Annotated in this window: 102 protein-coding genes and 1 pseudogene (1 of these 103 running past the window's edge); 43 read left to right on the forward strand and 60 right to left on the reverse strand. The window is 75.7% G+C overall.

What is annotated here, in order from left to right; translation table 11 throughout:
- Positions 1-128: 128 nt before the first annotated feature.
- Entirely contained in the window at positions 129-299 is a 171-nt protein-coding gene (locus tag ACZ3J7_RS13330) for a hydrophobic protein (protein ID WP_465619996.1), read from the reverse strand.
- 123 nt (positions 300-422) lie between these two features.
- The gene (locus ACZ3J7_RS13335; protein WP_465619998.1) at positions 423-2624 is read right to left on the reverse strand and encodes a catalase; all 2202 of its coding nucleotides are present in this window, start codon (positions 2622-2624) and stop codon (positions 423-425) included.
- A 169-nt stretch (positions 2625-2793) separates the two neighbouring features.
- Between ACZ3J7_RS13335 and ACZ3J7_RS13340 the strand changes: the two genes are divergently transcribed.
- Both ACZ3J7_RS13340 and ACZ3J7_RS13345 read left to right on the forward strand, forming a co-directional pair.
- Positions 2794-3744 carry an SDR family NAD(P)-dependent oxidoreductase gene (locus ACZ3J7_RS13340; RefSeq protein WP_465620000.1) on the forward strand — a complete coding sequence of 317 codons (951 nt, stop codon included), beginning with the start codon at positions 2794-2796 and terminating at the stop codon, positions 3742-3744.
- 29 nt (positions 3745-3773) lie between these two features.
- On the forward strand, positions 3774-4961 hold the full coding sequence (locus ACZ3J7_RS13345; protein WP_465620002.1) for an alcohol dehydrogenase catalytic domain-containing protein: 1188 nt from the start codon (positions 3774-3776) through the stop codon (positions 4959-4961).
- A gap of 63 nt (positions 4962-5024) precedes the next feature.
- Here the strand turns inward: ACZ3J7_RS13345 and ACZ3J7_RS13350 are convergent, their stop codons facing one another.
- From ACZ3J7_RS13350 to ACZ3J7_RS13375, 6 genes are all read right to left on the reverse strand, one after another.
- On the reverse strand, positions 5025-5987 hold the full coding sequence (locus tag ACZ3J7_RS13350) for an LLM class F420-dependent oxidoreductase (protein WP_465620004.1): 963 nt from the start codon (positions 5985-5987) through the stop codon (positions 5025-5027).
- A gap of 40 nt (positions 5988-6027) precedes the next feature.
- On the reverse strand, positions 6028-6510 hold the full coding sequence (locus tag ACZ3J7_RS13355) for a hypothetical protein (RefSeq protein ID WP_465620006.1): 483 nt from the start codon (positions 6508-6510) through the stop codon (positions 6028-6030).
- On the reverse strand, positions 6507-8978 hold the full coding sequence (locus ACZ3J7_RS13360) for a molybdopterin oxidoreductase family protein (RefSeq protein WP_465620008.1): 2472 nt from the start codon (positions 8976-8978) through the stop codon (positions 6507-6509). The genes ACZ3J7_RS13355 and ACZ3J7_RS13360 overlap by 4 nt, the downstream gene beginning before the upstream one ends.
- A gap of 92 nt (positions 8979-9070) precedes the next feature.
- Positions 9071-10087 carry a DNA topoisomerase IB gene (locus tag ACZ3J7_RS13365; RefSeq protein WP_465620009.1) on the reverse strand — a complete coding sequence of 339 codons (1017 nt, stop codon included), beginning with the start codon at positions 10085-10087 and terminating at the stop codon, positions 9071-9073.
- A gap of 30 nt (positions 10088-10117) precedes the next feature.
- Positions 10118-10633 (reverse strand): CinA family protein, encoded by a 516-nt coding sequence (locus ACZ3J7_RS13370; RefSeq protein WP_465620011.1) that lies wholly within the window; start codon positions 10631-10633, stop codon positions 10118-10120.
- Positions 10630-12096: an aminotransferase class I/II-fold pyridoxal phosphate-dependent enzyme gene (locus ACZ3J7_RS13375; protein WP_465620013.1), complete on the reverse strand. Its 1467-nt coding sequence runs from the start codon at positions 12094-12096 to the stop codon at positions 10630-10632. The genes ACZ3J7_RS13370 and ACZ3J7_RS13375 overlap by 4 nt, the downstream gene beginning before the upstream one ends.
- A 229-nt stretch (positions 12097-12325) precedes the next feature.
- Here ACZ3J7_RS13375 and ACZ3J7_RS13380 point away from each other — a divergent pair, with 229 nt between their 5' ends.
- Together ACZ3J7_RS13380 and ACZ3J7_RS13385 are read left to right on the forward strand one after the other, a co-directional pair.
- Positions 12326-12910 carry a hypothetical protein gene (locus ACZ3J7_RS13380; protein WP_465620015.1) on the forward strand — a complete coding sequence of 195 codons (585 nt, stop codon included), beginning with the start codon at positions 12326-12328 and terminating at the stop codon, positions 12908-12910.
- Between the two features lie 212 nt (positions 12911-13122).
- Positions 13123-13824, forward strand: coding sequence for a phosphatase PAP2 family protein (locus ACZ3J7_RS13385; protein ID WP_465620017.1), 702 nt, complete (start codon positions 13123-13125; stop codon positions 13822-13824).
- On the opposite strand, the gene ACZ3J7_RS13390 is transcribed toward ACZ3J7_RS13385, so the two are convergent.
- A complete protein-coding gene (locus ACZ3J7_RS13390; RefSeq protein ID WP_465620020.1) occupies positions 13772-14113 on the reverse strand; it encodes a VOC family protein in 342 nt (113 codons plus the stop codon). The genes ACZ3J7_RS13385 and ACZ3J7_RS13390 overlap by 53 nt on opposite strands.
- 222 nt (positions 14114-14335) lie before the next feature.
- Here ACZ3J7_RS13390 and ACZ3J7_RS13395 point away from each other — a divergent pair, with 222 nt between their 5' ends.
- Positions 14336-14782 carry a CU044_2847 family protein gene (locus tag ACZ3J7_RS13395; RefSeq protein WP_465620022.1) on the forward strand — a complete coding sequence of 149 codons (447 nt, stop codon included), beginning with the start codon at positions 14336-14338 and terminating at the stop codon, positions 14780-14782.
- 9 nt (positions 14783-14791) lie between these two features.
- Here ACZ3J7_RS13395 and ACZ3J7_RS13400 read toward each other — a convergent pair whose 3' ends face one another.
- From ACZ3J7_RS13400 to ACZ3J7_RS13420, 5 genes are all read right to left on the reverse strand, one after another.
- On the reverse strand, positions 14792-16513 hold the full coding sequence (locus tag ACZ3J7_RS13400; RefSeq protein ID WP_465620023.1) for a serine/threonine-protein kinase: 1722 nt from the start codon (positions 16511-16513) through the stop codon (positions 14792-14794).
- A gap of 52 nt (positions 16514-16565) precedes the next feature.
- Positions 16566-18002: a glycosyltransferase gene (locus ACZ3J7_RS13405; protein ID WP_465620025.1), complete on the reverse strand. Its 1437-nt coding sequence runs from the start codon at positions 18000-18002 to the stop codon at positions 16566-16568.
- Positions 17992-18141, reverse strand: a complete 150-nt coding sequence (locus ACZ3J7_RS13410; RefSeq protein WP_465620026.1) for a hypothetical protein — start codon at positions 18139-18141, stop codon at positions 17992-17994. The genes ACZ3J7_RS13405 and ACZ3J7_RS13410 overlap by 11 nt, the downstream gene beginning before the upstream one ends.
- Before the next feature lie 161 nt (positions 18142-18302).
- The gene (locus ACZ3J7_RS13415; protein ID WP_465620028.1) at positions 18303-18962 is read right to left on the reverse strand and encodes a DUF4232 domain-containing protein; all 660 of its coding nucleotides are present in this window, start codon (positions 18960-18962) and stop codon (positions 18303-18305) included.
- 176 nt (positions 18963-19138) lie between these two features.
- Positions 19139-19594, reverse strand: coding sequence for a MarR family winged helix-turn-helix transcriptional regulator (locus ACZ3J7_RS13420; RefSeq protein WP_465620030.1), 456 nt, complete (start codon positions 19592-19594; stop codon positions 19139-19141).
- 89 nt (positions 19595-19683) lie between these two features.
- On the opposite strand from ACZ3J7_RS13420, the gene ACZ3J7_RS13425 reads away from it, so the two are divergent.
- The 4 genes from ACZ3J7_RS13425 (at position 19684) to ACZ3J7_RS13440 (ending at position 23765) form a co-directional block, all read left to right on the forward strand.
- Complete coding sequence (locus ACZ3J7_RS13425) at positions 19684-20748, forward strand: ABC transporter substrate-binding protein (protein WP_465620032.1); 1065 nt, start codon at positions 19684-19686, stop codon at positions 20746-20748.
- A gap of 129 nt (positions 20749-20877) precedes the next feature.
- Complete coding sequence (locus ACZ3J7_RS13430; protein ID WP_465620035.1) at positions 20878-22335, forward strand: APC family permease; 1458 nt, start codon at positions 20878-20880, stop codon at positions 22333-22335.
- Positions 22332-23354 (forward strand): acetamidase/formamidase family protein, encoded by a 1023-nt coding sequence (locus ACZ3J7_RS13435; RefSeq protein WP_465620037.1) that lies wholly within the window; start codon positions 22332-22334, stop codon positions 23352-23354. Before ACZ3J7_RS13430 ends, ACZ3J7_RS13435 begins: the two co-directional genes overlap by 4 nt.
- A gap of 84 nt (positions 23355-23438) precedes the next feature.
- Positions 23439-23765, forward strand: a complete 327-nt coding sequence (locus ACZ3J7_RS13440) for a putative quinol monooxygenase (RefSeq protein ID WP_465620039.1) — start codon at positions 23439-23441, stop codon at positions 23763-23765.
- A 27-nt stretch (positions 23766-23792) separates the two neighbouring features.
- Here the strand turns inward: ACZ3J7_RS13440 and ACZ3J7_RS13445 are convergent, their stop codons facing one another.
- Positions 23793-24755, reverse strand: a complete 963-nt coding sequence (locus ACZ3J7_RS13445) for a TerC family protein (protein ID WP_465620040.1) — start codon at positions 24753-24755, stop codon at positions 23793-23795.
- Positions 24756-24978: 223 nt separating this feature from the next.
- Here ACZ3J7_RS13445 and ACZ3J7_RS13450 point away from each other — a divergent pair, with 223 nt between their 5' ends.
- Complete coding sequence (locus ACZ3J7_RS13450) at positions 24979-26055, forward strand: winged helix DNA-binding domain-containing protein (RefSeq protein ID WP_465620043.1); 1077 nt, start codon at positions 24979-24981, stop codon at positions 26053-26055.
- A gap of 7 nt (positions 26056-26062) precedes the next feature.
- On the opposite strand, the gene ACZ3J7_RS13455 is transcribed toward ACZ3J7_RS13450, so the two are convergent.
- The 9 genes from ACZ3J7_RS13455 to ACZ3J7_RS13495 form a co-directional block, all read right to left on the reverse strand.
- On the reverse strand, positions 26063-27556 hold the full coding sequence (locus ACZ3J7_RS13455) for a PP2C family protein-serine/threonine phosphatase (protein ID WP_465620045.1): 1494 nt from the start codon (positions 27554-27556) through the stop codon (positions 26063-26065).
- Positions 27557-27747: 191 nt separating this feature from the next.
- Entirely contained in the window at positions 27748-28470 is a 723-nt protein-coding gene (locus ACZ3J7_RS13460) for a hypothetical protein (protein ID WP_465620047.1), read from the reverse strand.
- Positions 28467-29669 (reverse strand): NAD(P)/FAD-dependent oxidoreductase, encoded by a 1203-nt coding sequence (locus ACZ3J7_RS13465; RefSeq protein WP_465620049.1) that lies wholly within the window; start codon positions 29667-29669, stop codon positions 28467-28469. Before ACZ3J7_RS13465 ends, ACZ3J7_RS13460 begins: the two co-directional genes overlap by 4 nt.
- 124 nt (positions 29670-29793) lie before the next feature.
- Positions 29794-31788 (reverse strand): LodA/GoxA family CTQ-dependent oxidase, encoded by a 1995-nt coding sequence (locus ACZ3J7_RS13470; RefSeq protein WP_465620051.1) that lies wholly within the window; start codon positions 31786-31788, stop codon positions 29794-29796.
- Positions 31789-32113: 325 nt separating this feature from the next.
- Positions 32114-33112 carry a LacI family DNA-binding transcriptional regulator gene (locus ACZ3J7_RS13475; protein WP_465620055.1) on the reverse strand — a complete coding sequence of 333 codons (999 nt, stop codon included), beginning with the start codon at positions 33110-33112 and terminating at the stop codon, positions 32114-32116.
- A 37-nt stretch (positions 33113-33149) separates the two neighbouring features.
- Entirely contained in the window at positions 33150-34994 is a 1845-nt protein-coding gene (locus ACZ3J7_RS13480; RefSeq protein WP_465620057.1) for a glycoside hydrolase family 36 protein, read from the reverse strand.
- A gap of 5 nt (positions 34995-34999) precedes the next feature.
- Positions 35000-35821 carry a carbohydrate ABC transporter permease gene (locus tag ACZ3J7_RS13485; protein WP_465620059.1) on the reverse strand — a complete coding sequence of 274 codons (822 nt, stop codon included), beginning with the start codon at positions 35819-35821 and terminating at the stop codon, positions 35000-35002.
- Positions 35818-36759, reverse strand: a complete 942-nt coding sequence (locus ACZ3J7_RS13490) for a carbohydrate ABC transporter permease (protein ID WP_465620060.1) — start codon at positions 36757-36759, stop codon at positions 35818-35820. Before ACZ3J7_RS13490 ends, ACZ3J7_RS13485 begins: the two co-directional genes overlap by 4 nt.
- Entirely contained in the window at positions 36756-38102 is a 1347-nt protein-coding gene (locus ACZ3J7_RS13495; protein WP_465620062.1) for an ABC transporter substrate-binding protein, read from the reverse strand. The genes ACZ3J7_RS13490 and ACZ3J7_RS13495 overlap by 4 nt, the downstream gene beginning before the upstream one ends.
- A 237-nt stretch (positions 38103-38339) precedes the next feature.
- Between ACZ3J7_RS13495 and ACZ3J7_RS13500 the strand changes: the two genes are divergently transcribed.
- The gene (locus ACZ3J7_RS13500) at positions 38340-40697 is read left to right on the forward strand and encodes a carbohydrate-binding protein (protein ID WP_465620064.1); all 2358 of its coding nucleotides are present in this window, start codon (positions 38340-38342) and stop codon (positions 40695-40697) included.
- A 78-nt stretch (positions 40698-40775) separates the two neighbouring features.
- Here the strand turns inward: ACZ3J7_RS13500 and ACZ3J7_RS13505 are convergent, their stop codons facing one another.
- Positions 40776-41123: a PRC-barrel domain containing protein gene (locus tag ACZ3J7_RS13505; RefSeq protein WP_465620065.1), complete on the reverse strand. Its 348-nt coding sequence runs from the start codon at positions 41121-41123 to the stop codon at positions 40776-40778.
- 97 nt (positions 41124-41220) lie between these two features.
- On the reverse strand, positions 41221-41736 hold the full coding sequence (locus ACZ3J7_RS13510) for a MarR family winged helix-turn-helix transcriptional regulator (RefSeq protein ID WP_465620067.1): 516 nt from the start codon (positions 41734-41736) through the stop codon (positions 41221-41223).
- Positions 41737-41785: 49 nt separating this feature from the next.
- Between ACZ3J7_RS13510 and ACZ3J7_RS13515 the strand changes: the two genes are divergently transcribed.
- Both ACZ3J7_RS13515 and ACZ3J7_RS13520 read left to right on the forward strand, forming a co-directional pair.
- A complete protein-coding gene (locus ACZ3J7_RS13515) occupies positions 41786-42853 on the forward strand; it encodes a DMT family transporter (RefSeq protein ID WP_465620069.1) in 1068 nt (355 codons plus the stop codon).
- 110 nt (positions 42854-42963) lie between these two features.
- Entirely contained in the window at positions 42964-46152 is a 3189-nt protein-coding gene (locus ACZ3J7_RS13520) for a penicillin acylase family protein (RefSeq protein ID WP_465620072.1), read from the forward strand.
- Between the two features lie 18 nt (positions 46153-46170).
- Here the strand turns inward: ACZ3J7_RS13520 and ACZ3J7_RS13525 are convergent, their stop codons facing one another.
- From ACZ3J7_RS13525 to ACZ3J7_RS13545, 5 genes are all read right to left on the reverse strand, one after another.
- Entirely contained in the window at positions 46171-46701 is a 531-nt protein-coding gene (locus ACZ3J7_RS13525) for a GNAT family N-acetyltransferase (protein WP_465620074.1), read from the reverse strand.
- A 33-nt stretch (positions 46702-46734) separates the two neighbouring features.
- The gene (locus ACZ3J7_RS13530) at positions 46735-47259 is read right to left on the reverse strand and encodes a hypothetical protein (RefSeq protein ID WP_465620076.1); all 525 of its coding nucleotides are present in this window, start codon (positions 47257-47259) and stop codon (positions 46735-46737) included.
- A gap of 121 nt (positions 47260-47380) precedes the next feature.
- The gene (locus tag ACZ3J7_RS13535; protein WP_465620078.1) at positions 47381-49531 is read right to left on the reverse strand and encodes a dipeptide ABC transporter ATP-binding protein; all 2151 of its coding nucleotides are present in this window, start codon (positions 49529-49531) and stop codon (positions 47381-47383) included.
- The gene (locus ACZ3J7_RS13540; protein WP_465620530.1) at positions 49528-50460 is read right to left on the reverse strand and encodes an ABC transporter permease; all 933 of its coding nucleotides are present in this window, start codon (positions 50458-50460) and stop codon (positions 49528-49530) included. Before ACZ3J7_RS13540 ends, ACZ3J7_RS13535 begins: the two co-directional genes overlap by 4 nt.
- Before the next feature lie 95 nt (positions 50461-50555).
- A complete protein-coding gene (locus ACZ3J7_RS13545) occupies positions 50556-51539 on the reverse strand; it encodes an ABC transporter permease (RefSeq protein WP_465620080.1) in 984 nt (327 codons plus the stop codon).
- A gap of 361 nt (positions 51540-51900) precedes the next feature.
- On the opposite strand from ACZ3J7_RS13545, the gene ACZ3J7_RS13550 reads away from it, so the two are divergent.
- Complete coding sequence (locus tag ACZ3J7_RS13550; RefSeq protein ID WP_465620081.1) at positions 51901-53607, forward strand: ABC transporter family substrate-binding protein; 1707 nt, start codon at positions 51901-51903, stop codon at positions 53605-53607.
- 68 nt (positions 53608-53675) lie between these two features.
- On the opposite strand, the gene pip is transcribed toward ACZ3J7_RS13550, so the two are convergent.
- The 9 genes from pip to ACZ3J7_RS13595 form a co-directional block, all read right to left on the reverse strand.
- Positions 53676-54662, reverse strand: coding sequence for a prolyl aminopeptidase (gene pip, locus ACZ3J7_RS13555; protein ID WP_465620083.1), 987 nt, complete (start codon positions 54660-54662; stop codon positions 53676-53678).
- A gap of 47 nt (positions 54663-54709) precedes the next feature.
- The gene (locus tag ACZ3J7_RS13560) at positions 54710-55345 is read right to left on the reverse strand and encodes a VOC family protein (protein WP_465620085.1); all 636 of its coding nucleotides are present in this window, start codon (positions 55343-55345) and stop codon (positions 54710-54712) included.
- A 136-nt stretch (positions 55346-55481) separates the two neighbouring features.
- Positions 55482-56858, reverse strand: coding sequence for a glycosyltransferase (locus ACZ3J7_RS13565; protein ID WP_465620087.1), 1377 nt, complete (start codon positions 56856-56858; stop codon positions 55482-55484).
- Positions 56859-56939: 81 nt separating this feature from the next.
- Positions 56940-57119: a hypothetical protein gene (locus ACZ3J7_RS13570; protein ID WP_465620089.1), complete on the reverse strand. Its 180-nt coding sequence runs from the start codon at positions 57117-57119 to the stop codon at positions 56940-56942.
- A gap of 95 nt (positions 57120-57214) precedes the next feature.
- Positions 57215-58351: a non-hydrolyzing UDP-N-acetylglucosamine 2-epimerase gene (gene wecB / locus ACZ3J7_RS13575; protein ID WP_465620091.1), complete on the reverse strand. Its 1137-nt coding sequence runs from the start codon at positions 58349-58351 to the stop codon at positions 57215-57217.
- 190 nt (positions 58352-58541) lie between these two features.
- Positions 58542-59909 carry a hypothetical protein gene (locus tag ACZ3J7_RS13580; protein ID WP_465620092.1) on the reverse strand — a complete coding sequence of 456 codons (1368 nt, stop codon included), beginning with the start codon at positions 59907-59909 and terminating at the stop codon, positions 58542-58544.
- A gap of 176 nt (positions 59910-60085) precedes the next feature.
- Positions 60086-60502, reverse strand: a complete 417-nt coding sequence (locus ACZ3J7_RS13585; RefSeq protein ID WP_465620093.1) for a hypothetical protein — start codon at positions 60500-60502, stop codon at positions 60086-60088.
- Positions 60503-60589: 87 nt separating this feature from the next.
- A complete protein-coding gene (locus tag ACZ3J7_RS13590) occupies positions 60590-60886 on the reverse strand; it encodes a hypothetical protein (RefSeq protein ID WP_465620095.1) in 297 nt (98 codons plus the stop codon).
- A 91-nt stretch (positions 60887-60977) separates the two neighbouring features.
- Positions 60978-61292 (reverse strand): DUF3040 domain-containing protein, encoded by a 315-nt coding sequence (locus ACZ3J7_RS13595; RefSeq protein ID WP_465620097.1) that lies wholly within the window; start codon positions 61290-61292, stop codon positions 60978-60980.
- Positions 61293-61554: 262 nt separating this feature from the next.
- Between ACZ3J7_RS13595 and ACZ3J7_RS13600 the strand changes: the two genes are divergently transcribed.
- From ACZ3J7_RS13600 to ACZ3J7_RS13620, 5 genes are all read left to right on the forward strand, one after another.
- Entirely contained in the window at positions 61555-61986 is a 432-nt protein-coding gene (locus tag ACZ3J7_RS13600; RefSeq protein WP_465620099.1) for an SRPBCC family protein, read from the forward strand.
- A gap of 217 nt (positions 61987-62203) precedes the next feature.
- Complete coding sequence (locus tag ACZ3J7_RS13605; protein WP_465620532.1) at positions 62204-63478, forward strand: NAD(P)/FAD-dependent oxidoreductase; 1275 nt, start codon at positions 62204-62206, stop codon at positions 63476-63478.
- A complete protein-coding gene (locus tag ACZ3J7_RS13610) occupies positions 63475-64257 on the forward strand; it encodes a DUF1365 domain-containing protein (protein WP_465620101.1) in 783 nt (260 codons plus the stop codon). The genes ACZ3J7_RS13605 and ACZ3J7_RS13610 overlap by 4 nt, the downstream gene beginning before the upstream one ends.
- Positions 64254-65516, forward strand: a complete 1263-nt coding sequence (locus tag ACZ3J7_RS13615; protein WP_465620103.1) for a class I SAM-dependent methyltransferase — start codon at positions 64254-64256, stop codon at positions 65514-65516. Before ACZ3J7_RS13610 ends, ACZ3J7_RS13615 begins: the two co-directional genes overlap by 4 nt.
- A 56-nt stretch (positions 65517-65572) precedes the next feature.
- A complete protein-coding gene (locus tag ACZ3J7_RS13620) occupies positions 65573-66316 on the forward strand; it encodes a DUF1295 domain-containing protein (protein WP_465620533.1) in 744 nt (247 codons plus the stop codon).
- Between the two features lie 95 nt (positions 66317-66411).
- Here the strand turns inward: ACZ3J7_RS13620 and ACZ3J7_RS13625 are convergent, their stop codons facing one another.
- Entirely contained in the window at positions 66412-66813 is a 402-nt protein-coding gene (locus ACZ3J7_RS13625; RefSeq protein WP_465620104.1) for an SsgA family sporulation/cell division regulator, read from the reverse strand.
- A 222-nt stretch (positions 66814-67035) separates the two neighbouring features.
- Here ACZ3J7_RS13625 and ACZ3J7_RS13630 point away from each other — a divergent pair, with 222 nt between their 5' ends.
- Together ACZ3J7_RS13630 and ACZ3J7_RS13635 are read left to right on the forward strand one after the other, a co-directional pair.
- Entirely contained in the window at positions 67036-68388 is a 1353-nt protein-coding gene (locus tag ACZ3J7_RS13630) for an SMI1/KNR4 family protein (RefSeq protein ID WP_465620106.1), read from the forward strand.
- A 375-nt stretch (positions 68389-68763) separates the two neighbouring features.
- On the forward strand, positions 68764-70647 hold the full coding sequence (locus ACZ3J7_RS13635; RefSeq protein WP_465620108.1) for a transketolase: 1884 nt from the start codon (positions 68764-68766) through the stop codon (positions 70645-70647).
- Between the two features lie 50 nt (positions 70648-70697).
- Here ACZ3J7_RS13635 and ACZ3J7_RS13640 read toward each other — a convergent pair whose 3' ends face one another.
- Positions 70698-71513 (reverse strand): hypothetical protein, encoded by an 816-nt coding sequence (locus ACZ3J7_RS13640; protein ID WP_465620110.1) that lies wholly within the window; start codon positions 71511-71513, stop codon positions 70698-70700.
- 195 nt (positions 71514-71708) lie between these two features.
- On the opposite strand from ACZ3J7_RS13640, the gene ACZ3J7_RS13645 reads away from it, so the two are divergent.
- The 3 genes from ACZ3J7_RS13645 (at position 71709) to ACZ3J7_RS13655 (ending at position 73803) form a co-directional block, all read left to right on the forward strand.
- Complete coding sequence (locus ACZ3J7_RS13645) at positions 71709-71936, forward strand: DUF6458 family protein (protein WP_465620112.1); 228 nt, start codon at positions 71709-71711, stop codon at positions 71934-71936.
- Positions 71937-72088: 152 nt separating this feature from the next.
- Positions 72089-73174 carry an S-(hydroxymethyl)mycothiol dehydrogenase gene (locus ACZ3J7_RS13650; protein ID WP_465620114.1) on the forward strand — a complete coding sequence of 362 codons (1086 nt, stop codon included), beginning with the start codon at positions 72089-72091 and terminating at the stop codon, positions 73172-73174.
- On the forward strand, positions 73174-73803 hold the full coding sequence (locus ACZ3J7_RS13655) for an MBL fold metallo-hydrolase (protein ID WP_465620116.1): 630 nt from the start codon (positions 73174-73176) through the stop codon (positions 73801-73803). The genes ACZ3J7_RS13650 and ACZ3J7_RS13655 overlap by 1 nt, the downstream gene beginning before the upstream one ends.
- A gap of 31 nt (positions 73804-73834) precedes the next feature.
- Here the strand turns inward: ACZ3J7_RS13655 and ACZ3J7_RS13660 are convergent, their stop codons facing one another.
- The 4 genes from ACZ3J7_RS13660 to ACZ3J7_RS13675 form a co-directional block, all read right to left on the reverse strand.
- A complete protein-coding gene (locus ACZ3J7_RS13660; RefSeq protein ID WP_465620118.1) occupies positions 73835-74443 on the reverse strand; it encodes an AAA family ATPase in 609 nt (202 codons plus the stop codon).
- A gap of 39 nt (positions 74444-74482) precedes the next feature.
- Positions 74483-74689 carry a ferredoxin gene (locus ACZ3J7_RS13665; RefSeq protein WP_465620121.1) on the reverse strand — a complete coding sequence of 69 codons (207 nt, stop codon included), beginning with the start codon at positions 74687-74689 and terminating at the stop codon, positions 74483-74485.
- 26 nt (positions 74690-74715) lie between these two features.
- Positions 74716-75909 carry a cytochrome P450 gene (locus ACZ3J7_RS13670; protein WP_465620123.1) on the reverse strand — a complete coding sequence of 398 codons (1194 nt, stop codon included), beginning with the start codon at positions 75907-75909 and terminating at the stop codon, positions 74716-74718.
- Between the two features lie 307 nt (positions 75910-76216).
- The gene (locus ACZ3J7_RS13675) at positions 76217-76504 is read right to left on the reverse strand and encodes a hypothetical protein (protein WP_465620124.1); all 288 of its coding nucleotides are present in this window, start codon (positions 76502-76504) and stop codon (positions 76217-76219) included.
- A gap of 343 nt (positions 76505-76847) precedes the next feature.
- On the opposite strand from ACZ3J7_RS13675, the gene ACZ3J7_RS13680 reads away from it, so the two are divergent.
- A complete protein-coding gene (locus tag ACZ3J7_RS13680; protein ID WP_465620126.1) occupies positions 76848-77432 on the forward strand; it encodes a TMEM165/GDT1 family protein in 585 nt (194 codons plus the stop codon).
- 83 nt (positions 77433-77515) lie between these two features.
- Here the strand turns inward: ACZ3J7_RS13680 and ACZ3J7_RS13685 are convergent, their stop codons facing one another.
- The 3 genes from ACZ3J7_RS13685 to ACZ3J7_RS13695 all read right to left on the reverse strand — a co-directional run bounded on the left by ACZ3J7_RS13685 (position 77516) and on the right by ACZ3J7_RS13695 (position 81932).
- Positions 77516-79108 (reverse strand): M4 family metallopeptidase, encoded by a 1593-nt coding sequence (locus ACZ3J7_RS13685; protein WP_465620128.1) that lies wholly within the window; start codon positions 79106-79108, stop codon positions 77516-77518.
- Positions 79109-79223: 115 nt separating this feature from the next.
- On the reverse strand, positions 79224-80432 hold the full coding sequence (locus ACZ3J7_RS13690; protein WP_465620130.1) for a low temperature requirement protein A: 1209 nt from the start codon (positions 80430-80432) through the stop codon (positions 79224-79226).
- Between the two features lie 93 nt (positions 80433-80525).
- A complete protein-coding gene (locus tag ACZ3J7_RS13695; RefSeq protein WP_465620132.1) occupies positions 80526-81932 on the reverse strand; it encodes a vWA domain-containing protein in 1407 nt (468 codons plus the stop codon).
- A 154-nt stretch (positions 81933-82086) separates the two neighbouring features.
- Here ACZ3J7_RS13695 and ACZ3J7_RS13700 point away from each other — a divergent pair, with 154 nt between their 5' ends.
- Positions 82087-82734 carry a sigma 54 modulation/S30EA ribosomal C-terminal domain-containing protein gene (locus ACZ3J7_RS13700; protein WP_465620134.1) on the forward strand — a complete coding sequence of 216 codons (648 nt, stop codon included), beginning with the start codon at positions 82087-82089 and terminating at the stop codon, positions 82732-82734.
- 103 nt (positions 82735-82837) lie between these two features.
- Here ACZ3J7_RS13700 and ACZ3J7_RS13705 read toward each other — a convergent pair whose 3' ends face one another.
- The 3 genes from ACZ3J7_RS13705 to ACZ3J7_RS13715 all read right to left on the reverse strand — a co-directional run bounded on the left by ACZ3J7_RS13705 (position 82838) and on the right by ACZ3J7_RS13715 (position 85412).
- Positions 82838-83824: an endonuclease/exonuclease/phosphatase family protein gene (locus ACZ3J7_RS13705; RefSeq protein WP_465620136.1), complete on the reverse strand. Its 987-nt coding sequence runs from the start codon at positions 83822-83824 to the stop codon at positions 82838-82840.
- A gap of 99 nt (positions 83825-83923) precedes the next feature.
- The gene (locus tag ACZ3J7_RS13710) at positions 83924-84778 is read right to left on the reverse strand and encodes a DMT family transporter (RefSeq protein ID WP_465620138.1); all 855 of its coding nucleotides are present in this window, start codon (positions 84776-84778) and stop codon (positions 83924-83926) included.
- An 82-nt stretch (positions 84779-84860) separates the two neighbouring features.
- A complete protein-coding gene (locus ACZ3J7_RS13715; RefSeq protein WP_465620140.1) occupies positions 84861-85412 on the reverse strand; it encodes a cupin domain-containing protein in 552 nt (183 codons plus the stop codon).
- Between the two features lie 222 nt (positions 85413-85634).
- On the opposite strand from ACZ3J7_RS13715, the gene ACZ3J7_RS13720 reads away from it, so the two are divergent.
- The 13 genes from ACZ3J7_RS13720 to ACZ3J7_RS13780 all read left to right on the forward strand — a co-directional run bounded on the left by ACZ3J7_RS13720 (position 85635) and on the right by ACZ3J7_RS13780 (position 100333).
- Positions 85635-86072 carry an RrF2 family transcriptional regulator gene (locus tag ACZ3J7_RS13720; RefSeq protein WP_465620142.1) on the forward strand — a complete coding sequence of 146 codons (438 nt, stop codon included), beginning with the start codon at positions 85635-85637 and terminating at the stop codon, positions 86070-86072.
- 101 nt (positions 86073-86173) lie between these two features.
- On the forward strand, positions 86174-87037 hold the full coding sequence (locus tag ACZ3J7_RS13725; protein WP_465620535.1) for a hypothetical protein: 864 nt from the start codon (positions 86174-86176) through the stop codon (positions 87035-87037).
- 502 nt (positions 87038-87539) lie between these two features.
- Positions 87540-89096: an ABC transporter substrate-binding protein gene (locus ACZ3J7_RS13730; protein WP_465620144.1), complete on the forward strand. Its 1557-nt coding sequence runs from the start codon at positions 87540-87542 to the stop codon at positions 89094-89096.
- Positions 89093-90118, forward strand: coding sequence for an ABC transporter permease (locus ACZ3J7_RS13735; RefSeq protein ID WP_465620146.1), 1026 nt, complete (start codon positions 89093-89095; stop codon positions 90116-90118). Before ACZ3J7_RS13730 ends, ACZ3J7_RS13735 begins: the two co-directional genes overlap by 4 nt.
- Positions 90115-91011: an ABC transporter permease gene (locus tag ACZ3J7_RS13740; RefSeq protein ID WP_465620147.1), complete on the forward strand. Its 897-nt coding sequence runs from the start codon at positions 90115-90117 to the stop codon at positions 91009-91011. Before ACZ3J7_RS13735 ends, ACZ3J7_RS13740 begins: the two co-directional genes overlap by 4 nt.
- On the forward strand, positions 90989-91981 hold the full coding sequence (locus tag ACZ3J7_RS13745) for an ABC transporter ATP-binding protein (RefSeq protein ID WP_465620150.1): 993 nt from the start codon (positions 90989-90991) through the stop codon (positions 91979-91981). Before ACZ3J7_RS13740 ends, ACZ3J7_RS13745 begins: the two co-directional genes overlap by 23 nt.
- Before the next feature lie 170 nt (positions 91982-92151).
- Positions 92152-93108, forward strand: coding sequence for an ABC transporter ATP-binding protein (locus ACZ3J7_RS13750; RefSeq protein WP_465620153.1), 957 nt, complete (start codon positions 92152-92154; stop codon positions 93106-93108).
- A gap of 29 nt (positions 93109-93137) precedes the next feature.
- Entirely contained in the window at positions 93138-95513 is a 2376-nt protein-coding gene (locus ACZ3J7_RS13755) for a molybdopterin-dependent oxidoreductase (protein WP_465620154.1), read from the forward strand.
- Complete coding sequence (locus ACZ3J7_RS13760) at positions 95510-96715, forward strand: acyl-CoA dehydrogenase family protein (RefSeq protein ID WP_465620155.1); 1206 nt, start codon at positions 95510-95512, stop codon at positions 96713-96715. Before ACZ3J7_RS13755 ends, ACZ3J7_RS13760 begins: the two co-directional genes overlap by 4 nt.
- Positions 96716-96759: 44 nt before the next feature.
- Positions 96760-97890, forward strand: a complete 1131-nt coding sequence (locus ACZ3J7_RS13765; protein WP_465620157.1) for an LLM class flavin-dependent oxidoreductase — start codon at positions 96760-96762, stop codon at positions 97888-97890.
- Positions 97887-98675: an alpha/beta hydrolase gene (locus tag ACZ3J7_RS13770; protein ID WP_465620159.1), complete on the forward strand. Its 789-nt coding sequence runs from the start codon at positions 97887-97889 to the stop codon at positions 98673-98675. The genes ACZ3J7_RS13765 and ACZ3J7_RS13770 overlap by 4 nt, the downstream gene beginning before the upstream one ends.
- A 36-nt stretch (positions 98676-98711) precedes the next feature.
- Positions 98712-99239 carry a flavin reductase family protein gene (locus ACZ3J7_RS13775; RefSeq protein WP_465620161.1) on the forward strand — a complete coding sequence of 176 codons (528 nt, stop codon included), beginning with the start codon at positions 98712-98714 and terminating at the stop codon, positions 99237-99239.
- Positions 99230-100333 (forward strand): LLM class flavin-dependent oxidoreductase, encoded by a 1104-nt coding sequence (locus ACZ3J7_RS13780; protein ID WP_465620164.1) that lies wholly within the window; start codon positions 99230-99232, stop codon positions 100331-100333. Before ACZ3J7_RS13775 ends, ACZ3J7_RS13780 begins: the two co-directional genes overlap by 10 nt.
- Positions 100334-100413: 80 nt before the next feature.
- Here ACZ3J7_RS13780 and ACZ3J7_RS13785 read toward each other — a convergent pair whose 3' ends face one another.
- The 4 genes from ACZ3J7_RS13785 to ACZ3J7_RS13800 form a co-directional block, all read right to left on the reverse strand.
- Positions 100414-101676: a hypothetical protein gene (locus tag ACZ3J7_RS13785; RefSeq protein WP_465620166.1), complete on the reverse strand. Its 1263-nt coding sequence runs from the start codon at positions 101674-101676 to the stop codon at positions 100414-100416.
- A 398-nt stretch (positions 101677-102074) separates the two neighbouring features.
- Positions 102075-103913 (reverse strand): hypothetical protein, encoded by a 1839-nt coding sequence (locus ACZ3J7_RS13790; RefSeq protein WP_465620168.1) that lies wholly within the window; start codon positions 103911-103913, stop codon positions 102075-102077.
- Between the two features lie 305 nt (positions 103914-104218).
- Positions 104219-105910 carry an AMP-binding protein gene (locus ACZ3J7_RS13795; RefSeq protein ID WP_465620169.1) on the reverse strand — a complete coding sequence of 564 codons (1692 nt, stop codon included), beginning with the start codon at positions 105908-105910 and terminating at the stop codon, positions 104219-104221.
- A gap of 50 nt (positions 105911-105960) precedes the next feature.
- The gene (locus ACZ3J7_RS13800) at positions 105961-106263 is read right to left on the reverse strand and encodes a hypothetical protein (RefSeq protein WP_465620172.1); all 303 of its coding nucleotides are present in this window, start codon (positions 106261-106263) and stop codon (positions 105961-105963) included.
- 134 nt (positions 106264-106397) lie between these two features.
- Between ACZ3J7_RS13800 and ACZ3J7_RS13805 the strand changes: the two genes are divergently transcribed.
- Positions 106398-107006 carry a GNAT family N-acetyltransferase gene (locus ACZ3J7_RS13805; RefSeq protein ID WP_465620175.1) on the forward strand — a complete coding sequence of 203 codons (609 nt, stop codon included), beginning with the start codon at positions 106398-106400 and terminating at the stop codon, positions 107004-107006.
- A 111-nt stretch (positions 107007-107117) separates the two neighbouring features.
- Positions 107118-108047, forward strand: coding sequence for an amidohydrolase family protein (locus ACZ3J7_RS13810; RefSeq protein WP_465620177.1), 930 nt, complete (start codon positions 107118-107120; stop codon positions 108045-108047).
- 41 nt (positions 108048-108088) lie between these two features.
- On the opposite strand, the pseudogene ACZ3J7_RS13815 reads toward ACZ3J7_RS13810, so the two are convergent.
- The 4 genes and pseudogenes from ACZ3J7_RS13815 to ACZ3J7_RS13830 form a co-directional block, all read right to left on the reverse strand.
- Positions 108089-108175, reverse strand: a pseudogene (locus tag ACZ3J7_RS13815) (hypothetical protein); the annotation flags it as partial.
- A gap of 72 nt (positions 108176-108247) precedes the next feature.
- Complete coding sequence (locus ACZ3J7_RS13820) at positions 108248-108538, reverse strand: DUF427 domain-containing protein (protein ID WP_465620537.1); 291 nt, start codon at positions 108536-108538, stop codon at positions 108248-108250.
- 48 nt (positions 108539-108586) lie between these two features.
- Positions 108587-109486, reverse strand: coding sequence for a S1 family peptidase (locus ACZ3J7_RS13825; protein WP_465620179.1), 900 nt, complete (start codon positions 109484-109486; stop codon positions 108587-108589).
- Between the two features lie 139 nt (positions 109487-109625).
- A complete protein-coding gene (locus ACZ3J7_RS13830; RefSeq protein WP_465620181.1) occupies positions 109626-111062 on the reverse strand; it encodes an MFS transporter in 1437 nt (478 codons plus the stop codon).
- A 141-nt stretch (positions 111063-111203) separates the two neighbouring features.
- On the opposite strand from ACZ3J7_RS13830, the gene ACZ3J7_RS13835 reads away from it, so the two are divergent.
- Together ACZ3J7_RS13835 and ACZ3J7_RS13840 are read left to right on the forward strand one after the other, a co-directional pair.
- Entirely contained in the window at positions 111204-111680 is a 477-nt protein-coding gene (locus ACZ3J7_RS13835) for a winged helix-turn-helix transcriptional regulator (RefSeq protein WP_465620183.1), read from the forward strand.
- Between the two features lie 232 nt (positions 111681-111912).
- A protein-coding gene (locus tag ACZ3J7_RS13840; protein WP_465620185.1) for an erythromycin esterase family protein crosses the window boundary here: on the forward strand, positions 111913-112064 show its beginning. It continues 1258 nt past the right edge of the window; the window shows 152 of its 1410 coding nt (coding positions 1-152); its start codon is at positions 111913-111915; the stop codon falls past the right edge of the window.

Consider the following 112064-nt stretch of genomic DNA (forward strand, 5'->3'; position numbering starts at 1 on the left):
GGGGGGGGGGGGGGGGGGGGGGGGGGGGGGGGGGGGGGGGGGGGGGCCCCCCCCCGGGCGGCCCCGGGGGGGGGGGGGGGGGGGGGGGGGGCGCCCCCCCCCCCCCCCCCGCCCCGGTGGTCGGGTTACTACCAGCGGTACCAACGGCCGCGGCCGCCGGTCGCGTTGGTGCCTCGGGCGATGAAGCCCACCAGCCACACCGCGAGCACGATGATCGCGACCCACCACAGGATCTTCACCGCGAAACCGGCGCCGAACAGGAGCAGGGCGAGCAGCAGGACCAGCAGGAGCGGGACCACGATGTGTCCTCCTTCGTATGGCTTCATCGGTACGACCGCCGTCTGCCCCGTGATCGCCCGGCCATGCCCCCCGCCGGTACGGAAATCCGTCCGGCGGGGGGCGGGTCGAGCGGGTCGAGCGGGTCAGGCGGCGGGCGGCGGGAAGCGGTCCCAGACCCGGTGCCCGGCGAGCAGGTCCGCGATCTCGCGCAGGACCTGGCCGGGGTCGGTGCCGAGGATGACGCCGGGGCCGTCCGCGGGGAGGCCGGCCGCGGCGAGGGCGTCGCGGGCGTCGCCCCAGCCGCCGATCGCCTTGGCGTGCCGCCAGGCCTCGCCGAGCAGCAGGACCAGACGCGGGTCGAGCAGGGTGTGCGGGCCGGCGGCGCGGGCGTCGCGGGCGGGGGCCGCGTCGGGGGCGGGGGCGGGGACGCCGGCCAGCAGGACGGCGTCGAACTCGACCGAGCGGGCGGTGGCGAAGCTGCGCTGCACCTCGGCGGGGTCGCCGCCGGAGGGGGCGACCACGAGCGGCACGAGGCCGGCCGCGAGGGCGGCGCTGCGGACGTCGTCGAGCGTGCCGGGGTCGGTGCCGGGCCCGGTGAGGATGCCGACGGTCCGTCCGGCGACCGGCCACTCGTGGCCGAGCTGGGAGAGCGCGGGGCTGGGCCGGGCGGGCTCGTCGGCGGTTTCGGGCGCCGGGGCGGGCAGGCCGAGGGCGGTGGCGACCTCGGCGCACAGCCGTTCGTCGATCCGGGCCAGGACGCGCAGGTTGCGTTCGCGGACGGCGGGTTCGGTGCACTTGCCGAGCTCGAAGCTGTAGGCCGCGATGATGTGCTCCTGCTCGACCGGGGTCATGCTGGCCCAGAAGAGCCGGGGCTGGCTGAAGTGGTCGTCGAACGAGGCGGGCAGCTCCCGGACCTTCGTCGCCGCGGCGACGGGCTGCGGGTGCTCGATGAAGGCCTGCTGCTCGGCGCCGGCGAAGAACGGGCAGCCGCCGTCCAGCGAGTTGGGCTTGTAGGGGGCGACGCCGGTGTGCACGGCGTCCTGGTGGAAGCCGTCGCGCAGCATGTCGTTGACCGGGGCGTGGGTGCGGTTGATCGGGATCTGCGCGAAGTTGGGGCCGCCGAGCCGGGTGATCTGGGTGTCGAGGTAGGAGAACAGCCGGCCGGCCAGCAGCGGGTCGTCGGTGACGTCGATGCCGGGCACCAGGTGGCCGGGGTGGAAGGCGACCTGCTCGACCTCGGCGAAGAAGTTCGTCGGGTTGGCGTGCAGCGTCATCAGGCCGAGCGCCTGGACGGGGGCCAACTCCTCGGGCACGAACTTGGTGGGGTCGAGGAGGTCGATGCCCTCGAAGGTCTGCTCGGGGGTGTCGGGCAGGACCTGGACGCCGAGCTCCCACTGCGGGTACGCGCCGGCCTCGATGGCGTCGTACAGGTCGCGGCGGTGGAAGTCGGGGTCGGCGCCGCCGATCAGCTGGGCCTCGTCCCAGGTCAGCGAGTGGACGCCGAGCTTGGGCTTCCAGTGCCACTTGACCAGGCAGGTGGCGCCCTCCGCGTTCACCAGGCGGAAGGTGTGGACGCCGAAGCCCTCCATCGTCCGGTAGGAGCGCGGGATGCCCCGGTCGGACATGTTCCACAGGGTGTGGTGGGTGGCCTCGGTGTGCAGCGAGACGAAGTCCCAGAAGGTGTCGTGGGCGGACTGCGCCTGCGGGATCTCCCGGTCGGGGTGCGGCTTGCCCGCGTGGATGACGTCCGGGAACTTGATCGCGTCCTGGATGAAGAACACCGGGATGTTGTTGCCGACCAGGTCGAAGACGCCCTCGTCGGTGTAGAACTTGGTCGCGAAGCCGCGGGTGTCGCGCACGGTGTCGGCGGAGCCGCGCGAGCCGAGCACGGTGGAGAAGCGGACGAAGACGGGGGTCTTGGCCCCGGCGGCGAGGAAGCCCGCCTTGCTGAGCCCGGTTCCGGTGCCGTAGCTCTCGAAGACGCCGTGCGCGGCGGCGCCCCGGGCGTGCACGACGCGCTCGGGGATCCGCTCGTGGTCGAAGTGGGTGATCTTCTCCCGCAGGTGGTGGTCCTGGAGCAGGACCGGGCCGCGCGGTCCGGCCTTCAGCGAGTGGTCGGAGTCCGGCAGCCGGGTGCCCTGCGCGTTGGTCAGGAACGCGCCGGCCTGGGCGCGGACCGGGCCGCTGTCGTCCTGCGGGCCGCGGCCGGTGGCCGAGCGGGGCTCGGGCGCGGCCTGGTCGGGCTTGGGCGGCAGCGGCGGGCGCGGGTCGACGGGCTCCTCCACGGTGGGCTCACCGGCGGTCGGCGCGCCGGGGAGGTCGGGGCGGGTGGCGTCGGCAGTCATGGGTGTCCTTCCGGAACGTGGGCGTGGTGGGGGGTTACCGACACGGCTAACCGGTCGGCCCCGAACAGAAACGGACGAATGCCCCTCAGCTCTCTCTTATCGCCCCGTTTCCTCCCCCGCACCTCGGGCAGGCGCGACGCGACCGGATGGCCGAGGAGAGGTGAGGACCGTGGCGCGGGTGGATTTCGCGGACCGGGCGGCGTTGGTGACCGGCGGTTCGCGTGGGTTGGGTCTGCTGGTCGCCGAGGAGCTGGCCCGGCGCGGCTGCCGGGTCGCGGTGTGCGCCCGCGACGGCGCGGAACTGGCTTTCGCGGAGCGACGGTTGGGACGGCTGACGACCCGGCGGGCGGCGCTGGAGTGCGACCTGACGGTGCCGGGCGCGGGGGCGGCGGTGGCGGCGGAGGCCGCCGAGCGCCTGGGACGGCCGCTGGACCTGCTGGTGAACAACGCGGGGGTGATCCAGGTCGGCCCGCTGGCGGCCCTGGCCGGGGCGGACTTCCAGGAGTCCTGGGCGGTGACGGTGGCGGCGCCGGTGGAGCTGGTGCTGGCGGTGCTGCCGGGGATGCGCGAGCGCGGCGCGGGCTCGGTGGTGAACATCGCCTCGATCGGCGGGCTCGTCCCGGCGCCGCACCTGCTGCCGTACGTGACGGCGAAGGCCGGGCTGGCGGCGTTCTCCCGGGGGCTGCGGGTGGAGCTGGCGGGCAGCGGGGTCCGGGTGACCACGGTGGTGCCGGGGCTGATGCGGACCGGCTCGCACCGGGCGGCCCGGTTCTCCGGTCGGGCGCCGCTGGAGTACGCGTGGTTCGGCCCGGCGGCGAGCCTGCCGCTGCTGTCGATGGACGCGGACCGGGCGGCGCGCCGGATCGTCCGGGCGGCCGAGTGGGGGCGGCCCGAACTGGTGCTGACCCCGGCCGCGAAGCTCGCCGTCCGGCTGGAGGGGCTGGCGCCGGCGACGTTCGGGGCGCTGCTGGGCGCGGCGGGCCGGCTGCTGCCGGGGCCGGGCCGGGTGGCGGAGCACGACCTGCCGGGCGGGGCGGCGGCGGAGCGCACGGGACGGCTCGTCCCGGTGCTGACGAAGCTCGGCGACCGGGCCGGGCGGGCGAACAACGAACCGGGTTGAGCCGGTCGAGCGGAAGGAAGGAGCACGCGATGCGTGCGGTGACCTGGCAGGGCAGGCGGGACGTGAAGGTGACCGGGGTCCCGGACCCGCGGATCGAGGACCCCTCGGACGTGCTGGTGGAGGTGACCACGACCGGCCTGTGCGGCTCCGACCTGCACCTGTACGAGGTGCTGGGGCCGTTCCTCGACCCCGGCGACGTGCTGGGCCACGAGGCGATGGGGATCGTCCGCGAGGTCGGCGGCGCGGTGCGCACGCTGGCGCCGGGCGACCGGGTGGTGGTGCCGTTCAACGTCAGCTGCGGCACCTGCCGGATGTGCGCGAACGGGCTGCACTCGCAGTGCGAGACCACCCAGGTGCGGGAGTACGGCAGCGGCGCGGCCCTGTTCGGCTACACCAAGCTGTACGGGCAGGTGCCGGGCGGGCAGGCCGAGCTGCTGCGCGTCCCGTTCGGCGACACGCTGCCGGTGAAGGTGCCGGCCGGGCCGCCGGACGACCGGTTCGTGTACCTCTCCGACGTGCTGCCGACGGCCTGGCAGGCGGTCGAGTACGCGGCGGTGCCGGAGGGCGGCACGCTGCTGGTGCTGGGCCTCGGCCCGATCGGCGACATGTGCGTGCGGATGGCGCTGCTGCGCCCGGGCATCCGGCAGGTGATCGGCGTCGACCTGGTGCCGGAGCGGCTGCAGCGGGCCCGGGAGCGCGGCGCGGTGGTGCTGGACCTGAACGACCGGCCCCGGCAGCTGCCGGAGGCGGTGCGCGACCTGACCGACGGCCTCGGCCCGGACAGCGTCATCGACGCGGTCGGCATGGAGGCGCACGGCTCCCCCGCCGCGTCCGTGGCGCAGCGGGTGACCGGCCTGCTGCCGGACGCGCTGGCCCGGCCGCTGATGCAGAAGGCCGGCCTGGACCGGCTGCAGGCGCTGCACCTGGCGGTGGAGCTGGTGCGGCGCGGCGGGACGATCTCGGTGGTGGGCGTCTACGGCGGCGCGGCCGACCCGATGCCGCTGCTGACCATGTTCGACAAGCAGGTCCAGCTGCGGATGGGCCAGGCCAACGTGCGCCGCTGGACGGACGAGCTGCTGCCGCTGCTGACCGACGCCGACCCGCTGGGGGTGGACTCCTTCGCGACCCACCGCCTGCCGCTGGCCGAGGCCCCGGAGGCGTACGCGATGTTCCAGCAGAAGCGGGACGGCGCGGTCAAGGTGCTGTTCACGCCCTGACCGCGCACCCCCGCACCGCCTTCGCCGTCCCCGCCCGCTCCCGGGCGGGGGCGGCGTTCCGGGTCAGGCGGCGCGCAGCGCGGGCAGCAGCTCGTGCTCGGCCCAGTCGAGGAACGCGGGCTGGCTGTCGCCGCCGACCTGGATCAGCGCGAGTTCGTCGAACCCGGCTTCGGCGTAGGGCCGGACGGCGGCGAGGAAGTCCTCGACCCGGTCGCCGCACGGGATGGACTCCGCGACGTCCTCGGGCCGGACGTACTGGCTCGCCGCCGCGAAGCCCGCCGTGCCGGGGAGGTCGGCGTTGACCTTCCAGCCGCCGCCGAACCAGCGGAACTGGGCGTGCGCGCGGGCGACGGCGGCGTCCCGGTCGCGGTCGAAGCAGACCGGTGCCTGGCCGACGGCGGGTTTCCCGGCGCCGCCCGCCTCGGCGAAGGCGGTGAGCAGGTCGCGTTCGGGCTGGACGGCGATCACCAGGTCGGCGAGCCGCCCGGCGGTGGCGCAGGAGACCGGTCCGGAGACGGCGACGCCGATCGGGGGCGGCTGCTCGGGCAGGTCCCACAGCTTGGCGCCGTCGACCTGGAAGTGCCGTCCGTGATGTGTCACGTACCCGCCGGCGAACAGCTCCCGGATGATCTCCACGGCCTCGGCCAGCATCTCCTGCCGCACCGCCACGGGCGGCCAGCCCCGGCCCACCACGTGCTCGTTGAGGTTCTCGCCGCTGCCGAGCCCGAGCCGGAACCGGCCCTGCGAGAGCAGCTGCACGGTGGCGGCCTTCTGGGCGACCACCGCCGGGTGGTAGCGGACGGTCGGGCAGGTCACGTACGTCATCAGCGGCAGCGCGTCGGTGGCCTGCGCGACCGCGCCGAGCACCGCCCAGGCGTAGGGGGCGTGGCCCTGCTCGTCCAGCCAGGGGAAGTAGTGGTCGGAGATCACCGCGAAGTCGAACCCGGCCCGTTCCGCGCGCACCGCGTCGGCGACCAGGTCGCGCGGGCCGCGCTGCTCCGTCATCAGGGTGTATCCGATCCTCATGGGTGGCTCCTCTCGTGGTGGTGTACGCGCTCCGCGTGGTCTACGCGGTCAGCGCCTGCGGTGCGAGGGTCTTGATCAGGGTGTTGGTCCAGCGCATCTGGCGGAGCGTCTGCGGGTGGCAGCGGGTGGCCAGTTCCAGCAGTTCGGCGTCCCGGCCGGCCTGCGCGGCCTGGGCGAGCATCTCCCAGTGCAGCGAGTTGCGGGCGGCGGCGAGGTGCAGCGCGGCCAGCGTCTCCAGCAGCTCGGGGAGGCCGTCGTCCGGTCGGGGGGCGAGGTCCTCGGCGGCCCTGCGGCGCAGCCGGGTGAGGGCGCCGGGGTCGCGGTCGGCGGGCAGGCGCAGGTCGCGGTCGGCGGCGGTGGCGGCGATCAGGCGGGCGTGTTCGGCGGACCAGCGGGCGGTGTCGGTGGCGACGTGGTGGAACTCGTGTTCGGCGGCGTGTTCCTCGGCGGCGGCCAGCAGGTCGTCGCGGAGGGCGAGTTCGCCGTCGTGCAGGGTGCGCAGGACGGCGAGGACGGGGTTCACGGGGTGGCCTCCGGTGCGGGTGCGGGCCGCTGGTCGGCGAGCGCGGCGGGGCCGCCGGTGGTGGGGGGCGCGACGGCGGGATCGACGGGCGCGGAAGCGCCGGTGGTGGGGGCGGGGGCGGGGGTGCCGTCGGCGGGGGCGAGGCGGGTGAGGCGGGCGGCGGCGGTCTTGAAGAGGGGCTGTTTGGAGACCGGGTCCCAGTCGGTGGGGGTGGTCTCGTTGGCGGCGCGGCCGCCGTCGGGGCCGGGGCCGGTCCGGCCGGGGGTGTCCCAGTAGCCGTAGTGGAAGGGTAGGAAGAGCAGTCCGTCGCGCAGCGCGGTGACCCGCAGTCGGGCCCGGACGGCGCCGCGCGCGGTGGCGACCTCGACCAGGTCGCCCTCCGCCAGGCCGCGCCGGCCGGCCTCGCCCGCCCCGATCTCGACCCACGGCTCGGGGGCGGCGGCGTTCAGCTGGGGGGTGCGGCCGGTCTTGGTGCGGGTGTGGAAGTGGTACAGGGTGCGGCCGGTGGTGAGTTGCAGCGGGTACTCCGCGCTGGTGTCCTCGTGCGGGGGCAGGTACTCGGCGGCCTTGAGGACGGCCCTGCCGTCGGGGTTGAGGGCCCGGTACTCGGTCTCGGAGACGGACGCGCCGGTGACCAGGTCGCGGCCGTAGGTCTCGCAGGTGTCGGGGGCGGCCCAGGAGATGCCGTCGGTGTAGAGGCGCTCGGTGCCGTCGGGGTGCTCGGCGTCGCAGGGCCACTGGATGCCGCCGCGTTCGCGCAGCAGCTCGTAGCTGAGGCCGGTGTAGTCGCAGGGCCGTCCGGCGGAGCAGCGCTGCCAGGCCTCGAACGCGGTGCGCGGGTCGTGCCAGCCGATCAGCGGGGCGCCGTCGCGGTCGCGGAAGTCCATCCGGCGGGCGTAGTCGAGCAGGATGGCCAGGTCGGGCCGGGCCTGGCCGGGCGGTCGGACGGCCTGTTCGCAGAGGTGGACGGTGCGGTCGGCGTTGGTGAAGGTGCCGGTCTTCTCGCCCCAGGTGGCGGCGGGCAGCACCACGTCGGCGAGCAGCGCGGTCTCGGTCGGGTAGAGGTCCTGGACGACGGTGAACAGGCCTTCGGAGCGCAGGATCCCGCGGATCCGGGCGAGTTCGGGCAGCGAGACGGCCGGGTTGGTGCCGGAGATCCACAGCAGCTTGATCGAGCCCTGTTCGGCGTACCGGAAGATCTGCATCGCGGGGGTGGGCGGGCCGTGGTGCGGGATCCGTTCCTCCTCGACGTTCCACAGCTTCGCGAGTTCGGCGACGTGCGCGGCGTTCTCCCAGTTGCGGAAGCCGGGCAGGTCGCCGTCGGCGCCGCACTCGCGGGTGTTCTCGGCGGTGGGCTGCCCGTTCATCTGGAGCACCCCGCAGCCGGGGCGGCCGAGCATGCCGCGCACCAGCTGGATGTTGTTGACCTGGACGGCGGCGGCGGTGGCCTGGTGCGACTGGTACACGCCCTGCAGCACGGTCGAGAGCAGCGCCCGTGCCTCGCCCAGCAGTTCGGCGGCCCGTTCGATCTCCCGGGCGGGCACGTCGCAGATCCGGGCCGCCCACGCGGGCGTGCACGTCGCCACGCCTTCGGCGAGTTCCCGGTACCCGACGGTGTGCGCGTCCACGTACGCGTGGTCGATCCGGTCGGTGCGGACGAGTTCGTGCAGCAGCGCGTTGAGCAGCGCGACGTTGGTGCCGAGCCGGGGCGCGAGGTGCACCTCGGCGCGGGCGGCGGCGGGGGTGGGGCGCGGGTCGACGCACAGCAGCCGGGGCGGTTCGGGCCCGGCGAGGCGGTCGAGGACCCGCATCCACAGCACGGGCTGGGTCTCGGCCATGTTGTGGCCGTACAGCGCGAGGGTGTCGCAGTGGTCGACGTCGGTGTACGAGGCGGGCTGGCCGTCGCAGCCGAAGGTCTCCTTGAGGGCCTCGGCGGCGGTGGCGGTGCACAGCCGGGTGTTGCCGTCCAGGTGGCTGGTGCCGAGGCCGGCCCGGGCGATCACGGCGAGCGTGTAGTACTCCTCCAGGAACAGCTGGCCGGAGGTGTAGAAGCCGATCGAGCCGGGGCCGTGCGCGTCCAGCAGGTGCCTGGTCCGGTCGACGACCAGGTCCATCGCGGTGTCCCAGTCGGTCTCCTCCAGCCGTCCGCCGCGCCGTACCAGGGGCGTGGTGAGGCGGTCGTCGGCGTGGTTGGCCTGCCAGCCGTACAGGTCCTTGGGGCCGAGGCGCCCGCGGTTGACCCGGTCGTCCGCCCGGCCGCGCACCCCGACGATCCGGCCGTCGCGCACCGCGACGTCCATCGCGTCGCCGTTGGAGTGCAGCAGCGAGGCGGTCGGCACCCAGCGGTCCACCCGCTCCGCGTCCGTCCCGGCCGGGTGGGCGTCGCGGCGCGCCGGCCAGGGCTGCCCGGGCCGGTAGGGGGTGCGGTCGCCCCAGGGTTCGGCGATCCGGTCGATCCGTTCGCGCATCTCTCCTCCTCCGTCGGGTGCGGCCCGCCGGCCGGCGCGTGTACCCGGCGGGTCGTGCGGCATGCGTCCCGGTGGCCCGGTGGCCCGGTGGCTCAGTGGCCGAGCAGGTCGAGGACGGCCCGTTCGACGGCCGGGCCGGGCGGGCCGGGGCCCTCGGGGTCGGCGGCCAGGTCGGGCAGGGCGTCGGCGAGGGTGACGCCCCGGTCGTGGAGCTCCAGCAGGCGCGGGTTGACGTAGGACGCCCGGCAGACGGCCGGGGTGTTGCCCAGGTGGTCGGCGACCTCCCGGACCACCCGGGCGGCGGCCCGGCGGCGGGCGGTGGCGGAGCGGTCGGCCCGCGGGCGGGAGGCGGCCAGGCCGACGGCGGCCAGGACGGTGGCGTGCCAGGTGCGGAAGTCCTTGGCGGTGGCGTCGGTGCCGGTGTGCTCGCGCAGGTAGCCGTTCAGGTCGGGGGCGGTCAGCCGGTGCCAGCGCCGCTGCCCCCAGTGCGCCAGCAGCACCGGGTCGTCGTCGCGGCGCCGCAGCAGGGCGCGGACGGTCCGGGCGGCGGCGGGGTCGGTGAGGGTGAGCTCGCGGTGCCGGCCGGACTTCGCGGGGTACGCGAAGCGCAGCCGGTCGCCGCGCACCTCGGCCTGGTCGCGCAGCAGGGTGGTGAGGCCGTGCGAGCCGTTGGCCTTCGCGTAGGACGGCGAGCCGATCCGGAAGAAGCCCAGGTCGAGCAGGTGCACGGCGCAGGCGGCGACCCGGTCGTGCCGCAGGCCGGGCAGGTCGAGGTCGGCGGCGAGGCGGGCGCGCAGGGCGGGCAGGGTGCGGGCGAAGGACAGCACGTGGTCGTGCTTGGCCGCCTCCTGCCGGGCCCGGAAGTCGGGGTGGTACAGGTACTGGCGGCGGCCGGCCTCGTCGGTGCCGGTGGCCTGGAGGTGGCCGGTGGGCTTCGGGCAGATCCACACGTCCCGCCAGGCTGGGGGGATGGCGAGCGCCCGGAGCCGGGCCAGGGTGTCGGGGTCGCGCAGCGGGGCACCGTCGGTGTCCCGGTAGGAGAAGCCGCGGCCCTGCCGTCGCCGGCTCCAGCCGGGGGCGTTCGGGTCGCTGGTGGTCAGCCGGGTCATCGGTGCCTTCCGGGTTCGTCCGGCCCCTGCTCAGCGCTGGGGGCGGAGCAGGTCGCGCAGCAGGCGCAGGGCGGTTTCGACGGCGGTGTCCCGGATGTCGGCGGGGCGGTCGGTGGGCGGTTCGGGGCGGGCGGTGCGGGTGCCGCCGGGGCCGCTGACGGCGACGTGCACGGTGCCGACGGGGCGGCCGTCGTGCGGGGCGGGCCCGGCCACGCCGGTGGTGGCCAGGCCGTAGGTGGCGCGGGTGAGGGCCCGGGCGCCCTCGGCCATCTGGGCGGCGACCTCGGGGTGGACGGTGCCCTGGTCGGCGACCAGCGCGTCGTCCACCCGCAGCAGCCCGGTCTTGACCTCGGCCGCGTAGGCGACGACGCCGCCGAGGAAGACCCCGCCCGCGCCGGGGGCCTCGGCGAGGACGGCGGCGAGCCGGCCGGCGGTGAGCGACTCGGCGGTGGCGACGGTGTGCCCGGCGGCGGCGAGCGCGGCGGTGACCTGCCGGGCCAGGACCGCGGTGTCGGGGAGGCCCGGCCGGGGCGCGTCGGTGCTCATGCCTCGCGGACGACCTTGACGGTCGCCAGGTCGGAGTCGGCGCTGTCGGGGATGAGCATGCCCGCGGCCTTCCCGGTGCGCAGGTAGTCCAGGAGGGCGTCGTTCAGGCGCTCGCCGGGCAGCGCGGCGGGGATGCCGGGCGGGTACGGGGTGAGCATCTCGGCGGCGATCCGGCCGGCCGCCTTCTCCAGCGGCACCTGCTCGGTCGGGCCGAAGAACGCGTCGCGCGGCAGGTCGGCCTGTTCCAGCCGCAGCTCGCCCGGGTCGGGGACGCGCACCCGGGCGGCGGGGCGGAGGGTGTCGGCGGCGGCGACGAGTTCGCGCAGGCCGTGCAGCAGGGCGTCGACGGTGGTGGGGTCGTCGGCGTGGGTGAGCTGGGCGCTGATCCGGCGGTGGTCGCAGACGTGCAGGGTGAGCTGGTGGTGGGAGCGCAGCCAGTCCCCGGCCCGGTAGCCGGTGGTGCCGAGCGCGGAGACGTCGACGATGACCTGCAGCGGGTCGAGGTCGGCGGCCAGTCCGGGCCCGCAGAAGTCGTCCCGGCCGTGGACGTGCAGCCCGTCCAGGGCCTCGATCCGTTCCCGGGCGTCGGCGGCCAGGGCCAGCGCGGAGCCGTACAGGTCGCGGCCGTGCTGGACCATCTGGCGGCGCCAGCCGTCGAGCGCGGCGTACAGCAGGACGGAGGGGCTGGTGGTGCCGAGCAGGTCCTCGCGCTGCTTGAGGGCGTCGGGGGCGACCAGGTCGCCCCGGAGGTGGAAGACCGAGCTCTGTTCGAGGGCGGAGCCCATCTTGTGGACGGAGGTGACGCAGACGTCCGCGCCCGCGTCCATCGCCCACTGCGGGAGGTCGGGGTGGAAGGGCAGGTGGGCGCCCCAGGCCTCGTCGACGATCAGGGGTTTCCCGGCGGCGTGGCAGACCTCGGCGATGCCCTCCAGGTCGGCGCAGGTGCCGTACGGGGTGGGCGAGGTGACCAGCGCGCCCTTGACGTCGGGGTGGCGCTCCAGGGCGGCGCGGAACGCCTCGGCGCGCGGCGGGTGGGCGAGGTGCAGCTCGGCGTCCCAGGAGGGGTCGACCCAGACCGGGCGGATGCCCGCCAGGATCAGTCCGGCCACCACGGACTTGTGGGCGTCGCGGCCGACCAGCAGCTCCTCGTGCGGGCCGGCGACGGCGAGCATCGCGGCCTTCACCGACAGCGAGCTGCCGCAGGTGGAGAAGAAGGTGTGCTCGGCGCCGACCGCTTCGGCCATCAGCGCCTGGGCGTGCGGCAGGATGCCGCGCGAGTCGGTGCGGTCGTCGAGGCCGCCGGAGGCCAGCACGTCGGAGCGGAACACGTCCGCCCCGAGGACGGCCAGCACCCGGGGGTCGGCGCCCCTCCCCTGTTTGTGGCCGGGCGGGGTGAACACGGTCAGCGGGTTGGCGTGGAAGGCTGCCAGGGCCTCTAGCACCGGCGCTTGTGACTGGTCCATGTCGCGGCGTCTGCCCCTCGCCCCCCGGCCGAAACGGCCCGGCCGTTTCCCACCCGATCGGGTGAAGCCGCCGCCTGGCCGCGCCGGCTCGCCGCCCGCTGCGGTCCGGGCTGACCCGCCCCGTCCGGGCGGCGGTGCCGTCGGCTACCCTTCAGCGCGCCCGCACCGTGCCGGGCGGTCACCGTCCGGGCCGGGGCCCGGACGCCGAGGGAAACGGGGAGCGGACGTCGTGGAGGAGCGGGAGCCGGAGCGGTCCGGGGCGGGGCGGACGGTGCCGGCGTGGCCGCGCGGACGGGTGGCGCGCTGGGGCGGCGGGATCGCGGTCGCGGCGCTGCTGGTCGGCGGCGGGGCGGTCGCGCTCGCCGGGCACCACGAGCACGGACCGCACGGGCACGGGGGCCACGGCGGTCGGGCCGGTGCCCGCGACGGGGAGCACGGCGGTCGGCCGCACGGCCGGGGCGGCCGGGACGGGCGCTCCGACGAGCACGGCCGGCACCTCCGCAAGGACGGCCAGGACAGCCAGGACGGCACGAGCGGCCAGGACGGCAAGGGCGGCGGGCAGCAGGGCCGGGAGAAGTCCCGGCGTCCCCGTACCGCCCCGGCGCCGCTGCCCTCGCTGGACGCCGCCGAGGCGCTGACGAAGGCCACCGCCGCCGTACCGGGCGGGCGGGCCGAATCACTGGAGGCGGTCACCACGGCCGACGGCGGCCGGGCCTGGCAGGCCGTGGTGCTCGGCCCGGACGGCGTGCGCCACCTGGTCACACTGGACGGCACGACGGGCACCCCGACCGGCAGCACCGTCCTCGGCGGCTGACCGACCCCGGCCGCCGAGGCCGTCCCCGGCCGCCTTCGGGTCCTCCTCGGAAGGACGGCGGCGCTGCGCCATGCTGGTGGCGGTGCGGGTGACGCCCGTCCTCGCAGCACCCCTTCTCGGAATCCTCGGAAAGGCGCCCCGTCGATGCCCTGCTGCTCCACTCCCCCGGGCCCGGGGGCACCACCGCGTTCGCGCCGCCGGGCCGGGGCCGGGTGAGCGCCGTCCTGCCGCGTCGTCCCGCCGTGGTGGCTTCGGCCTGCGGCGGGGCTTTCGCGCTGCTGGCGGTGGTGGTGGCGGCGCACGGCCGGGGGCCGTTCGGCTTCGAGGCGGCGGCGGTGCGCTGGGGGGCGGCGCACCGTCCGGGTGGGGCCCGGGCGGTGGCGCTGGCCGTGACCGCGCTGGGCACCGACGTGTTCCCGTACGTGCTGGCGCTGGCGGCGGGCGCGGTGTCCGTCCGGGCCCGCCGGCCGGGCCGGGGGCGGCCGACGGCCGTGGTGCTGCTGGCGCCGGTGGCCTGGCTGGTGGCGGGGCAGCTGCTCCGGCAGGGGGTGATGCGGGCCTTCGCCCGGCCCCGGCCGCCGGTCGGCTACTGGGCGTTCGACGCCGACGCCCTGGCCTTCCCGTCCGGCCACGCCTTCACCTCGGCGCTGTCCGCCGGGTTGCTGGCGGCGGCGGTGGTCCTGGCCCGGCCGTCGGCGGCCCGCGCCGCGACGGCGGGCGCGGTGCTGTTCGCCGCCGTGATCGGCTGCACCCGGGTCTACCTGGGCGTGCACTGGCCGCTGGACGTGCTGGGCGGCTGGCTGCTGGCGGCCGCCTGGCTGTCCCTCGGGCTGTGCCTGCTGCCGAGGCTCCCGGCCGGGCTCAGTGGACGCAGAACTCGTTGCCGGCCGGGTCCTGGAGCACCGTCCAGGTGAGGCCGGGGACGCTGTGCTCGCCCACGACGCTCGCGCCCAGGGCGACCAGCCGCGCCACCTCCTCCGCCATGCCGGTGCCGGACGCGACGGCGAAGTCGACGTGCACCCGGTTCTTGCCCAGCCGCTCCTCGGCCACCCGCTGGAAGCCCATCGCCACGGGCTTCGCGCCGACGATGACGAAGTCGCCGTGGTCCTCGGCGATCTCGCCGCCCAGCGCGCCGGCCCACCAGCGGGCCAGCTCCTGCGGTTCCGCACAGTCCACCGTGATCATCACTGCTGCCAGAGTCATGGCCGCCACCCTAGCCACCGCCACTGACAGTCCGACGGCGGTCCGGCAGCGCTCCGGTGGCGGTTCAGCGGGGCGTCGCAGCGCCCGGCGGGTAGCGGTGTTCGGGGCGGCCGACCCTCGCCGCACCACGGGGGTGCGGGGCCGTTCCGTCCGCGACCCGCCCCTCCTGCGGCTACCCTGAGGCCCTGTCAGGGGAGTGCGAACCTCGGGGAGGGGTGCGTCATGGGCGCGGAGGTGACGGTCGAGTCGATCGACCTGGGCGACGGCACGGTGGTGCGGGCCGAGGTGATCGGCGAGGTCGGTTTCACGGGCGACCGCCCGCACGACGGGCTCGGCGACGTCGGCGCCCGCCGCCAGGTCGAACGCCTCGGCTCCGCGGTCGCCCTGACCCTCGACCAGGTCCGCGACACCGTCCAGGGCATCGGCCGCTGGGCCGCCGAGTCGATCACCCGGGGCGCCGCCGGCTCCCCCGACTCCTTCGAGGTCGAGTTCGGCCTCAAACTCGCGGTCAAGTCCGGCCAGTTGATGGGCGTCATCGCCGAGGCGGGCAGCGAGGCAGGCCTGACCGTCCGCCTCTCCTGGGACCTGGCCGCCCGCCGCGAACGGGCGGCGGCCGCCGCCACGGACGACGGCGCCGACGCCGGTACGGCCGCCGTCACCGAGGGGTGAACCGGCCCGTCAGTCGGTCGACTTGACGACTTTGAGGACCTTCCCGGTGGCGCCCGCCGTGAGGTAGCCGCCCCCGCTGCCCTCGTCATCGGAGAGGTAGTAGCGGATGGTGATCTCGTCCGCGAACCAGCCGTAGTCGACGATCAGGTAGCGGTCCTTCGGCTGCGGGACGTCGAGCCGGCTCTTGGCGGTGGCGGTGACGGTCGGCAGCTGGTTCCAGTCGATCTTGCCCAGGTCGACGAGCTTCTTGGCGCTGATGCTGTCGACGATGCTGCCGTTCGTGACGCTGAGCTTCCCGGCGCGGTAGTCGACCATGTCGTAGCGGGCGGGGTTGTCCTTGCGCACCACCCTGGCGTGGGCGTTGTCGGAGCGGACCGTCATGTCGATGACGGTGGTGCTGCCGGTTCTCGTCCGGATCGACTCGACCAGGGCGCGGGCGCCGTCCGGCGTGAGCAGGTCGGTGCCGGACGCGGGCCCGGACGCGGGCCCCGAGGCGGGGGCGGAGGCGGCCTTGGACGGTGCGGCGGAGGATCCGGTCGGCGGGACGGCCCCGGTGGTGGCGGGAGCGGTCGCGGGGGCGGTCACGGGGGTCTTGGCGGCCGGGCCTCCGCCCTTCTTCCCGTCGAACAGCTTCGGCCCGAACGCCCACCCCAGCAGCCCGACCGCCGTCACCACCGCGACCGCCGCCGCCAGCACCGCCCCGCGCCGCCGCCGCGGCCCCGCACCCGGCCCCGGCCCCGGCCCCGGCCCCGGCCCCGGCGGGACCGTCTCGGTCGGCGCGTGCGGGACCCCGCCCCCGTACGTCCCGTGCGTCTGGGTCGGGCTGTACGGGATCGTGCCGTTGGTCTCGGTCGGGGAGAACGCGGGGCTGCCGCCGAGGGTGCCGTCGATGCCCTGTTCGGCGGCGGCGAACAGCCGGTCGAGGCGGACGGCGTCGGGCCGCTGGGCGGGGTCGCGGGCGAGCAGCGCGGTGAGGGTGGGGCCGAGCGGGCCGGAGCGGACGGGGGGCGGCAGGGGCTGGTCGAGGACGGCGGCGAGGGTGGCGATGCTGTTGGCGCGGCGCAGCGGGTGGTGGCCCTCGACGGCGACGTAGAGGGTCATGCCGAGGGACCACAGGTCGGAGGCGGGGTCGCCCTCGTGGCCGCGGATGCGTTCGGGGGCGATGTACTCGGGCGAGCCGATCAGCGCGCCGGTGGCGGTGAGGCTGGTGGACTCGCTGAGCGCGGCGATGCCGAAGTCGGTGAGGACGGGGGTGCCGTCGGGGCGCAGCAGGACGTTGCCGGGCTTGACGTCGCGGTGCTGGATGCCGGCGGCGTGGGCGGCGGTGAGGGCGGCGAGCAGGCCGCGGCCGATCCGGGCGGCCTCCTGCGGCGGGAGCGGGCCGCGGGTGATCCGGTCGTGCAGGGAGCCGCCGCTGACGAGTTCCATCACCAGCCAGGGGTGGGCGAGTTCGGCGTTGTCGACGATGTGGTGGATGGTGACGACGTTGGGGTGCTGGAGCCGGGCGAGGGCCTGGGCCTCGCGCAGGACGCGTTCGCGCAGTTCGTGCGCGGCGGCGGGGTCGGCGGCGAGCATCGCCGGGTCGGGCGGGCGGACTTCCTTGAGCGCGACCTCGCGCTGCAGCATGGTGTCCCTGGCCTTCCAGACCAGTCCCATTCCGCCGCCGCCCAGCCGCGCGAGCAACTCGAAGCGGCCGTCGATCAGTTGGCCGCCCGGCCCGGCTGTCGTCATGGCGTTCATCGTAGGGGGTGGCGCCGACGCCCTTCGAACACGGTGGCGGTGCTCAGCGGCCGCCGGCGGGGGCGAGTTCGACCTCGGGGCCGTGCTGGCGGGTGCCCCAGCCGGTGCGCAGGCAGGTGAGGGCGGCGTACCAGCGCAGGGGGCGCAGGACCGTCCAGGACCAGGCGGCGGCGAGCGGGGTGAGGGCCCAGGTGGCGAGTTGCGAGCGGAGGCGCTGGTCGGAGCGGCGGACGGTGAGGTAGCGCAGGGTCTGGCCGGCGACGATCAGCGGCGGGACGGCGAGCAGCGCGGGCGGCGGGGCGGTGCCGGTGCGCCAGGTGTGGGTGAGCAGCAGGACGGCGGCGGCGGTGGCGGCGAGGTGCTGGTACCAGCGCAGGACCTGGGTGAGCAGGGCGGGGTGGCCGAGCGGCAGGTAGCGCACCCGCCAGAGCGAGCGGATGGTGGAGCCGCGCATCCAGCGCAGGTACTGGCGCAGGTGGTGGCCGACGGTCTCGGGCATGGCGCTGAACACGACGGCGCTGGGCTGCTGGACGACCCGGCCCCGGCGCAGCGCGTAGAAGGTGAGCAGGGAGTCGTCGGAGAAGGTGACGGGCCGTCCGGCGAAGGTCTCGCCGAGGTACTGCTCGCGGTGGTCGGTGAGGACGGCGGCGCGGTAGGCGGCGAGGCCGCCGGAGCAGACCATGACGGCGCCGAGCGGGGAGAGCGCGGAGCGGTCGACCAGCTGGTTGGTCACGTACCAGAGGTCGGTGACGCGGCTGAGCAGGCCGCACCGGTTGTTGCGGGCGAGGACGACGCCGGCCACCGCCTGGACGCGCGGGTCGGCGAGGGGTTGCAGCAGTTCGCGCAGGGCGTGCGGGTCGAGGTGGGCGTCGGAGTCGACGGTGACCAGGACGTCCGCGTCGGGGCAGTGCGCGGCGGCGGCGACCTGGGCGGCGCGCTTGCCGCGGTTGGGCTGGCGCTGCCAGCTGGCCCGGACGCCGGCGCGTTCGGCGGCGGCGAGCCAGTGCGTGCGCAGTTCCCCGTACTCGGTGCCGGAGCCGTCGTCGACGACGTGGACGGACTGCGGGGGGCGGGTCTGGGCGAGCAGCGAGTGGAGGCCGGCGCGCAGGTAGCCGGGGTCCTCGTTGTAGAGCGGGACGAGGACGGCGACGTCGAGCCGGTCGAGGGCGCGCTGCCCGTCGGGGGTGGCCCGGGCGGGGCGTTCGGCGAGGTAGAGGCCGGTCTGGACGGCGAGGGCCAGGGCGAGCGGGGCCCAGGCCCAGTCGGTCCAGCCGCCGCCGCTGCCGGTCGCGGCGGCCCAGGTGCGCAGGCCGTAGCGGGCGGCGAGCAGGGCCACGACGCACAGCCCGGCGGCGGCCGCGAGCAGGGCCGCCGGCCGGTGCCGCCAGGCCGTCAGCGTGCCGGACGGCGGCTGCCCGTCGGCCTCGGGGCGGTCACCGGCCGCGGGGTGCCCGTCGGCCGCGGGATGCTCACCGCTCACGGCGGAACCCGAGGCGCACGCAGACCACCCCGAGTCCGACCAGGACGGCCGCGACCGCCAGCACCCACCACCCCGCGACGGTCAGTCCGCCGAGCACGAGCACGCCCGCGCCGGTCTTCGCCAACTGGTTCTGGTACATCCCGTGCCTCCGCGCCCGGCAGTGAACAGACGATCCTGTCCACCGTCGCCCGGGAGCACCGCTGACGCACCATCAGCGGGCGAACGGGTGAGCGGGCCGCGGGCGGGTGGCGCCGGTGACCGGCCGGGGAGCCGGACGTCCGGGGCGGCGCGGCTCCGCGGTCAGGCGACGGGCTCGAACGGGCGGACGGTGAAGTCGGCGCAGACGTTCAGCGTGCCGTTGTCGACGCCGCCGCCGACCGGGACCTGCACCTGCTCGGTGGTGTCGGGCAGGATCACCGCGACCTTGGTCCCGGTGACCGGGCAGACCAGGCGGCCGGTGGCGCTGCCCTCGAAGTTGACGTTGCTGTAGAGCAGGTGGGCGACGGCGGACTTGCCGGGCTGCAGGGTGACGGTGCCGGCGGCGGTCTCCCGCTGCCGGACGGCGTCCAGCGGGGCGGACTTGCCCTGGTCGTCGGCGAGCCGGACGCCCGGGAAGCCGGTCAGGGTGCACGCCTTGCCGGAGGTGTTCTGCGCCCGCAGCTGGGCCAGCGCGGACGACTGCGGGGTGGCCCGGTCGTTGGGTCCGGTCACGGTCAGCTTGACGTCCTTGGCGGTGCACTTGGCGCTGCCGGCGGCCTGCGCGGGGGCGCTGCTCGCGGCGCCGCCCTTGCCGGTGCCGGTGGCGGCACCGGCGCTCGCGCTCGCGGGGGCGGAGGCCGCGCTGCTGGGGGCGGCCCCGGCGGTGCCGGTGGTGGCGTCGTCCTCGTTGCAGGCGGTGAGGGTCAGCCCGGCGAGCAGCGCGACGGCGGCGGTGGCGGTCAGGCGGGTGAAGGTGCGCATGGCGGGTCTACCTCGGCGGGTGTGGGGGCGGAGTGCTTGCTGACAGATTTCTACCGCCCCGCGATCCACGGCCCTGTCCTGCGCCCGTCACAACCGCGTCACAGCGGCCGCCCGCACCGGACCGAACCGCCCGGAACCACCCGGAACCGCCCGGGAGGTGGCGGGTTGACGTGCCGTCAGAGCGCGGCGAGCCGGGCCAGCGCCCCGGCGTCGGCTCCGGCCCCGGGCAGGGCGCAGGCGGCGCGGACGGCGGTGTCGTGGGCGGCGGCGAGGGCGTCGAGGCGGGCGAGGCGGGTGCGGCCCCGGCGGGAGAGGTGGGCGGTGATCCGGCGGCGGTCCTGGTCGTCCTGGCGGCGGTAGACCAGGCCGGCGTCGGCGAGGGCGTCCACCAGGCGGCTCAGGCTGGCCTGCGGGATGAGCAGGGCCTGCGCCAACTCGCCCATGGCGTGGCCCTGTTCGTCGGCGAGGGCGCGCAGCACCCGCCACTGGTCGACGGTGCAGTCCTCCTCGGCGAGGGCGGTGGCCAGGCCGCCGGTGAGCCGGCGGTGGGCGAGCGCGACGAGTTCGACCAGCAGCGGCGCCGGGGCCGTGTCTCCCGCTGCGGCGCCCCGCGCGGTGGCGTTCGCGGTCATCCGGCCTCCCGTTCCGTTCCCCTCGCGGTGCCCCGCCCGGGTTTCCCGGAGGCGGGGGTTCCGACCATACTCGCACCGGTGAGGACGGAGTGACGCTGGACGCCAGGCTGGTCGACCCGCTCGACGCGCTGCACCTCGGACGGGAGGACGGCGCGTTCCGGGTCGGTCTCGTCGTGCCGCAGTCCGGGACGCTCGGGCTGACCGGCCCGTCCGCGCTGGACGGCGCGCTGCTGGCCGCGCACGAGGTGAACGCCCGGGGCGGGGTGCTCGGCCGTGCGCTGGAGCTGGTGCTGGTGGACGGCGGCGGCGCGCCGCAGCCGGTGGCCGCCGAGGTGCGCCGGCTGCTCGCGGCGGGGGCGCTGGACGCGCTGGCCGGCTGCCACACCAGCGACGTGCACCGGGCGGTGGAGGCGGTGGCCGCCGGGCGGATCGCGTACGTGTTCACCCCGCCGCACGAGGGCGGCTCCCGGCGGCCCGGGGTGCTCTGCACCGGCATCGCCCCGGCCGCCCAACTCGGCCCTGCCATCGCCGGGTTGACCGAGCGGCACGGCCTGCGCCGGTGGGCGCTGATCGGCAACGACTACATCTGGCCGCGCACCGTGCACCGGGCCGCCGCCCGCCTCGCCGCCGGGGCCGGGGCCCGGGTGGTGCTGGAGCGCCGGCTGCCGTTCGGCGCGGTCGAGCGGGCCGTCGAACCGCTGCTGGACGAGTTGCGCGCGACCCGCGCGGACGGCCTGCTGCTCAGCCTGATCGGGCGCGACCAGGTGCTGTTCCACCGGGCGCTGCGCCGCAGCGGCCTGGACCGCCGGCTGGTGCGGCTGTCCGGCTCGCTGGAGGAGAACGGCCTGCTGGCCCTGGGCGGCGACGGCACCGGCACGCTGTACGCCGCGATGCCCTCGTTCGCGACCCTCGCCGAGGAGCCCCGCCAGCTGCTGGCCGAGCGCCACCGGGCGCTGTGCGGCCCGTGGGCGCCGGTGCTGGACGCGTACGCGGTGGGCCTGTACGAGGGCCTGCACCTGCTGGCGGCGCTGGCCGCCCGCCGCGCCCTGGAGCCGGCCGGCCTGGCCCGGGCGGCCGCCCCGCTGCTGCGCGCCGGGCGGCGCGCGGTGCACCTGGCCCGGGCCGAGGGCCCGGGTTTCACCGTGCTGCGCTGAGCCGCCCCCGCCGGTCCGGGCCAGTCCGGTCCGGTCAGGTCCGGTCCGCCGAGAAAACCCTTCCATCTGGAAATACTTGCCCCTACAGTCTCCCCCACACCCGCTGTCCCGTCACGGAGAGGGAGCACCATGGCCGACACACCCGCGCCCCAGGGCATCGAGAGCTACGGCTACCAACAGGAGTTGCGCCGCTCCCTGACCTTCACCGACCTGCTCGTCTACGGGCTGGTGTTCATGGTGCCGATCGCGCCGTTCGGCATCTTCGGCAGCGTCTTCCAGGGCTCGGGCGGCATGGTCGCGCTGGCGTACGTGCTGGGCATGGTGGCGATGATGTTCACCGCGCTGTCGTACGCCCAGATGTCGCGGGCGTTCCCGATGGCGGGCTCGGTGTACACCTACGCGGGGCGCGGGATCGGCGCCCCGGTGGGCTTCCTGTCGGGGTGGATGATCCTGCTGGACTACGTGCTGGTGCCGAGCCTGCTGTACCTGATCGCGGGCGTGGCGATGAACTCGCTGGTGGCGTCGGTGCCGGTGTGGCTGTGGGTGGTCGGGTTCGTGCTGCTGAACACGGCGGTCAACTACCTGGGCATCGAGACCACCGCCAAGGTCAACAAGGCGGTGCTGGTCGGCGAGCTGGTGGTGCTGGCGCTGTTCGTGGTGGTCGGCGTGGTCGCGCTGGCCGGGGGCGAGGGCCGGGGCTTCGACTTCACGCCGCTGTACGACGGGCACACCTTCTCCTGGAGCCTGGTGTTCGGCGCGGTGTCGATCGCGGTGCTGAGCTTCCTCGGCTTCGACGGCATCTCCACCCTCTCGGAGGAGAACCGGGACTCGGCGAAGGCGATCGGCCGGTCGATGGTGGCGGCGCTGCTGCTGGCGGGCACCCTGTTCATCGTGCAGACCTGGGTGGCGTCGCTGCTGGTCACCGATCCGGACTCGCTGGTGCGCGACGGCGACCCGGACGGCACCGCGTTCTACGACGCGGCGCGCACCGCGGCCGGCGGCTGGCTGGCCACCCTGACCGCCGCCGCGACGGCCGTGGCCTGGGGCTTCGCCAACTCGCTGGTGGCGCAGGCGGCGACCAGCCGGCTGCTGTTCGCGATGGCCCGCGACCGCCAGTTGCCGTCCTTCCTGGCGAAGGTCCACCCGACCCGCCGGGTGCCGGTCAACGCGACCCTGCTGACCGCCGGGATCTCGCTGGCGCTCGGCCTCTACATGACCTCCCGGGACGACGGCATCACGCTGCTCAGCTCGCTGGTCAACTTCGGCGCGCTGAGCACCTTCCTGGTGCTGCACGTCGCCGTGGTGGTGCACTACCTGGTCCGCGGGCGCAGCAGGGACTACTGGCGGCACCTGGTCGCCCCCGTGCTGGGCTTCGCGATCCTGGCGTACGTGGTGGTCAACGCGAACATCGCGGCGCAGCGGCTCGGCTTCGTCTGGCTGCTGGTCGGCGCCCTGGTGCTGACCGGGCTGGTCGCCACCGGCCGCACGCCGAGGCTGTCCGTCGCCGAACCGGTCGCCACCGTCCCCGCCCAGGCCGGCGCCCCCGCCGAGGAGCCCGCCGGCGTCCCCACCGAGGAGAACCCGTGACCCTGCCCGACGAGATCGTCCGCCTCTCCCCCGGCCCGGAGGACTGGGCCTACACCTTCGGCGGGCGGCCGCCGCTGACCACCGTCCGGCCGGGCAGCATCGTGGAGCTGACCACCGAGGACTGCTTCGGCGGCAAGGTGCGCGGCGTCGACGACCTGCCCAGCCGGGTCTGCGTCTTCCCGTACCTGAACCCGGTGACCGGGCCGGTCGCGGTGGCGGGCGCCGAGCCGGGGGACGTGCTGGCGGTGCACTTCGTGGAGATCACCCCGGCCCGGGACCGGGGGTTCTCCAGCACCTTCCCGCACTTCGGGGCGCTGACCGCGACGCACCAGACGGCGATGCTGCACCCGGCGCTGGAGGAGCGGGTCTGGGCGTACGACCTGGACGTGGCGGCGGGCCTGTGCCACTTCCGGGCGCGCAATGGCGACTTCGCGGTCGCGCTGCCGCTGGACCCGATGCACGGGACGGTCGGCGTGGCCCCGGCGGCCGGCGAGGTGCTGGCCTCGATCACGCCGGGCGCGCACGGCGGCAACCTGGACACGCCGGAGATGCGCGCGGGCACCACCGCGTACTTCGGCGTCAACGTGGACGGCGGGCTGCTGGCGATCGGCGACGGGCACGCCCGGCAGGGCGAGGGCGAGGTGTGCGGGACGGCGGTGGAGGCCGCGATGCGCACCACCGTGATCGTCGACCTGGTCAAGGGCGGCGGCCCGGCCTGGCCCCGGCTGGAGAGCGACGACCACCTGATCAGCACCGGTTCGGCCCGGCCGCTGGAGGACGCGTTCCGGATCAGCCAGCACGACCTGGTCGGCTGGACCGCCGACCTGCTCGGCCTGGACCAGCTGGACGCGTACCAGCTGGTCAGCCAGGCCGGGCTGGCCCCGGCGGCGAACGTCTGCGACACCAACTACACGATGGTCGCCAAGCTGCCGAAGTCCGTCCTGGGCGCGGTCAGGGCGTACGACGGCCTGCACGACCGGCTGCGGGAGACGGCGGCGGCGTACCTGCGGCACCGGTGACGCGCGGCGGGCGGGCGGTCTGCGATCGTTGCAGGTGAAGGCACGCGTCCGCGCGTGCGCACCCACCGCAGAGGAGCAGCAGTCGTGATCTTCATCGCCGTGAAGTTCACCGTCCGGCCCGAGCACAGCGCCGGCTGGATCGAGCGGGTCGAGGAGTTCACCTCCTCGACCCGCGCCGAGGAGGGCAACGTCTTCTTCGAGTGGTCCCGGAGCGTCGACGACCCGCACCAGTACGTGCTGCTGGAGGCGTTCCGGGACGGCGAGGCCGGGGCCCGGCACGTCGAGTCGGAGCACTTCAGGACGGCGATGGCCTGGATGCCGGACTTCATCTCCCGCACCCCGGAGATCGTCAACGTCGAGGTCCCCGGCACCGGCTGGAACGCGATGGCGGAGCTCAGCCCGCGCGGCTGAGCCCCGCCGCCGGCGCCTGACCGCGCGTCAGGCGCCGGACGCCCGGCCCTGCCTGCGGGAGGCCAGCAGGCTGGCGACGGTGGTGACCGCCAGCACCACCACGATGAAGGCCAGCGAGAACGCGATGCTGATCTCGGGCACGTGCACGCCGCTCTCGTGCAGGGCGTGCAGGATCAGCTTGACGCCGATGAAGCCGAGGATCACCGACAGGCCGTACGACAGGTAGACCAGCCTGGTCAGCAGGCCGCCGATCAGGAAGTACAGCTGGCGCAGGCCCATCAGCGCGAAGGCGTTGGCGGTGAAGACGATGTAGGCGTCCTGGGTCAGGCCGAAGATCGCCGGGATCGAGTCGAGCGCGAACAGCATGTCGGTGGTGCCGATGGCCAGCATCACGGTCATCATCGGCGTCATCAGCCGCTTGCCGTCGATCCGGACGAACAGCTTGGTGCCGTGGTACTCGTTCGTGGACGGCACTCGCTTCTTGATCGCGCGCAGCAGCCGGCCCTCCTCGAACTCCTCCTCGGTCTTGTCCTGCCCGGCCTCCCTGACCAGCTTGACCGCCGTCCAGACCAGGAACGCGCCGAAGAGGTAGAAGACCCAGGAGAACTGCGAGACCAGCGCGGCGCCGCCCGCGATGAAGACCGCCCGCAGCACCAGGGCGATGATCACGCCGAACATCAGCACCCACTGCTGGTAGATCTTCGGCACCGCGAACTTGCCCATGATCAGGATGAACACGAACAGGTTGTCCACGCTGAGCGACTTCTCGGTGACGTAGCCCGCGAGGAACTCCACCGCGGGCTGCGAGCCGCCGTACCACCAGACGAACCCGCCGAACAGGCAGGCCAGCACCACCCAGACGGTGGTCCAGACCGCGGCCTCCTTGATCGAGACCTCGTGCGGCTTGCGGCCGCCGATGAAGAAGTCGGCCACGATCAGCGCGATCAGCACCGCGATGGTGGCCACCCACAGGCCTGCGGACACGTCCAATGACTGCTCCTCGTCGGGGCCCCGGAGGGGGCGGTGCGGCGCGGGAAGCACCATCCTGACCGCCGAAGATCGATCCGCCCGCGCGACACACCCGAACCCGCGCCCGGCCCGGGCCCCGGCCCCGACCGGAGGGCGGGGGGGGTGATTGCGGACGGGAACTGGCCGCTGCCGGCCGTAGCGTGGCGGCAGGCCGACCACCCACCGACGGGAGAACCCGCACCGCATGAACGACGTGCTGTCCGTCCGCACCCTGAACCGGACGCTGCTGGAGCGGCAGTTCCTCACCGAACGGACCGGGCTGGGGGTGCCCGGGGTGGTGGAGCGGCTGGTCGCGCTGCAGGCGCAGGAGCCGAACTGGCCCTACCTGGGGCTGTGGGCGCGGGTCGAGGGGTTCCGGCGGGAGGAGCTGGCGGCGCTGCTCGCGGACGGGCGGGTGGTGCGGGGGGCGTCGCTGCGCAGCACCCAGCACCTGTCCGGCGGGGCGGACTACCGGCGCTGGCGGCCGCTGCTGGGGCCGGTGCTGGAGCGCACCTCGCGGTCCTCGTACTTCCGGCCGGCCACCGACGGGCTCGACCTGGACGCGCTGGCGGCGGTCGGCCGGGAGCTGCTGGCCGCCGGCGGGGTGTCCCGGCAGGGGCTCGCCGCCGGGCTGGCCGCCCGCTACCCGGGGCGGGACGGGAAGCTGCTGGCGGCCGTGGTGCAGCTGCGGGTGCCGGTGCTGCACGGGCCGGACAGCTCCGGCTGGGGCGGCTGGAGCCCCCGGCCGAACACCTCGCTGACCCTCGCCGAGCCGCGGCCGGGCGAGCTGTCGGCGGGCGCGGCGGTGCTGCGCTACCTGGCGGCGTTCGGTCCGGCCGGGGTGCGGGACTTCCAGGCCTGGTCCGGGCTGACCCGGACCAGGGCGGTGTTCGAGGAGCTGCGGCCCGGGCTGCGGGTGTACCGCGACGAGGGCGGCACCGAGCTGTTCGACCTGCCGGACGCGGCGCCCGCCGATCCCGACCGGCCCGTCCCGGTGCGGTTCCTGCCCGCGTACGACAACCTGCTGCTCGGGCACGCGGACCGCTCCCGGGTGCTCGCCGGGTCGGACCGGCCGCGGGTGCTGCCCGGCGCGGCCCGGGTGCTGCCGACCTTCCTGCTGGACGGCTTCGTCGCGGGCACCTGGGCGGTCCGGGACGCCGGGCTGCTGGTCTCCCCGTTCCGTCCGCTGCCGGGCCCGGCCGCCGAGCAGGTGGCGGCGGAGGCCGGGCGGCTGGCGGCGTTCCTCGACCTCGGACCGCGGGTGGTGCTCGACGGGCCCTGACCGGACGTCAACCCAGTGCGGCCGCCAGGACGGTGACGTCGTCGCGGCCCCAGTCCAGGCCGAACCGTTCGGCCTCGGCGTGCAGCGCCCGGACCGCCTCGGCGGGCGTGGCCCCGGGCCGGGCGGCCAGCAGTCCGGCGACCCGGCGCTCGCCGAACTCGCCTTCGGTGCCCCGTCCCTCGGTGAGGCCGTCGGTGCAGAGCAGCAGCAGGTCGCCGGGGTGGAGGGACGTGCTGCGCTCGGTCCAGGTGCCGGGCTCGGGCTCGATCAGCGGGTGCAGCAGCGGGCCGGTGGGGGCGAGCCGTTCGACGGTGCCGTCGGCGCGGCGCAGGAACGGGCACTCGTGGCCGGCGTTCAGCCAGCCGAGGCGGCCGGTGCGCGGGTCGATGCGGACCAGGACCAGGGTGGTGAAGCGGTCGTCGTCCGGGTCGAGGGTGTGCCAGGCGGCCCGGACGGCCGCCACCGGGTCGGCGGCGGTGCGCAGCGAGCCGCGCAGCGCGCACTTGAGCTGGACGGCGAGCAGCGCGGCCTCTACGCCGTGCCCGGAGACGTCGCCGAGCAGCAGCGCGGTGCTGCCGTCGGGCAGCGCCAGCACGCCCAGGTAGTCGCCGGCCAGCAGGCCCTCGGCGGCGACCAGTTCGCCGTGCGCGCCGACGCCCGGACCGGCCCGGTGCCGGGAGGCGAGGATCGCGCCGAGGCCCTGCACGCAGCGTCCGTTCTGCTCCAGCGCCTGGTGGTCGCGGCGGGCCTGCCGCTGGGCGGTGCGCAGCCGGCCGCGGAGGGTGTCGGCGGCCTGGGCGAGCCGGTTCAGCGCGACGGGCGCCCGGGCGTCGACGGCCCGGGGCGCGCCGTCGTGGCGCATCCGCTCCTCGATGCCGGCCAGCGGGGTGAGCAGCCGGCGGCTGATCTGGCGGGCGGTCAGCCCGGCCAGCACGACCAGTCCGCCGCACAGCGCGAGCAGGTAGAGCAGGACGGCCCGGCCCTCCCGGCTCGCGTCGGCGGTGGTGGCGCGCGCCTCGGCGGCGAGCAGCGCGGTGAGCCGGTCGGCGTGCCGGTGCACGGCCGGGTAGCCCTCGGCGGCACTGCCGGACGCGGCGCAGGCGGCCAGTGCGGCGCTCCGGTCGGCGGTCGGCACGGTGTCCAGCCAGCGGGTCGTGGCCAGGTCGAGGTCCTGGGCGGCGGCGGCGAGTCCCGGGTGCCACCCGGAGAGGCCGCGCAGGTCGGGGAGGTGTCCGGCGAGCCGGGCGCGGGCGTCCGCGTGCAGGGCGGCGGCCTGCGCGCCGTCGTCGGCGAGGCAGGCGCTGCGGGCGTCGCCGATCGCGGTGCGGGCCTGGGCGAGGGCGGCCTGGGCGGGACGGATCCGGTCCTCCAGGTGGCGGACGGTGCTCTCGTGGCGCTCGTTGACCAGGTAGCCGCCGACGGCGGCGGCGCCGGCGACCAGCGCGGACAGCGACAGGGCGACGGCCGACAGGGACGGGGGTCCCGCGGTGCGCAGGGGCATGACGATTCCACTTCCTCCCCCGCGGCCCCCCGGTGTGCCCCCGGCGGTCCCCCGCCGATCGGCGCGTGGCGCGCGGGCCGCCCGGTCCCGCCCGGTCGGGACCGTCACTCTCACCCTCCCAGCCTGCCCGGCTTTCCGCCCCCGGTCACCGGGGCTTTCGTCCCTGGAGCCCGGGGGCGGAGGTCGGCCGGCTACCGCGCGTTCAGCGAGGTGTTGTTCCACCAGCCCTGGCGGCCGACGGTGAACGCCACCGCGCGCTCGCCGATCCGCGCCTCGTGGCGGGTGCCGGGGGTGAGCGGGCTGCGCGGCGCGGCGCCGTGCGGGTCCTTGACGGACGGCACGGCGAGGGTGGCGGCGGGGGCCAGGTCGGCGGCCAGGAAGCCCTGCGGGTCGACGGTGGTGACCACCTCGTCCCAGTTCGGGGCGCCCGCCAGGGCGTGCGCGAGGTGGACCTCGTCGCCCCGGCCGAAGACCAGCTCGGTCAGGAAGTCCGGGTAGCCGGCGTCGGCGACCAGCGGTCGGTAGTGCACCACGTCCTCCTTCCGGCTGCTGACGTCGACGGCCGGGAGCAGCGGGGTGAAGGTCCGCCTGCCCTCGGCGTCGACGGTGACCCGCTCCAGCTCCACCGGCAGCGAGGTGCGGGTGCCGTCGACCAGTTCCCGCAGCGGCCAGTGGCCCTCGGTGAACAGCGAGTAGTAGACCTGCTGGTCCTCGTGGGCGGCCAGGTCGTCGAGGTAGGTGGTGCGCAGCCGCTCGCCCAGGCCGAAGGCGGTGATCAGCTGGAAGGCGTGGACCGGGACGTGGTACAGGCCCAGGTGGTAGCTGAAGACCGTCTCCTTGCCGATCAGCAGGAACCGGTGGCCGTGCCGGTCGCCGGTGGCGCTCAGGGTGTCGGGCAGGGGCGGGGTGCTCATGCGGGGCCCTCCTCGGGTGTCGTGGTGTGCTGTTCGTCGTACCGGTCCTGCCGGTTCCGCCAGAACGGCCGGTCGCTCCAGCGCCGTTCGGCGGCGTAGTGGCTGCGCAGGTTGCGCAGGTAGGCGGCGCGGACGGCGGCGACCTCCCGGGCGTAGCCGCCCAACGCCTCCCCGTCCCCGCCGAGCCGGGCGTGCACGGCCTGCCCGGCCCGCAGCCCCGTGAACAGGGCGGTCAGGATCCCCTGCGAGGACAGCGGGTCGAACGCGAGGGCCGCGTCCCCCGCCGCGGTCCACCCCTCCCCGGCCACCTCGTCCGACCACGCCGTGTGCGCGGGCGCCCGCCGCGGCGCGCCCCCGGCGGGCCAGGGGTGCGCCGCGGCCAGCGGCCCGACGTGCCGGGTCGCGGCGAGGCGCCCGGCGAAAGCCTCCATGCCGGCGGGCCGGACGGCGCCCGCCGGGCGCTCGGAGCGCCCGGCGCCCCCGGTGGCCAGGGGGGTCTCGGTGTACCAGGCGAGCAGGCGGCGGCCGGTGGGGAGGGGGGCGGTGTACCACCAGCCGTCGGGGGCGGACTCCACGGTGGTGGTGGTGTCGGCACCGGGCGGGTCGGCGGGGTCGAGGGTGAGGTGGACGGCGACCAGCCGGTCGTGGACCAGGGTGCGGGCCCCGCAGGCGCGGGCGAGGGCGGCGCGGCGGCCGGTGGCGTCCAGCAGCCACCGGCAGCGGGCCGTCTCCCGGGCGGGGCCGCGCAGTTCGACCGTCCAGCCGCCGTCGGGGGTCCGGCCGAGCGGCCGCACGGCGGTGCGTTCGGCGAGGTGGACGCCCTGGGCGCGGGCCCGGTCGCGCAGTTGGCGGTCGAAGCGCGGACGGTCGAGGTGCCAGCCGTGGCCGTGCGGGTCGCGGATGCCGTCGACCGAGACCAGCGCCGGGCCGCCCCAGGCGGAGCGGTTGGCCGCGCACGGCAGGTGGCCGTCGGCGAGGACCCGGTCGGCGCCGAGGTCCCGCAGCAGGACCCGGGCGGCGGCGGGCAGCGCCTCCCCGACCGCGCCGGGGCCGCGCCCGGCGTCCGCGAGCAGCACCGCCCGTCCGGCCCGGGCCAGCACGACCGCCGCCGCCACCCCGGCCGGCCCGCCCCCGGCCACCACCACGTCGTACCGGGCCACCCGCACCCTGCTCACCGCCCACGCCCGGACACCGCCCACGCCCTCACTCCGTCCCGTCCACGGGCCTCGCGCCGCCGCCGTTCGCGGCCCCCTCGCCGTCCCCCCGCCTCCCCCGACGGCCCTCCGCCAGGAGTCCCACCCCACCCGGACACCACCCCCCACCTCACTCCGACCCGTCCACGGGCTTCGCGCCGCGGCCGTTCGCGGCCTCCTCGCCGAACGGGTCGAGCTTGTCGATGTAGCCGACCGTGATCTCGTCGGTGGAGTAGCCGGTGTGGGCGGCGGTGGCGGCGAGGAGGGTGGCGTGGGTGGCGGTGCCGAGGGTGGTTTCGGGGACGTGGAGGGTGACGGTGTTGCGGTCCGGGGAGACGCCTTCGAGGGGGAAGCCGGGGGTGGACTCGACCTGGAGGGTGTCGGGGAAGCGGCCGTCGCCGACGGTGTAGCGGCGGGTTTCGACGATGCCGAAGTCGTGCCACTCGTCGATGGAGCGGGCGAGTTGTTCGAGGTAGTCGCCGCGCAGGCCGCGCAGCCAGGAGACGCGGCGGGCGAAGGCGTCCTCGCGTTCCTCGTCGGTGTGGACGGTGCCGGCGTCCTCCTGGTTGACGATCCGGAAGTCCTCCTCGCTGAGGACGTGGTTGGGGACGCGGGCGGGCCAGAAGGTGGGGACGTACGGGTCGTAGCGGACGCTGGGCAGCGCGGTGGACTCGTAGCCGGAGCGGCAGCTGGCGGTGTCGGTCTGCCAGGGGATGGCCATCCAGCGGGTGAGGTCGCCGGGGCCCTGGGCGTGCAGCGGGCCGTCCTCGGCGAGGGCCTGCTGGGCGGTGAGGGCGGGGCCGTAGTCGGGTTCGGACTGGCCCTCGGGGCGGTGCAGGATGCGGAAGGGCTCCTGGTACATGGTGGTGTGGCGGATCGGCCAGGTGACTTCGCAGCCGGGGTGGAAGGCGTCGGCGAGGCAGAAGTCGAGGGCGGCGCGGTCGAGCAGGGCGGGCTGGTCGGCGACGGGGGCGTCCTCCAGGCGGCGGGGGAAGCCGGGCCAGGGGGTGGTGTCGAAGTCGCCCTTGGCCCAGGCGCCGAGTCGGGCGATCTGGGTGTCGGAGAGGGTCAGGTACTGGAGGACGGACTTGGGCCTGCTGGCCATCGCGTCGCCGTAGAACCAGGGCCAGGGCTGCGGGGAGAGGCCGTCGCGGGCGTGGTCGCGGATCGCCGTCCAGATCTGGCGGCGCAGTTCGCGGTGGCGTTCGGCGGTGCTGCCGAGGCGGGCGAGGGTCGCGGGGGCGAGGAAGTCCTGCGGGCCGCCGAAGCCGTAGTGGGCGGCGAAGCCGTGGTTGACCCACTGGAGTTCGTGGAAGCGGCGGAGGATCGGCAGGATGTCGCGGGCGAAGTTGACCCGGGGGTCGGGCGGTACGGTGCCCTGGCGGAGGAAGAGGTCGTGCAGCAGGTCCCAGAGGGTGCGCGGGGTCTTCACGTCGGGGGCGTAGTTGGGCGGGGCGACGGCGACCCAGGCGCCGGTGACCGGGACGTTCCGGCCGTCGAGGGTGAGGGTGGCGGTGACGGGGCCGTCGGAGGTGTCGTCGTACCAGCCGTCGTTGTTGCCGAAGGAGTGCAGTTCCTCGCCGCCCGGCGCGCCGGAGGTGCCGGTGCCGCCGAGGACGACGAGCCGGCCGTGGTCGTCGGTGTGCATCCGGCCGAGCGGGACGTCGACGCCGAGGAAGGTGCCGCCGGTGAACTCGACCTGCTCGCCGGTGCCGGCCCGCAGGGTCTTGCGGCCGGGGTCGATGACGAGCCGGGCGCGGTCGGTCTGCCCGGGGTTGCGGCGGGCGGACTTCATGCCCGCCATGTCGGGGATGTCGAAGGCCAGGTCGAAGTTGTACCAGGCGGACTTCCGGTTGGCGACGTGCACGGCCCACTCGATGGCCACCCCGTCCTCGGCGGTGGTGAGTTCGCGCACCACCCGGCCTCCGGCGTCGTAGCCGTAGATCCGGAACCGGGCGGCCTGGCGCTTGATCGCGCCGGTGTCGTCCTTGTGGGCGCCGGGGGTGACGGGTTCGGGTTCGGGCGTCTCGGGCCCGTGGAACCAGCCGTCCGGTCGGGTGCTGTTGCCCAGCCGGGCCAGTCCGATCGCGGGGTGGATCTTCGCGTACGAGATGTCGTCGGTCATCGCGCTCGACGTCCTTTCCGCCGCACCGGGCCGGGCCCGGGCCGGGTCCGCCGGCACGCGCACCACGGCCTCCCGGTACGGGAGTTGGCGGTTGGGGAGGGCGCTCGACGCCCTGCCGCCCACCATGACAGATCGAGTACGACCGATCGCGCCGGGACCCGCCCCCGTGACGCAGCGTCAGCCGAACGAGTGACGGCGGCCGGGTCGGGCCGGCCGCCGCCACCACCGGGTGGGGGTGCCGCCCGTGCCGCCCGCACCCGTCCGACCGCTGGCCGGAAGCCCCCGGCGGACGGCCGCCCCGCCGGGGGTGCGGCGGCCGCGGGGGTCAGGCCGCCGGGGCCGGGCCGGTGGTGGAGCGGATGACCAGCTCGGGGTCGAAGAGCAGCTCGCCGGTCGGCGTGTCGCGGCCGGCCACCAGGGCGAGGACGCTGCGGCCGACCTCCAGGGCGAGGCGGTCGGCGGGCTGGCGGACGGTGGTGAGCGGCGGGTCGGTGAACTCGGTGATCATCGTGCCGTCGTAGCCGACCACCGAGACGTCGCCGGGCACCGAGCGGCCGAGCCGCCGGACGCCGCGGATCACGCCGAGCGCCATGTAGTCGCTGGCGGCGACGATCGCGGTGGCGCCGAGGGCGAGCAGCGCGCCGGCCGCGGCCTGGCCGCCCTCGACGGTGTAGGACTGGCGGACCACCAGCTCCTCGGGGCGGGTGGCCCCGCGCCGGGCCATCGCGTCCAGGAAGCCGCGCACCCGCCGGTCGGCGGGGCGGTTGCCGGCCGGTCCGGAGACCATGCCGACGGTGCGGTGGCCGAGCCGGTGCAGGTGGTCGACGGCGAGTTCGGCGGCGAGCCGGTCGTCGGTGGAGAAGACCGGGGCGGGCACGCCGTCGGCGAACTCGCCGTTGACGCCGACGTACGGGATGCGGCGGGAGCGCAGAATCTCGTAGCTCTCGGTGTCGACGCCCTCGACGGTGTTGGACGCGGAGAGGAACACCACCGCGGCGATGCCCTTGTCGATGATCGCCGAGATGTACTCGGGCTCCTGGACGCCGCCGGCGAAGGACGGGCAGAGCACGGTCTTCAGGCCGTGCGGGGCGAGCGCGGACTCGATCCGCTCCGCGACGTCGGCGAAGAACGGGTTGGAGACGTGCTCGGTGACCACGGCGACCAGCTGGCCCTCGACGGCCCGTTCGTAACCGAGGTCGGCCATCGCGCGCTCGACGGCGTCCCTGGTCCGTTTCGCCACGCCCTGCCGCCGGTTGATCACCCGGCTGACGGTGGCCTCGCTCACGCCCGCGTGCGCGGCGATCTCGACGATGCCGATCTTCATGTCCTCACCCTCACCGGACGACGCTCCGCCGGGCCGCTCACTGGACGCCCCGGATCCGGGCCAGTCCCATCCGGGGGACCCGCACGCCGTGCGGGCCCGGGACCAGGGTGTTCCGGATCCGCCCGATCATACGGCCGTCGGGCCCGTGCACCTCCATCTCGACGTCCACCGGCCCGCGCTGAACCTCGATCACCACCCGGTCCGCGGCGCTGCCGTTCACCAGCACGGTCTCCCGGTGCGCGGCGGGGTCGAGCGGGACGACGCGCTCGGTGTGCACGTCGACCACCCGGACGCCGTCGGCGACCGACTCGACCAGGGTGTACTGCTCGTCGGGGCGGCCGGGTTCGACGTCGCCGTCCAGCAGCTGGGGCCGCAGCGCGCGCCACTGGGCGAGCCAGAAGCGCAGCGCGTCGAGGTGGTCGGCGGGCAGTTCGTCGAGCCGGACGGAGACCTGCGGGACTGCGTGCAGGGTGCTGATCAGGTTGCGGGCGACGGTCTCGACGGGCGCGGCGGCGTCCCACAGCAGCGGGTCGCTGTGCACGGCGCCGCCGGTGGCGAGCAGCCCGGTGTCGAGGGTGCGGACCCGGTTGGCGGTGGTGTCGCCGGGGCAGTCGAAGGAGCGCAGCAGGTTGCCGAACTCGGCCATCGCGGGCCCGACGTAGGGCTGGCGCAGTTCGAGCAGCAGCTCGGGGCGGACGGCTTCGAGGGCGGTGCGCAGGTCGGTGAGCAGGCCGATCAGGGCGGCGCCGACGTCCTCGCCGCCGTCGTGGGCGTAGACCATGGCCTCGTCGAGGAAGTCGAGCTTGAGGCCGTCGAAGCCGTGCTCGCGCACCAGGCGGACGCAGGTGTCGACGACGTGCGCGCGCACCTCGGGCCGGCGCGGGTCGAGCACGTGCGCGCCGGGGACGCCGGCCGGGCGGGTGGCGTACGGGGCCCAGGCGGCGTGGCAGTCGGCGTCGGGGCCGAGCAGCAGCGGGGCGGTCCAGGCGAGGTAGCGCAGGCCGGTGGCGCGGACGGCGGCGACGTGCGCGGTGAGGTCGGGGAACTTGGCCTCGTCGGGCCGCCAGTCGCCGACTCCGGCGTAGCCGCGGCCGCTGCCGTGGCGCTGCCAGCCGTCGTCCAGGATGGCCGCGCCGAAGCCGAGCCCGGCGGCGAGGGCGGCCTGCTTCTCCACCTCGGCGGCGCCGACCCGCTGGTTGTAGGCGTACCAGGTGCACCAGAGCGGGAGCCGGGCGGCGTCGGGGACGGGCATGGCGGCGGTGCGCTCGGCGTACCAGGCGCGCAGCGGGCGCAGCGCGGCGGCGACGGAGGGGGCGCGGGGGGCGAACAGGACGCGGTGGACGCGGTCGGAGGGGGCGAGGTGGAGGTGGACGACGTAGCTGTCGTTCTCCTCGGAGACGCCGTAGCGCAGGGTGGTCTCGCGGACCGGGTCGGCGCCGGCGAAGGTGAGCAGGGTGGCGCCGGTGTGGTCGTGCAGGCAGCCGGCCGGGAGGCCCTTGACCAGGCTGGTGGAGGCGCGGCCCTCCCAGTCGGCGACGGGGGTGCGGCGCCAGTCGGCGCCGGGGTGCCAGTAGCCGGCGGCGTCGCCGAGCGGCAGGGTGAGCCGGACCTCGACGTGCGCGCCGGGGGCGTGCACGGCCAGCACGGTGAGTCCGGCGGGGTCGCGGGTGGCGGTCCAGGCGGTCTCGGCGCCGTCGGCGAGGACGGCGGCCTCCACCGTGTCGAGCAGCGGCGCGTACCGGGCCGGGGCGAGTTCGGCGGTGGTCACGGCGGTGGCGGTGACGGCCGGGGCGGTGACGGCCGGGGCGGTGACGGCCGGGGCGGTGACGGCCGGGGCGGTGACGGCCGGGGCGGTGACGGGCCCGAGGGCCGGGGTGGTCACGGTGGTTACTCCTTGACGGCACCGGCCAGCAGGCCGGAGACGAAGTGGCGCTGGAGGGCGAGGAAGACGATCGCCATCGGGATCGCGGCGACGGCGGTGCCGGCCAGGATCGCGCCGTAGTCGGTGTCGGTGACGCCCTTGAGCGAGGCGAGCGCGACCGGGACGGTCAGTGAGGTGCTGTCGCGCAGCACGATCAGCGGCCAGACGAAGTCGTTCCACTGGAACAGGAACAGGAAGATGGCGAGGGCGGCGAGCGCGGGCCGCATCGGCGGCAGCACGACCCGCAGGAAGAGCCGGAACTCGCCGCAGCCGTCGATCCGTCCGGAGTCGAGCAGTTCGTCGGGGACGGTGCCCATCGACTGGCGCATCAGGAAGATGCCGAACGGCAGCGCCAGGTTGGGCAGGATCACCGCCTGGTAGGTGTCGAGCCAGCGCAGGTCGGCCATCAGCTGGAACAGCGGGACGAGGGTGACCTGGGCGGGGACGACCAGGCCGAGCATCAGCAGGGCGAACAGGCCGTCGCGGCCCTTGAAGCGGTACTTGGCGAAGGCGTAGCCGGCCAGCGTGCAGACGGTGCCGGCGCACAGGGTGTAGATCCCGGCGATCAGCAGCGAGTTGAGCACCACCCGGCCGAAGTGCGCCTCGTCCTGGAGGGTTCCCAGGTTGGCGCCGAGGTGGCCGCCGGGGACGAGCGGGGGCGGGGAGCCGAAGACGTCGGTGCTGCTGTGGGTGGCGGCGACGACCACCCAGTAGAACGGGAGCAGGACGGCGGCGAGCGTGAGGGCCAGGCCCCAGGTCAGGCCGATGCCGCGGACGGTGGTCCTCATCGCTCGCCTCCGTCGCGGTCGCCGAGCACCTTGAACTGGACCAGGCCGAGGATGCCGATCAGGACGGCCAGCGCGTAGGCGATGGCGGAGGCGTAGCCGAAGTCGAAGTAGCTGAAGGCGTTCTGGTACAGGTACATGCCGATGGTGAGGGTGGCGTTGTCGGGTCCGCCGCGGGTCAGGACGTACGGTTCGTCGAAGATCTGCAGGGTGCCGATGGTGGAGAGCACCGTGGTGAGCAGCAGCGCGGGGCGCAGCCCGGGCAGGGTGACGTGCCGGAAGGCCTTCCAGGCGCCGGCGCCGTCGACGGCGGCGGCGTCGTACAGCTCGGCGGGGATGGTCTGGAGGCGGGCGAGCAGGATGACCGCGTTGTAGCCGGTGTAGTGCCAGGTCAGGGCGAGGGCCAGCGAGACCTTGGCCCACAGCGGGTCGGTCAGCCAGGGGACGGCGTCGACGCCGGCGAAGTGCAGCAGCCAGTTGACCAGGCCGTACTTCTCGTTGAGCAGCACGGAGAAGATCACGCCGTAGGCGACCAGGCCGGTGACCATCGGCAGGAAGAAGCCGAGCCGGAAGACGGCGCGGGCGCGCAGCAGCCGGGAGCCGAGGGCGACGGCGAGGCCGGTGGCGAGCGCCAGCATCAGCGGGACCTGGACGACCAGGACGGTCGCGGTGTTCTTCAGCGCCGTCCAGAACAGCGGGTCGTGCAGCAGCCGGGTGTAGTTGTCGGCGCCGACGAAGGCGTCCTCGCCGTCGACGGTCCGGTGCAGGCTGAGCACGAAGGACCGGGCGATCGGGTAGAGCTTGAAGACCGCGAACAGGGCGAGCGCGGGCAGCACGAACAGGTACGGGGCCGCCCGCCGGGCCGCGGCCCGGGGGCGGCGGTCGGCGGGGCGGGGCCGGGCGGGGGCGGTCCGCCCGGCGGGAGTGGTGCCGGTGCTCATCGGACGACCTTGCGGCCCGTCTGCTGGGCGAGCTGGTCGGCGGCCCGCCTGAGCACGTCGGCCGGGTCGGCGCCCTTGAGCAGCACCTTGGTCTGGGCGTCGGTGACGACCTTGAGCGCGCGGGCGTAGTCGGCGCTGTAGTTGAAGGCCGGGGAGGGGGCCTTGAGGGCCGCGAGGAACACCTCGCCCTTCTGCTGGCCGCCGAAGAACTCGGACGGGGTGTGGAACGCCGGGTCGTCGTAGGCCTTCATCAGGGCGGGGGCGATGCCCTTGTCCTGGTAGACCCTCACCTGGGAGGCGGGGCGGGTGAGGGCGAACTCGACGAACTTCCAGGCGGCGGCCTGGTGCCTGCTGGTGCCGGATATCGCCAGGTGGGTGGAGTTGACGGTGGCGGCGGTGGAGCCGCCCCGGCGCACAGCGGGGGGCAGCCGGACGCCCCACCTGCCCTTCTCCTCGGGGACGGTCTCCTGGATGATGCCGCCGTACCAGGTGGGCATCGGCAGGACGGCGCTGGTGCCGGCCTTGATCGCGGCGATCTGGGCGTTCCAGCCGCCGGAGAGGTCGGCGAGCAGGTCGGCGTCGTTCAGCCGCTTGATGATCGTCATGGCCTTGACGGCCTCGGGCGAGTCGAGGGTGATCGCGCCGTCCAGGTCGAAGTAGAACGCGCCCTGGAGCTGGAGCAGCAGCTGGAAGAAGTTGGCGGCGTCCGGGACGGAGGCGGGCTTGTCGATGCCGAGCAGGTACTTCCCGGTCTTCGCCCTGACGGTCTTGCCGGCCTCGATCGCGTCGTCCCAGGTGTCGAGGGACCTCACGTCGACGCCGGCCTGGTCGAACACGTCGGCGCGGTAGTAGAACCCGCCCGAGTTGGCCTCCCAGGGCAGGGCGTTGACCCGGCCGTTCCTGCCGCTGACGGTGGCCCACAGGCCCTGGGCGAAGGCGTCCTGGTACTGGCCGGCGCCGAGCTCGCCGAGGTCGGCCAGGCCGGTGGGGAACTTCTCGGTGTAGCCCGGCAGGTAGTCGATGCCGATGTGCAGGACGTCGGCGAGGCCGGCGCCGCCGGCCGCCAGGCCGGTGGTGATCTTGTCCCAGATGGCCGGGTTGCCGATGTCCTCGACGGTGACCCTGATGTCGGGGTACTGGGCGTTGAACGCGGGGACCAGCGCCTTCAGCTCGGCGGCCGGGCCGGCCCAGCTCCAGACGCTGATCTCGCCCCTGTCGGCGGCCCCGGCGGCGCCGCCGCCCCCGCCGGTGCCGGAGCCGCTGCAGGCGGCGACGCCGGTGAGGCCGGCGCCGGCGGCGAGGGCTCCGCCGGCTCTCAGGACGGTGCGACGGGAAGGGTTCACGGGGGGACCGCCTTGTTCTCGAGGGTGGTGAGGGTGGTGGGGGTGGTGGGGTGACGCCGACGGGGGGCGTCGGCGTGCCAGGACGGTAGCAACCGGCGGTTTCGACTTGCAAGATAGGACTGAAAGTTTTCTGCCAGTTATGGCACCCATAGCGTGCAAGTATCTTGTTGGGCTTCCGATCCGACTGCTAGCGTCCGGGCACCGCATCCCCCGTCACCCATCTGACCGGAGACCCTCATGCGCCCCGCCCGTCCCGCTCCCCGCACCACCCTGCTGGCCGCGCTCTCGCTGGCCGCCGTACTCGCCCCGTCGGCCGTCGCGGCGCCGACCGCCGACGCGTCCGGCGCCCTGCCGAGCGTCACCGACGCCGGCTTCGAACAGGGCGGCGCCGCCTGGCACTTCACTGCCGGCACCGGCGTCGCGAGCAACAACCCGCACAGCGGCGGCAAGCTGGTCTACCTGGACGGCGGCGCCGGCCGGAAGGTCTGGCAGACCGTCAGCGCCCGCCGGGGCGGGACGTACGACGTCTCGGCCTGGATCGCCACCGGCTGGACCGGCGGCAGGTTCACCGTCCGGGTCGACGGCGTCGTCGCGGGCACCGTCGACCTGCCCCACCGGGCCGCGTACGCCCGCTACACGATCCCGCGGATCGCGACGAAGGCCGGCGACCGGATCGAGATCGCCTTCGAGTCCGGCGACGGCTGGATCAACGCGGACGACGTCTCGCTGGCGCCGTCCGGCCCGGCCGTCACCGACCCCGGCTTCGAGCAGGGCGGCGGCGCCTGGCGGTTCACCGACGGCACCGGCGTCGCGGACAACAACCCGCACAGCGGCGGCAAGCTGGTCTACCTGGACGACGGCGCGGGGCCGAAGGTCTCGCAGACGATCACCGCGAACGGCCCCGGCACGTACTCCTTCTCCGCCTGGATCGCCACCGGCGGCCCCGGCGGCACCTTCACCGTCCGGGTCAACGGCGCCGCCGCGGGCACCGTCGCGCTGCCCGCCGCGCCCGCGTACGCCCGCTACACCGTCCCGCGGGTGGCGGTGCGGGCGGGCGACCGGATCGAGGTCGCCTTCGAGTCCGCCGAGGGCGCCGGCTGGGTCAACGTCGACGACGTGATGGTCTCCCCGCTGCCCGCCACCCGGCCGAAGGTCACCTCCTCCGACCCGAAGATCGCCGAACTCTTCGCCTGGGCCGCCGACAAGGCCGGCAGCTGGGCCCAGCTGCCCGGCGCCACCGGCCCGGTCGACGCCGACGAACGGCAGACCGGCGGCACCGGCTCCACCACCTACGAGGCCTCGTACTGGGCGGGCTACGCGCACCGCTCCGCCTTCTACGGCCGCGACACCGCCCACCAGGTGGACGGCGCCGCCGTGCTCGGCCTGAACGCGGAGAACCGCGCCATGCTCGGCGCGTTCGCCGCCACCGCCACCGAGGAGCACGCGTACTACCCGGTGTGGGCGCTGAACTTCGACGACCGCACCAACCTGTCGATCGACTACCGCGGCCCGAACAGCTTCGTCCGCGAGGTGCCCTCGACCTTCGAACTGGTCGAGAAGGCCGACAAGGCCTACCGCTGGAGCGGCGACCCCTCCTACGTCGACGACCCCGCGCTGTGGGCGTACTACCGGCACGCCACCGACGAGTTCGTCGCGCTGCACGACTCCGCCAAGCCGAACGGCGTCGCCGAGGGCACCGGCAGGGGCATCTTCTCCGGCGCCGCCAGCTACGACGAGAGCGGCGACGACCGCTTCGCCGAGGCCGGCGACTCGATCGGCTCCCAGTACCAGGCCCTGCTGGCCGTCGCCGACCTGGCCGCCGGCCGGGGCGACGGCGCGCTGGCCGCGCGGTACGCGCAGCGGGCCGCCGACCTGAAGAGCTACTTCAACACAACCTGGAGCGGCACCGGCACCGGCGCCGACATGGTCCGCGGCTACAGCACCAGCGGCACCCCGATCACCGGCTGGGGCCGGGAGAACAGCTGGTTCATGCCGCTGAAGCGGATCGTGGACGCGGGCCCGCGCAACGACGCCTACCTCGAGTACATCGACCGGCAGTCGCAGGGCGAGGAGCGCCCCGGCAACATCGAGGCCTACACCTACCTGCCGGACACCTTCTTCGCCTACGACCGCAACGACACCGCGTGGAAGTGGATGCAGTACGTCTACGACCGCCGCGACGAGCGCCACCTCGTCGCGAAGCAGGGCCCCAACGGCGACTACCCGGAGGTCTCCTTCACCCTGCTCGGCCAGACCGTCCAGGGCCTGCTCGGCGTCGACCCGAACGCCCCGGCGCACACCCTGGCCACCGCCTCCCACCTGCCCACCGGCACCGACTGGCTGGGCATCGACGACCTCGCCGTCGGCCGCAACACCTTCGCGCTGCGGCACGACGGCGCCACCGCCTCCACCCTGACCAACAAGACCGGCGCCGACACCTACACCTGGGAGGCCCGGATCCCCGGCGGCCACACCACCCTGACCGTGGACGGCACCCCGCGGGCCGCCGCCACCAGGACCGTCGACGGCACCGTCTACTCGTACGTCACGGTCGCGGTCGCGCCGGGCGCCACCGCGACCGTCCGCGCCTCCTGACCCGCACCCCGCACGCGCCGCAGCGCCCCGTCCGCCGACGGGGCGCTGCGGCGCGTGCGCACCGGACCGGGCCGGGCGTCAGAGCCCGGTGCCGTAGTAACCGCCGACGCCTCGGCGGTAGTCGGCGTCCAGGGCGTGCGACTCGCGGTGGTACTCGGGGGAGTTCTTGATCTCCTCCTTGGCCCGGTCCACCCAGACCGTCTTCTCCGGCTCGTCGATCCGCCGGATGACGCCCGCCGGGAGCAGCACCTCGCGGCCGAAGATCCACGGACCGGTGTCGACCACGATGTAGCCGTCCTCGGCCTCGTACGAGTGCTTGTCGACCTTGCCGATGTGGCCGTCGGTGGCCTCGACCCGGTAGCCGGTCAGGTCGACGCCCGGCTGGTAGCCCTCGGCCTTCTCGTAGCCCCACATACCGTCGCTCACAACTGCCTCCTTGCTGGGGGGAGTTCGTCGGTCTGCGGACCGGCTGCCCGGTTCCGGCGCGGACATGCGCGGCTATTCGTGCTTTTTCGGGCGGGGCTCAGCGGGCCGGTCCCACCGGGGGTTCGAGGCGGGCCAGCCAGCCGGCGAGCAGGGCCTCCAGCTGGGCGGCCTCGGCGGGGGTGAGGGCGGCGAGCAGCTCGTGCTCGTTGCGGATGTGGTCGGTGAAGGCGCGGTCGAACAGCTCGCGGCCGGCCTCGGTGAGGGCGACCACCCGGCCGCGCCGGTCGTCGGCGGCGGTGCGGCGGGCGACCAGGCCGGCCCGCTCCAGGCGGTCGATCCGCTTGGTGACGGCGCCCGTGGTGACCATGGTGTGCGCGGCCAGCTCGCCGGGGGCCCGCTCGTACGGGGCGCCGGCCCGGCGCAGGGCGGCCAGCACGTCGAACTCGCCCTCGCCCAGGTCGTAGCGGGCGTAGACGGTGGTCAACCGGTGGGTGAGCAGGGTGGCGACCCGGTGCAGGCGGCCGATCACGCCCTGCGGGGTGACGTCCAGGTCGGGTCGTTCGCGCCGCCAGGCGGCCTGGATCCGGGCGACGTGGTCGAGGGGCTGCTCCATGTCCCCCAGCATACCCCGATCATCTTCCACGGAAGCTATATTGCCTTCCATGGAAGCGATACTCCGGTGGGGCGCCCTCACCGCCCTCGCCCCCGTCGCCTGGGGCGCCAACTACTACGTCACCCACCACTACCTCCCCGCCGACGCCCCGCTCTGGGGCGCCGCCCTGCGCGCCCTCCCCGCCGGACTCCTGCTGCTCGCCGCCGCCCGCCGCCTCCCGCACGGCGCCTGGTGGTGGCGCTCGACCGTGCTCGGCGCGCTGAACACCGCCGCCTTCTTCGTCCTGGTCTACCTCGCCTCGCAGCGGCTCCCGGCCGGCACCGCCGCCACCGTGATGGCCCTCTCCCCGCTCGCCCTGATGCTCTGCGCCTGGCCGCTGACCGCCGAACGCCCCCACCCCGCCCAACTCGCCGCCGGCGCCGTCGGCGTCACCGGCGCGGCCCTGATGCTCGCCGCCCCCGCCACCGCCCCCTCCCCCACCGGCCTGCTCGCCGCCCTCGGCGCCCTGCTCACCTCCGCCGCCGGCCACGCCCTCACCAAACGCTGGACGCCCCCGGACGGCGGCCCCGGCGTCCTGGCCCCCACCGCCTGGCAGCTGACCATCGGCGGCCTGCTGCTGCTCCCCGCCGCCGCCCTCGCCGAAGGCCCGCCGCCCGCCCTCGACGCCACCACCCTCCCCGCGTTCGCCTACACCTCCCTGATCGCCACCGCCCTCGCCTTCCTCGCCTGGTTCGCCAGCCTGCGCCGCCTCCCCGCCGCCACCGTCGGCCTGATCGGGCTCCTCAACCCCGCCACCGGCGCCCTCCTCGGCACCGCCCTCGACCACGAACCCCTCGGCCCCGCCACCCTCACCGGCATGGCCCTGATCACCACCGGCATCCTGCTCGGCCGCCCCCGGCCCGCCGCCCCCGCCCGCACAGCACGAAGCGGCGGGGGGCCCGGCCGAATGGGGGGGAATCGGCCGGGCCCTCGTCCGCCGCACCCACCGCCTGCCCCGGCCGCGCGGCTTCATGCCACCCGTGGGGACGGAAACGGGAATTCGCCGCGCGCCGACGGGGCGCCGTGCGGGAGTGCGCGTTCCGGATCGCTCCGACGGGGCGTCAACTCGCGTTCATGACAGGGGGATGACAGTTCCGTGGCGGCGTCCGTCCGACCCCTACCCGGGGGTCACTTCGCGGACTAACGTGCGGCCGGACTTCCGATACCCCCCGTCAGGAAGAGGCCCAGGTGCCCGCTGCCCCCGTCCCCCGCCGCCTGCGTTCGGCGACCCTCGCCGTGCTCGCCTCCGCCGCGCTGCTGCTCGGCGCGCTCACCGCCCAGCCGGCCGCCGGGGCCGCCGCCGGGCCGGCTCCGCTGGCCGGGGACCCGTGCCTGGGCCAGTGCCAGGACGTCCTGACGGCGGGCGAGAACGGCCACGCCACGCTGGCCGGGATCCTGCTGCACCAGAGCGTGGGCACCCGTCCGGCGCACTCGGCCGACCAGGTCGACGCGTACGACGCGCTGCTGCACGACTACAGCGGCCTGACGCCGGACCAGCTGTCGGCGTACTTCGACGACGCCTCCTTCGGGGTGCCGGCCGGCCAGGTGGAGAGCACCGTGTCGCCGCGCGCCGGGGTGACCGTCACCCGGGACAAGGCGACCGGCACGCCGCACGTCAAGGGCGTCACCCGCTCCGACACCGAGTTCGGCGCCGGGTACGCGGCCGGGCAGGACCGGCTGTGGCTGATCGACGTGCTGCGGCACGTCGGCCGCGGGCAACTGTCCTCGTTCGCGGGCGGCGCGGCCGGCAACCGGGCGCTGGAGCAGAGCCTGTGGGCGGTCGCCCCGTACACCGAGGCGGACCTGCAGCAGCAGCTCGACCGGGTGAAGGCGTCCGGCCCGCGCGGCGCGCAGGCCTGGCAGGACGTGCAGGACTACGTGGCGGGCCTGAACGCCTTCGCGGCGGCCGACGTGGCCGCCGACACCTACCCGGGCGAGTATGTGCTGACCGGGCACGGCTCGACCATCGCCCCGTTCACGGCGACCGACGTGGTGGCGATCTCCTCGGTGATCGGGGCGATCTTCGGCGGCGGTGGCGGCGGCGAGGTCGGCAACGCGCTGGCCCGGATCGCGCTGCGCCAGCAGTACGGCACCGAGGCGGGCGACCGGGCGTACGCGGCCTGGCGCGCCGGGGACGACCCGGAGGCGACGGCCACCGTGCACGACGGCACCGCCTTCCCGTACGCGGCCTCGCCCGCCGCACCGGTGGGCACCGCGCTGCCGGACCCCGGCTCGGTCGCCGAGGCGTCGCACACCGCCAACGGGACGGGCACCGGGGCGACCCTGTCGGGAGCCGCCGAGGGCGTGCTGCCCGCGGACCTGATCACCGCGAAGAAGGGCATGTCGAACGCCCTGCTGGTGTCCGGCGCGCACACCGCCTCCGGGCACCCGATCGCCGTGTACGGCCCGCAGACCGGCTACTACGCGCCGCAGATCCTGATGGTGCAGGAGCTGGACGGCCCGGGCCTGCGCAGCCGGGGCGCGTCCTTCCCCGGCCTGAGCTTCTATGTGGAGATCGGCCGCGGCCTGGACTACTCGTGGAGCGCGACCTCCGCCAACCAGGACATCACCGACACCTTCGCGGTCGACCTGTGCGAGCCCGGCGGCGGCACCCCGAGCACCTCCTCCGCCGGCTACCTGCTGGACGGCACCTGCACCCCCTTCGAGCGCCTGACCAGGCACAACGCCTGGCAGCCGAGCACCGCCGACGCGACCGCGGCGGGCTCGTACGACCTGGTGACGCTGCGCTCGGCGTACGGCCTGGTCACCCACACCGGGACGGTCGGCGGGCGGCCGGTGGCGTACACCGCGCTGCGCTCCACCTACCGGCACGAGGTCGACTCGGTGATCGGCTTCCAACAGTTCAACGACCCGGCGGCGATCACCTCGGCGGCGGCCTTCCAGCGCGCCGCGCAGGACGTCGGCTACACCTTCAACTGGTTCTACGCGGACGCCGACCACACCGCGTACTACAACTCCGGCACCGAGCCGCTGCGCGCCCCCGGCACCGACCCCGACCTGCCGGTGCTGGCCCGGCCGGCCTACACCTGGCAGGGCTGGGACAGGGCCGCGAACACCTCGGCGGTCGAGCCGGCCGCCCGGCACGCGCAGTCCACCGACCAGGACTACTACGTCAGTTGGAACAACAAGCAGGCGCCGGGCTTCACCTCCGCCTGGGGCAACGGCGCGGTGCACCGGGCCGACCTGCTGGACACCCGGGTGGGGGCGCTGGCCCGGCGCGGCGGCGTCACCCGGACCGACCTGGTCAAGGCGATGGAGGACGCCGCCAACGTCGACCTGCGGGCCGAACGGGTACTGCCCGAGCTGCTCGCGGTGCTGGACTCCGCGCCGGTCGCCGACCCGGCCGCGGCCGACGCGGTCGCCAAGCTGCGGGCCTGGGCGGCGGGCGGCTCGCACCGGCGCGAGCCGAGCAGGGGCGCGGGCGCGTACACCGACGCGGAGGCGATCCGGATCCTGGACGCCTGGTGGCCGCTGCTGGTCGAGGGCGAGTTCCGGCCCGGCCTGGGCGACGGGGCGTGGCGGGCGCTGACCGCCGTCGCGCCGATCAACGAGACGCCCTCCGGCGGGCAGCTCGGCGCCACCTCCGGCGGCAGCGACATCGCGGCGGGCGAGGCGCACAAGGGCTCGGCGTTCCAGCACGGCTGGTGGTCGTACGTCGACAAGGACCTGCGGAAGGTGCTCGGCCGGCCCGTCACCGGCCCGCTGGACCGCGCCTACTGCGGCGGCGGCGACCTCGGCGCCTGCCGGCAGCTGCTGCTGACCGGCCTCGCCCGGGCGGTGGCCACCCCGGCCGCCACCACCTACCCGGCGGACAAGTACTGCACGGCGGGCGAGCAGCTGTGCGCCGACTCGATCGTGCACCGGGCGATGGGCGGCATCACCGTGCCGCGGATCGCCTGGCAGAACCGGCCCACGTACCAGCAGGTGGTGGAGTTCCCGGCCCGCCGCACCGACGACCTGACCAACCTGGCCCGCGGCGCCACCGCGACCGCCTCCGACTACCAGGACGCCGTGATCGTCGCCTACCCGCCCCGGCAGGCCGTCGACGGCGACCCCGGCACCCGCTGGGCGTCCAAGACGGTGGCCACCGCCTGGCTGAACGTCGACCTGGGCACCGTCCGCAAGGTCGGCCGGGTCGTCCTCGACTGGTCCGACCAGTACGCGACCGCCTACCGGATCGACGTCTCCACCGACGGCGCCGGCTGGCGCACCGTCTACTCCACCACCACCGACCGGGGCGGCCTGGAGAACCGGGCCTTCCCGCCCACCGACGCCCGGCACGTCCGGGTGGTGATGCTCGCCCGCGGCACCGACAACCGCTACTCGCTCGACGAGGTCGGCGTCTACGCCAGGTGACCTCCCCGCCCGGCCCGTTCAGCGGGCCGGGCGGACCATCACCAGCAGCCGCGGCGAATCCCCGGTCGCCGCCTGCGCGTTGAACGCCGTGTAGCCCCAACTCTCGTACACCCGCAGCACCTTGCCCTCCCCCGCCAGCGGGTTCACCATCAGCACCGCCCGCCGCTCCGCCCGGCCCGCCAGCAGCGCGTCGTGGATCCGGCGGGCGGTGCCGGTCCCCCGCCAGGGGGCGCGGACGCCGATCTCGCGGAGCGCCAGCACCGGCGCGTCGGTGAACCCGGCGGGCAGCGGCTCGGCCATCCGCTCCCAGTACCGGTCACCGGCCGCGACGGTGTTGCCGTAGGCGTACCCGACCGTCCCGCCGTCCTGCCGCGCCAGGACGAGCGCGAACCCGGGCTCGGCCGCGTACCCGTCGAGGCGCGCGGCGAAGGCCGCCACCCGGTAGTTCGGCAGGTGCAGCAGCGGCGCCCGGACGTCCGCGTACGCCGCCAGCACCTCCCGGCGCAGCTCGGCGGTCAGGACGGTGTGGCGGCTCGGTTCGGGGCGCACGCGGGGGCTTTCCGGGATTCGTCGGGGGCGGGTTCAGAGGCCGGCGATGACGGTGTCGCCGGTGAAGTCGAGTTCGGCGACGCCGGTGGTGGAGCAGGCGTCGAGCTGGGTGTTCGCGGCGACCGCGGTGGAGCTGGCGGTGGCGCCCTGGAAGGTGCCGGCGGTGATGGCGCCGGCCAGTTCGACCACGGTGGTGCCGTTGACCACCCGGGTGTTGATCCGGGTGAAGGAGAAGGTGCTGGTGGTGGAGTCGTTCCAGGTGTAGGTCTTGCTGCCGGTCGGGAAGTTCAGCAGGTCGGTGCAGGTCAGCGTGGTCGAGTAGTGGTCCGAGGCGGTGGCGGAGGTGTAGCCGGTCGGCAGGCCGGTGCACGTCCAGGTGGTGGCGGCGTCGACGGTGACGGTCTGCGCGGTGTCGGTGACCGCCGGGCTGTAGGTCGCCGTGGTGCTCGCGGCGCAGTCGAGCACCACGGTGTCGGCGCGGGCGGCGCCGGCCGGCGGCAGCAGCGCGGCCAGGGCGGCGGCGGACAGCGCGGCGGCGGCGCGGAACGAGGGGCGCATGGGGACCTCCGTACGTCGGTGTGCGGTGGGGTGCTCCCATGATGGGGCGTCGGGCCGTCGGGCGACAGCCGCGCACGCGGCCGGTCGCGCGCCCACGGGGGCGCGCGCGACCGGCCGGGGCTCACGCGGCGCCCCCGCCGTCCGGGTAGTGGCAGGCGGCCGCGTGCCCGTCCGCCGAACCGTCCCTCGGCGCGGTCGTCGGCGTCTCGGTCGCGCAGCGGGTCTGCCGGTCGGGCGGGAGGGCGGCGTGCACGGGGCAGCGGGCGCGGAACGGGCAGCCGGTGTGGCGGGCGGCCGGGGAGGGCGGGTCGCCGGCCAGCAGCAGGCGGGGGCGGGCCCGTTCGGCCGCCGGGTCGGGCAGCGGGACGGCGGCGAGCAGGGCCCGGGTGTAGGGGTGGCGGGGGCGGCCCAGCACCTCGGCGGCGGGACCGGACTCGACGGTGCGGCCCAGGTACATGACGGCGACCCGGTCGGCGAGGTGGCGCACCACCGAGAGGTCGTGCGAGACGAACAGGTAGGCCAGGCCGAGTTCGGCCTTCAGCTCCTGCAGCAGGTTGAGCACCCCGGCCTGCACGGAGACGTCCAGCGCCGAGACCGGCTCGTCCAGCACCAGCAGGTCCGGCCGGACGGCGAGCGCCCGGGCGATCGAGATCCGCTGCCGCTGGCCGCCGGAGAACTCGTGCGGGTAGCGGTCGGCGTGCGCCGGGTCCAGGCCGACCTGCCGCAGCAGGGCCGGGACGCGGCGGCGGGCCTCGGCGGCGGGCACCCGCTGGGCGAGCAGCGGCTCCGCGAGGACGTCCCCGACCGGCATCCGCGGGTCGAGCGAGGCCGCCGGGTCCTGGAAGACCATCTGCACCCGGGGCCGCAGCCGCCGCACGGCCGCCCGGTCGAGCGCCCCGGTGTCCTGCCCCAGCAGCTCGATCCGGCCGCCCTGCGGGGCGGCCAGCCGCAGGATCTCGTACAGCGTGGTCGACTTCCCCGAGCCGGACTCGCCGACCAGCCCGAGCGTCTCCCCCCGCCGGATGTCGAGGTCCACGCCGTCGACGGCGTACACCGCACCGCCCCGCCGCCGCAGCAGCCCGCCCCGGCGGCCGGAGAAACTCCTGGTCAACCCCCTGACCGCGAGCACCGCGGCCCGCCCCTCCCGTGCCGTCGGCACCACGGCGGGCAGCACCGGCACGGGATACACCTCGGCGGGCGCGGGCCGTCCGACGGCCAGTTCCACCGCCCGCACGCAGGCCGCCAGGTGCGAACCGCCCGCGACCGGGGGCGCCCCGCCGTCGGCACCGCGCGGCGCACCGCCGTCCGCACCGCGCGGCGGGCCACCGGCCTCGACCGCCGTCGGCAGCGCGGCCGGGAGGGCGGTCAGGGCGGGTGCGCCGTCGTGGCAGCGGGGTTCGGCGAGGGGGCAGCGGGGGGCGAAGGCGCAGCCGGGGGCGGGCGGGTCGTCGGGGGTGGGCGGGCGGCCGGGGATGGGGACGAGGGGGCCGCCGGGGCCGTCGAGGCGGGGGACCGCGCCGAGCAGGCCGAGGGTGTAGGGGTGGTGGGGGGCGGCGAAGAGGTCGTCGACGGGGGCGGTCTCGACGATCCGGCCGGCGTACATGACGGCGACCCGGTCGGCGGTGCCGGCGATCACGCCGAGGTCGTGGCTGACCAGGACGAGGGCGGCGCCGGTCTCGCGCTGGGCGGTGCGCAGGACGTCGAGGACCTGGGCCTGGATGGTGACGTCGAGGGCGGTGGTGGGTTCGTCGGCGAGCAGGACGTCGGGGTCGTTGGCGACGGCCATGGCGATCATGGCGCGTTGCCGCATGCCGCCGGAGAACTCGTGCGGGAAGGCGTCCAGGGCGCGGGCGGGGTCGGGGAGGCCGACCAGGTCGAGGAGTTCGGCGGCGCGGCGGCGGGCGGCGGTGCGGCCGAGGTCCTGGTGGACGCGGACGGCTTCGGCGATCTGGTCGCCGATCCGGTGGACGGGGGTGAAGGCGGAGAGCGGGTCCTGGAAGACCATGGCGATCCGGCGGCCGCGGACGGCGGCGAGCTGCCGGTCGGGCAGGCCGAGCAGTTCGCGGCCGTCGAGGCGGACGGAGCCGCGGGTGCGGGCGCTGTCGGGCAGCAGGCCGAGGACGGCGAGCGCGGTGACGGACTTGCCGGAGCCGGACTCGCCGACCAGTCCGAGCGTCTCACCGCGCCACAGGTCGAAGTCGACGCCGTGGACGGCCGGATGGCCGTCGAAGTCGACGCCGAGGTCGCGGACGCTGAGCAGCGGGACGGTCATGCGGCACCCTCACGACGGGAACGGCCGGAACGGCGGGAGCGGCCGGGGCCGCCGGAACGACCGGAGCCGCCGGAGCGGCCGGAACGGCGGCGGCGGACGGCGGCGGCGGTCGGGTCGAGCGCGTCGCGCAGCCCGTCGCCGACCAGGTTGACGGCGAGCACGAACAGCACCAGCAGTCCGGCGGCGAAGTAGAACAGCCAGGGGAAGACGGGGGCTTCGGCGGCGCCGGCGGCCAGCAGGGTGCCGAGCGAGACGTCGGGCGGGCGGACGCCGAAGCCGAAGTAGGAGAGCGCGGCCTCGCTCATCACGGCGCCGCCGACGGTGACGGTGGCGTCGATGATCAGGAAGGAGGAGACGTTGGGCAGCACGTGCCGCCAGATGGTCCGGAACGGTCCGACGCCCATGTAGCGGGCGGCGGCGACGAATTCGCGCTCCCGCAGCGAGCGGGTCAGCGAGCGGACGACCCGGGCGGTGACCATCCAGTTGAAGCCGGCCAGCAGCAGGACGAAGGCGATCCAGCCGCTGCCGCGCAGCCGGGGCGAGAGGACGGCGATCACCAGGAAGGCGGGGAAGATCAGCATCAGGTCGACCAGGAAGGTCAGCAGCCGGTCGGTCCAGCCGCCGAAGTACCCGGCGCAGGCGCCGACCAGGGAGGCCAGGCCGGTGGAGAGGACGGCCACCAGCAGGCCGATCACCAGGGACTTCTGCAGGCCGCGGACGGTCTGCGCGAACACGTCCTGGCCGAGTCCGTTGGTGCCGAACCAGTGGGTGGCGGAGGGGGGTTGGCGCAGGGCGGTGTAGTCGGGCGCGGCGTAGTCCCAGGGGGTGAGCCAGGGGCCGGCGAAGGCGAGCAGGAACAGCAGCACGAGGACGGCGAGTCCGGCGAGCGCCCCGCGCGAGGCGGCGAGCCGGGCGGCGGCCAGCCGCAGCCGTCCGCGCGGGACGACCGCGTCGGCGGTTCCGGCGGCTCCGGCGGGGGCGTCCGGCGGGGCGAGGCCGTTCGCGGGGTCGTTCAGGAGGTCGCTCACGGCGTCCTCACCCGGGGGTCGAGCGCGGCGTGCAGCGCGTCGGCGAGGAAGCCGGCGGCGAGCACGGCCACGGCGGCGAACAGGTTGACCGCGGCGACCGAGTTGACGTCCTGCTCGTTGACGGCCTGGATGAACCACTCGCCCATGCCGTGCCAGCCGAAGACGGTCTCGGTGATCGCGGCGCCGGTGAACAGGCCGAGGAAGGCGTAGGCGAACATCGTGGTCATCGGGATGACGGCGGTCCGCAGCCCGTGCCGGACGAGGGCGCGGCCGCGGGTGAGGCCCTTGGCGCGGGCGGTGCGCAGGTAGTCCGCGCCGAGCACGTCGAGCATGGTGGCGCGCTGGTAGCGGCTGTACGCGGCGAGGCCGCCGAGGGCGAGCGAGAGGGTGGGCAGCAGCAGGTGCAGGGCCCAGTCGGCGAGGTGGGTGCCGAGTCCGCCGGCCAGGTTGGGGGTCTCGTAGCCGGTGAACGGGACGACCTCGTGGCCGGCGGCGTCCTTCGCGGCGATGGCGCCGTTCTTGAGCAGCAGGGCGACCAGGAAGACGGGGGTGGAGAGCAGCACGAAGGAGAGCACGGTGAGCAGCCGGTCGGAGATCCGGTACTGGCGCACGGCGCTCCACGCCCCGGCGGCGACGCCGAGCAGCATGCCGAGCAGGCTGCCGACCAGCAGCAGGCGCAGCGAGACCCAGATCCGGCGGCCGAACTCGTCGTTGACGGCGCTGCCGTGGATGGTGCGGCCGAGGTCGCCGTGGAGCAGTCCGCCGGCCCAGGTGCCGAAGCGTTCGACGACGGGGGTGCGGTCGTTGAGGTTGAGCGCGGTGAGCTGCCGGTCGACTGCGGCGGCGGAGGGCCGCGGCTGCTTGGCCTCGAAGTAGGCGCGCGGGCCGAGCGCGCTGCCGGTGAGGAGGTAGGACAGGAACACCGCCGCGGTCAGCAGGACGGCGTAGTAGCCGAGCCGCCCCGCGAGGTATCGCGTCACGGCCTGCCTCCGGTGTGGTTCGCACACCTGGGGAACATGGTTGTTTGCCTTCGCTCGTACGGACTTTGACGCACTTTCGCGCAGCAGTTGTACGCCACGCCGGGCGGTCCGTCCAGCGGTCGCCGCGTCGGCGGGTTCGACCGGTTCGGCGAACTCGCTGGTCACAGCTGATCAGACGGGTGCGGACGGCGCGTTGCGGCGGTGTTTCGCCGCGTTTCGTTTCGATCAGTTCCGCGCACCACCCTGGCGACTCGGCTGACGGGCTGTTACGTTCGGCCCGCCGACACCGTTTTGGCTGCCCACAGTCAACCTCCGCCACACCTGGCGGCTCCCGACTCTTCGAGACCCGAGGACTCCCGCGATGCGCACACCGCCCGTCACCCGCCGAACCGGACCCCGCACCGGCCGCGCCGCCGCGGCGGCCCTGGCCGTCCTGCTCGCCGCGACCGCCTGCAGCTCCTCGGGCGACGGGTCCGGCGACGCGGTCGGGACGGTGGCCCCCACCGTGGACGCCGAGGACAACAACCCGCAGCCGCCGGAGAACGTCAAGGACGGCGGCGAGCTGCGCCTGCCGCTCCAGCAGTGGATCACCCAGTGGAACCCGTACCAGGTCGACGGCAGGTACGGGGACGCGGTGGAGATCATGTACTACACCGAGGCGAAGATCTTCCGGGTCGACGCCAAGGGCGGCTTCCACCCCGTCCCCGAGTACCTGGTCTCCGCCGACGTCACCTCCACCTCGCCGCAGGTGGTGACGTACCGGCTCAACCCGAAGGCGGTCTGGTCGGACGGCACCCCGATCGGCTACCGGGACTTCGCGGCGGTCTGGAAGGCGTCCAACGGCAAGGACCCGGCCTACAACATCGCCGACCCCTCCGGCTACGAGCAGATCTCCGCCGTCGAGCAGGGCGCCGACCCGAACGAGGTCAAGGTCACCTTCGCCGAGCCGTACGCCGACTGGCAGAACCTGTTCAACCCGCTGCTGCCCGCCTCCGGCATCTCCGCCCCGCAGGACTTCAACGAGGGCTGGGTGGAGAAGGTCCCGGTCTTCGGCGGCCCGTTCGTGGTCTCGAACGCCGACAAGACCGCGCAGACGATCACCCTGACGCCCAACCCGCGCTGGTGGGGCCCGAAGCCCAAGCTGGACCGGATCACCTACCGGGTGCTGGACTCCGCCGCGATCACCCAGGCCTTCCTGAACAACGAGATCGACTTCGCCTCGGCGGGCAGCGCCGCCTCGTACGGCCAGCTCAAGGACGCCCCCGACGCGGCGATCCGCACCGGCACCCCCTGGGACGAGGTGCACATCTCCTTCGGCGGCAACGGCCCGCTCGCCGACCTGAGGGTCCGCCAGGCGCTCGGCCGGGCGCTGGACCGCACCTCGCTGATCAAGATCGCCAACAAGGGCGTCCCGGTGGAGTTCAAGCCGCTGGGCAACCACCTGTTCATGACCAACCAGAACGGCTACCGCGACAACTCCGCCGACTGGGCCGGCTACGACCCGGCCACCGCGAAGAAGTGGCTGGACGAGGCCGGCTGGAAGGACGCGGGCGGCACCCGGACCAAGGACGGGCAGCCGCTGGAGCTGCACTACGTGCTCAACGACGCCTCCAACCAGGCGCAGACCGACCTGGCCACCGCCGTGCAGAACATGCTCCAGCAGGTCGGCGTCAAGCTGACCGTCGACAAGGTGCCCAGCAAGGAGTACTTCACCAAGTACATCAACCAGGGCAAGTTCGACCTGGCCAGCTGGCGCAACACCGACTCCTTCCCGCTCTCCCAGACGGTGGCGATCTACCGCGCCCCGCAGGGCGACAACGTGTTCGGCAACTACTCGAAGCTCAGCACCCCCGAGATCGACACCCTGCTGCGCAAGGCCGCCGCCACCCTCGACCCGGCCCAGGCCGCCGAGCTGTACAACCAGGCCGACGCGAAGATCTGGGAGCTCGGCCACACCCTGGAGCTCTACCAGCGCCCCAGCGTCGTCGCGGTCCGCAAGGGCCTGGCCAACTACGGCGCGGGCAGCCTCGCCAGCACCGTGATCACCTCGGTCGGCTGGCAGAAGTAGCCCGTGCCGTTCCCGCGCGGGACGGCGCGACCCCGCGCGGGAACGGCACGGGACGACCCGGACGGTGCTCAGCGGTGCTTGAACTCCTCCAGCGCCGCGAGCACCGTCCGCCGCAGCGCCTCGCTGCCGACGTGCCCGGAGTCCTCGAAGACGTGCAGCCGGGCGTCCGGCCAGGCCCTGGCCAGCTCCCAGGCGGTCTGCACCGGGCTGCCCATGTCGTGCCGGCCGTGCGCCAGGACGCCCGGGATGCCCTTCAACCTGTGCGCCTCGCGCAGCAGTTGGTCCTCGGCCAGCCAGGCGCCGTGGCTGAAGAAGTGCGCGCAGATCCGGACGAAGGCGATCCGCTCGTCCGCCTCGCGGTCGCCGTACATGCCGGGGATCCCGTTCGGCTCACCGGTGATCACCGCGTCCTCCCAGGTCAGCCAGGCGTCGGCGGCGGCCGCCCGGACCGCCCGGTCGGGGTGCTCCATCCGCCGGGCGTAGGCGGCCAGCAGGGCGTACACGTCGCCGTCCCAGGCGTGCTCGGGGACGGCGGCGCGGAAGCGGTCCCAGGCCTCGGGCCGGAGGGCCGACACCCGGTGGTAGAGCCAGTCGGTCTCGGCCGGCCGGGTGGTGGTGACCGCCTGGACGACGATCTCGCTGACCCGCTCCGGGTGCTGCTGCGCGTAGGCCAGCAGCAGGGTCGAGCCCCAGGAGGCGCCGTTCAGCAGCCAGCGCTCGATGCCGAGGTGCTCGCGCAGCCGCTCGATGTCGTCGACCAGGTGCTGCGTGGTGTTCAGCGCCATGTCGGCCGCCGGGTCGGAGGCGTGCGGGGTGCTGCGCCCGCAGTTGCGCTGGTCGAAGCGGACCAGCCGGTAGCACGCCGGGTCCCACGCCCGGGTCGGCCGGTCCGGCGTGCCCGCGCCGGGGCCGCCGTGCAGGTACAGGGCGGGCTTGCCGGCCGGGTCGCCGAGCTGCTCGTAGTAGATCCGGTTGCCGTCGCCGGTGTCGAGGAACCCGCGGTCGTAGGGTCCGGTCGGCGGGTGCAGCAGGTCGTCGAGGGAGATCGGGGGCATGACCGACGATCCTAACCGGCCGACCGGCGACTGCGGCTGAGCGGCCGTCAGGAGACGACGGGCAGCGCGGCGGCCGGCGCCCAGCGGAAGCCGTCCGGGTCGGTGAACGGTTCCGCGCCCCGGGTGTGGGCGGTCATCCGGGGCGAGCCGGTGCCCTCCGGGGGGACGCCCAGGTCCTTGGCGAGCGCCTTGCGGCGGTAGAGGGCGAGCTTCACCCGGCCCTCCCCCGGCGCGAACTCGGCGTAGACCCGGCCGAAGCCCTTGGCCACGGCGAAGCCCTTCTCGACGTAGTGGCGCTTGGTCGCGGCGAAGTCCGCCACCCCGATCAGCAGGACGACCTCGTCGATCCGGCGGGTGGCCGGGCCGGTGTCCTTCTTCGCGGAGGTCGCCAGCTTCCAGATCGCCCCGTCCGGGGCCTGCACCACCGCGCCGTAGCCCCACAGCGACTTCGCGGCGGGCTTGAGCACGGTCGCGCCGGCGGCGACCGCCGAGGCGGTGAAGCTGTCGACGTCCGCCGGGGCGGGCACGGTCAGGGCGAGCGTGAAGCCGCGGAAGCCCTCGCTCGGCTCGTCGGCGGGGCGCAGCCGCAGCAGGCCCTCGTCCAGGCCGAACGCGGCGGTGTAGAAGCGGGCGGCGGCCTCGGGGTCGGCCGCGTCGAGGGTGATGCTGTCGATGTCTGCCATGCCCTGAACGCTACGGCCCGCCGCCCGGCCGGGGCTTCTCGATTCCTGACCGGTGCGGCGGGCCGGGCGGCGGGGCGACGGGTGACGGGCGGCGGGGCGGCGGGCCGGGCGGTGGCCGCCGCCGGGAGGGCCCGGGTCAGGCCTCCTTGGCGACCGGTCCGGCGGCGGCCTCGGCGTTGCGGCGGGTCTTGGCCCAGCCGTTGCGGCCGCTGAGCATCCGGCCGACGGCCCGCCAGGAGACCACGTACAGGAACAGCAGGTAGGCCGGGTAGACCAGGCCCCAGCCGAGCGCGCGCCAGAAGCCGACGCCCGGTTCGCACTTGCGCCGGTAGATCGGGCCCCAGATGACGAACTGGCCGATCGCCATCACCGCGTACAGCGCCAGGCCGCGCCAGCCGCCGTCGGCGAGGTAGTCGAGGGCGGCCTCGGGGTGGCGGTGCCAGGAGAGCACCAGGGCGATCATCGGGAGGGGGTAGAGCAGCGCGCCGAGCAGTTGGAGCCAGGGCTGGCAGAGGAAGAAGGTGAGTTCCAGGAAGCCGGTGTTGGGGATCCGGTTGCTGCGCCAGATCGCCGGGATGTAGCCGAGGCACTGCATGACGCCCTGGGCCCAGCGGGTGCGCTGGGTGAGGAAGCGCTTGGTGTCGAACAGCGCCTCCTGCTCGACGTAGGTGTCGGCGCAGAAGGAGTTGATCCAGCCGACCAGCATCAGGTGGATGCCGAGCTCGAAGTCCTCCAGCAGGCGGCCGGTCCAGGGGCGGCCGCGCTCGGCGTCCAGGTCGTCGAGGGCGGCGAGGCGGACGAACTGGCCGTTGCCGCCGAGGCAGACCGTGCGGGAGGTCTTGCGGGCGTGCTGGAGCGCGGCCACCGGGGCGCGGAACTCCAGGTCCTGCATCCGGATCAGCAGCCGGCTGTAGAGGTTGCGCAGCGCGCCGCCGTCGGCGGCCGGGCGGGCGTCGTCCCGGTTCATCATCCGGACCTCGATCTGCACGCCGCCGATGTCGGAGCGGCCGAGGAAGCGGCGGGCGGCGATGTGGTCGAGGCAGCCGGGCGCGGGGCGGCCGTCCGCGTCGAAGACGCCGACCACGACCCGGGTGCGGTCGGTGCCGGGCGGCAGCGCGGCGCACAGCGCGTCGTACGCGGCGTTCAGCGCCTCGCCCTTGCCGAGCCGGGCGTTGGGGCGGCGGCGCTGGACGAGGTGGATCGCCGGGTCCTGGATCGCGGCCCAGCGGACGATGTCGCCGGTGCGGTCCTCCGAGTCGTCGTCGATCACCCAGATGTGCGCCTCGGGGCAGGAGCGTCGCAGGTAGTGCAGGGTGTCGCCGATCACCGCCTCCTCGTCCCGGCAGGGCACGAACAGGTGCCACTCGTAGTCGGCCGCCTTGCCGGGCCGCCGGGTGCGGCGCACCAGCAGCGGCAGCACCAGCGTCAGCAGGTACAGCGGGAAGAGCAGGCTCAGCACCAGGCTGAGGTCGGAGAGCAGGCCCAGCAGGCCGGAGGGCTCGGAGGACGTCACAGGGCTTCCAGGTCGGTGGGCGGGTCGCCCGGTAGAGGGGGGTGGTCCGGCCGGCGGGGACCGGCCGGACCTGGGGCGGGATCAGCCCTGGGCGCGGCTTATCCGCGCGTAGCGCATCATCAGCACGCCGCCGAGGACCAGGCCCACGGCGAGGACGGTCATCACGATGCCGGCCACGCCGAAGCCGCCGGTGTACGCGAGTTCGCCCCCGCCGAGGACCACTCCGGCGCCGACGGCGCCCTTTCCTGCCGACCCGTACACGGGGCCTCCTTATCGTCGGGGAGCCCTCCGGCGGTTTCCCCCGGTGGGCTCCGGCCACCGCCGCGCGGTCACGGGCGGCTGCTGGGGGGTGGGGGTCAGTGGCCGGGCGCGCCGCCCGGCAGGGGCGCGCCGTCGGCCAGGGCCACCGCGATGGCGCGGATCCGTTCGGAGGCGCGGCCGTCGCCGTACGGGGAGGGGGTGTCGCGCAGCCGCCCGGCGAGGTCGCGGTCGGCGAGCAGGGCGCGGGCGGCGGCGGTGAGTTCGGGTCCGGGTTCGACCAGCCGGCTGAAGCCCGCGGCGACGGCCTCGGGGCGCTCGGTGCTGGTGCGCACCACCAGCAGCGGCTTCTTCAGGACGGTCGCCTCCTCCTGCACGCCGCCGGAGTCGGAGACCAGCAGCGCGGCCCGATCGGCCAGCGCGAGGAAGGTCGGGTGGTCGACGGGGTCGACCGCGGTGAGGCCGGCCAGCAGGTGCTCCAGGCCGAACTCCTTGATCCGGCCCCGGGTGCGCGGGTGCAGCGGCAGCAGCACCGGGCGGCCGAGACCGCCGAGCGAGCCGAGCAGCGCGGCCAGCCGGTCGGGCCGGTCGGTGTTCTCGGGGCGGTGCACGGTGGCGAGCACGAAGTCGTCGGGCGCGCCGAGGGCGCGGACGATCCGGTCCCGTTCGGCGGGGGCGGGCAGCGAGTGCAGGGTCGCCTCGACGACGGTGTTGCCGGTGACCCGGATCCGGTCACCGTCCGTGCCGGTGGCCCGCAGGTTGGCGGCGGCCTCCGGGGTGGCGGCGCAGTGCGCGTCGGCGAGGACGCCGACCACCAGCCGGTTGATCTCCTCGGGCATCGCCCGGTCGCCGGAGCGCAGTCCGGCCTCGACGTGCACCACGGGTATCCCGCAGTAGTGGGCGGCCTGGGCGCCCGCGGAGGTGCTGTTGGTGTCGCCCTGGACGACCACGGCGCGCGGCGGCTCGGCGGTGAACGCGCGGGCGAGGTCCCGGGTGAGGGTGCCGATCTGGTCGCCTCGGCCGCCGGCCCCGGCGGCCCCGTCGAGTCGCAGTTCGGGCTCGCGCAGGCCGAAGTTGGCGAAGAACGCGCCGGACAGCGCGCTGTCGTAGTGCTGGCCGGTGTGCACGATCCGGCCCCGGTCGCCGAGCAGGCGGATCAGCGGGGCGAGCTTGATGATCTCCGGGCGGGTGCCGAGGACGACGGCGATGTCGCGGGCAGGAGGGGGAGGTGCCATGGTTCTTCCGCCGCGCGTTCCGGTGGTACCGGAGCGGCGGGCGCGGCCTGGGATCCGGGCCGCCCGGGGAGCCGTCGGGCAGCATCGCTGATCATATGAAAGGTATGAACCTCTCTTATGCCAATCACGCTCGATTGTGACGAACCCGTGTTGGACGTGTAGGAACTCACACCCATTCGACTACGGAGCGTCACCGGCTGCCGGGCACCCCCGCCCTCACCCGGGCCCGGCAGGGCGCGCAGGCGTGGGCGCCGCGCGGGCCGTAGCGGTCGATCGGGGCGCCGCAGCCGCCGCACGGGCCGACGTGGGCGATGTGACAGTCCAGCAGGACGGCGGCCTCCCGGCGCTGCTCGGGGGTGACCACCAGGCCCCGGCGGGTCTGCGGGGGGACGACCAGCAGGCGCCGGGGGACGGTGTCGCGGGTGTGCAGGGCGAGCGCGTCGGCGTCGGCGTCGGCGTGCCACCGGGCCCGGCGCTCGGGACGGCGCGGGCGCGGGGGGCGCGGGCCGCCGCGGACGGGCCGGGCGGGCTCCTCCTCGCGGTAGCGGCAGACCGGGTCGAGCTCCTCGTACCCGTAGTCGATCCCGGCGCCGGCCGCGTCGGCGGCGCCCGCGGGGTCGGGGGACGCGGCCGGGTCGTCCTCGGCGACGGTCTCCCGCCAGCGGTCCCGGTCGGCGGCCGGGACCCACATCCGGGCGGAGACGGCGGAGCCGGGGTGCAGCGGGACCCGCAGCGGGACGAGCTCCCCGGCGGCGCTGGCCCCGACCAGCTCCTCCACGTCCGGCGCGGGCCGGGCCGGCAGGCAGAGCGCGGGCAGGTACCAGCCGGTGTGCATCCGCCCGCACCAGGAGCCGTTCAGCGGACAGGGACGGGCGCTGCCGCGCAGGCACTTCCACTGCTGCAGGTGCCGGACGCCCGCGCGGACCGCCATCCGGGTCGCCCGGGAGGCGATCCGCTGCCAGGGCAGGTCGTCCACCCGGGCCCAGGGCGCCCGGTCGATCAGCGCGGCCCGCCGGTCGCAGGTCACCCAGAGCGGGACGATGCCGTGCTCGGCGGCCGCCCGGGAGCGCCGGCGCACCGCCTCCGCGCCGATCGGCGCGTACTGCGCGGCCCAGCCGATCCGCAGCCCGCCGGGGCCGGTGACCAGCACGTCGCTGCGGACCCGGTCGGCGCCGCTCCCGCCACCGCGCGCCCCGACCTCGTACCGGCAGCCGTGCCGGTCGGCGGCGCGGGCGATCCGCTCCTGCAGCGCCTCGCGCCGGTCCTCCTCGTCGGCCGTCGGGGTGCGGCGGAGCGGCAGGTGGGCGGCGACCCAGGTGGTGCGTCCACCGACCGTGCGCCGCCGGACGTGCATCCACGGGGAGCGCTCCTCGGCGAGCTCCTCCGCTTCGCACCGTCCTTCGCGGTGGTGCTGGAGGCATTCCAGGAGTTCGCGTGCGCGCCGGTCGATCGGCGCGGTGATCTCCGCGAGCAGCCCGGGGCGGTCGGGGTGGCCCAGGTCGGGCCGGGTGAGGTTGAGCTCGATGCCGTACAGGGTGTGGAACACGCCGTTCGCCATGGCACGAGACTAATGCGGGCGTCCGGGAATATGAACCGAAATCAGCCGAATCAATTCACCGGTGAATTGAATTCCTTTCCGAAACCTCCGGGCGGGGTGGATTCACGCCGATCTGCCGTCAATTTCCGGCCGTCCGGCGGCGATTCCGGCGGCGTCCCGCGCCGCCCGCGCCGCCGCTATCCCAGGCCGAGCGCGGACCGCAGCCTCCCGCGGGTCGCGGCGGCGGCCTCCCGGGTGACCGGGTCGTCGCTGTCGAGCGCGTCGCCCAGCAGCAGGTCGGCGGCGGCGACCACGGCGGCGGGCAGCACCACCTCGCGCAGGCCGAGCAGTTGGGCGGCGGCCTGGTGGCCGAGCGACTGCGGGGCGGGGGCGTGGGGATTCTGCGCCTGGGGGCCGTGCGACTGGTGTCCCGGCGAGTGGTGCCCCGGCGAGTGGGAGCCGGACGACTGGTGTCCGGGTGACTGGTGTCCGGGGGCGTGGAGGCCGAGCGGGGAGGAGCCGGCGGACCGGCCGTGCGGTTCGGCCGGTTCGGGGACGCGCGGGGGCGTCGCCGCCTGGTGCCCGCCCTGCGGGCGGCGCGGTTCGTTGATCACGGGCATGCTCCGTCCAACGGGTCACGGGCCGCGACGGTTACGCGGCCGGGACGATCGGGTGGTCGGCGAGGGGTCCGCGGCGGCGGCTCAGGAGGCGTGCCGGTCCGCCGCGGCGGCCCCCAGCGCGGGGCGTTCGGGGCGCGGCGCGAGCGTACGGACCGCGGCCGCCGCCGGCCGCGCGGGCCCGGCGGCGTGCGCGTCCCGGATCCACCGGGCCAGCGCGTGCGCGAACTCGGGGCCGATCGCGGCGGCGTGCTGCAACTGGTCCAGGTCGCCGGGCCGCAGCGGTACGCCGGCCTCCGAGAGGGCGGCCAGCAGGGGTTGCAGCTGCGTCCACTGCAGGCGGACGACGGGCAGCGGGCTGGTATGCGCAGGCTCTGTCACACTCGCTCCAACTCCCGGCCCCCGCCGGGGTCACGGCCCGTCCACCCGGTTCCACCACAGGGTGCAACGCCCCCGCCCGGCGCCCCGCGCCTCACCCCGCGCCCAGCCGGGCCAGCCTGCGCAGCACCAGCGCGCCCAGCAGCGCGGAACCGGCCGCGAGCAGCGCCGCCGGCACCGGCCCGGGCCCGCCCGCGCCGGCCCACAGCGCTCCGGCGGCCGTCAGCACGGCCAGCAGGGCGACGGCGGCGACCAGCGCCCCCGGGCGGTGGGCCCAGCGGTGGGCGAGCCGGACGACCGGCCCGGGACGGCGGGCGAGCAGCCGGTCCAGTCGGGGGTCCGTCCGGCGCAGCCGCTGCTCGATCTCCGCGAGCAGGACGCGTTCGCGTGCGGTCAGTCGGGTGTCCATCGGGTCCGCCGCCTCTCCGGGGAAGGGGGCCGGGGTCTCATGCGCGGCCGCCGGGCAGCGCGGCGGTGGGCCCCGCCCACCGCGACCACCCCTCCGTTCGAAAGGTTCCGCCCCCGCCCGGCCGGAGACCCACCCGCAGCGCTGGTGCAGCGTTTCGCCCCCACCGCGCCCGTCCGGCCGTTCACCCGGCCACCCATCCGTCGTGCGGGCGGTTCCGAACTCCGTTCGACGTGTACGGCGACGAACGGCGTAGGAGGCCCCGATGATCGAGGTGGTGCGGGAGATCCCGGTCCGCCGTCCGGCGGACGAGGTGCTGGCGTACCTGGCGGACTTCGCGCACGCCGTGGAGTGGGATCCGGGAACGGTGGAGTGCGTCCCGCTGGATCCGCGCGGCGGCCGGGCGCGCTGGCGGAACGTCTCGGTGTTCCGGGGCCGGCGCACCGAGCTGGTGTACGAGTTGACGGTCCGCGAGTCGGACCGGCTGGTGTTCGTCGGGCGGAACCGGACCGTGACGGCGACGGACGAGATCGTCCTGCACCCGGGTCCGGACGGTTCCGGGACGACGGTCCGCTACCGGGCGCGGCTGCGCTTCCACGGCTGGGCGCGGCTGGCGGGGCCGTTCCTGCGGCGGGAGTTCGAGGGCCTGGCGGACGCGGTGCAGCGGCGGATGCCCGAGATGCTGGACCGGCCCTGACGGCCGGTCGGAGGGACGCCGCCCGCTCCGGGACGGATCCGGAGCGGAGCTTCCCGTTCGGACCAATCCGCGCCGTCGCATCCTCCGAATGGCGGATGCGAGGGCCGCCGAGGGCGGCCGCGGAACAGCGGAGGGCAGCGACGTGACGACACTCGGCACCTTTTCCACCGGCGGGTCCGTCCCGCCCCAGCCGGGCCGGCGGGGGCGGGCGCGGCGGGTGGCCGTGGTGGGTGCGGGGGTGGCGGGGCTGAGCGCGGCGTACGCGCTGGCGCGGGCCGGGGCGGAGGTGGAGCTGTTCGAGGCGGCGGACCGGCTCGGCGGGCACGCGCACACCCAGCGGACCACGGCGGCGGACGGCCGCGAACTGGCCCTGGACACCGGCTTCCTGGTGCACAACACCCGCACCTACCCGGAACTGGTCCGGCTGTTCGGCGAGTTGGGGGTGCGCACGCAGGACAGCGACATGAGCATGTCGGTGTCCTGCGCGGGCTGCGGCCTGGAGTACGCGGGCGCCCGGGGCCCGAGCGGCCTGCTGGCGGCGCCGGGCAACCTGGTGCGCGGCCGGTACCTGCGGATGCTCGGCGAGGTGCCGCGCTTCCACCGGCTGGCCCGCGCCCTGCTGGCCGACCCGGGGCAGGGCGACCCGAGCCTGCGGGCGTTCCTGGACGGGCACGCCTTCTCGCCGTACTTCGTGCGGCACTTCATGACGCCGCTGGTCTCGGCCGTCTGGTCGTGCGCGCCCGACCTGGCCGGCGACTACCCGGCCCGCTACCTGTTCGCGTTCCTGGCCAACCACGGCCTGCTGAGCGTCACCGGCTCGCCGACCTGGCGCACCGTGGTCGGCGGCTCGGCCGAGTACGTGGCGCGGATCGCCGAGCGGGTGGCCGCCGGCTCCGGCACCGTCCACCACGGCGCGCCGGTGCGGGCGGTGCGCCGGCACCCGGACGGCGTCACGGTCGCCACCGAGGACGGGCGGTGGACCAGGGCGGACGCCGTGGTGGTGGCCGTGCACGCCGACCAGGCGCTGCGGCTGCTGGCCGACCCGACCGCCGCCGAGCGGGAGGTGCTGGGCGCGTTCGGCTACTCGCGCAACCCGACGGTGCTGCACCGCGACGCCTCGCTGCTGCCCCGGGCCGCCTGGGCCCGCGCGTCCTGGAACTACCGGATGCCGGGCTGCGAGGCGTCCGCCGACCGGGTCCGGGTCAGCTACCACCTGAACCGGCTGCTGCGGCTCGGCGGCGCGGAGGACTACCTGGTCACCCTGAACGAGGACGAGCACGCCCCCGTCCCCGCCGACCTGGTGGTCTCCCGGACGGTCTACGAGCACCCCGTCTACACCGCCCGCTCGGTCGCCGCCCAGCGCCGGCTGCCCGAACTCACCACCGCCCGCACCGCGTTCGCCGGCGCCTACCACGGCTGGGGCTTCCACGAGGACGGCTGCCGCTCCGGCCTGGCCGCCGCCCGCCACCTGCTCGCGGCGGTCGCCCCGTGACCGCACCGCCCGCCCGGCTGCCCGGCCCGTGGGGCGCGCTGCTGTACGAGACCCGGACGACGCACGTCCGGGCCGTGCCGCGCCGGCTCTTCCGGCACCGGGGCTTCCTCTGGCTGGTCGACCTCGACCGGCTGCCCGAACTGCCGCGCCCGCTGCGCCCGCTGGCCCGCTTCCTCCCCCGCGACCACGTCCAGTCCGGTGCCGGCACCGTGCGCGCCGACCTGGACCGCGAGCTCGCCGCGCACGGCCTGCCGCCGGCCGGGCGGGTGCTGATGCTGACCCAGGCCCGCTCGCTGGGGTACGTGTTCAACCCGCTGACGGTGTACTGGTGCCGGGACGCGGCGGGCGCGCCGCTGTGCACCGTCGCCGAGGTGCACAACACCTACGGCGGGCGGCACCGCTACCTGCTGCGCCCGGACGCCGCCGGGCGGGCCGGGACCGCGAAGACCTTCCACGTCTCGCCGTTCCTGCCCGTCGACGGCCGCTACGAGCTGCTGCTGCCCGAGCCGGCCCCGGACGGCGCCCGGCTGCACCTCGCCGTCCGCCTCGACCTGCCCGGCGGCCGGGCGTTCACCGCCACCGTCTCCGGCACCGGTCGCCCGGCCGGCCCGGGCGCGCTGCTGCGCGCCGTCCTGCGGCACCCGTTCGCGACCTACGCGGTCAGCCTGCGGATCCGCTCCCAGGGCGTCCGGCTGTGGCTGCGCGGCCTGCCCGCCCTCCCCCGCCCCGGCGCCCCCGCCCGTCCCCGTCCCCGCTCAGGAGAGGCCACCCCCCGATGACCGTCACCGCCCCCCTCCCGCCCGCCGTCGACCCGCTGCGCTGGCCGGACGTCGCCCGGGTGCCGCACGCCCCGCTGCGGGCCGCGGCGGCCGGACGGCTGCTGCGCCGGGCGGCGGCCCGCCGCGGACTGCGGGTCGAACTGCCGGGCGGCCGGGTCCTGCTGCCGTCGCCGCCGGACGCGCCGGTGCTGCGGCTGCACCGCCCGGCGGCGTTCGCGCACCGGGTCGGCGCGGGCGGCCTGATCGGCTTCGGCGAGGCGTACCAGGCGGGCGACTGGGACAGCCCGGACCTGGCCCGCCTGCTGACCGCGCTGGCCGCCCGCCCGGAGACCCTGGTGCCGCCCGGCGCGGAGTGGCTGCGCCGACTGTACGTGCGCCGTCCCCCGGCGGCCGAGCGCCAGACCGCCGCCAACGCGCAGCGCAACATCCACCGCCACTACGACCTGTCGAACGAGCTGTTCGCGCTGTTCCTCGACCCGACCATGTCGTACTCCTCGGCGGTGTTCTCCGCGCCCTCCCCCGCCACCCGGCAGGCCGACCTGGTCCCCGCCCAGCACCGCAAGATCGACCGGCTGCTCGACCTGGCCCGGGTCGGCCCCGGCACCCGCCTGCTGGAGATCGGCACCGGCTGGGGCGAACTCGCCCTGCGCGCCGCCGCCCGGGGCGCCCGGGTCACCACCCTGACCCTCTCCGCCGAGCAGCTCGCGCTGGCCCGCCGCCGGATCGCCGACGCCGGGCAGTCCGAGCGGGTCGACGTCCGGCTGTGCGACTACCGGCAGGCCCGGGGCGCGTACGACGCGATCGTCAGCTGCGAGATGATCGAGGCCGTCGGACGCCCGTTCTGGCCCGCCTACTTCACCGCCCTGGACGGCCTGCTCGCCCCCGGCGGCCGGGTCGCCCTGCAGGCCATCACCATGCCGCACGACCGGATGCTGGCCAGCAGCGACACGTACACCTGGATCCTCAAGTACGTCTTCCCCGGCGGCCAGATCCCCTCGCTGCGGGCGATCGCGGACACCGCCGCCGCGCACACCCGGCTGCGGGTGGCCGCCGCGGACGCGTATGGGCCGCACTACGCCGAGACGCTGCGGCTGTGGCGCGAGCGGTTCACCGACCGGGCCGGGGAGGTCGCCGACCTGGGCTTCGACGAGGTGTTCCGGCGGATGTGGGAGCTGTACCTCGCCTACTCGGAGGCCGGGTTCCGCACCGGCTACCTGAACGTCCACCAGGTGCTGCTGCACCGGGACGGCGCGCGGTGAACGCCGCCGCGTTCGGCGTCGGCGTCGCGGCGGCCGCGGGCGCGGCCCTCGCGGTGATGCTGCTCGCCTTCGCCGTCGGGGTCCGCACCGGGCGGCACCGGGGCGTGGATACGGCCTGGGGGCTGGCGTTCACCGCCGTCGCGCTGACCGGCTGCGCGCTCTCCGCCGGGCACGGCGACGGCGGGCGGCGGGCGCTGGCCACCGTCCTGGTCGCGGTCTGGGGGCTGCGGCTGGCCGCGCACCTGTGGTGGCGGGCCCGCGGCCTGCCGGAGGACCCGCGCTACGCCCGGATGCTGGCCAGGGCGCCCGCCGGGCCGGCCCGCACCCGGTACGCGCTGCGGATCGTCTACCTGCTGCAGGCCGCCCTGGTCTGGTTCGTCGCGCTGCCCGTCCTCGTCGCCCAGTACCAGCCCGCGCCGCCCGGCCCGGCCGCCTGGGCGGGCACCGCGCTGTGGGCCGTCGGCCTGTTCTTCGAGGCCGTCGGCGACGCCCAGCTCGCCCGCTTCAAGGCCGACCCGGCCAACCGGGGCCGGGTGATGGACCGCGGCCTGTGGCGCTGGACCCGGCACCCGAACTACTTCGGCGACGCCTGCGTCTGGTGGGGCCTGTTCCTGCTCGCCGCCGACGCCCCGGTCGGCTGGGCCTTCGTCGGCAGCCCGCTGCTGATGACCTGGCTGCTCGCCTTCGGCAGCGGCAAGCCCATGCTGGAACGCCACCTGGCCGGCACCGAGCGGCCGGGCTGGGCCGAGTACACCGCCCGCACCAGCCCGTTCCTGCCCCTCCCGCCCCGGCGCCGCTGACCCGCCGGGCCAGGGGGGCGGGGGCCGGGCGGGCGGGCGGGCGCACCGTGCCCGCGCCGTCGTACCGGAGCCGGCGGGCGTGCCCGGGGCCGGCCTCAGTCCGTCAGCCGGGCGACCAGGCCGTCCACGTCGAGGTGTTCGTGCTCGTGACCGGCCGGGACGAGGGCGTAGCACTCGACCAGGAACCCGGTGACGATCTCCGCCGGGACGTTCACCACGGCCTCGCCGGTGCCGCCGCGCAGGGTGACCAGCACCTCGCCCTCGGCGCCGGGGCGGACGGTGACGTCACCGTGCCCGGCGGGCGCGAGGCGTCCTTCGTTGAGCAGGTCGCGACCGAACACCCACTCGACCGCGTCCAGCCTCCCGACCGGCGGGAACACCAGCCGGACGGCGTACGGCAGCGCGGTGTCGAAGTGCAGCCCGGCCTCCACCGCCAGGTCGGGGTGGGGGCTGTGCGGGAGCGTGACGGCGGTGGACCAGCAGGTGGCGACGGCCATGCGGGGCGGCCTTCCTTCCAGAGCGACTGCGGACGGTGCCGAGAGCGGATGCTGCCGAAAAGCTGACGGCACGAGCCCGACTACCCGCCCCGCCCCGGGATCCCCGCACCGACGCAGAACCTTCACCGATGCCGTCCGCCCACCACACGAACGGCCCAACCCGCTGACGGTGGTCCGTGCTGGAGTGGACCCGTCGATCGGATCGGGAGAACGGGGCGGGGCGTGGACCGGACGCGGTGGCGGGAGTTCCTGGAGCTGTGGAGCACCGAGTGGATCACGGCCCGGCGGGACGAGCCCTCGGACCGGCCGCCCGACCCCGAGGTGCTCCGCGACGGCTGGCTCGGCTTCGCCCCCGCGACCGAGCCGGCGGTCGCCGCCGCCGAGGCCCGCCTCGGCCGTCCGCTGCCGCCCTCGCTGCGCGCGTTCCTGCTGGTCACCGACGGCTGGCGGGACACCGGCCCGTTCGTCGAACGGCTGGCGGGCACCGAGGAGTTGGCCTGGCTGCGGGACACCCCGGACCGCGGCCTGATCGAGGTCTGGGAGGGCCTCGCCGAGGACGAGGAGGAGGAGCGGGACGCGGACGACCCGGACGCCTGGGACGACTGGGCGGCCCGGCAGGCCCGGGTGCTGGCCCGCTCGCTGCGCCTCTCGCTGGCCGGCGACAGCACGGTGCTGCTGCTCGACCCGGAGGACGTGGACGCGGACGGCGAGTGGGCAGGGTACCTGCTGGCGTCCTGGTCCGACCGGGGCCCGGAGCGGCACGCCTCCTTCGCCGAGCTGATGCGCGACCAGTGGCGCTCCCTGCACGCGCTGCACCGCCCCGCCGGGCCGACCCGCGACCACTGGGACCGCGAGGTGGAGCGCGGCCGGCTGGCCGCGCTCGCGGGCGACCTCGACACCGCGCTCGACCTGTTCGCGCGGGCCCGGGCGTTCGGCCGGCCGCGCGCCCGGTACCTGGAGCTCCAGCTGCGGGCGCTGCTGCACGACTGGGAGCGCGAACTGCCGGGCGCCTTCTGGGGCGTGCGGGACCAGGAGTGGTTCCTGGCCGAACCGCTGTTCGGCCGCGAGTTCCTGCCGGTCCTGGTCCGGCACGACCGGGAGGCGGACCGGACCGCGCTGCTCCCGCTGCCCGGGCTGCGGGAGTCGGCCCCGGAGCCGGTCCGGGCGGCGATCGCCCGGTACGAGGCCGCGTCGGCCGAGCCGGACTTCCGGCTCGTCTTCGGGCCGCCGGAGTTCGACGCGGCCGTGCACGCGCTGGTCGAACGGCTCGCCGCGCACCGGGCCGCCGCCCGGGAGGCGCAGCGGGCGCCCGCCGTCCCGACCGAGGGGGTGGTGCTGGTGGTGAGCGTGACCCAGTGGATCGACGGGCAGTGGCGGCCCGCGCCGCCCGCGGAGCCGCGCTTCCCGGCGGAGTTCGCCGAACGGGCGTGGGCCGAGCTGCTGGCGGCGCTGCCGCTCTGGCGCCCGCTGGACGGGAACCACCTGGCGCCGGTCGCGCTGCTGGCCGAGCCGCTGCTGACCGAACTGCTCACCCGCGAACGGGCCCGCGCCCTGCTGACCCTCCCGCGCGGCTGACCCTCGCGACAGCGGCGCGGCACTCCGGCTTCGGGCGACGGCCCGGTCCCGCCCCGCAGGCCGACCCGCCCGGGGGCGCTCGGCCCCGGTGGGCGGAGGCGGCGATGGTGGCGGCGGGCCCCGGGAGTCGGCGGCGGCGGTGCGGGCCGCGCTGGAGCGGGCGGGCACGCCCTCCGGCTCCAGGCCGACGGCCGCCCGCTTCGGCCCGGTCCCGTCGGCCCTGCTGCGCCCCGGCCCCGCGCCGTAGCGCCCGACGGACGGGGCCGGGCGGGAGTCGACCCGACCGCACCGGGTAGGCGCGGCGCGGCACCGGCGGCCCGCGGCGGACGTGCGCCGCCCCGGGGCGCCCCACCCGACGAGAAAGGCCCGTCCGACATGACCGCCGACCCGAACGCGCAGTCCGTCCTCGGTCCCGACACCGAGCCCGCCCGGCTCTTCGAGCTCGCGCAGCAGCTGCGCGTCGACTCCGTCCGCGCCAGCACCTCGGCCGGATCGGGACACCCCACCTCCAGCCTGTCCGCCGCCGACCTGATGGCGGTGCTGATGACCCGGCACCTGCGCTACGACTGGGCGGCGCCGGACAACCCGGACGCCGACCACCTGGTGTTCTCCAAGGGCCACGCCTCCCCGCTGCTGTACGCGATGTTCAAGGCCGCCGGGGCGATCGGCGACGAGGAGCTGATGACCACCTACCGGCGCTTCGGCCACCGCCTCCAGGGCCACCCGACGCCGGAGCTGCCGTGGGTCGACCTGGCCACCGGTTCGCTCGGCCAGGGCGTCGCCTGCGCGGTGGGCATCGCGCTGGCCGGCCGCGACCTGGAACGCCGGGACTTCCGGGTGTGGGTGCTGTGCGGGGACAGCGAGACCACCGAGGGTTCGGTCTGGGAGGCCCTGGACAAGGCGGGCCGCCACCGGCTCGGCAACTTCACCGCGATCGTCGACGTGAACCGCCTCGGCCAGAGCGGCCCCACCGAACTCGGGTGGGACACCGACGCCTACGCGCGGCGGATCGAGGCGTTCGGCTGCCGCGCCCTGGTCGTCGACGGCCACGACCTGGAGGCCGTCGACCGGGCCCTGACCACGGCTTCGGACGGTTCCGCGCCCACCGTCGTGGTGGCCCGCACCGTCAAGGGGCGGGGCGTCGCCGAGGTCGCCGACCAGGAGGGCTGGCACGGCAAGCCGCTGCCCCCGGAGCTGGCCGAGCGGGCCGTCGCCGAGCTGGGCGGCGAACGCGACCTGCGGGTGCGCGGGCCGCAGCCGCCGCACGGCAGCCCCGCGCTGAAGGCGGAGGCCCCCGGGGTCGAGCCGCCGCGCTTCGAGGTCGGGGAGGAGGTCGCCACCCGGGTCGCCTTCGGCAAGGCGCTGGCCGCGCTCGGCGCCCGCCCCGAGGTGGTCGCCCTGGACGCCGAGGTCGGCAACTCCACCCACGCCGAGGACTTCGCGCGGGCCCACCCCTCCCGGTACTTCCAGAGCTACATCGCCGAGCAGCAGATGGTCGCCACCGCCGTCGGCATGGCCGTGCGGGGCTTCCGGCCCTACGCGACCACCTTCGCGGCCTTCCTCACCCGGGCCCACGACTTCATCAGGATGGCCGCCGTCTCCGGGGTCGACCTGGCGCTGTGCGGGACCCACAGCGGCGTGGAGATCGGCGCCGACGGGCCCTCCCAGATGGGCCTGGAGGACCTGGCGATGATGCGCGCCGTCCGGGGCTCCACGGTGCTCTACCCGTCCGACGCCACCTCCGCCGCCGCCCTGACCGCCGCCATGGCGGACCTGCCCGGCATCTCCTACCTGCGCACCACCCGGGGCGCCTACCCGGTGCTGTACGGGGCCGGGGAGGAGTTCCCGGTCGGCGGGTCCAAGACGCTCCGCGAGGGCCCGGACGACCGGGTGACGCTGGTCGGGGCCGGGGTCACCCTGCACGAGTGCCTGGCCGCCGCCGACCGGCTGGCCGGGGAGGGCGTCGCCGCCCGGGTCCTGGACCTGTACTCGGTCAAGCCGGTCGACGCCGGGGCGCTGGTGCGGGCGGCCCGCGAGACCGGGGCGCTGGTGGTGGTCGAGGACCACCACCCCGAGGGCGGCCTCGGCGAGGCCGTGCTGTCCGCCCTGGCCGCCGCGGACGTCCACCCCGCCGTCGCCCACCTCGCCGTCACCGGCCGACCCGGCTCCGGCACCACGGAGGAGCTGCTGCGCGCCGCCGGCGTCTCCCGCGGGGCGATCGCCGACGCGGCCCGCTCGCTGGCCGCCCGCGAGCGCTGACCGGAAGCACCGCCCGCACCGTCCCGTCGCCCCGCTGCCCCGCTGCCGGCTCAGCCCGCGGCGGCGGCCTCCCAGTAGCCGGGGTCGGCGGGACGGCGCTCGCGCAGGTCGATCCGGACGGTCACGGCCAGCCGGAGGGTGTCGGTGCGGTTGATCCGCGCCCCGAGCAGCGCGCCGGCCAGCAGCGGGGCGAGGGTCGGCAGCTTGCGCAGCCCCGCCCGGGTCAGCCGCTTGCTCACCTGGCGGCGCAGCGCCGCGCTGCGGTTCATCGCGAGCAGCGCCCCCGGGCGGGTCAGGTCGAGGCCCCGGCCCTCGCTCCACGCCGCGAGGTACGCGTACGAGCGCTGCCGGGCGGTGCCGGGCGGCGCCTGGCCGTAGACCGCGTACAGCTCGGCGATCAGCTTCAGCTCGATCGCGGCGGAGGCGAGCAGTTCGGACGCCAGCTCGACCGGCATCGCCATCGGCACCGGCATCATCGCCACCGCTCCGGCGCTCGCGCCGACCGCCGTGGAGGCGCGGACCGAGCCGGTGGTGAGCAGGTCCGCCAGTTCTTCGGGGGTGCGGGCCCCGGGGTGCTGGGCCCGCAGCGTGGCGAGGTCCCGCACCGGGATCCGGGGCGCCGCATCCAGCAGGCGGTCGGTCAGCGCTCGCAGCCCGGTGCGGGAGCCCGCTCCGAGCCGTCGGCCGCCCCGGCCCAGCGTACCGCGCAGCTTCACCGCCAGCGTGCCCATCCGGCGCGCCAGCGGGCCCCGCGGGTCCTCGTCCCGTTCCTCCACCTCGGCGGCGATCCGGGCCAGCTCCGCCACGACTCCGTCCGCGACCTCGTCCGCCGGGTCTACCGGGTCCGGCCCACCGTTCGGCACCATGTGCTTCCCTCCACCTCGTGTGCCGCCCGGCCGGTCGGCCGGGCGGGCGTCCAGCGCGGCCCTTTCCATGGTGCGTCTGCCCGCCCGCGGGCCGCGCAGTCCCGGCTCCGGCGGGCGGGCATCCTCCGGCGGGTCGGGGGTAGGCGGCGGACGGCCCCGGTGGCGGGGCGTGACGACGCGACGACGGAGGCGATCATGGGACTCGGTGGCTGCATCATCCTGCTGGCGGTCGGGGCGATCCTGGCGTTCGGCGTGGACTGGCACCTGGCGGGCGTCAACCTCACGGTGGTGGGGGTCGTGCTGATGGCGGCGGGCCTGATCGGCGTGGTGGTGTACGCCCGGGTGCTGGGCCGCCGCCGCTACCTGGGCGGGCGCGGCGTGGACGAGGTGGTGGTCGAGGAGCGCCACCGCGACGTGCTCTGACGGGCCGGCGGCGTCCCGTGCCCCCTTCCCCGGGCGTCTCGCGTGCCGCGCGGCCGAACGGGCGACTTCCCGGGCGGATCGGCGTAGGTTCGCTGCTGGGCGGCGTCCAGCAGCGGGCGTCGCCGCCGAGCGAGTGAGGACGGGTACGGAACATGGCTCAGGTCGTCCGGGGTGTGATCGCGCGTGCGAAGGGGGCGCCGGTGGAGGTGGTGCCCGTCGTGGTGCCGGATCCGGGGCCGGGTGAGGCGGTGGTGCGGGTGCAGGCGTGCGGGGTGTGCCACACCGACCTGCACTACCGGGAGGGCGGGATCAACGACGACTTCCCGTTCCTGCTGGGGCACGAGGCGGCGGGGGTGGTGGAGTCGGTCGGCGAGGGCGTCGAGGAGGTCGCGCCGGGTGACTACGTGATCCTGAACTGGCGTGCGGTGTGCGGGCGTTGTCGGGCCTGTCGGCGCGGTCGGCCGTGGTACTGCTTCGCGACGCACAACGCGAAGCAGAAGATGACGCTGGAGGACGGCACCGAGCTGTCCCCGGCGCTGGGGATCGGCGCGTTCGCGGAGAAGACGCTGGTCGCGGCGGGTCAGTGCACCAAGGTCGACCCGGCGGCGTCCCCGGCGGCGGCCGGTCTGCTGGGCTGCGGGGTGATGGCCGGTCTGGGCGCGGCGATCAACACCGGGCAGGTGGGCCGGGGCGACAGCGTCGCGGTGATCGGCTGCGGCGGGGTCGGCAACGCGGCGGTGGTGGGTTCCCGGCTGGCCGGGGCGAACCGGATCATCGCGGTGGACGTGGACGACCGCAAGCTGGACACCGCGCGGCGCCTGGGCGCCACGCACACCGTCAACTCGCGCACGGTCGACCCGGTCGAGGCGATCCGCGAGCTGACCGGCGGCAACGGCGCGGACGTGGTGATCGAGGCGGTGGGCCGCCCGGAGACGTACCGGCAGGCGTTCTACGCCCGCGACCTGGCGGGCACGGTCGTCCTGGTGGGCGTGCCGACGCCGGAGATGACGCTGGAGCTGCCGCTGCTGGACGTGTTCGGGCGGGGCGGCGCGCTGAAGTCGTCCTGGTACGGGGACTGCCTGCCGGAGCGGGACTTCCCGATGCTGATCGACCTGTACCTGCAGGGCCGGCTGGACCTGGACGCGTTCGTCAGCGAGACGATCCCGCTGGACGGCGTCGAGGAGGCGTTCGCCCGGATGCACCGCGGCGAGGTGCTGCGCTCGGTGGTGGTGTTCTGATGGCGGCCCGGATCGAACAGCTGGTCACCTCGGGCGAGTTCAGCCTGGACGGCGGCACCTGGCAGGTCGACAACAACGTGTGGATCGTCGGCGACGACGCGGAGGCGGTCGTGATCGACGCCGCGCACGACGCGGCGGCGATCAAGGAGGCGCTGGGCGGTCGGCGGCTGCTCGCGGTGGTCTCCACGCACGCCCACAACGACCACGTGGACGCGGCGCCGGAGCTGGCCGACCTGACCGGCGCGCCGGTGCTGCTGCACCCGGCGGACGAGGTGCTGTGGCGGCAGACCCACCCGGACCGGGCGCCGGACGGGCCGCTCGCCGACGGGCAGCGGCTGTCGGTGGCGGGCACCGTGCTGACCGTCCTGCACACGCCGGGCCACAGCCCGGGCGCGGTCAGCCTGTACGCCCCGGAGCTGGGCACGGTCTTCACCGGCGACACCCTGTTCGCGGGCGGCCCGGGCGCCACCGGCCGGTCGTTCTCGGACTTCCCGACGATCATCGCCTCGATCCGCGGGCGCCTGCTGTCGCTGCCGCCGGAGACGGTGGTCCGCACCGGCCACGGCGACTCGACCAGCATCGGCGCGGAGGCCCCGCACCTGGAGGAGTGGATCGCCCGCGGCCACTGAGCCCGTCGGCCCGACCCGTCCGGCCGTCCCGTCAGCCCGGTCCGCCGAACCGGACGTCGGCCAGCCGCCCGCGGGAGGCCGCGTCGGCGAGCAGCACCGAGGCGGCGCCGGGGAACGCGGCCCGGCCGCGCCGCTCGATCCCGGCCACCAGCCGGGCGATCCGCCGCACGTGCAGCCGGAAGGTGCGCGGCGCGGCGGTGCGGGCCCGGGCGCGCTGCCCGGCCAGCGCTTCGGCGGGGCGGACGGCGAGCAGCACGACGTGCAGCTCGCGTCCGCTGCGCCGGGCCCAGCGGGCGAGCGCGCGGCGCATCCACCAGCGGCTGCCGCAGTCGTGCACCAGCAGCGGCCCGGGGCGGCGGAACGCGGCCCGGGTGCGCAGCAGGTGCAGGGTGCGCACGGCGGGGCGGTAGAGGGCGTACGGGAGGGCGGCGGGCAGCCGGGCCTGGCAGGCGAGGCGGGTGAGCCGCGGGTCGACCAGGGTGGCGGGGGCGTCCCAGCGGCGCAGCAGGGTGGACTTGCCGCTGCCGGGGACGCCGCCGACCACCACGGCCGCGTCGGGCCCGTAGCGGAGTTGCAGCGCCCCGCCGGGGCGGCCGCGCAGGTCGGCGACTTCGCGCGGGGCGTACCCGGTGACCTGCACGTGTGCTCCCCTGCTGCCCGCTGCCGACGGTGGGGCAGCCTACCCGGGCGCCCCTTCGGTCAGCCTGATCGCCCCTCCCGGGCAGGCGGCGACGGCGTCGGCGACCTCCCGGGCGAGGGAGGCGGGGGGCCGGGCGTCGAGCAGGACGACGGTGCCGTCCTGCTCGTCCTGGTCGAAGACGTCGGGGGCGGCGAGCACGCACTGTCCGGCGCCGCAGCACCGGTCGGGGTCGATGTGGACGAGCACGGGGGTTCCTCTCCGGGGCGGGGGCGTCACCAGGTGACGGGCAGGGTCTCGACGCCGTAGACGGTCATCTCGTGGCGGAACCGGATCTCCTCGAACGGCACGGCCAGGCGCAGGTCGGGCAGGCGGCGCAGCAGGGTGTCGAGGGCGATCTCCAGTTCCAGGCGGGCCAGCGGCTGGCCGAGGCACTGGTGGACGCCGAAGCCGAAGGCGAGGTGGCGGCGGGTGTCGCGGGTGAGGTCGAGGGTGTCGCCGTCGGGGTAGCGGTCCTCGTCGCGGTTGGCGGTGTTGAGCTGGCAGATGACGTCCTCGCCGGCCCGGATCAGGACGCCGCCGACCTCGGCGTCCTCGGTCGCGACCCGGGTGACGCCGATCTGGACGATGCTGAGCCAGCGCAGCAGTTCCTCGACGGCGGCGGGGGTGGCCTCGGGGTGGGCGCGCAGGTGGGCGAGCTGGTCGGGGTGGCGGAGCAGGGCGAGGACGGAGAGCGCGGTCATGTTGGCGGTGGTCTCGTGGCCGGCGATGAGCAGCAGGCGGCCCATCGCGCCGATCTCCTCGGTGGGGAGTTCACCGCGTTCGACGAGGCGGCTGAGGATGCCGTCGTCGGGGTTGCCGCGCTTGCCGTCGGTGAGGGTGTCGAGGTACTCGGTGAGGGCGTCCTGGGCGGCGACGACCTCCTCGACGGGGCTGTCGCGGCCCAGCAGGGTGCGGCTGCAGCGCTGGAAGAACTCGTGGTCCCGGTAGGGGACGCCGAGCAGCAGGCAGATGACCAGGGAGGGCAGCGGGAGGGCGAAGTCGGCGACCAGGTCGGCATGGGTGCGGCCGGTGGTCATCTCGGCGAGCAGCCGGTCGGCGACCTGCTGGATCGCGGGGCGCAGGGCGGCGGTCTTGCGGAGGGTGAAGTCGCCGGTGAGCATCCGGCGCAGGCGGCCGTGCTCGGGGTCGTCCATCCGGATGAAGGAGGCCTTCCCGGCGCCGATCTGCCGGGCGGCGGCGCTGAGGAACGGGAAGCCGGGGCGGTGGGCGTCGGCGCTGAAGCGGGGATCGGCGAGGACGTCGCGGGCGTCCTGGTGGCGGGTGACCAGCCAGCAGGGGGTGCCGTCCCAGAGGGCGACCCGGGTGACGGGCTCGTCCCGGACGGCCTGCTGGTAGGCGGGCGGCGGGGCGAACGGGCAGGTGCCGCGCGGGGCGGGGTGGCTGGTGGCGGGGGCGGCGGTGGCCATGCTGGTTTCCCTCTCCGGCCCGGGCTGCCGTCCGGGTCCCGGCTCCCGGCGGCGAGGACGGCGGCGGGGGCGGGTACGGGGTACGGCGGGGCGGGCCCGGCAATTGTGTGCCTCGGGCAACTAACTGAACGTCACGCTAACTCGCGTTCCGTGCCCGCGGAAAGCGCGCCGGGCCGCCGGAGCGGATTCTGTCCGGATCCCGGCCCACCCGGCGTCCCGGCCCACCGCCGCCACCAGGCGCGTCCGTGCCCGCGCGGGCCGCGGCCCGTCCCCGCGCACGGCGAGAACGGGCCACCGGGCCCCGCGCTCAGTCCTCGGGCCGCTCCTCCTCGTCGGGGAGCGGCCGCCTGGTCCGGCCGGGGTCGGCGGTGGTGGCGTCGCCCTGCTCCTCCTCGGGGCGCCCCTCCTCGACCTCGTGCTCCCCGCCCTCCTCCGGCTCCCCCTCGGCGCCGCGCTCGGCGTCCTGCCCGAACCGCCAGCCCCTGCCGTGCAGGTCGTGGCGGACGGTCGGCGGCCGGCCCTCCGCCCGGTAGTCGTCGCCGGTGTAGCCGGCCTTCGGCACGCCGCCCGCGCCGCCCTGCGGAATCTCGTCCATCGGTCCGCTCCCTTCCTGGGGTTCCGCCCCCGCGCGTGCCCAGGACGGGGGCGGCTCACACCGGACGGGGGGCGGCTTCACCCGGGCCGGAGCGATCACCTACACTCGGTGGCGCGAAGGGGAGTAGTCCCGAAACACCACCGGTCGACACGCTGGACGGTTCGCCCGTCCCGGCCCGTGGGTCGCGCAGCACGCTGCCGCGACGGACGAGACCTTCGGCCCGTGCATGGCCCTGCCGCACCCACCGTGCGGCAGGTCTCGTCGCGCCGGGCCGAGAGGTTCGCCCGTCGCCGGTCCGGTGCCGTTCGAGCCCTGCGGCCCGGCCCCTGCAGAAAGCGCTCCGATGTCCTTCGACCCCCTGGCGATGCTCACCGCCTTCGGGCTGATCTTCCTCGCCGAACTCCCCGACAAGACCATGTTCGCCTCACTGGCGATGGGCACCCGCATGCGCCCGCTGTACGTGTGGTTCGGCACCTCGGCGGCGTTCGTCGTGCACGTCGCCCTCGCGGTCGGCGCGGGCAGCCTGCTGAGCCTGCTGCCCGGCACGGCCGTCAAACTGGTCTCCGCCGCGCTGTTCGGCTTCGGCGCGTTCGTGCTGCTGCGCTCGGGCGGTGACGACGACGACGAGGAGGGCGGCGCCCGGACGGTGACCGGCTTCTGGCCGGTCTGGGGCACCGCGTTCATGACGGTGTTCATCGGCGAGTGGGGCGACCTGACCCAGATCACCACCGCCAACCTGGCCGCCACCAACGGCTGGCTGCCCACCGCGATCGGCTCCGCCGCCGCCCTGATGTCGGTCTCCGCGCTGGCCCTGCTGGTCGGCCGCTTCATCGCCAAGCGCGTCCCGCTGCGCACCGTCCAGCGGGTCGGCGGCCTGTGCATGGCCGTCCTGTGCGCCTGGACGCTGTTCGAGGCCCTCACCGGCTGACGGGCCGTCCGGCGGCGGGGGGGGGGGGGGGGGGGGGGGCCCCCCCCCCCCCCCCCCCCCCCCCCCCCCCCCGCCGCCGTCCGTCAGGAGACGGACACCGCGCTCCACGCGGCGCCCACCGCCGCGTACTCGGCGGACCCCGCGCCGTACAGGTCGCGGGCCGCGTTCAGCGAGGCGACCCGGGCGCCCTTGTAGTCGGTGGTGGAGGTCATGTAGACGGTCAGCGCCCGGTACCAGACCGCGGCGACCTTCTGGTTGCCGATGCCGGTGACGGTCGAGCCGTTGCAGGTCGGCGAGTTGTAGGCGACGCCGTTGACGGTCTTGGCGCCGCTGCCCTCGCTGGCCAGGTAGAACCAGTGATTGCCGACGCCCGAGGAGTTGTGCACGTCCAGCCGGCCGACCGACTTGCTCCAGCAGTCCGCGGAGCGGCCGTCCAGCGAGGGCTTGTCGAAGCGGCGCAGCCACGGCGGGGTGGACTGGTCGCTGAACAGGTAGTCGCCCTTGTCGACCGCGTTGTTGGCGTACCACTCGACCATGGTGCCGAAGATGTCGCTGGTGGACTCGTTCAGGCCGCCGGACTCGCCGCTGTAGCGGAGGTTGGCGGTGGCGCTGGTGACGCCGTGGGTCATCTCGTGGCCCATGGTGTCGAGGTCGACCTGCTCGGGGTCGACGGTGCCGTCGCCGTCGCCGGTCATCATGCAGAAGCAGGCGTCGGACCACTGCGCGTTGTCCCAGTTCGTGCCGACGTGCACGAAGACGGTGGCGCCCTTGCCGTCGTTCTTGATGCCGCTGCGGCCGAAGGTGTTCTTGTAGTAGTCGTACGTCCAGGCGGTGTTGGCGTGCGCGTCGACGGCGGCGGTGGCCCGGTCGGCGGAGAACTTCCGGCCGTCGCCCCACACGTTGTCGGCGTCGGTGTAGAGCGTCCCCGAGGTGGCCTTGACGCTGCTCGCGGAGAGGTTGTGCGCGTCCCGGGTGGTGTGGCCGCGCAGGGGGTCGATCAGCGCGTAACCGCCGCCCGCCTGCTGGGTGGTGGAGAGCGTGACGTCACCGGTGTACTCGGAGTGGCCGGTGCCGGTCGCGGAGTGCTCGGCGTCGAAGCTCTCGATCGCCGCGCCGGTGGTGGCGTCGGTGACCACCACCCGGCCGGTCGGCTGGCCCTGCTTGCCGGTGCCGCTGACGGTGGTGCGCCAGGCGAGGCGGGCGGCGCCGTCGGCGGCCCAGACCACCAGCTCGGGGGCCGAGGTGGCGCCGGATATGCCCGGCGCCTGCCCCAGCGCCTCGGCGGCGCTGCGCTGCGCCGGCACGGCCGGGCGGGTGGTGGGCACCGCCGGGTCGTGGCCCTTGGCCCGCGAGGAGTCGGCGAGCCGGCCGCGCGCGTCCTGGTGCACCACCAGGTCGCCGCCGACCACGGGCAGCCCCTGGTAGGTGCGGTCGAAGCGGACGTGCTGGACGCCGTCCGGGTCGAGCACCACGTCCCGGAGCACCAGCTCCTGGCCGGGGCCGAAGCCGAACAGCGCGGCGTGCTGGGCGACGTTGGCCCGGGCCCGGGCGACGGCGGCGTCCCGGCCGGGCGCGGCGGTCGCGCTGCCGGTGGTGACGGTGGTGGCGGAGGCGAGGAGGAGGGCGGCGAGGGCGGCCGTGCCCAGGGCACGGCGGCGCGCGGAGGAGGGGCTCACGCGGGACTCCAGTCGGGGTAGCTGAGGGGTAGCCGACCGAGAGCCTGACCGTGAACACACAAACAGTTCTATTTAACAGAACGGAACGTGACCCTTTCGTAGCGTTCCGCCCCCGCTACCCGCCGCCCGCCCCGTCCCGTCCCACCCGGTGGCCACGGGCCCAGACCGTCGCGAGCAGGAGCAGCAGCACCACCGGACCGGCCGCCAACGACACCGGCAGCAGGGCGAGCAGCAGCGGCAGCAGCACCGCCGGGACGGTGTGCACGAGGAAGCCGCGGACCTGCCCGCGCCCCTCCAGGGTCGGCGGCACCACCACCAGCACCACCGCGAAGTAGCAGGCCAGCGCGGCGCACAGCAGCAGCCGGGTGTCCTCGGGGAGCGTGCCGTCCGCGTGCTCGACCGCCCGGCCCAGACCGGCCGCCAGCGCCGCCAGCGCGGCGGAGCCCACCGCGTGACAGAGCATCACCCGGCGCGGCCGCCCGGCCGCGACCAGTTGCGGGAAGGCCGCCGCGCCGCGCCGCACGCTCAGCACCGACAGCGAGGCCAGCAGCGTCATCGCGGCCAGGCCCGTCCAGGCCAGCCGGGCGTCCCAGTGCTCCTGGTCGGACGCCGCCCGGATCACCTGCACCACGCCCTCCCCCAGCACGATCACCATGAACAGCCCCAGCCGCTCGCCCAGGTGGGCCGCGTCCACTCCCGCCTCCAGCAGCTCCGGCAGCGGCCGGTCCGCACCCGGCCCGCTCCCGCGCCGCTCCCGCCGCGCCGCCCAGCGCGACGCCACCCGGGCCCCGTCCTCCCGGGCCACGAGCAACAGCAGCGCGTCCAGCAGCAGGCCCGCGCCCCACAGCCAGTACCGCCACCCCTCCGGCGCGACGGTCGACACCAGCCACGGCAGCGCCCCCGCCCCGTACTGCGCGATCGGCCAGTCCGGCACCACCAGCAGGCTCCGCCCCTGCCGCCACAGCCGTCCCGCGTACCAGCGCAGCAGCACGTACGCCAGCGCGAAGGCGTTCGCCCGCGCCTGCTCGTGGACGCCCTCGACGGCCGCCGCCATCACCGCCATCCCGGCCATCGCCACGAAGAGCGCGAACGAGCTGGTCCGCTCCGCGACCACGTCCCCGTACACGGTGAAGCAGGCCCAGCTCAGCCAGAACGCGCCGAACAGCAGGCCGTACAGCCCCAGCGCGCCCCACCCGGGTCCCGTGTGCAGCAGGTGTGCCAACTGCCCGACGCCCGCCACCGCGATCAGGTCGAAGAACAGCTCGTTCCAGCCCGCGTGCCGCTCAACCGCCGCGCTGACCGCGCCGTCCGCCGCATCCGTCACCGTCCCATGATCGGCGCAGCCCCGCCGGGGACCGCCCGGACGCGCCGTCCCGACGCGCCGTTCGGCCGCCGGTGGTTCCGGCTCCGCCTCCGGCTACCGCAGGATCCCCGCCCGGCGGGCGGCCGCCACCCACTGCGGGAAGGCCGACAGCAGGCGGTCGTAGAGCTCCGGGTCCGGGAGGGTGCTGATGTCGTCGACCGTGAAGAAGCCCACGTTGTCGACCCGGCGCCCGGGGAGGCTGTCGAAGCGTTCGAGGACGCCGTAGTCGCCCCGGCCGAGGCCGACGAACTGCCAGAAGACCGGCTCCTCGACGGCGGCGCGCAGCTCGCGCTCGATCTCGGCGTTGCGGTAGACGCCGCCGTCGGAGAAGAACAGCACCAGGGTCGGGGCGTCCGCCGGGTTCTCCCGGACGTGGGCGCGGACCTGGGCGATCACCTTCTGCTCGTCGTTCTGGATCCCGACGGCCTTCATGTCGACCCGCCCGTCGGGCAGCGGCGGCCGGATCCGGCGGCGGCCGAACAGCGACATCTCGCCGACCCGGACGTGCAGCCGCAGCCAGTCCGGGAGGTCGGCCAGCCGCAGGTCGGGGAGGCGGGCCGGATTGCTGGCGAAGGTCCAGGCCTGCAGGGTGCCGTCGTCGTCGAGCTGGGCGGCGACGGCGGCCATCCGTTCGACCACGTCGGCGACCACGCCCCGGTGGTAGAGCGCGCTCATCGAGCCGGAGGCGTCCAGCACCAGGACCACCCGGGCGACGAGGTGCTGGGCGCCGTGCTTGCGCAGGCTGACCGCGACCTGCTGCTTGCGCAGGGTCAGCCGCTTGCGCATGTCGACGGGCAGCGCCTGCTCCTCCGCCGTCGGCGCGGCGGGCTCGGGCGGCAGCGGGGGCGCTGGTTGCGTCGGGGGCGTCGGGGGTGTCGGGGGCAGCGGTTGCGTCGGGGGCGTCGGCGGTGTCGGGGGCGTCGGCGGTGTCGGGGGCGTCGGCGGTGTCGGGGGCGTCGGCGGTGTCGGGGGCGTCGGCTCGCGGAGGGTGAACCCGTGCGCGACGGCGAGGCCGGCCAGGCCGTCCGTCCAGCCCTGGCCGACGGCACGGAACTTCCAGCGGCCGTCGCGCAGGTAGAGCTCGCCGCAGACCAGCACGGTCTCCGCGCCCGCGCCCGGGTCGAAGCTGACCAGTCCGGCCCCGCTGCGGGCGTCGTCGAGCAGCAGCGCCAGCCCGGGGACGGCGCCGAGCCCGGCCCCGTCCGAGACGGCCAGCAGCAGCACCCGCTGGACGCCGGGCGGCAGCGCCGCCAGGTCGACGTCGACCCCGTCCGGCCGGACCGCGACGCCCGTCGCGGCCTCCCCGGCGCGCAGCAGTCGCGGTCCGCCGTCGGCGCCGAGCAGCAGTGCGGCGGTGGCCGCCCCCGGGGTGTCCGGTCCGGCGCGCCGGGTGAGTCGGGCCCGGACGGCGGTGGTGTCGAGCGGCAGGTTCGCGCCCTTGGCGAGTGGAGTGGCTGTCACCTCCCCAGTCTGCCCGGTCCGGCCGCGCCGGGCACCGCTCGGGCGCGGGGCCGACCGACCCGCCGGAGGGGACCGTTCGGCCCTCGGCCCGGCCGCGCGGGCGGAGCAGAGTGGAGGCCGTCGGGATCGGGAGAGGTCGGGAGAGGAGAAGCCGATGAACCGTCCGCGGACCCGTCCCGGGGCCGAAGTGCCGGTGGAGACGCGCGGCACGGTGAGCGCGGGCCCGCCGGAGTACGCGCGGGGCAAGGTCGCGGCCGTGCTGGAGCGGCTGGACGAGCCGGTGCTCGCGGTGCGGGTGCGGCTCGTCCGGGAGGCGAACCACGCGGTGGCGCGGCCGTCGCCGGCGCAGGTCGCGGCGGCGACCATGCGGGAGGCCGTCGACCTGCTGCAGGACCGGTTCACCGCGCGGCTGGCCCGGCTGCACCACCACCGGCACAGCCCGGAGCAGCAGTTGGTGCGGCACGAGAGCTACGGGCCGGCGCGCTGCACGCCGCTCGACGCGGTGGGCGAACCGGAGGCGATGGACGACGACTTCCACCTGTTCACGGACGTGGACAGCGGCCGCAAGAGCGTCGTCTACCGGGGCAGCGCGGGCGGCTACCGGCCGGCCTCGGCCGGTCCGCCGCCGGGGCTGGTGGTGAGCCGGCTGGGCGTGCCGGTGCTGACGCCGGACCGGGCCCGGGGGCGGCTGGACCTCAGCGGCCTGCCGTTCGTCCTCTTCACGGACGCCGCGACCGGCCGCGGCAACGTCCTGTGCCACCGCTACGACGGGCCCTACAGGCTGATCACGCCCGCCGGGTAGCGGTACCGGCCTCCCGGCGGCCGTGGGGGTCCGGCCGGGGGCGGGGAGGGGAGCCGGGCGCGGTGTGGGGCCGCCCCCGGCTCCCGCGTGTTCCCACCGCCCGCTACCCGAGCGCCAGTTCGGCGACCACGGCGCGGTGGTCGCTGCGCGGCAGGGCGTGCTCGGAGACGGCGACGGCGGTCAGCGCGGAGCCGTGCAGGACGTGGTCGATCTGGATCGCCGGCGGGACGCCGGGGAAGTCCGGGTGGTCCTCGGGCCAGGTCGGGAACAGGCCCGCGCCGAGCTCCTCGTGGGTGTCGGACAGGCCGGTGTCCATCAGGTCGCGCATCGGCTTGTGGTCGAGGGTGGCGTTGAAGTCGCCCAGCAGGACGGCGTTGCCGGTCCGCCCGGGCGCGGCGGCGGTCAGCGCGTGCAGTCCCTCGGCCCAGCGGCGGGCGTCGCCGAGCGGGTAGTAGGTGTGCACGGCGACGATCTGCACGGGGCGGCCGCCGACCTGGACGGTCAGGTTGACGGACGGCCAGGCCGGGTCGGCGGCGGCGCCGACCGGCAGCCGGGTGTAGAGCGCGGTGTCCTGGCCGGCCGGGCGCTCCCGGTGCGGGAGCAGCTCGCGGATGCCGGCCGCGTCCAGCGCGGCGGCGGCGGAGTCGCTCTGCTCCTCGACGGCGAGCACGTCGATCCGCTGCTCGCGCACCAGGTCGACCAGGGACTTCGGCGAGACCTGCCCCATGTAGTTGTTGCTGGTCGCCACCCGCAGCCGGGGAGCGCCGGCCGGGGCGTCGTGCCCGTCCGGGACGAACCGGGGGACCAGCCACCACAGCTGCACCAGCACCAGCACCGCCGCGACCCCGCCCAGCCACCGCTGGCGCAGCGCCGCCGCCACCGCCAGCACCGCCACGCACAGCAGTGCCGCGTACGGCAGCCCGGCCATCGGCAGCGCCCACCAGGTGCCGTCGTCCCAGCCGAGCAGCCGGGCCGCCACCAGCACGGCCGGCCCCGCGAGCAGCACCCCGCCCGCCACCGGGACGGCCCGCCGCCACCGACGCCTCTTCCCCGCCACCGGCCTGTTCTCCGGCGTACCCTCGTCCGTCACGGCGCTCCTCCCAGGGCGTCGGCCGACGGCCATGATCACCCGGCCGCCGTCGAGAAGGACGGACGCCGCGGCCGGCGGCACGGTTCCGGGCGGGCGTGTTCAGTGCGCGGTGTCGCGGATGTTCGGGACGGCCCGGACCAGGGTGAGCACGCCGGCCACCACCAGGGCGGCGGCGAGGAGTTCGGGGACCAGCAGCCAGCCGGTGCGGATCGTCTCCCGGAACAGCACCACGCCGAGCAGCAGGCTGACGGCCGCGTCGCCGATGGTCAGCGCGGGCTGGGAGGCCACCAGCGGGCCGGCCTGGAGGGCGTTCTCCAGCAGCAGGACGGCGGCGATGCCGGTGAGCGCGAAGCCGTACGTCTGCCAGGCGGTCAGGAAGGCGGGCAGGCCGTGGTCGGAGAAGGTGCCGGTGGCGGACTTCAGCAGGGCGGCGGTCAGCGCGTTGCCGATCGCGGCGGCGGTGCCGAGCGCCCCGGCCCGCACCACCGGGCCCCGGCCCCGGGCCACCGCCACGCACAGCGCCATCGCGCCCAGGCAGCCGACCAGGACGGGCGTCCAACGGCTCATCGGCGCCTGGTCCTCGGCGCCGGACGGGGCCGCGCAGCCCAGGAACAGCGCCAGTCCGCCGACCACCGCCGCGACGCCCGCCCATCCGGCGGCCGGCATCCGGCGGTGCAGCAGCGGCGCGGCGATCAGCAGCGCGAACGGCAGCTCCAGCACGAACACCGGCTGCACCAGCGCCAGCGGCCCGAAGGCGAGTGCCAGCGCCTGGAACAGCGCCGCCCCCGCCACCCCGACGATCCCGGCCACCCACGCCGGGTCCCGGGCCAGCACCAGCAGGAACCGCAATCCCCCGCCCCGGTCCAGCCGGGCCGCCGCCTTCCGTTGGAAGGCGGTCCCGGCCGCGTTGGAAGCGGCCCCGAACACGGCGAACACCACGGCGAGCACGTCCATCCGCCATCGGTTCCCGTCCCCCGTCCCCCGAACCCCCGCTTCCCCCGAACGGCCCCGGACGGCCCCGGACCGCTGCCGGTCGTCAGGGGGTGGCGGGCGGTGCGGCGCGCAGGCCGGGGAGGTTGACCACGATCGCCTCCTGGGTGCTGCGGGCGATCACCACGACGGCCTCGTGCTCGGGGTCGGGGTTCTCCTCCCGGTGCGGGACGTAGGGCGGCACGAAGACGTAGTCGCCGGGGCCGGTGCGCAGCCTGACCTCGACCGGTTCCCCGCCGGAGTCGTCCAGGAAGACGAACTCGGGGTGTCCGCTGACCACGTGGATCGCGGTCTCCGACTCGCCGTGGTGGTGGTCGGAGGAGGCGGTGGCGGGGGCGACGTGGGTCTGGCCCATCCAGAGCTTCTCCGAGCCGACGGTGCGTCCGCTGATCGCCGCGAACCTGCGCATGCCGCCGCTCTGCGCGGTGTCGCCGTCGAGCGCGCCGGCCCGGACGTGGTGCAGTCGGGCGCGGAGCGGGGCGGTGGCGGACGGGCCGGTGGCGTCCGGTGCGGGCAGGTGCGGGTGGAAGCCCTCGCCGGCGCAGGTGGGCCCGGGCCCGTCGGTCGCCGGGGCGGGGTGGTGCGGTGCGGCGGACACGGGCTCTCCCGGTGGTGGAGGGTGGCGGACGGCGGGGGCGCACGGCCCCCGGGCGGACGGCGGCGGGGGCGCCGGGAACACGTCGGCGGGGGTGCGCGGATCGTGGGGAACGCTAGGCGCGGCCCGAAAAGGATGTCAAGAGGTGTCTTTTCGTCCGGGGTGCCGGAACGGCTGCTCCGGTGGGGACTTGATGATCGCCCGGCCCGGTGGATACTTCGGGGTATGCATATTTCCGCGAAGGCGGACTACGCCGCCCGCGCGCTGGTGGAGCTGGCGTGCGACACGGGGCGTCCGCTCACCTGCGAGGCGATCGCCTCCTCCCAGGAGATCCCGTTCCGGTTCCTGAAGTCCGTGGTCGGCGACCTGCGCCGGGCCGGACTGGTCCGCAGCCAGCGCGGCTGCGAGGGCGGCTACTGGCTGGGCCGCCCGGCCGCGGAGATCACGCTGCTCGACGTGGTGCGCGCCGTGGACGGGGAGTTGATCACGCTCCGCGGCGAGCCGCTGGCGGGGCTCGCCTACCCGGGGCCGGCCGACGCGCTGCCGGGGATCTGGCGCGAGGTCGAGGAGCGCGCCGGGGAGGTGCTGGCGGGCACCACGGTGGCCGCGCTGGTGCGCCGCTCCCGGCGCCCCGCGCCCCGGCCACTCCCGGAGGCGGTGTGACCGGCGGCGGCGCGACCGGCGGGAGCACGACCGGCGGCGGGAGCACGACCGGCGGCGGCACCCGTCGGCCGGACGGCGCCCTCGGGCCGGACGGCGGAGCGCTGCTGGAGGTCGTCGAGTTCACCGACCCGTTCTGCCCGTGGGCCTGGGGCTCGGAGCCCGCGCTGCGGGCGCTGCGCCGGGCGCTGGCCGGGGCGGCCGCGCACCGGCGGGTGTTCGGCATCCTCTTCGACGACGACGAGGAGCCGGCACCGGACCCGGACGCGGAGGCCGCCTGGTACGGGGAGTTCGTGGCCCGGGTGTCGGGGCACACGGGTGCGCCGCGGGCGGCCCGGCTGCGCTGGGTGGCGGCGAGCAGCTGGCCCGCCTCGCTGGCGGCCGCGGCGGCGGAGCGGCAGGGCCCCGAGGTGGCCGAGCGGGTGCTGCGGCGGCTGCGCGAGTCGGCGTTCGTCCGGGGCGAGCCGGCCGACACCCCGGAGCGGATCGCGGCGGCGCTGCGCGGTGTGCCGGGCCTGGACGCGGCGGGGCTGGCGGCGGCCGCGGCCTCGGCTCCGGTGCGGGAGCGGGTGGCGCGGGACCGGGCGGAGACCCGGGCGCCGCGGCCGGAGGTGGTGGGGCTGCGCGGGCCGGGTCCGCACCCGGGCGGCGCGAAGGAGATCGCGGGCGGGCACCGCTACGCGCTGCCCACGCTGCTGTTCCGCGGCCCGGCGGGCTGCCGGGTGGTGCCGGGCTGGCGCGCGCCGGCGGAGTACCTGGCGGCGGCGCGGGAGGTGTGCCCGGGGCTGCCCGTGGCGGTGGACGGCGGGCCGGGAGCGGAGGAACTGCTGCGCCGCTGCGGGAGCCTGACGGCGCCGGAGGCCCCGGGCGGTCCACCGGCCGGCGCGGTGACGGTGGAGACCGCGGGCGGCCCGCTGTACCTGTCGCCGCAGGAGGCCGCCGTCTCACCGCTACTCTCCGCATCCTGAGACGTTCCGGACGCGCTCCATCCGACTCCTTCCGCCTGACGTCCCGTCACCTTCCTTCCGCTGCCGACGAATTGATCTCCGGCCGAGCGCGCGGCGGGCGGCCGATCAAACAGACACCTTTTGGTGTCCATTGACACCGGCCCCGACCGCCCGACAGGATGGCGGCATGCTCTCGACGCACCCCAACGTGGTGTGCCGCTACGTGGACTTCCGGCGCACCAGCAGCGACCTCTGTCGCTGAGCGCCCTCCTCCGCCGGCGGCCCCGACCGCCCGCGGCCCCCGGAACGCGGCCCCGCCGCGCCGCACGGCAGGCTCCGCCCGCCGTTCCCGGACCCCTTTCTCCCGGTGAACCGCCCCGCCCGTGACCGGGCGGCGGCCGCCGACCCCTCTCCCCCGCCGGTGCCCCGCCGCACCGTCGTGCCCGTCTCCCGCCGTCCGCGGCCCGCCCGCGTCGACGCCCGCACCCGGGCACCCCCGCGCCGTGAAAGGTGACGCCCAGTCATGACCCGTTCCGCCCTGCCCTCCTCCGTCCCCTCCCTCGCCAGACGCTCCTTCCTCGGCCTCGGCCTGGGGGCGGGCACCGCGCTCGCCCTCGCCGCGTGCGGCGGTGCCACCGTCGCGCAGACCGGCGCCGCCGGCTCCTCCGGAACCCTCAAGTGGGGCTGGGCGCTGCCCACTTCGTGGGACCCGGTGTTCTCCTCGGCCGGCTGGGACGTGCACGTGCTGTCCCTGGTGTACGCCGGTCTGACCAAGCTCGACGAGAACGGGAAGGCCGTCCCCGCGCTGGCCACCGGCTGGACGTACGACGCCGACGGCACCAGGCTGACCTTCACCCTGCGCCCCGGCCTGGTCTTCGAGGACGGGACGCCGCTGGACGCCACCGCGGTGAAGAAGAGCCTGGACCGAGGCCGCACCGAACCGAAGTCGCTGGTCGCCCCGCAGCTGACTCAGGTCAAGCAGGTGCTGGCCCCGGACGCCACCACCGTGGTGCTCGAACTCGCCTCCCCCGACTACCAGTTGCCCAACCTGCTGGCCGGCAAGACCGGCCTGGTGGTGAACCCGGGGGCCTTCGAGTCGGACGCCGCCGCGCTGGCCGCCAAGCCGGCTGGCGCGGGCCCGTTCAGCCTGGTCTCCTACGTCCAGAACAGCCGGGCCGTGCTCCGGCGCAACCCGCGCTACTGGGACGCCGGGGCGATCAGGCTGGAGAACTTCGAGGTCTACCCGCTGCCGGACGCCGCCACCGTGGTCGGCGGCCTGCAGTCCGGCCAGTTCGACGTCGCGCAGATCCCCGGCAGCCAGGTCGAGGCGGCCAGGGCCGCCGGGCTGGAGGTGCAGGAGATCCCGTCGCTGGTGGTGGCGGTGCTGGACGTCAACACCACCAGGGCGCCGTTCGACAACCCGGACGTGGTCGAGGCGCTGAAGTACGCGATCGACCGCGAGGCCCTGGTGAAGACCCAGCTGTTCGGCCACGGCGAGGTCAACTACCAGCCGTTCCCCAAGGGGTACGTCGGCCACGACCCGGCCTCGGCGGACCTGTTCCGCTACGACCCCGACAAGGCCCGGGCGCTGCTGGCCAGGGCCGGGCACCCGGACGGCGTCGACCTGACGCTGACCACCACCACCGCGCAGGGCCTGCCCGAGCAGCTGCAGGCGCAGCTGAAGGAGGTCGGCATCCGGGCGAACATCGAGGTGATCCCGGCGGCGCAGGCCACCCAGATCGTCTACGTGCAGCACTCCAAGGCGCTGTTCACCGACCAGTTCGCGGGCCGCGACTCGGCCGCCCAGGCGTTCCAGGTGCTGTTCGGCGAGCAGGGCCTGATGAACCCGGGCCGCACCACCCCGCCGGAGCTGAAGGCGGCCGTCCAGCAGGTGTCGCGCACCCCGCTGGACTCGCCGGACTACCCGAAGGCGCTGCAGGCGGCGACCGCGCTGGCGGTGCGGACCATGCCGAACGTGTTCCTGTACAGCGTGCCGCGGCTGCTGGCCCGGCGGAAGTCGGTCTCGCCGATCCCGGCGTTCACCGTCGTGCAGCGCTTCGAAGGGGTGAGCGTCGCGTGAGCGCGGCGCTCCCGGCCGCGAGAGCGCGGGCCGCCGGGTGGGTGGCGCGCCGGGCGGCCCGGGCTCCCCGCTCGCTGGGCCGGGTGCTGGCCTCCGCCGCCACCGTCTTCCTGCTGTCCTCGCTGCTCACCTTCGGGCTCGGCGCGGTCTCCGACGCCAACCCGGCGGCGGCGGTGCTCGGCGAGACCGCGACGCCCGCCGACATCGCCCGCCTCGACCACGAGTTCGGCCTGGACCGGCCGCTGTGGGCGCAGTTCGGCGGCTGGCTGGGGCACGCCGTCCGGGGCGACCTGGGCCGCTCCTGGTTCACCACCCTGCCGGTGGGCGACTCGATCGCGGCCGCCCTGCCGGTCGACCTGTCGATCGCCGGCCTCGCGCTGCTGCTGGCCGTCCTGCTCGGCGCCGCCGGGGGCATCGCCGCCGCGCTGCGCCCCGGCAGCCGGCTGGACCGGTCGGTCACCGCGCTGTGCACCCTGCTCGGCACGCTGCCCGCGTTCGTGGTCGCCATCGGCCTGATCACCCTGGTGTCGGTGCAGCTGCGGCTGCTGCCCTCGGGCGGCTACGTGCCGCTGGAGCAGGACCCGGCCCAGTGGCTGCGGTTCGCCCTGCTGCCCGCGCTGGCGCTGAGCCTGGACGCGGCGGCGGGCATCGCCCGGCAGCTGCGCACCTCGCTGGTCGGCGCGCTGCGCGAGAACTGGGCGACGGGCGCGACGATGCGCGGGCTGTCGCGCCGCCGGGTGCTGTTCGGGCACGTGCTGCGCAACGCCGCCGGGCCCGCCGTGACGGTGCTCGGGATGAGCGTGCCGATGCTGATCGGCGGCGCCGTCGTCACCGAGCGGATCTTCAACCTGCCGGGGATCGCCCAGCTGTCGCTGCGGGCCGCCGAGCAGCACGACGTCCCGGTGATCCAGGGCACCCTGCTGGTGACCGTCGCCGTGGTGCTGGTCGCCAACCTCGCGGTGGACGCCGGACTGCTGGCGCTCAACCCGGCCGCCCGCCGCCGCCCGGCGGGTGCGCGGTGAGCGCGGCGCTGCGCCGCCCGGTGGCGCGGGCCTCGCTGGCGGTGCTGGCCGTCGTCGTGCTGCTCGCCGTGTTCGGCGGCCGGCTCGCCCCGTTCGACCCGCTCGCCCAGGACACCGCCCGGCTGTTGAGGGGGCCCGGCGCCGGCCACCCGCTGGGCACCGACTACCTGGGCCGGGACGTGCTCAGCCGGCTGCTCGCGGGCACCGGCCTGTCGGTGGCCGCGGCCGCGGAGGCGGTCGGCACCGCGCTGCTGCTGGGCGTGCTCCCGGGCCTGGTCTCGGTGCGCCTCTCCGCCCCGCTGACCTGGATCTCGCTGCGCGCCGTGGACGCCCTGATGACGCTGCCGTTCACGCTGTTCGCGATCGCCGCGGTCGGCGTCCTCGGCAACGGGCTGCACCAGGCGATGCTGGCCCTGGGCGTGCTGCTCGCGCCGCTGTTCTTCCGGGTCGCCCGGGCGGCGGCGCTCGGCCTGGACCGGGCCCAGTACGTGGAGGCCGCCGAGCTGATGGGCGCCGGACGGCTCACCGTGCTGCGCACCCACGTGTGGCGCAAGGTGCTGCCGACGCTCGCCGTCACCACGGCGCACGCGCTGGCCACCGCGCTGCTCACGGTCGCCTCGCTGACCTTCCTCGGCATCGGCGTCCAGCCGCCCGCACCGACCTGGGGCGGGATGCTCGCCAGCGACCTGGGCTTCCTCGCCCAGCAGCCGTGGGCCCCGGTCGTCCCCACCACCCTGATCGTGCTGACCGTCGGGGCGCTCAACCTGCTGGCCGACGCGCTGCGGGACGCCGACCCGGCCGGGTCCGCGCCCGGCGCCCCGGCGGCGGAACCCGTCCCGTCCCCGCTGCGAGAGCCGGAGGAGGCCCGCGATGACCAGCGCGTCCGTGTCTGACCGCCCCGCCCCGGGGAGCCCCGTCCTGGAGGTGGAGGGCCTGCGGGTGACCGTCGGCCACGGCGCCGCCGAAGCCGTCCGGGAGGTGTCCTTCACCGTCCTCGCCGGGCAGTCCGTCGGCCTGGTCGGCGAGTCCGGCAGCGGCAAGACGCTGACCTGCCGGGCCGTCCTCGGGCTCTCCGCGCCCGGCGTCCGCGCCGACGCCGACACCCTCGCCCTGGACGGCACCGACCTGCTCGGCCTGGACGGGCGCGGCTGGCAGCGGCTGCGCGGCGCCCGGCTCGGCGCGGTCTTCCAGGACCCCGGCTCCTTCCTCAACCCCTCGCTGACCGTCGGCCGCCAACTCGCCGAACCGCTGCGGGTGCACGGCGGCCTGTCCCGACCGGACGCCCGCCGCCGCGCCGTCGAACTCCTCGACTCGGTCGGCCTGCGCGACCCGGAGGCCGTGTACGACCGCTACCCGCACGAGCTGTCCGGCGGCATGCTGCAGCGGGTGCTGATCGCCATCGCGGTCAGCGGCGACCCGGACCTGCTGGTCGCCGACGAGGCCACCACCGCGCTGGACACCGTCGTCCAGGCCGAGGTGCTCGACCTGCTGGCCCGGTTGCGGGCGGAGCGCGGCCTCGGCCTGCTGCTGGTCAGCCACGACCTCGCCGTGGTCGCCGACGCCACCGACCGGCTGCTGGTCCTGTACGCCGGCGAGGTCGTCGAGGAGGGCCCCACCGCGGCCGTGGTCGCCGCCCCCGCCCACCCCTACACCGAGGCGCTGCTCGCCGTCGCCGGCCTCGGCCCGGGTGCCCGCACCCGCTTCCCCGTCATCCCCGGCCGTCCCCCCGCCCCCGGCACCCCCGCCCCGGGCTGCCGCTTCGCCCCGCGCTGCGCCTACGCGGCCCCGGAGTGCACCCTCGCCCCGATCCCCCTGACGCCCGGCGGGGACGACCGCGGGGTCCGCTGCCTCAAGCCCCGCTGAGACCCCGCCCGGCACCCCCGCCCGGCGCTCCCGTCAGGGGCTCCCGTCAGGGGCTCCCGTCAGGGGCCCGGGAAACGGCGGGCCCGAACTGCTGCGCGCCGGAGCCCACCGGTAGGTCCGTGCCGCTTCGGACCAGAACACCCACCACACGCCCGCGGAGGTACCCGACCATGACCACCCTGCTCGAAGTCCGTTCGCTACGGGTCGAGTTCGACCGCGGCGCGCCCGTGCTGGACGGGGTCGACCTGGAGGTGCGGGCCGGCGAGGTCCTCGGCGTGATCGGGGAGACCGGCTCCGGGAAGACCACGCTGGCGCGGGCGGTGGTCGGGCTGGCGCCGGTCGCCGCGGGGCGGATCACCGTGGACGGCCTGGACCGGACCGGGCTGCGCGGGCGGGCGCTGCGCGAGGCGCGGCGGGCCGGGGCGGTGCAGTACATGTTCCAGGACCCGCTGCGGTCGCTGGACCCGGACCTGACCGTGCTGCGGCTGGTGGGCCAGCCGCTCGCGGTGGCCGGCGTCCCGGTCGGCGAGCGGCGGCGGCGGGTGCTGGAGGCGCTCGACCTGGTCGGCCTGGACCACGCGCTGGCCGAGCGCGGGCCCGGCCTGCTCTCCGGCGGGCAGCGCCAGCGCGTCGCGCTGGCCCGGGCGATCGTGACCCGTCCGCGCCTGCTGCTCGCCGACGAACCGGTGTCCGCGCTGGACGCCTCCAACCGCAACCACGTGCTGCGGCTGCTCGACGAGCTGCGCCGTGAGCTGGACCTCGCCGTGGTGCTGATCTCGCACGACCTGGAGTCGCTGGCGGGCGTCGCCGACCGGCTGGCGGTGCTGTACCGGGGCCGGATCGTGGAGAGCGGGCCGGCGGCGGACGTGCTGGGCCGGCCGCTGCACCCGTACACGGCGCTGCTGGCGGCGTCCGCGCCGGGCGGCGGGGCGGGACGGCGGGCCGAACTGGCGCGGCTGCGCGCCCCGGCGCCCGCCCGGCCGGCGTCCTCCGCGTGCGCCTTCGCGCACCGCTGCCCGTTCGCCGACGCCGGCTGCGCGGACCGCCCGGCGCGGTCCGAACCGCTCCCGGGCCGGACGGTGGCCTGCCACCGCGCCGCCGACCCGCTCGTCCGCACGTTCTCCTGACACCCCGTCGAATCCTGGAGCCACCAGCCATGTCCACGCGTCCCACCACCTCGCACTGGGGTGCCTTCCGGGCCGGTCCGGGCCCCGCCGGCGGGGTGCTGGTCGAGCCGCACCCGGACGATCCGGCGCCCTCGCCGCTGCTGGCGGGCGTCGCCGGGTCGCTGCGCCACCGCACCCGGGTGCGCCGGCCGGCCGTCCGGGAGGGCTGGCTGCGCGGCGGGCCGGGGACGGGCGCGGGGCGCGGGCGGGAGCCGTTCGTGGAGGTCTCCTGGGAGCGGGCCCTCGACCTGGTCGCGGGTGAACTGGACCGGGTGAAGCGGGAGTTCGGGCCGCAGGCGGTGTTCGGCGGCTCGTACGGCTGGGCGTCGGCAGGGCGGTTCCACCACGCGCAGAGCCAACTGCACCGCTTCCTGGCCCTGTTCGGCGGGTACACCGCCTCCCGGAACTCCTACAGCCTGGGCACCTCGCTGGTGCTGCTGCCCCGGGTGGTGGGGGACGCCGAGACGGTGCTGCGGGCCGCCTCCTCGTGGCCGACGATCGTCCGGCACACCCGGCTGCTGGTCGCGTTCGGCGGCGTCCCGGCGAAGAACGTGTACGTGACGCCCGGCGGCGTGACCCGGCACACCACGCCCGGGTTCCTCGCCGAACTGGCCGCCGCCGGAACGGAGGTGGCGTTGGTCTCCCCGCTGCGCGACGACCTGCCGGACGGGCCGGCCACCGACTGGCTGCCGGTCGTCCCGGGCACCGACACCGCGTTGATGCTGGCCCTCACCCACACCCTGGTCGCCGAGGGCTTGCACGACCGGGCGTTCCTCGCCCGCTGCACCAGCGGCTGGCCGGTGCTGGAGCGCTACCTGGACGGCCGGGCCGACGGCACGCCGAAGGACGCCGACTGGGCCGCGCCGATCTGCGGCCTGGCCGCGGAGCGGATCCGCGCCCTGGCCCGGAGGATGGCCGCCACCCGGACCCTGGTCACCGTCACCTGGTCGCTGCAGCGCGCCCGCTACGGCGAGCAACCGGTCTGGGCTGCACTCGCGTTGGCCTGCGCGCTGGGCCAACTCGGCCTGCCCGGAGGCGGCTTCGGCCACGGCTACGGCTCGATGGGCGACGTCGGCGACACCGGGCCCGCGCTGCGCCTGCCGTTCCTTCCCCAACCCGCCAACCCGGTGGAGGAGTTCATCCCCTGCGCCCGGATCGCCGACCTGCTGCTGCACCCCGGCGCGGAGTACCCGTACGACGGCAGCACCCGGCGCTACCCGGACATCCGGCTGGTGCACTGGGCCGGCGGCAACCCGTTCCACCACCACCAGGACCTGGGCCGACTGCGTCGGGCCTTCGCCCGCCCGGAGACCGTGGTCGTCCACGAGCCGCACTGGACGTCCACCGCACGGCACGCGGACATCGTGCTGCCCGTCACCACCGCGCTGGAGCGCGAGGACTTCGGCGGCGGCCGCCGCGACACCCACCTGATCGCCATGCACCGCGCCGCCGAGCCGGTCGGCGAGGCCCGCGACGACCACGCGATCCTCGCCGCGCTCGCCGAACGCCTGGGCTTCGCACGGGAGTTCACCGAGGACCGGACCCCGCGCCAGTGGCTGGAACACCTGTACGGGGAGTGGGCCGGACAGGTGCGCGCGGACGGCGCGGGCGACCCGCCGCCGTTCGACCGCTTCTGGGCCGACGGCGAGTGGCGGCTGCCCGGACAGGACGAGGAGCGCACCCTGTTCGCCGAGTTCCGGGCCGACCCGGACCGGCACCCGCTGGCCACCCCCAGCGGCCGGATCGAACTGCACTCCCCCGCGATCGCCGCACTCGGCCTGCCCGACTGCCCCGGCCACCCCGCCTGGCTCGACCCGCGCCCCGACCCCGCCACCGCCGGGCGGCACCCGCTGCTGTTGATCGCCAACCAGCCCGCCACCCGGCTGCACAGCCAACTCGACACCGGGGCGCCCAGCCTGGCCGACAAGGTGGCCGGCCGGGAGGCCGTCGAACTGCACCCGCGGGACGCGGCGGAGCGCTCGGTCGCCGACGGCGACCTGGTGCGGATCTTCAACGACCGCGGCGCCTGCCTGGCCGGGGCCCGGCTCACCGACCGGCTGCGCCCCGGCGTGGTCCGGCTGCCCACCGGCGCCTGGTTCGACCCCGTCCCCGGCACCGAGCCGCCGCTGTGCGCGCACGGCAACCCCAACGCGCTGACCGCCGACCTGCCCAGCTCCCGCCTCTCCCAGGGCTGCACCGGCCAGCACGCCCCGGTCCAGCTCGAACGCTGGAACGGCGGCGCCCCGCCCCCGGTGACCGTCCGCCACCCGCCCGTCCTGCTCCCCGACCCCGGCCCGATCCCCGTCCCCGGCCCGCACACCGATCCCGGCCCGCACACCGATCCGCCTCCGGAGGCCGTCCGATGACCACCACCGCCCCGTCCGACGTCCCCGCCCCGCCCGACACCGCCCCGCCCCGGTTCCCGGCCCCCGCCCTGGACGGGCTGCCCGCGGTGACCACCGCCCTGGCCGCCTGCGCCGCCGCGCACGACCGGGACGCCGAGCTCCCGCTCGCCGACTTCGAACTCCTGCACGGCGCGGGCCTGTTGACCGCGACGGTGGCCGCCCGGCACGGCGGCCCCGGGGTCGGCCTGGCCGGCACCGCGCGGATCCTGCGGGCGCTCGGCGCGGGCGACCCGGCGGTGGCACTGGTCACCGCGATGACGCTGTTCACGCACGCCGCCGAGGCCCGCACCCCGTCCTGGCCGGCCGGGCCGCTCGCCGAACTGCTCGCCGAGTCCGCGCGCCGCCCGGTCCTGGTCAACTCGCTACGGGTGGAGCCCGAGCTCGGCAGCCCGGTGCGCGGCGGCCTGCCCGCGACCACCGCCCGCCGCCTCGGCGACGGCTGGGAACTGACCGGCCACAAGATCTACTCGACCGGCGCGTACCTGCTGGACTGGCTGCTGGTCTGGGCCGCGACCGACGAGACCCCGCCCCGGGTCGGTTCCTTCCTGGTCCGGGCCGGCAGCCCGGGCCTCACCGTCGAACCGGTCTGGGACCACCTGGGCCTGCGCGCCTCCCGCAGCGACGACGTCCGCCTCGACGCCGTCCCGGTGCCCGGCGACCGGGTCGCCCCGCTCGTCCTCCCGGGCACCGACGGCGGCCGCGACCCGGTCGGCGGCGCCTGGAACGGCCTCGGCCTGGCCGCGCTGTACCTGGGCGTGGCCGGCGCCGCCCGGGACTGGCTGCTCGGCTTCCTGCACGAGCGCACCCCGAGCGCCCTCGGCGCGCCGCTGGCCTCGCTGCCCCGGTTCCAGAGCGCCGTCGGCGAGATCGAGACCGCCCTGGCCGGGGCCGACCGGCTGGTCGACGCCCTCGCCGCGGCCGTCGACGCGGGCGAGCCGGGCGCCGCCGAGCAGGCGGGCGGCGCGAAGGTGCTCGCCACCCGGGCCGCGATCGACGCCGTCCAGCAGGCGGTGGCCCTGGTCGGCAACCACGGCCTGACCCGCCACCACCCGCTGGAGCGCCACCTGCGCGACGTGCTGTGCGCCCGCGTCCACACCCCGCAGGACGACTCGGTCCTGCTCGCGGCGGGCCGCGCCGCCCTCGGCCGCGTCCGCCCCCTCTGACCCCACCGCACCGCCCTTCCCCTCCGCCCGAAAGGACCACTGCCATGCCCGTCGAGTTCGTCGGCATGATCTCCACCCACGACGTCTCCGAGACCCGCCCGGCCACCGGCCCGGTGGTGGACGTCGACTACACCCGCCGGTTCGCCCAGGCGCACGAGCGGGCCGGCTTCGACCGGATCCTGATCGCCCAGTCCTCGGGCAGCCCGGACCCGAACCAGGTCGCGGCGTTCGCCGCCGCGCACACCGAGCGGCTGGGCCTGCTGGTCGCGCACCGCCCCGGCTTCCTCGCCCCGACCGTCGCCGCCCGCACCTTCGCCACCCTGGACCAGTTCTCCGGCGGCCGGGTCGCGGTGCACGTCATCACCGGCGGCAACGACGCCGAGCAGCGCCGCGACGGCGACTACCTGACCAAGGACGAGCGCTACGCCCGCACCGACGACTACCTGACGGTGGTGAAGCGGGCCTGGACGGAGGACGCCCCGTTCGACCACGAGGGCCCGTACTACCGGCTGGCCGACTTCCGCTCCGACGTCCGGCCGGTGCAGCGGCCGCGGATCCCGCTCTACTTCGGCGGCTCCTCCGAGGCCGCGTACCGGGTCGGCGGCAAGCACGCCGACACCTTCGCGCTGTGGGGCGAGCCGCTGGCCGAGACCGCCGAGCAGATCGCCCGGGTCCGGGCCGCCGCCGAGGCCGCCGGGCGCACCGACGTACCGGGCATCAGCGTCTCCTTCCGCCCGATCCTGGGCCGCACCGACGAGGAGGCCTGGGAGCGGGCCCGCGGCATCCTGGGCACCATCGAGCAGCGCGGCAGCACGCTCGGCTGGCGCCGGGGGACGGCCCTGAACGGCGCCGACGCGGCGCCGCAGAACGTCGGCTCGCAGCGGCTGCTGGCCGCCGCCGCCAAGGGCGACCGGCACGACCGGGCGCTGTGGACGGCCACCGCGCGGGCCACCGGCGCCGGGGGCAACTCCACCGCCCTGGTGGGCTCCCCGGAGACGGTCGCGCAGGCCCTGCTGGACTACGTGGAGATCGGCGCGACCACCCTGCTGATCCGCGGCTACGACCCGCTGGACGACGCCCTCGACTACGGCCGCGAGCTGCTGCCGCTGGTCCGCCAGGAGGTCGCCCACCGCGACGCGGCCGCCGCCGCCCCGGCCACCGCCGGCGCCCGGTGACCGCGCCCGCGCTCCCCGCGCTCCCCACCGCCCGGCCCGACTCCGACGCCCGCGCGGATGCCCACTGGGACCCGGCGCCCGGCGTCGCCGTCCGCGGCACCGTGGTGCTGCTGCCCGGACGGGGCGAGCACCCCGGCCTGTACGCCCGATTCGGCCGCCGGCTGGCCGTCGACGGCTACCGCCTCCTCGTCCCCGGCGACCACCCCGACGCCCCGGACGCCCCGACCGTCCTGTTCGCACGGGCCCGGGCCGAGCAGCCGGACGGCGGGCCGGTGGTGCTGGCGGGTTCCGACGCCGGTGCGCTGCTGGCGCTGGCCCTGGCCGGGGAGGTCGGACCGGACGGGCTGCTGCTGGCCGGACTGCCGGACGGCGGGACGCCCGGACGGGTGCCGGACGAGTTGTCCGCGCGTACGGCGTGCCCCGTCCACCGGGGTCTGCTGGCCGCGGATCCCGGGTTCCGGCCCGGCGCCCTGTTCGACCCGGTGCCCGCGGCGCTGGCCGGGGCGGCGGCCGCGGCCCGTCCGGCGGTGCCGGTCCTGGCGTTCCACGGGCTGGCCGATCCGGTCGCCCCGGTCGGGGCGCTGCGGGGGCTGGCCGGGCGGCTGCCGTCGGTGGAGGCGGTGACGGTGGCCGACGGACGCCACGACGTGTTCAACGACGCCGCGCACCGCAGCGTCGCGGCCCGCACCGTGCTGTGGCTGGAGCTCCTGCGGGCGGGCCTCGACCGCCTGCCGTCCCCGCCCCCGCCGCTGCTCGTCCCGCTCGACGCCGGCTCCGACGGCTGACCGCCCCTCCCCCTCCCCTCCCGAAAGGACCACCCCGTGACCACGCTCGACGAACGCCCGCCCGCCACGGCGCCCACCGCCCCGCCCGCCGAACTGCTGCGCCGCACGCTGCGCCGGCACGCGTCCGGGGTGGTGGTGGTCACCGTGGCCGGGCCGGCCGGGTTCACCGCGACCTCGTTCACCTCGGTGAGCCTGGAGCCCGCGCTGGTCTCCTTCTACCTCGCCTCGGGGGCGTCCACGGCCCCGGCGGTGCGCGCGGCCGACGCGTTCACCGTGCACGTGCTGCACCGCGGCCAGGAGGAGCTGGCGCGGGCGTTCGCCCGTAGCGGCACCGACCGGTTCGCCGGCGTGCCGTGGCGCGTGGGCCCGCACGGCACTCCGCTGCTTGAAGGCGCCGCCGCCCGGCTGACGGCCCGCCGGGTGGGGCTGCACCCGGTCGGCGACCACCTGCTGGTGGTGGGCGAGGTGGTCGCGGCGGACGTCCGGGGCGGGGAGCCGCTGGTGCACCACGACGGCGGGTTCGGCGGGTTCGCGCCGGGCGCCGGGGAGGGGGCGTGGGGCTGACCGTGCACTGGTTCCTGCCGACCACCGGCGACAGCCGCGAGGTGGTCGGCGGGGGCCACGGCTCCGTGCCGGGGGCGTCCGGCGGGGACCGGCCGCCGTCCCTGGGGTACCTGGAGCAGGTCGCCCGGGCGGCCGAACTGCTGGGATTCGCCGGGGTGTTGACCCCGACCGGCCCGTGGTGCGAGGACGCCTGGCTGACCACGGCGATGCTGGCCGCCCGGACCGAGCGGCTGTCCTTCCTGGTGGCGTTCCGGCCGGGGCTGCTCTCGCCGACCCTGGCCGCCCAGATGGCGACGACCTACCAGCGCCTGTCCGGCGGCCGGCTGGCGCTGAACGTGGTGACCGGCGGCGAGTCCCGGGAGCAGCGGGCGTACGGGGACTTCCTCGACAAGGACGGCCGGTACGCGCGGGCCGGGGAGTTCCTGTCGGTGACCGGCCGGCTGTGGCGCGGTGAGCGGGTCGACCACGCGGGCCCGCACCTGCGGGTGGAGGGCGCGGAGCTGACCCGGCTGCCCGATCCGGTGCCCCCGGTGTACTTCGGCGGCTCGTCGGCGGCGGCGGAGCGGGTCGCCGCCCGGCACGCGGACGTGTACCTGACCTGGGGCGAGCCGCCGCCGCTGGTGGCGGCGAAGATCGGGCGGATCCGGGAGCTGGCCGCCGCGCACGGGCGTCGGCCGAGGTTCGGCGTCCGGCTGCACGCCATCACCCGGGACACCTCCGCGCAGGCCTGGGCCGAGGCCGACCGGCTGCTGGCCGGGATGGACGCCGAGCGGATCCGGCAGACCCAGCTCGCCCTGGCCCGGAGCGAGTCGGAGGGGCAGCGGCGGATGCGGGAGCTGCACGGCGGGGCGGTCGACCGCCTGGAGGTGTACCCGAACCTGTGGGCCGGCTTCGGCCTGGTGCGCGGGGGCGCGGGCACCGCGCTGGTGGGCAGCCACGCGGAGGTCGCGGACCGGATCGAGGAGTACCACCGGCTGGGCGTGGACGAGTTCGTCCTGTCCGGCGTCCCCCACCTGGAGGAGGCCTACCGGGTCGGCGAGGGCCTGCTCCCGCTGCTCGCCGGCCGCGGCCTGCTGACCGCCCGCGGCCGGTGACCGGCTCCGGCCCGTCGCGGGTGCTCTCCCCGCGACGGGCCGGTCGTCAGCGCTGGCCGGACGTCACCGCCGGCCGAGTGTCAGCGCTGGCCGGTCCAGGCCGAGCGCGGCTGGGTCTTGACGCCGCGGAGGGTGGCCGGGTCGATGTCGACGTCGGCGTAGAAGACGCCGAGGTTGTAGCCGTCGCCTTCGGTGTTGACGGTGACGCTGATGTCGGTGTCGCCGTTGCGCAGGTACGGGGAGACGTCCCAGCGGTTGGCGTCGTATCCGAAGGTGTTGGGGTAGGCGGGGTTGCGCGGGAAGCGCTGGGCGGGGTCGGCGTTGTCGAGGTTGGAGGTGAAGGCGTCGTTGGCGGGGTGCAGGGCGTCGGTGAAGCGGGTGAGCGGGCCGTTGGTGGACTTGAGGTCCATCGTGTCGCCGGTCCACTTGTGGTCGCCGTCGTAGACCACCCAGCCGAGGTGGCCGGTGACGGGGCCGGTCGCGGGGGTCTTGAGGCCGGACAGGGTGCCGGTGAGGGCGGGGCTGTTGGGGAGCTCGGGCTGGAAGCCGTCCCAGACGTGCAGGTGGCGCAGGGGTTCGCAGTCGCGCTCGTAGGCGACGACGACCGTCCAGCCGCCCCAGCTGTGCGGCTTGACGACGGAGTCCATGTCGGCGGCCTCGTACGTGCCGGAGCCGTGGTTGCGGACCTGGTCGGTGATGTCGGCGGAGGCCTGGTAGCTGCTCTCCTCGTTGGTGGTGATGTAGCCGATGGAGGGCTGCTGGTTGGCGATGTTGGTGTACTGGGCGTCGCCGGGGAACTTGAAGTAGATCTCGTCGATCTGGCTCTCGGGCAGCACCGTGTCGCCGATGCCGCGGGTGCCGCCCCAGTAGAGGCGGGCGAACTTGACGGTGGCGCCCTCGGGGAGCTGGAGGTCGGCGGAGCTGGAGGAGTAGATCGCGTCGCCGAGCGGGCCGACGTGGCCCGGGCCGTCGATGTTGATGTACTTCATCGGGAAGTTGTTGTTGATCGGGCGCGGCCCGTCGCCGTTGCGGGCCTGTGCGCAGGGGGCCTGGGCGGGGTCGACCGGCGGCTGGGTCTCGTCGCAGGTCATCAGGGTGTTGCTGATGTGGGTGATGCCGCCGTGGAAGTCGCCCTCGAAGCGGGTGGTGAACGGCAGCCGGTTCTCGATGATGGTGGTCGCGGCGGCGATCCGGTGGTTCGGGGCGGCGGGCAGGCTGCCGGTGGAGTGCGCGGCGGGGACGGCCAGCGCGCTCGCGGCGGCGACGAACGCGGCGGTGGCGGTCAGTGCGCGCCGGGTGGGGCGAGTGAGGCGGACGGGACGGGTGGGCTGGAGACGGGACAAGTCGGGCACTCCTCTGACGGATGGTCAAGGCGCCTTCCCGCGAAGGCACTTCTACCTGACCATCCGTCAGGCGGTCGATCGGGGTATTGGGCCGAATGACGGCATTCCTGATGATTTGCTGAGAATGAGGGCCTCCGGAAGGGTGAACGGTCAGGCCGGCCGTTCGAACCGGACCCGGTCCACGGCGAGGGCGGCGAGGCACGGCGCGGACCCCCAGATCGGGGGTGGGGGCCCGCGTGGTGCGGCCCGCCGCGTCCTCGGGCCGGAGGAAGCGGCGGGCCGGGCTCGGTGACACGTCACGGGTTTCGGTGACACGTCATGTATGTGGGTGACGCGTCACCGGTTTCGATGTCGCGTCATCGGTGACCCCTCACGCATGTCGCGTCATCGGTGACACGTCACGGGTAGGAGACGATGTTGCTGGGTCCGCCGAAGCTCGGGTCGACGGCCCGGCCGGTGCCGTTGACCACCGAGTCGATGCCGCCGGAGCCGTTGAGGAAGACGGTCAGCAGGTCGTGGAGCTTGACGCCGGGGGTGGCCGGCACCTGGAAGGCCGTCGAGTTGCGGATGTCGACGCCCTGGTTGAAGTACGAGTAGCTGCCCATGCCCCAGCCCTCGAAGGTCTTCACCTTCGGGCCGACGGCGAAGGCCGGGTAGCCCTTCTGGCGTTCGCTCGCCATCCACGCGGCCTGGTTGGGCACGTCGTAGGGGTTCTCGTTCTGGAAGAAGACCACCCGGCCCTGCTCGCCGTTCCACTGCACCTCGGTCTTCTGGAAGTGCTCGACGGCGAGGCCGGTGGCGGTGACCCGGTCGCCGTTGACGATCAGGCCGGTGTCGCTGCGGGCGCTGGTCCAGCTGCCGCCGCCGGTGCCGTGGTCGGCGCGCCAGATCCAGGCGTCGTCGATCAGGGTGTCGTCGCTGTTGACCTCCAGGGCGGTGGTGGCGGAACCGTTCAGCGCGCCGCCGACCCGGAAGAACACGTCGGAGAGCGCGATCGGGTCGCCGGGGTGGGCGGCCTTGCTGCCGCGGTTGCCGACCTGCACCAGGACCTGCGACCGCTCCTCCCCCGCGTCGACGATCAGGCCCGAGACGTTGACGCCGTCGACGTCGTCGACCTTGATCGCGGCGTTGCCCCGGGTCGGGACGAGGGTGGCGAAGCCGAGGCCGACGACCTGGGTGCCGGGCCGGGTGACCTTGATCGCCTCGGGCAGCTCGTACACGCCGGGGGTGAGCAGCAGGTCGCGGCCGGCCCGGAGCGCGGCGTTGATCTGCTGGACGGTGGCGCCGGGGCGGACGACGTAGAAGCCGTCCAGGGGGCGGGATGCGCCGGGCGTGGAGCCGTTCTCCCAGCTGGTGCCGCGGGAGTCGCGCCGCGTGGCGGGCACGAAGACCCGGTAGTCGCCGTGCTCGTCCAGGTACAGGTAGGGGGCTTCGCGGGTGACCGGGCAGGTGTCGAGGGTGGTGTAGGGGGCCGCGCCCTGCTCGGTGGAGAAGGACTGGGCGGGGGCGCCCTCGGTTCCGCAGAAGACCTGGTTCCAGACGCCGTTGGTCCAGCCGTCCAGGTTGCTGTTGCGGGTGAAGAACTGCTGCTGGGAGCCGTTGATCACGGTGCCGCCGGTGAACTTGGAGTCGGCGATGAAGCCGCCGCTGGCCCAGGCGGGCGAGCCGGTGCAGTAGTCCATCAGCGTGACGTTGCCGTTCAGCTGGACCCGGCGCAGCGGGGCGGCCTGGGAGACCGCCCAGAAGTCGGTGTTGCCGTAGCAGCCGCTCTGGCCCGCGACGTTGACCGTGAGGTTGCTCAGCGAGCGCCAGAAGTTGGTGGTGGCGTAGCACTGCGACTGGTCGCCGCCGACGCACTGGTTGTACACGTTGACGGAGCCGTTGATCACCACGTCGCCGGGGTTGCGGCCGAGGCCGGCCACGCTCTCGTAGAAGCCGACCGGGAAGACCAGCGGGTCGGCGGCGGTGCCGTAGGTGCCGGGCTTGAACAGGATCGCGTAGCGCTGGGGGCCGAACTCGTTGCCGGCCTGGGCCTGGGCGAGGGCGTTCAGGCGGTCCTGGACCTGCGCCTTGGGCATGGTCGGGTCGAGCACGACGACGTTCTCGCCGAGGCTGCCGCCGCCGGGCGGCACGGGGGCCGCGGCGGCCTGGGTGGTGGGGGCGAGGAGAGCCGCGACGAGGGCGGTCGCGGCGGCCGCCGCGAGGCCGTAGCGGCGGGACCGGGGAGCTCGGTTCATGGGGGTGCACACCCGTCTGGTGGGATCCGGGGACGGCGGCCGGGCCCGGGGCGCCGTGCTGAACGCACGTCAGTCGGGGAGGCCGGTCGCTTACTTCACGGCGAGATTTAACGTCTGAGAAAAGAGGGGCGTCAAGACCTGCGACAGGGCCGGTCCACGCGGACGCGCACCGGGGCCGGACCCCGGCGGGGGCCCGGCCTCGGCGGAACAGCAGGTCGACGGCGGTTCGGCGACGGTTCGACGGTGGTGCGGCGACGGCTCGGCAGCGCTCCGGCGGCGGTTCGTCCGCGCGCGGACGAACCGGCTCAGCCGGCCAGGAGGGCCGCCGCGAGCTCGCGCATCTCGACCTTGCGGACCTTGCCGGTGACGGTCATCGGGAACTCGTCGACCACGTGCACGTACCGCGGGATCTTGAAGTGGGCGAGCCGTCCGGTGCAGAATGCGCGCACCGCCTCGGCCGTGAGCGGCGGCGCGCCCTCGCGCATCCGCACCCAGGCCATCAGCTCCTCGCCGTACTTGGCGTCGGGCACCCCGATCACCTGGACGTCGAGCACGTCCGGGTGCGCGTACAGGAACTCCTCGACCTCGCGCGGGTACACGTTCTCGCCGCCGCGGATCACCATGTCCTTGATCCGGCCGGTGATCGAGAGGTAGCCGTCCGCGTCCATCACCGCCAGGTCGCCGGTGTGCATCCAGCCGTCCGGGTCGACGGCCTCGGCGGTCCTCGCCGGATCGGCCCAGTAGCCGAGCATCACCGAGTAGCCCCGGGTGCACAGTTCGCCGGGCTCGCCGCGCGGCACGGTGCGGCCGGTCCCGGGATCGACCACCTTGACCTCCAGGTGCGGCCCGACCCGGCCGACGGTGGAGACCCGGCGTTCGACCGGGTCGTCGACCCGGGTCTGGGTGGAGACCGGGGAGGTCTCCGTCATGCCGTAGCAGATCGACACCTCCGTCATGCCCATCCGCTCCATCACGCCCTTCATCACCTCGGTCGGGCACGGTGCGCCCGCCATGATGCCGGTGCGCAGGCTGGACAGGTCGTACCCGTCGAAGCCCGGGTCGGCCAGCTCGGCGATGAACATGGTCGGCACCCCGTACAGCGAGGTGCAGCGTTCGGCGGCCACCGCGGCCAGGGTGGTGGCCGCGTCGAAGGCGGGGGCCGGGATGACCGTGCAGGCGCCGTGCGAGAGGGCCGCGAGGTTGCCCATCACCATGCCGAAGCAGTGGTAGAAGGGCACCGGTACGCAGATCCGGTCGCGCTCGGTGTAGCCGCAGAGCTCGCCGACGAAGTAGCCGTTGTTCAGGATGTTGCGGTGCGAGAGGGTGGCGCCCTTCGGGAAACCGGTGGTGCCCGAGGTGTACTGGATGTTGATCGGCTCGTCGGCGCTCAACCCCCGCTCGATCTCCGCGAGTTCGGCCCGCCCGCCGTCCCCGGCGGCCGCTCCCGCCGCCTCCCCCGCCGCCAGCAGGGCGGGCCAGTCCGGGCCGTCCAGCAGCACGGTGTCCGCCAGCTCGGGGCAGCGCGGGCGCACCTCGGCGATCATCGCCGCGTAGTCGGAGGACTTGAACCGCTCGGCGGCGACCAGCAGCCGCACCCCCGCCTGGTTCAGCACGTACTCCAACTCGTGCGCGCGGTAAGCCGGGTTGATCGTCACCAGGATCGCGCCGAGCCTGGCGGTGGCGTACTGGACGAGCGTCCACTCGGCGCGGTTGGGCGCCCAGATGCCGACCCGGTCGCCCTTGCCGACCCCGCGGGCGCGCAGGCCGAGCGCCACCGCGTCCACGTCGGCGGCGAGTCGGGCGTACGTCCAGCGCCGGCCGGTGGCGTGCTCGACCAGCGCCTCCCGCCCCGGGAAGGCGCCCACCGCGCGGTCGAGGGCGGCGCCGACGGTGTGGTCGAGCAGCGGCGTGCCGGACGGGCCGGTGGAGTGGCTGGGCGGGAGCGGGTCGTGCGACAAGGTGGCCTCCTGAACCGGGCGGTACCGACGGGTACCCATGCTGCGCACCCGGGACGGCCTTGACCAGCCCCCCGCCGGTGTCCGGCCCCTCAGTCGAGCAGGGTGCGGTCGCCGATCACGTCCAGGTTGCGGAAGGTGGGCGGCCCGTCGCACAGCGCGGCGGCGCGGGCCGCGAACTCGGCGGTCTCGGGGCGCTCCGAGTTCTCCATCGCCACCTCGTACGAGGGGAACTCCACGATGTTCAGATAGGTGTCGGTGCCGTCGCGGTCCTTGGTCTGCAGGGCGCGCACGGCGAGGCGGTGGCCCTCGTTCTTGGCGACCCACTCGTCCAGCAGCTCGTCGAACTCCTCGATCCGCCCGGTCCGGTACTCGATGATCTGGATGAACTTCACCGGTGGCCTCCTCGGCTCACGCGGGCGGGCGCCCGCCCGCTGTGTCCAGCGTCCACGCGGGCCGGACGGGACGCAATGCGGGACGGCGCGGGTCCGTGGCCGCCCGGCGGCTCCGCGCCCGGCATACTCGTCGGATGTTCCGACCCGAAGACGGCACGGCCGCGTTCGCCCCCGAGACCGTCCGCACCGAACGGCTGACCCTGCTGCCACTGCGGGCCGAGCACGCGGACGAGCTGGCCGCCGCGCTGTCCGACCCCGCCCTGCACGCCTTCATCGGCGGCGCCCCGGCCGACCCCGCCGCGCTGCGCGCCCGGTACGCGCGCTGGGCGGCCGGCTCGCCCGAGCCCGCCGAGGCCTGGTGCAACTGGGCGGTCCGACTGCACGGTCCCGGTGGTGACGGCGGCCGCCTGGTCGGCACCGTCCAGGCCACGGTGAGCACCGGGGGCCGGGCCGGGGCGACCGCGGAGATCGCCTGGGTGGTGGGCTCCCCCTGGCAGCGGCGCGGCATCGCCACCGAGGCGGCCCGCGGCCTGGTGGGCTGGCTCCGGCAGCGACCGGTCCGGACGGTGGTCGCCCACGTCCACCCCGACCACGCGGCGTCCGCCGCCGTCGCCGCCGCGGCCGGGCTCACCCGCACCGACCGGTGGCACGACGGGGAGGTCCGCTGGGAACTGGAGCTGCGGCCCACGTCCGCGCCGGAGCCGGAGCCGGACTCGGAGCCGGGTGGAACGCCACCGAGGTGATCAGCGGGAGCACCGGCCCCCGGGCGCGGTACCGCTCCCGTCGGCGTCGATGGGCGGACGGCCGTGCGGCATGATCGTCCTCGTGGCGCACCCGGCGCGAGAGGAGTCCCGATGAGTTCCCCGCAGGAGGCGGCGGCAACGGCCGCGACCGCCGAGGCCGCCGAGGCCGCGGAGGCCGCAGAGGTGCGGCGGTTCTGGGGCGGGTTGGGGCTGCCCGGGCTGGTGGACGTGCACACGCACTTCATGCCGGAGCGGGTGCTGCGCAAGGTCTGGGAGTACTTCGACGCGAACGGGCCGCTGGTCGGTACCCGCGGCTGGCCGATCACCTACCGGCACGGGGAGGACGAACGCACCGCGCTGCTGCGGGAGTTCGGGGTGCGGGCGTTCACCTCGATGCTGTACCCGCACAAGGCCGGGATGGCCCGCTGGCTGAACGGCTGGGCGGCGGAGTTCGCGGCCCGGACGCCGGACTGCCTGCACACCGCGACGTTCTTCCCGGAGGACGGGGTGGCCGGGTACGTCCGGGAGGCGCTCGACGCCGGGGCGCGGGTGTTCAAGGCGCACGTGCAGGTGGGCGGCTACGACCCGGCGGACGGGCGACTGGACGCCGTGTGGGGGACGTTGGCGGAAGCCGGCACACCGGTGGTGATCCACTGCGGCTCGGGGCCCGCGCCCGGCGGGCACACCGGGCCGGAGCCGGTCGCCCGCGTCCTCGCCCGGCACCCCCGACTGGCGCTGGTGGTCGCGCACCTGGGCATGCCGGAGTACCGCGAGTTCCTCGACCTCGCCGACCGGTACGGGCGGGTGCACCTGGACACCACCATGGCGTTCACCGACTTCACCGAGGAGTTCGCGCCCTTCCCGCGCGACCTCCTGCCCCGGCTGGCCGGGCACGGCGACCGCGTCCTGCTCGGCACCGACTTCCCCAACATCCCGTACCCGTACCTGCACCAACTCCGTTGCCTGGAACGGCTGGACCTCGGCGCGGACTGGCTGCGCGCGGTCTGCCACGACAACGGGGCCCGGCTGTTCGGGCTCTGACCCGGGTCGGCCGGCCCGGGGGCCATGCCGCCGGTGGTGCGGCCGATGCCGGGGACGAGCCGCCAGGAGACGCCGTCCGCCGCGACGGCCCGGGTGTGGTGCTCGGCGTCGACGGCGGTTTTCGGCACGCCTCGGGCCGGGGTCGACCCCCGCGCACGGAGAATCCGCGCACGACCGACCGCCCCGGCCCCGCGACGCCGCTACTCGGCCGCGCCGACCTCCACCCCGCGCCAGAAGGCGACCCGGTCGCGGACGTGCTCGGCCTCCGGCTTCGGCTCCGGGTAGTACCAGGCGGCGTCCGGGTTCTCGGCACCGCCCACCGAGAGCGTCCAGTACCGGGCGGTGCCCTTCCAGGAGCAGACCGTCGTGGTGGCGCTGGGGACGAAGAACTCCCGGTTCAGCGCCTCCGCCGGGAAGTAGTGGTTGCCCTCCACCAGCACCGTGTCCTCCGACTCGGCCAGCACCGCACCGTTCCACACCGCGCGCACCATCCGTGCCACCGCCTTCCTCACCCTGTCGATGTCGTTCCCGTCCCTCCGTCAACCCCCGGCAGGCGCCGGGTGTTCCGCCCCGCGAGCCGTCACCGCGTCGACCGGGGCGGGAACGGGACCCGCGGGCCCGCGGCCGCCGTCGGCCCGCAGGGTCCGCCCGATCCAGTCCGCGTAGGCGGGTGCGCTGGTGTAGAGCCCCGGCCCGCCCGAGCACGGCACGTCCGGAGCGCCCGGCCCGGAGGTGACGCCGACCAGTTCCCACCGGCCGCCGCGGGCCTTCCGGACCTGCGGGCCGCCGGAGTCGCCGTGGCAGGCCATCGCCCCGGCCTTGCGGCTGATCGTGCACAGCCTGGTCGCGTCCGCGTAGCCGGGCGCGCACTCGGACGGGGCGCCCAGCCGGGTGTCCAGCTGCCGGAGCCGCTCCGAGAAGGCGAACTCGCCCTCGACGGTGGTGCCGAAGCCGAGCAGCCGGGTGGGGGTCCCGGGCCGCCCCGCCTCCTTCGCGATCCGCACCGGCCGCTGGGCGACCGGCCGGTCGAGCCGGACCAGCGCGAGGTCGTCCGTGTTGAAGCTCGTTCCGTCGCCGTTCGCGTAGCCGGGGTGCACGACGATCCGGTCGATCTTCCGCACCGTCCCGCCGGACGTCCGCCGGTCGCTGCCGACCCGGACGGTGCCGGCCAGCTCGATGCCCTCGCCCGTCACGCAGTGGGCGGCCGTCAGGACCCACTGACGGTCGATCAGCGAGCCGCCGCAACTGGCGTCCAGCAGGCCCTGTTCCGGGGCCGCCATCGGGATCACCGCCATGAAGGGGTAGCGCTCACTGGCGTCGTCGCCGTTGATGACGGCCCCGGCGTCGCCCGCCGCGAAGGTGCTGCAGACGAGGGCGGCGAGGGCTCCCGCGACGGCCACCCGGACGGCGGCGCGGCGGGAGGGCTTCAGGTCGGGCACGGGGGTCTCCTTCGTTCGGGAACACATGGTGTGCCCAGCCTGCGCCCCGCAAGATCCACTCGGCCATGGTGGCAGCGGGCCGGAACGCAGGGGGGACAACCGGCCACCGGTGGTGGGGCTGTCCCCCCTGCGCCGGGGTTCAGCGGGCGTCGGCCGGCGCGGACGCGGTCGGCGCGGCGGGGTGGCCCGCACCCTGCGGCGGGAGCGCGCCCCGACCCGCGCGGGCGGCGCCCCGGGTGATCCACAGGCCGATCCCGGCCGTCAGGACGGCGAGGGCCGCGGCGACCAGCCAGGCGGCGCGGAAGTCCTGGCGCTGGGCGGGGCCGGCCTGGGCGCCGACGACGGCGACCAGCAGGGCGACGCCGACGGTCGCGGAGATCTGCCGCACCGAGTTGACCAGGGCGGACCCGGTGGCGGCGCGGTGCCCGGGCAGGGCGGCCACGCCGACCGCCACCAGGGTGCCCAGCGCCAGTCCCACCCCGACACCGCCCAGGACCATGCTCGGCAGCAGGTCCTTCCAGTAGTCGGGGGCCAGGGACGCGAAGGCGGCGCGCCAGAGCATCGCGGCGGCGAAGAGCACGCCGCCGGCCGCGACCAGCGGGCCGTGGCCCAGGCGCTGCGCCGCGCGTGCGGTGAGGACGGTGACGACCGGGACCAGGGCGGGTCCGGGCACCATGGCCACGCCGGTGCGCAGCGCGCTCCAGTGCCAGACCTCCTGGCACCACAGCACGTTGGACAGCAGCATGATCGCGAAGGCGACGCCGAAGACGAAGGTGCCGGCGCTCGCGGCGCCGAACCGGGGCAGCCGCAGCAGGTGCAGCTCGAACAGCGGGCGGTCGTGCCGCAGCGAGCGGACGGCGAACCCGACGCCTGCGGCCAGGGCGAGGACCGCGAGCAGCAGGGTACCCGCGTCGGCCCAGCCCCACTCGGGCCCCTGGACGAGGGCGCCGGACAGGGCGGCGACGGCGAGGGTGATCAGCAGCGCGCCGAACAGGTCGGGCAGGCGCCCCTCCTCGCGGCGGTCGGCGGCCGGCAGCACGCGCAGGCCCGCGAGGACGGTGGCGATACCGAGCGGGACGTTGATCACGAAGATCCAGCGCCAGTCGACCTGGACCAGCAGCCCGCCGGCGACCGGTCCGGCGGCGGCCGCGAGGCCGCCGACCGCCGCCCAGTTGCGGGTGGTGCGGGTGCGCCGCTCGGCCGGGACGGTCGCCAGCAGCAGGGCCAGCGACGTCGGCAGCTGGGCCGCGGCGCCCGCCGCCTGGACGGCGCGCGCGGCCACCAGCCAGCCCAGCGTCGGGGCGAGGGCGCAGGCGACCGAGGCGAGCGTGAAGAGGGTGACGCCGGCCAGGAACACCGGCCGCTGGCCGATCCGGTCGCCCAGCCGGCCGGCGACGACCAGCAGGGCGGCGAGCACGATGGCGTAGGCGTTGAGGACCCACGACAGGGAGCCGAGGGTCGCCGGGTGCCCGTGGGCGGGGGCGAACGAGGTGCCCATGGCGGGCAGGGCCACGTTGACGATCCACAGGTCCAGGTTGGTCATGAAGACCGCCAGCAGGATCACCGTCGACGCCACGCGGCGCTTTGAAAACCAAACCGTCCGAGTCATGGCGAACAGGGAAGCACGTTGCGGTTTGATATTCAAACCACGCTGGCCGGAGGGGTGCGCGCCCGCCTACACTTTGATTGCCAAACCACCGCCAGGGAGGCCCGTCCGATGACAGCACCGCACGCCGACCCCTACCAGGTGCCCGGCCGCCCCTGCTCGGCCGCCGCCGCCCTCCAGGTCGTCGGCGACCGCTGGGCGCTGCTCGCCATCCGCGAAGTCGCCCTCGGCAACCACCGCTTCCGCCAGATCGCCAAGAACACCGCCGCCCCCACCGACCGCCTCTCCGCCCGGCTGAAGAGCCTGGTCGCCGACGGCGTCCTGGAACGCCGCCCGCTGCCCGACGACCCCCGCCACGACGGCTACCACCTCACCGAGGCCGGCCGCGACCTGCTCGGCGTCATCCGCGAACTCCTGCGCTGGGGCGACCGCTGGCTCACCGCCGCACCCCCCATGCGCCTGCGCCACCACGACCACGACTACACCCCCCGCCGGGTCTGCGACCACTGCGGCGAGACCGTCGACCCCGACGACGTCCACCCCGAAACCACCGCCCCGGGCTGGACCGTCCAGGGCCCGGCCGACTGACCCCGCTCCCCCGCCGGGACGCGCTCGGGCCGGCCCCGGCCGTCCGGCACCCCGCCGTGCCCCGGGGCCACTCGGTCCGGACCGGGTGCCCGCCGGTGGGGCGGGACGGGGGATTTCCCCCGGTCGAGAGGGGGGTGCTCCCCAGCGCGCGACCGGGCCCGCGGACGCGAAGATCAACTCGTCGGACGCCGAAGAGGTCGGCGTCCTCCCGGGGCGAGGGGTGAGCGGAACGATGGCGCAGGACGAACGGATCGGACGTCGCGCGGTGCTGACGGCGGCGGTGGCCGCCGCGTCGGCACTGGTCCCGGCGGCGGCGGTCGCCGCACCGGCGGACCGGGGCGGCGCGGGCGGCGCGGGCGACGCAGGTGGCGCGGCCGACGCAGG

This window comes from Kitasatospora sp. NPDC015121, assembly GCF_055562955.1.

What these genes read in the sequence shown, in the direction of transcription:
- ACZ3J7_RS13335 (WP_465619998.1), bottom strand. Translation starts at nt 2,624, where the DNA reads ATGACTGCCGACGCCACCCGCCCCGACCTCCCCGGCGCGCCGACCGCC.
- ACZ3J7_RS13345 (WP_465620002.1), top strand. Translation starts at nt 3,774, where the DNA reads ATGCGTGCGGTGACCTGGCAGGGCAGGCGGGACGTGAAGGTGACCGGG.
- ACZ3J7_RS13350 (WP_465620004.1), bottom strand. Translation starts at nt 5,987, where the DNA reads ATGAGGATCGGATACACCCTGATGACGGAGCAGCGCGGCCCGCGCGAC.
- ACZ3J7_RS13360 (WP_465620008.1), bottom strand. Translation starts at nt 8,978, where the DNA reads ATGCGCGAACGGATCGACCGGATCGCCGAACCCTGGGGCGACCGCACC.
- ACZ3J7_RS13365 (WP_465620009.1), bottom strand. Translation starts at nt 10,087, where the DNA reads ATGACCCGGCTGACCACCAGCGACCCGAACGCCCCCGGCTGGAGCCGG.
- ACZ3J7_RS13370 (WP_465620011.1), bottom strand. Translation starts at nt 10,633, where the DNA reads ATGAGCACCGACGCGCCCCGGCCGGGCCTCCCCGACACCGCGGTCCTG.
- ACZ3J7_RS13375 (WP_465620013.1), bottom strand. Translation starts at nt 12,096, where the DNA reads ATGGACCAGTCACAAGCGCCGGTGCTAGAGGCCCTGGCAGCCTTCCAC.
- ACZ3J7_RS13390 (WP_465620020.1), bottom strand. Translation starts at nt 14,113, where the DNA reads ATGACTCTGGCAGCAGTGATGATCACGGTGGACTGTGCGGAACCGCAG.
- ACZ3J7_RS13395 (WP_465620022.1), top strand. Translation starts at nt 14,336, where the DNA reads ATGGGCGCGGAGGTGACGGTCGAGTCGATCGACCTGGGCGACGGCACG.
- ACZ3J7_RS13400 (WP_465620023.1), bottom strand. Translation starts at nt 16,513, where the DNA reads ATGACGACAGCCGGGCCGGGCGGCCAACTGATCGACGGCCGCTTCGAG.
- ACZ3J7_RS13410 (WP_465620026.1), bottom strand. Translation starts at nt 18,141, where the DNA reads ATGTACCAGAACCAGTTGGCGAAGACCGGCGCGGGCGTGCTCGTGCTC.
- ACZ3J7_RS13415 (WP_465620028.1), bottom strand. Translation starts at nt 18,962, where the DNA reads ATGCGCACCTTCACCCGCCTGACCGCCACCGCCGCCGTCGCGCTGCTC.
- ACZ3J7_RS13420 (WP_465620030.1), bottom strand. Translation starts at nt 19,594, where the DNA reads ATGACCGCGAACGCCACCGCGCGGGGCGCCGCAGCGGGAGACACGGCC.
- ACZ3J7_RS13430 (WP_465620035.1), top strand. Translation starts at nt 20,878, where the DNA reads ATGGCCGACACACCCGCGCCCCAGGGCATCGAGAGCTACGGCTACCAA.
- ACZ3J7_RS13450 (WP_465620043.1), top strand. Translation starts at nt 24,979, where the DNA reads ATGAACGACGTGCTGTCCGTCCGCACCCTGAACCGGACGCTGCTGGAG.
- ACZ3J7_RS13455 (WP_465620045.1), bottom strand. Translation starts at nt 27,556, where the DNA reads ATGCCCCTGCGCACCGCGGGACCCCCGTCCCTGTCGGCCGTCGCCCTG.
- ACZ3J7_RS13460 (WP_465620047.1), bottom strand. Translation starts at nt 28,470, where the DNA reads ATGAGCACCCCGCCCCTGCCCGACACCCTGAGCGCCACCGGCGACCGG.
- ACZ3J7_RS13470 (WP_465620051.1), bottom strand. Translation starts at nt 31,788, where the DNA reads ATGACCGACGACATCTCGTACGCGAAGATCCACCCCGCGATCGGACTG.
- ACZ3J7_RS13475 (WP_465620055.1), bottom strand. Translation starts at nt 33,112, where the DNA reads ATGAAGATCGGCATCGTCGAGATCGCCGCGCACGCGGGCGTGAGCGAG.
- ACZ3J7_RS13485 (WP_465620059.1), bottom strand. Translation starts at nt 35,821, where the DNA reads ATGAGGACCACCGTCCGCGGCATCGGCCTGACCTGGGGCCTGGCCCTC.
- ACZ3J7_RS13490 (WP_465620060.1), bottom strand. Translation starts at nt 36,759, where the DNA reads ATGAGCACCGGCACCACTCCCGCCGGGCGGACCGCCCCCGCCCGGCCC.
- ACZ3J7_RS13500 (WP_465620064.1), top strand. Translation starts at nt 38,340, where the DNA reads ATGCGCCCCGCCCGTCCCGCTCCCCGCACCACCCTGCTGGCCGCGCTC.
- ACZ3J7_RS13510 (WP_465620067.1), bottom strand. Translation starts at nt 41,736, where the DNA reads ATGGAGCAGCCCCTCGACCACGTCGCCCGGATCCAGGCCGCCTGGCGG.
- ACZ3J7_RS13515 (WP_465620069.1), top strand. Translation starts at nt 41,786, where the DNA reads ATGGAAGCGATACTCCGGTGGGGCGCCCTCACCGCCCTCGCCCCCGTC.
- ACZ3J7_RS13530 (WP_465620076.1), bottom strand. Translation starts at nt 47,259, where the DNA reads ATGCGCCCCTCGTTCCGCGCCGCCGCCGCGCTGTCCGCCGCCGCCCTG.
- ACZ3J7_RS13535 (WP_465620078.1), bottom strand. Translation starts at nt 49,531, where the DNA reads ATGACCGTCCCGCTGCTCAGCGTCCGCGACCTCGGCGTCGACTTCGAC.
- ACZ3J7_RS13550 (WP_465620081.1), top strand. Translation starts at nt 51,901, where the DNA reads ATGCGCACACCGCCCGTCACCCGCCGAACCGGACCCCGCACCGGCCGC.
- pip (WP_465620083.1), bottom strand. Translation starts at nt 54,662, where the DNA reads ATGCCCCCGATCTCCCTCGACGACCTGCTGCACCCGCCGACCGGACCC.
- ACZ3J7_RS13560 (WP_465620085.1), bottom strand. Translation starts at nt 55,345, where the DNA reads ATGGCAGACATCGACAGCATCACCCTCGACGCGGCCGACCCCGAGGCC.
- wecB (WP_465620091.1), bottom strand. Translation starts at nt 58,351, where the DNA reads ATGGCACCTCCCCCTCCTGCCCGCGACATCGCCGTCGTCCTCGGCACC.
- ACZ3J7_RS13580 (WP_465620092.1), bottom strand. Translation starts at nt 59,909, where the DNA reads ATGGCGAACGGCGTGTTCCACACCCTGTACGGCATCGAGCTCAACCTC.
- ACZ3J7_RS13595 (WP_465620097.1), bottom strand. Translation starts at nt 61,292, where the DNA reads ATGGACACCCGACTGACCGCACGCGAACGCGTCCTGCTCGCGGAGATC.
- ACZ3J7_RS13600 (WP_465620099.1), top strand. Translation starts at nt 61,555, where the DNA reads ATGATCGAGGTGGTGCGGGAGATCCCGGTCCGCCGTCCGGCGGACGAG.
- ACZ3J7_RS13615 (WP_465620103.1), top strand. Translation starts at nt 64,254, where the DNA reads ATGACCGTCACCGCCCCCCTCCCGCCCGCCGTCGACCCGCTGCGCTGG.
- ACZ3J7_RS13620 (WP_465620533.1), top strand. Translation starts at nt 65,573, where the DNA reads ATGCTGCTCGCCTTCGCCGTCGGGGTCCGCACCGGGCGGCACCGGGGC.
- ACZ3J7_RS13625 (WP_465620104.1), bottom strand. Translation starts at nt 66,813, where the DNA reads ATGGCCGTCGCCACCTGCTGGTCCACCGCCGTCACGCTCCCGCACAGC.
- ACZ3J7_RS13635 (WP_465620108.1), top strand. Translation starts at nt 68,764, where the DNA reads ATGACCGCCGACCCGAACGCGCAGTCCGTCCTCGGTCCCGACACCGAG.
- ACZ3J7_RS13640 (WP_465620110.1), bottom strand. Translation starts at nt 71,513, where the DNA reads ATGGTGCCGAACGGTGGGCCGGACCCGGTAGACCCGGCGGACGAGGTC.
- ACZ3J7_RS13645 (WP_465620112.1), top strand. Translation starts at nt 71,709, where the DNA reads ATGGGACTCGGTGGCTGCATCATCCTGCTGGCGGTCGGGGCGATCCTG.
- ACZ3J7_RS13650 (WP_465620114.1), top strand. Translation starts at nt 72,089, where the DNA reads ATGGCTCAGGTCGTCCGGGGTGTGATCGCGCGTGCGAAGGGGGCGCCG.
- ACZ3J7_RS13655 (WP_465620116.1), top strand. Translation starts at nt 73,174, where the DNA reads ATGGCGGCCCGGATCGAACAGCTGGTCACCTCGGGCGAGTTCAGCCTG.
- ACZ3J7_RS13670 (WP_465620123.1), bottom strand. Translation starts at nt 75,909, where the DNA reads ATGGCCACCGCCGCCCCCGCCACCAGCCACCCCGCCCCGCGCGGCACC.
- ACZ3J7_RS13675 (WP_465620124.1), bottom strand. Translation starts at nt 76,504, where the DNA reads ATGGACGAGATTCCGCAGGGCGGCGCGGGCGGCGTGCCGAAGGCCGGC.
- ACZ3J7_RS13680 (WP_465620126.1), top strand. Translation starts at nt 76,848, where the DNA reads ATGTCCTTCGACCCCCTGGCGATGCTCACCGCCTTCGGGCTGATCTTC.
- ACZ3J7_RS13700 (WP_465620134.1), top strand. Translation starts at nt 82,087, where the DNA reads ATGAACCGTCCGCGGACCCGTCCCGGGGCCGAAGTGCCGGTGGAGACG.
- ACZ3J7_RS13710 (WP_465620138.1), bottom strand. Translation starts at nt 84,778, where the DNA reads ATGGACGTGCTCGCCGTGGTGTTCGCCGTGTTCGGGGCCGCTTCCAAC.
- ACZ3J7_RS13720 (WP_465620142.1), top strand. Translation starts at nt 85,635, where the DNA reads ATGCATATTTCCGCGAAGGCGGACTACGCCGCCCGCGCGCTGGTGGAG.
- ACZ3J7_RS13730 (WP_465620144.1), top strand. Translation starts at nt 87,540, where the DNA reads ATGACCCGTTCCGCCCTGCCCTCCTCCGTCCCCTCCCTCGCCAGACGC.
- ACZ3J7_RS13745 (WP_465620150.1), top strand. Translation starts at nt 90,989, where the DNA reads ATGACCAGCGCGTCCGTGTCTGACCGCCCCGCCCCGGGGAGCCCCGTC.
- ACZ3J7_RS13750 (WP_465620153.1), top strand. Translation starts at nt 92,152, where the DNA reads ATGACCACCCTGCTCGAAGTCCGTTCGCTACGGGTCGAGTTCGACCGC.
- ACZ3J7_RS13755 (WP_465620154.1), top strand. Translation starts at nt 93,138, where the DNA reads ATGTCCACGCGTCCCACCACCTCGCACTGGGGTGCCTTCCGGGCCGGT.
- ACZ3J7_RS13760 (WP_465620155.1), top strand. Translation starts at nt 95,510, where the DNA reads ATGACCACCACCGCCCCGTCCGACGTCCCCGCCCCGCCCGACACCGCC.
- ACZ3J7_RS13765 (WP_465620157.1), top strand. Translation starts at nt 96,760, where the DNA reads ATGCCCGTCGAGTTCGTCGGCATGATCTCCACCCACGACGTCTCCGAG.
- ACZ3J7_RS13790 (WP_465620168.1), bottom strand. Translation starts at nt 103,913, where the DNA reads ATGAACCGAGCTCCCCGGTCCCGCCGCTACGGCCTCGCGGCGGCCGCC.
- ACZ3J7_RS13795 (WP_465620169.1), bottom strand. Translation starts at nt 105,910, where the DNA reads ATGGGTACCCGTCGGTACCGCCCGGTTCAGGAGGCCACCTTGTCGCAC.
- ACZ3J7_RS13805 (WP_465620175.1), top strand. Translation starts at nt 106,398, where the DNA reads ATGTTCCGACCCGAAGACGGCACGGCCGCGTTCGCCCCCGAGACCGTC.
- ACZ3J7_RS13810 (WP_465620177.1), top strand. Translation starts at nt 107,118, where the DNA reads ATGAGTTCCCCGCAGGAGGCGGCGGCAACGGCCGCGACCGCCGAGGCC.
- ACZ3J7_RS13820 (WP_465620537.1), bottom strand. Translation starts at nt 108,538, where the DNA reads ATGGTGCGCGCGGTGTGGAACGGTGCGGTGCTGGCCGAGTCGGAGGAC.
- ACZ3J7_RS13835 (WP_465620183.1), top strand. Translation starts at nt 111,204, where the DNA reads ATGACAGCACCGCACGCCGACCCCTACCAGGTGCCCGGCCGCCCCTGC.